98 protein-coding genes, 2 tRNA genes, 1 pseudogene and 1 riboswitch (2 of these 102 cut by a window edge) are annotated in these 113,498 nt (G+C 71.6%); of the genes and pseudogenes, 43 read left to right on the top strand and 58 right to left on the bottom strand.

The annotated features are described in order from the left end of the window. On the bottom strand, positions 1 to 1,005 hold the 5' portion of the coding sequence (locus ACZ7OY_RS26575; protein WP_471913670.1) for a Na+/H+ antiporter. The gene continues 594 nt to the left of window position 1, outside the view; only the first 1,005 of its 1,599 coding nucleotides appear in the window; its start codon is at positions 1,003 to 1,005; its stop codon lies beyond the left edge, outside the window. A gap of 61 nt (positions 1,006 to 1,066) precedes the next feature. On the opposite strand from ACZ7OY_RS26575, the gene ACZ7OY_RS26570 reads away from it, so the two are divergent. The 3 genes from ACZ7OY_RS26570 (at position 1,067) to ACZ7OY_RS26560 (ending at position 3,119) form a co-directional block, all read left to right on the top strand. Beyond that, positions 1,067 to 1,327, top strand: a complete 261-nt coding sequence (locus ACZ7OY_RS26570) for a UBP-type zinc finger domain-containing protein (protein WP_471913669.1) — start codon at positions 1,067 to 1,069, stop codon at positions 1,325 to 1,327. A gap of 272 nt (positions 1,328 to 1,599) precedes the next feature. Continuing rightward, complete coding sequence (locus tag ACZ7OY_RS26565) at positions 1,600 to 2,013, top strand: ATP-binding protein (RefSeq protein WP_015657891.1); 414 nt, start codon at positions 1,600 to 1,602, stop codon at positions 2,011 to 2,013. Continuing rightward, a complete protein-coding gene (locus ACZ7OY_RS26560; protein WP_471913668.1) occupies positions 2,010 to 3,119 on the top strand; it encodes an RNA polymerase sigma factor SigF in 1,110 nt (369 codons plus the stop codon). The genes ACZ7OY_RS26565 and ACZ7OY_RS26560 overlap by 4 nt, the downstream gene beginning before the upstream one ends. A 20-nt stretch (positions 3,120 to 3,139) precedes the next feature. On the opposite strand, the gene ACZ7OY_RS26555 is transcribed toward ACZ7OY_RS26560, so the two are convergent. Next, a complete protein-coding gene (locus ACZ7OY_RS26555; protein ID WP_471913667.1) occupies positions 3,140 to 3,610 on the bottom strand; it encodes a hypothetical protein in 471 nt (156 codons plus the stop codon). A gap of 116 nt (positions 3,611 to 3,726) precedes the next feature. On the opposite strand from ACZ7OY_RS26555, the gene ACZ7OY_RS26550 reads away from it, so the two are divergent. After that, positions 3,727 to 4,695, top strand: a complete 969-nt coding sequence (locus ACZ7OY_RS26550; RefSeq protein WP_471913666.1) for a diacylglycerol/lipid kinase family protein — start codon at positions 3,727 to 3,729, stop codon at positions 4,693 to 4,695. A 318-nt stretch (positions 4,696 to 5,013) separates the two neighbouring features. After that, entirely contained in the window at positions 5,014 to 5,271 is a 258-nt protein-coding gene (locus ACZ7OY_RS26545; protein WP_003992873.1) for a WhiB family transcriptional regulator, read from the top strand. Positions 5,272 to 5,481: 210 nt separating this feature from the next. Here ACZ7OY_RS26545 and ACZ7OY_RS26540 read toward each other — a convergent pair whose 3' ends face one another. Beyond that, complete coding sequence (locus tag ACZ7OY_RS26540) at positions 5,482 to 6,948, bottom strand: PAS domain-containing sensor histidine kinase (protein ID WP_385522305.1); 1,467 nt, start codon at positions 6,946 to 6,948, stop codon at positions 5,482 to 5,484. A 688-nt stretch (positions 6,949 to 7,636) separates the two neighbouring features. Between ACZ7OY_RS26540 and nagB the strand changes: the two genes are divergently transcribed. Then, positions 7,637 to 8,422 carry a glucosamine-6-phosphate deaminase gene (gene nagB / locus ACZ7OY_RS26535; RefSeq protein ID WP_471913665.1) on the top strand — a complete coding sequence of 262 codons (786 nt, stop codon included), beginning with the start codon at positions 7,637 to 7,639 and terminating at the stop codon, positions 8,420 to 8,422. A 73-nt stretch (positions 8,423 to 8,495) separates the two neighbouring features. Here nagB and ACZ7OY_RS26530 read toward each other — a convergent pair whose 3' ends face one another. From ACZ7OY_RS26530 to ACZ7OY_RS26515, 4 genes are all read right to left on the bottom strand, one after another. Then, positions 8,496 to 9,977: a glycoside hydrolase family 3 protein gene (locus ACZ7OY_RS26530; protein ID WP_471913664.1), complete on the bottom strand. Its 1,482-nt coding sequence runs from the start codon at positions 9,975 to 9,977 to the stop codon at positions 8,496 to 8,498. A gap of 9 nt (positions 9,978 to 9,986) precedes the next feature. After that, the gene (locus tag ACZ7OY_RS26525) at positions 9,987 to 10,817 is read right to left on the bottom strand and encodes a carbohydrate ABC transporter permease (protein ID WP_471913663.1); all 831 of its coding nucleotides are present in this window, start codon (positions 10,815 to 10,817) and stop codon (positions 9,987 to 9,989) included. Then, a complete protein-coding gene (locus ACZ7OY_RS26520) occupies positions 10,814 to 11,809 on the bottom strand; it encodes a carbohydrate ABC transporter permease (protein WP_351620400.1) in 996 nt (331 codons plus the stop codon). The genes ACZ7OY_RS26525 and ACZ7OY_RS26520 overlap by 4 nt, the downstream gene beginning before the upstream one ends. Before the next feature lie 79 nt (positions 11,810 to 11,888). Beyond that, positions 11,889 to 13,163: an extracellular solute-binding protein gene (locus ACZ7OY_RS26515; protein ID WP_471913662.1), complete on the bottom strand. Its 1,275-nt coding sequence runs from the start codon at positions 13,161 to 13,163 to the stop codon at positions 11,889 to 11,891. Between the two features lie 424 nt (positions 13,164 to 13,587). Here ACZ7OY_RS26515 and ACZ7OY_RS26510 point away from each other — a divergent pair, with 424 nt between their 5' ends. The 6 genes from ACZ7OY_RS26510 (at position 13,588) to ACZ7OY_RS26485 (ending at position 21,608) form a co-directional block, all read left to right on the top strand. After that, the gene (locus ACZ7OY_RS26510; RefSeq protein ID WP_351620394.1) at positions 13,588 to 14,352 is read left to right on the top strand and encodes a GntR family transcriptional regulator; all 765 of its coding nucleotides are present in this window, start codon (positions 13,588 to 13,590) and stop codon (positions 14,350 to 14,352) included. Between the two features lie 235 nt (positions 14,353 to 14,587). Then, positions 14,588 to 14,863, top strand: a complete 276-nt coding sequence (locus tag ACZ7OY_RS26505; RefSeq protein ID WP_471913661.1) for a DUF3311 domain-containing protein — start codon at positions 14,588 to 14,590, stop codon at positions 14,861 to 14,863. Further along, complete coding sequence (mctP, locus tag ACZ7OY_RS26500; RefSeq protein WP_471913660.1) at positions 14,860 to 16,470, top strand: monocarboxylate uptake permease MctP; 1,611 nt, start codon at positions 14,860 to 14,862, stop codon at positions 16,468 to 16,470. Before ACZ7OY_RS26505 ends, mctP begins: the two co-directional genes overlap by 4 nt. Positions 16,471 to 16,770: 300 nt before the next feature. Continuing rightward, positions 16,771 to 16,914: riboswitch (cobalamin riboswitch) on the top strand. 122 nt (positions 16,915 to 17,036) lie between these two features. Continuing rightward, positions 17,037 to 19,403 carry a ribonucleoside-diphosphate reductase subunit alpha gene (locus ACZ7OY_RS26495; protein ID WP_471913659.1) on the top strand — a complete coding sequence of 789 codons (2,367 nt, stop codon included), beginning with the start codon at positions 17,037 to 17,039 and terminating at the stop codon, positions 19,401 to 19,403. Continuing rightward, entirely contained in the window at positions 19,403 to 20,419 is a 1,017-nt protein-coding gene (locus ACZ7OY_RS26490; protein WP_471913658.1) for a ribonucleotide-diphosphate reductase subunit beta, read from the top strand. The genes ACZ7OY_RS26495 and ACZ7OY_RS26490 overlap by 1 nt, the downstream gene beginning before the upstream one ends. A 223-nt stretch (positions 20,420 to 20,642) precedes the next feature. Continuing rightward, entirely contained in the window at positions 20,643 to 21,608 is a 966-nt protein-coding gene (locus tag ACZ7OY_RS26485) for a GlxA family transcriptional regulator (RefSeq protein WP_471913657.1), read from the top strand. An 86-nt stretch (positions 21,609 to 21,694) separates the two neighbouring features. Here the strand turns inward: ACZ7OY_RS26485 and ACZ7OY_RS26480 are convergent, their stop codons facing one another. From ACZ7OY_RS26480 to ACZ7OY_RS26435, 10 genes and pseudogenes are all read right to left on the bottom strand, one after another. After that, positions 21,695 to 23,065, bottom strand: a complete 1,371-nt coding sequence (locus ACZ7OY_RS26480) for a bifunctional albaflavenone monooxygenase/terpene synthase (RefSeq protein ID WP_471913656.1) — start codon at positions 23,063 to 23,065, stop codon at positions 21,695 to 21,697. Next, positions 23,062 to 24,165, bottom strand: a complete 1,104-nt coding sequence (gene cyc1, locus ACZ7OY_RS26475) for an epi-isozizaene synthase (RefSeq protein ID WP_471913655.1) — start codon at positions 24,163 to 24,165, stop codon at positions 23,062 to 23,064. Before cyc1 ends, ACZ7OY_RS26480 begins: the two co-directional genes overlap by 4 nt. A 365-nt stretch (positions 24,166 to 24,530) precedes the next feature. After that, complete coding sequence (gene def, locus ACZ7OY_RS26470) at positions 24,531 to 25,181, bottom strand: peptide deformylase (protein ID WP_384728901.1); 651 nt, start codon at positions 25,179 to 25,181, stop codon at positions 24,531 to 24,533. Positions 25,182 to 25,255: 74 nt separating this feature from the next. Further along, positions 25,256 to 26,236, bottom strand: a complete 981-nt coding sequence (locus ACZ7OY_RS26465) for a tetratricopeptide repeat protein (protein WP_351609846.1) — start codon at positions 26,234 to 26,236, stop codon at positions 25,256 to 25,258. A gap of 110 nt (positions 26,237 to 26,346) precedes the next feature. Continuing rightward, the gene (locus tag ACZ7OY_RS26460) at positions 26,347 to 27,597 is read right to left on the bottom strand and encodes an HD-GYP domain-containing protein (RefSeq protein WP_471913654.1); all 1,251 of its coding nucleotides are present in this window, start codon (positions 27,595 to 27,597) and stop codon (positions 26,347 to 26,349) included. A gap of 713 nt (positions 27,598 to 28,310) precedes the next feature. Continuing rightward, a pseudogene (locus tag ACZ7OY_RS26455) lies at positions 28,311 to 29,615 on the bottom strand (HD-GYP domain-containing protein); the annotation flags it as partial. Positions 29,616 to 29,778: 163 nt separating this feature from the next. Continuing rightward, the gene (gene rsrA, locus ACZ7OY_RS26450) at positions 29,779 to 30,090 is read right to left on the bottom strand and encodes a mycothiol system anti-sigma-R factor (RefSeq protein WP_384728906.1); all 312 of its coding nucleotides are present in this window, start codon (positions 30,088 to 30,090) and stop codon (positions 29,779 to 29,781) included. Next, entirely contained in the window at positions 30,087 to 30,770 is a 684-nt protein-coding gene (gene sigR / locus ACZ7OY_RS26445) for an RNA polymerase sigma factor SigR (protein WP_351609883.1), read from the bottom strand. The genes rsrA and sigR overlap by 4 nt, the downstream gene beginning before the upstream one ends. 310 nt (positions 30,771 to 31,080) lie before the next feature. Then, positions 31,081 to 31,749, bottom strand: a complete 669-nt coding sequence (locus ACZ7OY_RS26440) for an alpha/beta hydrolase family protein (RefSeq protein ID WP_471913653.1) — start codon at positions 31,747 to 31,749, stop codon at positions 31,081 to 31,083. Position 31,750: 1 nt separating this feature from the next. Further along, a complete protein-coding gene (locus tag ACZ7OY_RS26435) occupies positions 31,751 to 32,566 on the bottom strand; it encodes an SOS response-associated peptidase (RefSeq protein ID WP_384728910.1) in 816 nt (271 codons plus the stop codon). A gap of 50 nt (positions 32,567 to 32,616) precedes the next feature. Here ACZ7OY_RS26435 and ACZ7OY_RS26430 point away from each other — a divergent pair, with 50 nt between their 5' ends. The 4 genes from ACZ7OY_RS26430 to ACZ7OY_RS26415 all read left to right on the top strand — a co-directional run bounded on the left by ACZ7OY_RS26430 (position 32,617) and on the right by ACZ7OY_RS26415 (position 36,586). Next, a complete protein-coding gene (locus ACZ7OY_RS26430; protein ID WP_351609857.1) occupies positions 32,617 to 33,348 on the top strand; it encodes a M50 family metallopeptidase in 732 nt (243 codons plus the stop codon). Between the two features lie 281 nt (positions 33,349 to 33,629). After that, entirely contained in the window at positions 33,630 to 34,961 is a 1,332-nt protein-coding gene (aroA, locus tag ACZ7OY_RS26425) for a 3-phosphoshikimate 1-carboxyvinyltransferase (RefSeq protein ID WP_471913652.1), read from the top strand. Between the two features lie 13 nt (positions 34,962 to 34,974). Further along, positions 34,975 to 35,988: a ribosome small subunit-dependent GTPase A gene (gene rsgA / locus ACZ7OY_RS26420; protein WP_471913651.1), complete on the top strand. Its 1,014-nt coding sequence runs from the start codon at positions 34,975 to 34,977 to the stop codon at positions 35,986 to 35,988. A gap of 274 nt (positions 35,989 to 36,262) precedes the next feature. Continuing rightward, positions 36,263 to 36,586, top strand: a complete 324-nt coding sequence (locus ACZ7OY_RS26415) for a DMT family transporter (protein WP_385522293.1) — start codon at positions 36,263 to 36,265, stop codon at positions 36,584 to 36,586. A gap of 40 nt (positions 36,587 to 36,626) precedes the next feature. Here the strand turns inward: ACZ7OY_RS26415 and ACZ7OY_RS26410 are convergent, their stop codons facing one another. Further along, positions 36,627 to 37,238 carry a TetR/AcrR family transcriptional regulator gene (locus ACZ7OY_RS26410; protein ID WP_471913650.1) on the bottom strand — a complete coding sequence of 204 codons (612 nt, stop codon included), beginning with the start codon at positions 37,236 to 37,238 and terminating at the stop codon, positions 36,627 to 36,629. A gap of 186 nt (positions 37,239 to 37,424) precedes the next feature. On the opposite strand from ACZ7OY_RS26410, the gene hisN reads away from it, so the two are divergent. Next, on the top strand, positions 37,425 to 38,225 hold the full coding sequence (gene hisN, locus ACZ7OY_RS26405) for a histidinol-phosphatase (protein WP_471913649.1): 801 nt from the start codon (positions 37,425 to 37,427) through the stop codon (positions 38,223 to 38,225). Positions 38,226 to 38,397: 172 nt separating this feature from the next. Beyond that, positions 38,398 to 38,799, top strand: a complete 402-nt coding sequence (locus tag ACZ7OY_RS26400; RefSeq protein WP_351609874.1) for a CBS domain-containing protein — start codon at positions 38,398 to 38,400, stop codon at positions 38,797 to 38,799. A gap of 80 nt (positions 38,800 to 38,879) precedes the next feature. On the opposite strand, the gene ACZ7OY_RS26395 is transcribed toward ACZ7OY_RS26400, so the two are convergent. The 4 genes from ACZ7OY_RS26395 to ACZ7OY_RS26380 all read right to left on the bottom strand — a co-directional run bounded on the left by ACZ7OY_RS26395 (position 38,880) and on the right by ACZ7OY_RS26380 (position 44,291). Further along, a tRNA-Met gene (locus ACZ7OY_RS26395) sits at positions 38,880 to 38,953 on the bottom strand. A gap of 140 nt (positions 38,954 to 39,093) precedes the next feature. Beyond that, positions 39,094 to 40,965: a tetratricopeptide repeat protein gene (locus ACZ7OY_RS26390; protein WP_471913648.1), complete on the bottom strand. Its 1,872-nt coding sequence runs from the start codon at positions 40,963 to 40,965 to the stop codon at positions 39,094 to 39,096. 206 nt (positions 40,966 to 41,171) lie between these two features. Continuing rightward, positions 41,172 to 41,245, bottom strand: a tRNA-Met gene (locus ACZ7OY_RS26385). A 76-nt stretch (positions 41,246 to 41,321) separates the two neighbouring features. After that, on the bottom strand, positions 41,322 to 44,291 hold the full coding sequence (locus tag ACZ7OY_RS26380) for a UPF0182 family membrane protein (protein WP_471913752.1): 2,970 nt from the start codon (positions 44,289 to 44,291) through the stop codon (positions 41,322 to 41,324). A 164-nt stretch (positions 44,292 to 44,455) separates the two neighbouring features. Here ACZ7OY_RS26380 and ACZ7OY_RS26375 point away from each other — a divergent pair, with 164 nt between their 5' ends. Further along, positions 44,456 to 45,001: a PPA1309 family protein gene (locus ACZ7OY_RS26375; RefSeq protein WP_471913647.1), complete on the top strand. Its 546-nt coding sequence runs from the start codon at positions 44,456 to 44,458 to the stop codon at positions 44,999 to 45,001. A gap of 90 nt (positions 45,002 to 45,091) precedes the next feature. Here ACZ7OY_RS26375 and ACZ7OY_RS26370 read toward each other — a convergent pair whose 3' ends face one another. The 4 genes from ACZ7OY_RS26370 to ACZ7OY_RS26355 all read right to left on the bottom strand — a co-directional run bounded on the left by ACZ7OY_RS26370 (position 45,092) and on the right by ACZ7OY_RS26355 (position 48,408). Next, on the bottom strand, positions 45,092 to 46,189 hold the full coding sequence (locus ACZ7OY_RS26370) for a YlbL family protein (RefSeq protein WP_471913646.1): 1,098 nt from the start codon (positions 46,187 to 46,189) through the stop codon (positions 45,092 to 45,094). A 96-nt stretch (positions 46,190 to 46,285) separates the two neighbouring features. Further along, the gene (locus tag ACZ7OY_RS26365) at positions 46,286 to 46,516 is read right to left on the bottom strand and encodes a hypothetical protein (RefSeq protein ID WP_471913754.1); all 231 of its coding nucleotides are present in this window, start codon (positions 46,514 to 46,516) and stop codon (positions 46,286 to 46,288) included. A gap of 117 nt (positions 46,517 to 46,633) precedes the next feature. Next, on the bottom strand, positions 46,634 to 47,095 hold the full coding sequence (locus ACZ7OY_RS26360; RefSeq protein WP_471913645.1) for a molybdenum cofactor biosynthesis protein MoaE: 462 nt from the start codon (positions 47,093 to 47,095) through the stop codon (positions 46,634 to 46,636). Between the two features lie 200 nt (positions 47,096 to 47,295). Continuing rightward, a complete protein-coding gene (locus ACZ7OY_RS26355; protein WP_351618776.1) occupies positions 47,296 to 48,408 on the bottom strand; it encodes an SDR family oxidoreductase in 1,113 nt (370 codons plus the stop codon). A gap of 192 nt (positions 48,409 to 48,600) precedes the next feature. Between ACZ7OY_RS26355 and ACZ7OY_RS26350 the strand changes: the two genes are divergently transcribed. Both ACZ7OY_RS26350 and ACZ7OY_RS26345 read left to right on the top strand, forming a co-directional pair. Continuing rightward, complete coding sequence (locus ACZ7OY_RS26350) at positions 48,601 to 50,076, top strand: zinc-dependent metalloprotease (RefSeq protein ID WP_471913644.1); 1,476 nt, start codon at positions 48,601 to 48,603, stop codon at positions 50,074 to 50,076. Next, positions 50,073 to 50,606 carry an NUDIX hydrolase gene (locus tag ACZ7OY_RS26345; protein ID WP_471913643.1) on the top strand — a complete coding sequence of 178 codons (534 nt, stop codon included), beginning with the start codon at positions 50,073 to 50,075 and terminating at the stop codon, positions 50,604 to 50,606. Before ACZ7OY_RS26350 ends, ACZ7OY_RS26345 begins: the two co-directional genes overlap by 4 nt. Positions 50,607 to 50,656: 50 nt before the next feature. Here the strand turns inward: ACZ7OY_RS26345 and ACZ7OY_RS26340 are convergent, their stop codons facing one another. The 4 genes from ACZ7OY_RS26340 to ACZ7OY_RS26325 form a co-directional block, all read right to left on the bottom strand. Continuing rightward, entirely contained in the window at positions 50,657 to 51,412 is a 756-nt protein-coding gene (locus ACZ7OY_RS26340) for an AIM24 family protein (protein ID WP_471913642.1), read from the bottom strand. Positions 51,413 to 51,430: 18 nt separating this feature from the next. Further along, positions 51,431 to 52,111, bottom strand: a complete 681-nt coding sequence (locus ACZ7OY_RS26335) for an AIM24 family protein (RefSeq protein ID WP_351618787.1) — start codon at positions 52,109 to 52,111, stop codon at positions 51,431 to 51,433. Between the two features lie 11 nt (positions 52,112 to 52,122). Then, the gene (locus ACZ7OY_RS26330; protein ID WP_471913641.1) at positions 52,123 to 53,802 is read right to left on the bottom strand and encodes a TerD family protein; all 1,680 of its coding nucleotides are present in this window, start codon (positions 53,800 to 53,802) and stop codon (positions 52,123 to 52,125) included. A 138-nt stretch (positions 53,803 to 53,940) separates the two neighbouring features. Further along, positions 53,941 to 54,537, bottom strand: coding sequence for a M48 metallopeptidase family protein (locus ACZ7OY_RS26325; RefSeq protein WP_471913640.1), 597 nt, complete (start codon positions 54,535 to 54,537; stop codon positions 53,941 to 53,943). A gap of 259 nt (positions 54,538 to 54,796) precedes the next feature. Here ACZ7OY_RS26325 and ACZ7OY_RS26320 point away from each other — a divergent pair, with 259 nt between their 5' ends. Next, positions 54,797 to 56,047, top strand: coding sequence for a TOMM precursor leader peptide-binding protein (locus ACZ7OY_RS26320; RefSeq protein ID WP_471913639.1), 1,251 nt, complete (start codon positions 54,797 to 54,799; stop codon positions 56,045 to 56,047). Further along, positions 56,040 to 57,401 (top strand): ABC1 kinase family protein, encoded by a 1,362-nt coding sequence (locus ACZ7OY_RS26315; RefSeq protein ID WP_471913638.1) that lies wholly within the window; start codon positions 56,040 to 56,042, stop codon positions 57,399 to 57,401. Before ACZ7OY_RS26320 ends, ACZ7OY_RS26315 begins: the two co-directional genes overlap by 8 nt. Before the next feature lie 21 nt (positions 57,402 to 57,422). On the opposite strand, the gene ACZ7OY_RS26310 is transcribed toward ACZ7OY_RS26315, so the two are convergent. The 5 genes from ACZ7OY_RS26310 to ACZ7OY_RS26290 all read right to left on the bottom strand — a co-directional run bounded on the left by ACZ7OY_RS26310 (position 57,423) and on the right by ACZ7OY_RS26290 (position 61,339). Further along, positions 57,423 to 57,632 (bottom strand): hypothetical protein, encoded by a 210-nt coding sequence (locus tag ACZ7OY_RS26310; protein ID WP_471913637.1) that lies wholly within the window; start codon positions 57,630 to 57,632, stop codon positions 57,423 to 57,425. A gap of 139 nt (positions 57,633 to 57,771) precedes the next feature. Beyond that, complete coding sequence (locus ACZ7OY_RS26305) at positions 57,772 to 58,095, bottom strand: hypothetical protein (RefSeq protein WP_384727545.1); 324 nt, start codon at positions 58,093 to 58,095, stop codon at positions 57,772 to 57,774. Continuing rightward, complete coding sequence (locus tag ACZ7OY_RS26300) at positions 58,092 to 58,469, bottom strand: WhiB family transcriptional regulator (RefSeq protein ID WP_351607831.1); 378 nt, start codon at positions 58,467 to 58,469, stop codon at positions 58,092 to 58,094. Before ACZ7OY_RS26300 ends, ACZ7OY_RS26305 begins: the two co-directional genes overlap by 4 nt. 179 nt (positions 58,470 to 58,648) lie before the next feature. Next, positions 58,649 to 58,972, bottom strand: coding sequence for a hypothetical protein (locus tag ACZ7OY_RS26295; protein WP_471913636.1), 324 nt, complete (start codon positions 58,970 to 58,972; stop codon positions 58,649 to 58,651). Positions 58,973 to 59,140: 168 nt separating this feature from the next. Further along, entirely contained in the window at positions 59,141 to 61,339 is a 2,199-nt protein-coding gene (locus ACZ7OY_RS26290; RefSeq protein ID WP_471913635.1) for an ATP-dependent DNA helicase UvrD2, read from the bottom strand. A gap of 183 nt (positions 61,340 to 61,522) precedes the next feature. Here ACZ7OY_RS26290 and ACZ7OY_RS26285 point away from each other — a divergent pair, with 183 nt between their 5' ends. Both ACZ7OY_RS26285 and ACZ7OY_RS26280 read left to right on the top strand, forming a co-directional pair. After that, positions 61,523 to 61,780 carry a glutaredoxin family protein gene (locus tag ACZ7OY_RS26285; protein WP_152891521.1) on the top strand — a complete coding sequence of 86 codons (258 nt, stop codon included), beginning with the start codon at positions 61,523 to 61,525 and terminating at the stop codon, positions 61,778 to 61,780. 131 nt (positions 61,781 to 61,911) lie between these two features. Further along, positions 61,912 to 62,106 (top strand): hypothetical protein, encoded by a 195-nt coding sequence (locus tag ACZ7OY_RS26280; protein ID WP_471913634.1) that lies wholly within the window; start codon positions 61,912 to 61,914, stop codon positions 62,104 to 62,106. Between the two features lie 30 nt (positions 62,107 to 62,136). On the opposite strand, the gene nudC is transcribed toward ACZ7OY_RS26280, so the two are convergent. The 5 genes from nudC to ACZ7OY_RS26255 all read right to left on the bottom strand — a co-directional run bounded on the left by nudC (position 62,137) and on the right by ACZ7OY_RS26255 (position 72,693). Beyond that, the gene (gene nudC / locus ACZ7OY_RS26275; RefSeq protein ID WP_471913633.1) at positions 62,137 to 63,093 is read right to left on the bottom strand and encodes an NAD(+) diphosphatase; all 957 of its coding nucleotides are present in this window, start codon (positions 63,091 to 63,093) and stop codon (positions 62,137 to 62,139) included. A 144-nt stretch (positions 63,094 to 63,237) separates the two neighbouring features. After that, complete coding sequence (locus tag ACZ7OY_RS26270; protein WP_471913632.1) at positions 63,238 to 64,641, bottom strand: dipeptidase; 1,404 nt, start codon at positions 64,639 to 64,641, stop codon at positions 63,238 to 63,240. A 47-nt stretch (positions 64,642 to 64,688) separates the two neighbouring features. Then, a complete protein-coding gene (locus ACZ7OY_RS26265; protein ID WP_471913631.1) occupies positions 64,689 to 68,255 on the bottom strand; it encodes a UvrD-helicase domain-containing protein in 3,567 nt (1,188 codons plus the stop codon). Positions 68,256 to 68,523: 268 nt separating this feature from the next. Next, entirely contained in the window at positions 68,524 to 71,979 is a 3,456-nt protein-coding gene (locus ACZ7OY_RS26260) for an ATP-dependent helicase (protein WP_471913630.1), read from the bottom strand. A 327-nt stretch (positions 71,980 to 72,306) separates the two neighbouring features. Next, positions 72,307 to 72,693 (bottom strand): MGMT family protein, encoded by a 387-nt coding sequence (locus ACZ7OY_RS26255; protein ID WP_471913629.1) that lies wholly within the window; start codon positions 72,691 to 72,693, stop codon positions 72,307 to 72,309. Positions 72,694 to 72,880: 187 nt separating this feature from the next. Between ACZ7OY_RS26255 and ACZ7OY_RS26250 the strand changes: the two genes are divergently transcribed. From ACZ7OY_RS26250 to ACZ7OY_RS26240, 3 genes are all read left to right on the top strand, one after another. Then, positions 72,881 to 75,649, top strand: coding sequence for a lysylphosphatidylglycerol synthase transmembrane domain-containing protein (locus ACZ7OY_RS26250; protein ID WP_471913751.1), 2,769 nt, complete (start codon positions 72,881 to 72,883; stop codon positions 75,647 to 75,649). Between the two features lie 73 nt (positions 75,650 to 75,722). Further along, on the top strand, positions 75,723 to 77,267 hold the full coding sequence (locus ACZ7OY_RS26245) for an alpha/beta hydrolase (protein WP_471913628.1): 1,545 nt from the start codon (positions 75,723 to 75,725) through the stop codon (positions 77,265 to 77,267). Between the two features lie 136 nt (positions 77,268 to 77,403). Beyond that, the gene (locus ACZ7OY_RS26240; RefSeq protein ID WP_471913627.1) at positions 77,404 to 78,969 is read left to right on the top strand and encodes an alpha/beta hydrolase; all 1,566 of its coding nucleotides are present in this window, start codon (positions 77,404 to 77,406) and stop codon (positions 78,967 to 78,969) included. A gap of 110 nt (positions 78,970 to 79,079) precedes the next feature. Here ACZ7OY_RS26240 and ACZ7OY_RS26235 read toward each other — a convergent pair whose 3' ends face one another. Next, entirely contained in the window at positions 79,080 to 79,517 is a 438-nt protein-coding gene (locus tag ACZ7OY_RS26235) for a DUF5958 family protein (protein ID WP_471913626.1), read from the bottom strand. A gap of 230 nt (positions 79,518 to 79,747) precedes the next feature. Here ACZ7OY_RS26235 and ACZ7OY_RS26230 point away from each other — a divergent pair, with 230 nt between their 5' ends. Together ACZ7OY_RS26230 and ACZ7OY_RS26225 are read left to right on the top strand one after the other, a co-directional pair. Then, a complete protein-coding gene (locus ACZ7OY_RS26230; protein ID WP_471913625.1) occupies positions 79,748 to 80,233 on the top strand; it encodes a cupin domain-containing protein in 486 nt (161 codons plus the stop codon). Between the two features lie 140 nt (positions 80,234 to 80,373). Beyond that, positions 80,374 to 80,952 carry a hypothetical protein gene (locus ACZ7OY_RS26225; RefSeq protein ID WP_471913624.1) on the top strand — a complete coding sequence of 193 codons (579 nt, stop codon included), beginning with the start codon at positions 80,374 to 80,376 and terminating at the stop codon, positions 80,950 to 80,952. A gap of 161 nt (positions 80,953 to 81,113) precedes the next feature. Here ACZ7OY_RS26225 and moeZ read toward each other — a convergent pair whose 3' ends face one another. The 7 genes from moeZ to ACZ7OY_RS26190 all read right to left on the bottom strand — a co-directional run bounded on the left by moeZ (position 81,114) and on the right by ACZ7OY_RS26190 (position 90,719). Then, a complete protein-coding gene (moeZ, locus tag ACZ7OY_RS26220) occupies positions 81,114 to 82,292 on the bottom strand; it encodes an adenylyltransferase/sulfurtransferase MoeZ (protein ID WP_162469032.1) in 1,179 nt (392 codons plus the stop codon). Between the two features lie 63 nt (positions 82,293 to 82,355). Beyond that, a complete protein-coding gene (locus ACZ7OY_RS26215) occupies positions 82,356 to 83,105 on the bottom strand; it encodes a spherulation-specific family 4 protein (protein ID WP_471913623.1) in 750 nt (249 codons plus the stop codon). Beyond that, entirely contained in the window at positions 83,093 to 84,052 is a 960-nt protein-coding gene (locus ACZ7OY_RS26210) for an NAD-dependent epimerase/dehydratase family protein (RefSeq protein ID WP_351607881.1), read from the bottom strand. Before ACZ7OY_RS26210 ends, ACZ7OY_RS26215 begins: the two co-directional genes overlap by 13 nt. Positions 84,053 to 84,791: 739 nt before the next feature. Beyond that, positions 84,792 to 86,192 (bottom strand): hypothetical protein, encoded by a 1,401-nt coding sequence (locus ACZ7OY_RS26205; RefSeq protein WP_471913622.1) that lies wholly within the window; start codon positions 86,190 to 86,192, stop codon positions 84,792 to 84,794. Beyond that, positions 86,189 to 87,946, bottom strand: a complete 1,758-nt coding sequence (locus ACZ7OY_RS26200; protein WP_471913621.1) for a DUF3492 domain-containing protein — start codon at positions 87,944 to 87,946, stop codon at positions 86,189 to 86,191. Before ACZ7OY_RS26200 ends, ACZ7OY_RS26205 begins: the two co-directional genes overlap by 4 nt. A gap of 332 nt (positions 87,947 to 88,278) precedes the next feature. Continuing rightward, positions 88,279 to 89,685, bottom strand: a complete 1,407-nt coding sequence (locus ACZ7OY_RS26195) for a DUF3152 domain-containing protein (protein WP_471913620.1) — start codon at positions 89,683 to 89,685, stop codon at positions 88,279 to 88,281. Positions 89,686 to 89,693: 8 nt separating this feature from the next. After that, on the bottom strand, positions 89,694 to 90,719 hold the full coding sequence (locus ACZ7OY_RS26190; RefSeq protein WP_471913619.1) for an alpha/beta fold hydrolase: 1,026 nt from the start codon (positions 90,717 to 90,719) through the stop codon (positions 89,694 to 89,696). 359 nt (positions 90,720 to 91,078) lie between these two features. Here ACZ7OY_RS26190 and ACZ7OY_RS26185 point away from each other — a divergent pair, with 359 nt between their 5' ends. The 4 genes from ACZ7OY_RS26185 (at position 91,079) to ACZ7OY_RS26170 (ending at position 93,152) form a co-directional block, all read left to right on the top strand. After that, on the top strand, positions 91,079 to 91,312 hold the full coding sequence (locus tag ACZ7OY_RS26185) for a hypothetical protein (protein ID WP_471913618.1): 234 nt from the start codon (positions 91,079 to 91,081) through the stop codon (positions 91,310 to 91,312). Between the two features lie 278 nt (positions 91,313 to 91,590). Beyond that, on the top strand, positions 91,591 to 92,232 hold the full coding sequence (locus tag ACZ7OY_RS26180; protein ID WP_351620748.1) for a TetR/AcrR family transcriptional regulator: 642 nt from the start codon (positions 91,591 to 91,593) through the stop codon (positions 92,230 to 92,232). Positions 92,233 to 92,378: 146 nt separating this feature from the next. Then, a complete protein-coding gene (locus ACZ7OY_RS26175) occupies positions 92,379 to 92,606 on the top strand; it encodes a DUF3107 domain-containing protein (protein ID WP_123762915.1) in 228 nt (75 codons plus the stop codon). A gap of 276 nt (positions 92,607 to 92,882) precedes the next feature. Further along, entirely contained in the window at positions 92,883 to 93,152 is a 270-nt protein-coding gene (locus ACZ7OY_RS26170) for a hypothetical protein (protein WP_351606809.1), read from the top strand. Positions 93,153 to 93,328: 176 nt separating this feature from the next. Here ACZ7OY_RS26170 and ACZ7OY_RS26165 read toward each other — a convergent pair whose 3' ends face one another. Further along, positions 93,329 to 94,120, bottom strand: coding sequence for a ferritin-like fold-containing protein (locus ACZ7OY_RS26165; protein WP_351606813.1), 792 nt, complete (start codon positions 94,118 to 94,120; stop codon positions 93,329 to 93,331). A 500-nt stretch (positions 94,121 to 94,620) separates the two neighbouring features. On the opposite strand from ACZ7OY_RS26165, the gene ACZ7OY_RS26160 reads away from it, so the two are divergent. Both ACZ7OY_RS26160 and ACZ7OY_RS26155 read left to right on the top strand, forming a co-directional pair. Further along, positions 94,621 to 97,071, top strand: a complete 2,451-nt coding sequence (locus ACZ7OY_RS26160) for a DEAD/DEAH box helicase (protein WP_471913617.1) — start codon at positions 94,621 to 94,623, stop codon at positions 97,069 to 97,071. A 92-nt stretch (positions 97,072 to 97,163) separates the two neighbouring features. Further along, positions 97,164 to 98,033 carry an alpha/beta fold hydrolase gene (locus tag ACZ7OY_RS26155; RefSeq protein ID WP_471913616.1) on the top strand — a complete coding sequence of 290 codons (870 nt, stop codon included), beginning with the start codon at positions 97,164 to 97,166 and terminating at the stop codon, positions 98,031 to 98,033. 82 nt (positions 98,034 to 98,115) lie between these two features. Here ACZ7OY_RS26155 and ACZ7OY_RS26150 read toward each other — a convergent pair whose 3' ends face one another. Next, a complete protein-coding gene (locus tag ACZ7OY_RS26150) occupies positions 98,116 to 99,015 on the bottom strand; it encodes an NYN domain-containing protein (RefSeq protein ID WP_471913750.1) in 900 nt (299 codons plus the stop codon). Positions 99,016 to 99,241: 226 nt separating this feature from the next. On the opposite strand from ACZ7OY_RS26150, the gene ACZ7OY_RS26145 reads away from it, so the two are divergent. Next, complete coding sequence (locus ACZ7OY_RS26145) at positions 99,242 to 99,394, top strand: hypothetical protein (protein WP_152895186.1); 153 nt, start codon at positions 99,242 to 99,244, stop codon at positions 99,392 to 99,394. Positions 99,395 to 99,496: 102 nt separating this feature from the next. On the opposite strand, the gene ACZ7OY_RS26140 is transcribed toward ACZ7OY_RS26145, so the two are convergent. The 3 genes from ACZ7OY_RS26140 to ACZ7OY_RS26130 form a co-directional block, all read right to left on the bottom strand. Further along, entirely contained in the window at positions 99,497 to 100,102 is a 606-nt protein-coding gene (locus tag ACZ7OY_RS26140) for a MarC family protein (protein WP_471913615.1), read from the bottom strand. A gap of 58 nt (positions 100,103 to 100,160) precedes the next feature. After that, positions 100,161 to 101,018, bottom strand: coding sequence for a PHP domain-containing protein (locus tag ACZ7OY_RS26135; protein ID WP_471913614.1), 858 nt, complete (start codon positions 101,016 to 101,018; stop codon positions 100,161 to 100,163). A gap of 145 nt (positions 101,019 to 101,163) precedes the next feature. Next, complete coding sequence (locus tag ACZ7OY_RS26130) at positions 101,164 to 101,805, bottom strand: DUF6758 family protein (RefSeq protein WP_351606831.1); 642 nt, start codon at positions 101,803 to 101,805, stop codon at positions 101,164 to 101,166. Between the two features lie 182 nt (positions 101,806 to 101,987). Between ACZ7OY_RS26130 and ACZ7OY_RS26125 the strand changes: the two genes are divergently transcribed. Next, positions 101,988 to 103,211, top strand: coding sequence for an MFS transporter (locus tag ACZ7OY_RS26125; RefSeq protein ID WP_471913613.1), 1,224 nt, complete (start codon positions 101,988 to 101,990; stop codon positions 103,209 to 103,211). A gap of 120 nt (positions 103,212 to 103,331) precedes the next feature. Here ACZ7OY_RS26125 and ACZ7OY_RS26120 read toward each other — a convergent pair whose 3' ends face one another. Further along, positions 103,332 to 103,928, bottom strand: coding sequence for a suppressor of fused domain protein (locus ACZ7OY_RS26120; protein ID WP_471913612.1), 597 nt, complete (start codon positions 103,926 to 103,928; stop codon positions 103,332 to 103,334). 482 nt (positions 103,929 to 104,410) lie between these two features. Here ACZ7OY_RS26120 and ACZ7OY_RS26115 point away from each other — a divergent pair, with 482 nt between their 5' ends. Together ACZ7OY_RS26115 and ACZ7OY_RS26110 are read left to right on the top strand one after the other, a co-directional pair. Then, a complete protein-coding gene (locus ACZ7OY_RS26115) occupies positions 104,411 to 105,556 on the top strand; it encodes a magnesium and cobalt transport protein CorA (RefSeq protein ID WP_471913611.1) in 1,146 nt (381 codons plus the stop codon). Positions 105,557 to 105,579: 23 nt separating this feature from the next. After that, a complete protein-coding gene (locus tag ACZ7OY_RS26110; protein ID WP_471913610.1) occupies positions 105,580 to 106,116 on the top strand; it encodes a hypothetical protein in 537 nt (178 codons plus the stop codon). 51 nt (positions 106,117 to 106,167) lie between these two features. Here ACZ7OY_RS26110 and ACZ7OY_RS26105 read toward each other — a convergent pair whose 3' ends face one another. Further along, on the bottom strand, positions 106,168 to 106,920 hold the full coding sequence (locus tag ACZ7OY_RS26105; RefSeq protein ID WP_471913609.1) for a hypothetical protein: 753 nt from the start codon (positions 106,918 to 106,920) through the stop codon (positions 106,168 to 106,170). A gap of 177 nt (positions 106,921 to 107,097) precedes the next feature. On the opposite strand from ACZ7OY_RS26105, the gene ACZ7OY_RS26100 reads away from it, so the two are divergent. From ACZ7OY_RS26100 to ACZ7OY_RS26090, 3 genes are read left to right on the top strand one after another with little or no spacing between them, the layout of a single operon-like run. Then, on the top strand, positions 107,098 to 108,393 hold the full coding sequence (locus tag ACZ7OY_RS26100) for a magnesium transporter MgtE N-terminal domain-containing protein (RefSeq protein ID WP_471913608.1): 1,296 nt from the start codon (positions 107,098 to 107,100) through the stop codon (positions 108,391 to 108,393). Next, positions 108,383 to 108,985 carry a DUF1003 domain-containing protein gene (locus tag ACZ7OY_RS26095; RefSeq protein WP_471913607.1) on the top strand — a complete coding sequence of 201 codons (603 nt, stop codon included), beginning with the start codon at positions 108,383 to 108,385 and terminating at the stop codon, positions 108,983 to 108,985. Before ACZ7OY_RS26100 ends, ACZ7OY_RS26095 begins: the two co-directional genes overlap by 11 nt. Before the next feature lie 43 nt (positions 108,986 to 109,028). Next, on the top strand, positions 109,029 to 110,162 hold the full coding sequence (locus ACZ7OY_RS26090) for an Mrp/NBP35 family ATP-binding protein (RefSeq protein ID WP_385534499.1): 1,134 nt from the start codon (positions 109,029 to 109,031) through the stop codon (positions 110,160 to 110,162). 66 nt (positions 110,163 to 110,228) lie between these two features. On the opposite strand, the gene ACZ7OY_RS26085 is transcribed toward ACZ7OY_RS26090, so the two are convergent. From ACZ7OY_RS26085 to ACZ7OY_RS26075, 3 genes are all read right to left on the bottom strand, one after another. Further along, complete coding sequence (locus ACZ7OY_RS26085) at positions 110,229 to 110,885, bottom strand: hypothetical protein (protein WP_471913606.1); 657 nt, start codon at positions 110,883 to 110,885, stop codon at positions 110,229 to 110,231. 249 nt (positions 110,886 to 111,134) lie between these two features. Further along, on the bottom strand, positions 111,135 to 111,578 hold the full coding sequence (locus ACZ7OY_RS26080) for a sec-independent translocase (RefSeq protein ID WP_471913605.1): 444 nt from the start codon (positions 111,576 to 111,578) through the stop codon (positions 111,135 to 111,137). Between the two features lie 233 nt (positions 111,579 to 111,811). Next, positions 111,812 to 113,498: the 3' portion of a S1C family serine protease gene (locus tag ACZ7OY_RS26075; RefSeq protein WP_471913604.1), read on the bottom strand. 458 nt of this gene lie beyond the right edge of the window; only the last 1,687 of its 2,145 coding nucleotides appear in the window; its start codon lies off the right edge, out of view; it ends in the stop codon at positions 111,812 to 111,814.

Raw genomic sequence — 113,498 nt, 5'->3', positions numbered from 1 at the left:
CTCGCGTTCCCGGAGCCGCACCGACAGCAGTCGCGGCAGGAAGGCCGCCGGGTACACCCACACGAACCGGGCCGCGACGACCACCAGGAAGAGGACCACCGCGTACCCGGCGGCGTCGGCGCCCTCGTCCGCGCCGAGTCCGCGCACGACGACGGGCAACTGGAGGCCGATCAGCGCGAAGACCGCCGACTCCAGGACGAAGGCGACCATCTTCCACACCGCCTCCTCCTGGAGCCGGGTGGCGAAGTCGACCTCCCACGCGCGGTGTCCCAGGTAGAGGGCGACGACGACCACGGCGAGGACCCCGGAGGCGTGGAACTGCTCGGCGACCGCGTAGGCGACGAACGGGATCAGCAGGGACAGCGTGTTCTGGAGGAGCGGTTCCTTCAGGTGGGTGCGCAGCCAGTGCAGCGGCGCCATCAGGACCAGGCCGACCCCGACGCCGCCGACCGCCGCGACCAGGAACTCGCCGACACCGCCGGCCCAGGTGGCGCCCTCGCCGACGGCGGCCGCGAGGGCCACCTTGTAGGCGGTGATGGCGGTGGCGTCGTTGAGGAGCGACTCGCCCTGGAGGATCGTGGTGATCCGGGAGGGGAGCCCGACCCGGCGGGCCACCGCCGTGGCCGCGACCGCGTCCGGCGGCGCCACCACCGCGCCCAGCACCAGCGCCGCCGTCAGTGGCATCCCCGGCACGAGCCAGTACACCGCCCAGCCGACCACGAAGGTCGCGAAGAGCACGTACCCGACCGACAGCAGCGCCACGGGACGCAGCTGGGCGCGCAGGTCGAGGTAGGAGCTGTCGGTGGCCGACGTGTACAGCAGCGGGGGCAGCAGCAGCGGCAGGACGACGTCCGGGTCGAGGGTGTAGTCCGGCACCCCCGGCAGATACGACACCAGCAGGCCGACCGCGACCAGCAGCAGCGGCGCCGGCACCGGGGTGCGCCGGGCCGCCGCGGCGATCGCGGCACTCCCCGCCACCAGCAACAGCAGTGGCATCACGTCCATGATCCTCGCCCGCCCTCGTATTCCGCGCCGCCGACCGTGCGGCCGTCGTAATCTGGCAATCATGAAACAGTGCACGCACTCGGACGCACTCCCGCACCCGGAACCAGCGGCGCTCACCGTCACGTGTCCGGAGTGCCTGACGGCCGGCACGCACCCGGTGCAGCTGCGCCTGTGCCTGACGTGCGGCCACGTCGGCTGCTGCGACTCGTCGCCGGGGCGGCACGCCACAGGACATCACGCGGACTCCGGCCACCCGGTGATGCGGACCTTCGAGCCGGGTGAGGACTGGCGCTGGTGCTTCGTGGATCACGTCCTCGTGTGACCCCGGACGGGCGCCCGCGAGACCGTCCGACGGGTACGGTTCGACCGTCTGACGTCTGGGTACGTCAACCCGGCGCGCGCTCTTCCCATTTGGGCCCGCAAACCCCTAGCCACGGAGCGTATCCGTAGGTTTACTATGAGTGACAGCAAGGGGTTGGGGTCCGGGGGACAGCAAAGTCGGGCGCGCGGTAGCGTCACCGCTGAACCACACTTCGTGTCACCCCGGGGGGCGACCCTCGGCCCCGAATAGCTTGTACCACCTTGGAGGTGAGGGTGTCCCAGATCGCAGGCGAGCCCGCGACCCAGGACTTCGTGGAAGTCCGGCTGCCGGCTGCGGGTGCCTACCTGTCGGTGCTGCGGACGGCCACGGCCGGCCTCGCGGCCCGTTTGGACTTCACCCTGGACGAGATCGAGGACCTGCGCATCGCCGTGGACGAGGCCTGCGCGATCCTGCTCCAGCAGGCCGTGCCGGGCTCCGTGCTCAGCTGCGTCTTCCGACTCGTCGACGACTCGCTCGAAGTGACCGTCTCCGCGCCGACCACCGATGGTCACGCTCCGTCACGGGACACCTTCGCCTGGACCGTGCTGTCCGCCCTCGCGGGCAAGGTCTCCTCCGCCGTGGACGACGACAAGACCGTGTCGATCAGCCTCTACAAACAGCGCGGCGCGGGACCCGGGCCGGCGTGAGGAACGGGGACGGGCCGGTGCGGGACGAAGAGCGCGGCGCACGGGGGCTGCCGGCCGAGAACACCGACCTGGACGGCTCCCGGCGCATGGCGGACGGCATCGACGGAATCCCCGAGCCGGCCCGGCCGCATCCGGAGGAACACACCTCGGAGGCCGGTCTCCCGGACGACGACGGGCAGCGGGATCGGGAAGGTGCCGTGCAGAGCGCGCCTCGGGAGCGGCGGTCCGGGGGCTTGCCCGGCCGGGCCGAGGCGAGAGCTCGGGGAAGGGCAACGGGCGGGACGATGAGCGAGCACGAGCGAGACGAGAAGCCGGACGCGCAGAGCGCGCCGCAGGCCACGCAGCACGACCCACAGGACCGCAGCGGAGCACGGGCCCTGTTCGTCGAACTGCGCCAGCTCAAGGAGGGCAGCGCCGAGTACGCGGAGCTGCGCAACCGGCTGGTCCGCATGCATCTGCCGCTCGTCGAGCATCTCGCGCGGCGCTTCCGCAACCGCGGCGAGCCGCTCGACGACCTCACCCAGGTCGCCACCATCGGCCTGATCAAGTCGGTCGACCGCTTCGACCCGGAGCGCGGTGTCGAGTTCTCGACGTACGCGACGCCGACGGTCGTCGGCGAGATCAAGCGGCACTTCCGCGACAAGGGCTGGGCGGTGCGCGTGCCCCGCCGGCTCCAGGAGCTGCGCCTCGCCCTCACCACGGCGACCGCGGAGCTCTCGCAGCAGCACGGCCGCTCGCCCACGGTGCACGAGCTCGCCGAGAAGCTGGCCATCTCGGAGGAAGAGGTCCTGGAGGGCCTGGAGTCCGCGAACGCGTACTCGACGCTGTCCCTGGACGTCCCCGACACCGACGACGAGTCCCCGGCGGTCGCCGACACCCTCGGCGCGGAGGACGAGGCGTTGGAGGGCGTGGAGTACCGGGAGTCGCTCAAGCCGCTCCTGGAGGACCTCCCGCCGCGCGAGAAGCGGATCCTGCTGCTGCGGTTCTTCGGCAACATGACCCAGTCGCAGATCGCGCAGGAGGTCGGCATCTCCCAGATGCATGTCTCCCGGCTGCTGGCGCGCACCCTGGCGCAGCTGCGGGAGAAGCTGCTCGTGGAGGAGTAGCGGCTACGGAGGAGTGGCGGCTACTTCGGCTCGTCCTGCTGCCGCGCGTTTCCGGGCCCCCGGATCCCGAGGGCCCGGGTCGTCTCCGCGTTGACGAGCAGTACGAGCGAGGCGACGGCCGCGATCGCCAGCGCGATACCGGCCGGGATCGCCGCGCTGTCGGCCTGGAGCAGGGTGTAGGCCACGGGCAGCGCCATGATCTGCGTGATGAGGGCCGGGCCCCGGCTCCAGCTGCGCCGGCCGAGCAGGCCGCGGGCGGCGAGCAGCGGCAGCAGGGAGAGCGCGATCAGCGTCACCCCGCCGGTCACCCCCTGGGTGCGGTCGGCCGAGTCGCCGGTGAGCCCGAGCACCAGGATCCACACGCCTCCGACGAGCAGCGCGAGTCCTTCGAGGGCGGCGAGCACGGCGGCGTACGTCAGCCGCCGCGGGCGGGGGCCGGCGTTCTCCGGCGTGATCTCGGTCTCGGAACTGGAGGGGCTCTGGCTGCTCACCCGAGAAGGGTAGCCCGGTCAGCCGGGCCTTCCGTGTCGAGCCTCACGTCTCCGTCTCTTACCGGATCCCTACCTCGGTCTGGGCCGGGTACCACCCAGTAGGTACGCTGCACCCCATGCGTGCACTTCTCGTGGTCAATCCGGCGGCAACCACCACAAGCGCACGTACGCGCGATGTGCTGATCCACGCGCTCGCGAGCGAGATGAAGCTCGAGGTGGCCACCACCGAGTACCGGGGGCACGCGCGCGACCTGGGCCGCGAGGCGGCCGAGAGCGACGACGTCGAGCTGGTCGTGGCGCTGGGCGGCGACGGCACGGTCAACGAGGTCGTCAACGGTCTGCTGCACTCCGGCCCCGACCCGGACCGGCTGCCCGGCCTCGCCGTGGTCCCCGGCGGCTCCACGAACGTCTTCGCCCGCGCCCTGGGGCTGCCGAACGACGCCGTCGAGGCGACCGGCGCCCTGCTGGACGCCCTGCGCGAGGGCCGCGAGCGCACGGTCGGTCTCGGTCTCACCTCGGGTACGCCCGGCACCGACGACGAGTCCGTCCCGTCCCGCTGGTTCACCTTCAACGCGGGCCTGGGTTTCGACGCGGGCGTGGTCGGCCGGGTCGAGCAGCAGCGCGAGCAGGGCAGGAAGTCGACGCACGCGCTGTACGTGCGTCAGGTCGTCCGGCAGTTCCTCGGTGAGCAGCACCGGCGGCGCGGCACGATCGTGGTGGAGCGGCCCGGCGAGGACACGGTCACCGATCTGGTGGTCGCCATAGTCTCGAACACGTCCCCCTGGACGTATCTCGGCAATCGCCCGATGTACACGTCGCCTAAGGCCTCGTTCGATAAGGGGCTCGACGTACTCGGTCTCAGCCGCCTGTCCACGGCCGCGGTTGCCCGGTATGGCACGCAGTTGCTCACTTCGTCCCCGGAGCGGGGACCCCATGGCAGGCATGCGACCTCACTGCACGACCTCGACCAGTTCACCTTGCATTCGAAGGTGCCACTGCCCCTCCAGATGGACGGCGACCACCTAGGACTGCGTACGAGCGTGACGTTCACAGGCGTTCGCCGTGCACTGCGTGTGATTGTGTGAGCGGAACGGGCCAAAGTCCTTTCACTCGAACGTTTAGGCCAGGATCCACCCCATGGAAGTACGGCTGTGACCTAGTCGACACCGAGGAATCAAAAAAAACTTTCCAGAAGGGGTTGTATCCGCCGTCGAGGTTTGCGAGTCTCTTCCTGGCGATCGGGACGGGCCCGCAACACCGGCCTCCACAGATCACCGGAACCCCTCAACGCACAAGGACCACGCCAGAGAACCTGGCGGGCGGCCCTTCACTTGTTGGGGGATTCGTGAAAGCGTTCACATTCACAAGCAACTTGCACGTAATACCAAGGAGAGGTAGCAGCCATGGACTGGCGTCACAACGCCGTTTGCCGCGAGGAAGACCCCGAGCTCTTCTTCCCCATCGGCAACACCGGTCCTGCGCTGCTGCAGATCGAGGAAGCCAAGGCCGTCTGCCGTCGCTGCCCCGTTATCGAGCAGTGTCTGCAGTGGGCGCTCGAGTCCGGCCAGGACTCCGGCGTCTGGGGTGGTCTCAGCGAGGACGAGCGTCGCGCAATGAAGCGCCGCGCCGCCCGCAACCGGGCTCGTCAGGCCTCCGCCTGACCACACCCACCCCGCTAACAGCCTGAGCTTGGCGGCGCGTACAGCGAGTACGCAACTCCCGCCCCCGAGCCGCAGCGCGCAGTACCCCCGATGCGCTTAGCAGTAAAAAGCAGCAACGAGCTTCAGCCCCGGATCACTCAGTGGTCCGGGGCTCAATGCTGTCCGGGCCCGTTCGGGCGAAGTGCGTGGCGGCCGCGGCCGCCACCGCGCCTACTTCTGCGCGCGGACCGGGATGTCCAGGATCACCTGGGTGCCGCGCTCCGGTGCCCGGACCATGTCGAAGGCGCCCCCCAACTCCCCCTCCACCAGCGTCCGTACGATCTGGAGGCCGAGGTTGCCGGAGCGGTGCGGGTCGAAGCCCTCGGGCAGACCGACGCCGTCGTCCTGGACGGTGACCAGCAGCCGGCCCTCCTTCGTCGTCCCGCCGCGGACCGCGGAGACCTCGACCGTGCCGGTGTCGCCCTCACGGAAGCCGTGTTCGAGGGCGTTCTGAAGGATCTCCGTCAGCACCATCGACAGCGGGGTGGCGACCTCCGCGTCCAGGATGCCGAAGCGGCCGGTGCGCCGACCGGTGACCTTGCCCGGGGAGATCTCCGCGACCATCGCGAGGACGCGGTCGGCGATCTCGTCGAACTCCACCCGTTCGTCGAGGTTCTGGGAGAGCGTCTCGTGCACGATCGCGATCGAGCCCACCCGGCGCACGGCCTCCTCCAGCGCCTCGCGCCCGCGCTCGGAGTCGATGCGCCGGGCCTGCAGGCGCAGCAGCGCCGCCACCGTCTGGAGGTTGTTCTTCACCCGGTGGTGGATCTCCCGGATGGTCGCGTCCTTGGTGATCAATTCCCGCTCGCGGCGGCGCAGTTCGGTGACGTCACGCAGCAGCACCAGTGAACCGATGCGGGTGCCCTTGGGCTTGAGCGGGATCGCGCGGAACTGGATCACGCCGTCGTTGGCCTCGATCTCGAACTCGCGCGGCGCCCAGCCGCTGGCGACCTTGGCCAGCGCCTCGTCCACCGGGCCCCGGGTCGGGGCGAGTTCGGCGGTGAGCTGGCCCAGGTGCTGGCCGACGAGGTCCGAGGCGAGGCCCAGCCGGTGGTAGGCGGAGAGCCCGTTGGGGGACGAGTACTGCACGATGCCGTCCGCGTCGAGGCGGATCAGACCGTCGCCGACACGCGGCGAGGCGTCCATGTCGACCTGCTGCCCGGGGAACGGGAAGGAGCCCGCGGCGATCATCTGCGCCAGGTCGGAGGCGCTCTGGAGGTAGGTGAGCTCCAGGCGGCTCGGGGTGCGCACGGTGAGCAGGTTGGTGTTGCGGGCGATCACGCCGAGTACGCGCCCCTCGCGCCGTACGGGGATCGACTCGACCCGGACCGGGACCTCCTCGCGCCACTCCGGGTCGCCCTCGCGCACGATCCGGCCCTCGTCCAGGGCGGCGTCCAGCATGGGCCGGCGCCCGCGCGGGACGAGGTGGCCGACCATGTCGTCCTGGTAGGAGGTGGGGCCGGTGTTGGGCCGCATCTGGGCGACGGAGACGTACCGGGCGCCGTCGCGGGTGGGCACCCACAGGACCAGGTCGGCGAAGGAGAGGTCGGAGAGCAGCTGCCACTCCGAGACCAGCAGGTGGAGCCACTCGAGGTCGGAGTCGTCGAGGGCCGTGTGCTGGCGTACGAGTTCGTTCATGGAGGGCACGTGTGCGAGCGTACCCGCCGGTCTGACCAGCCCTGAAACAGCCGCTCTGTACCGGTCCCGGAACACCCGCGGGCCGCGGCGCCTGGGAGGGACCCTCAGCCCTCCACCGGCACCGCAGCCCGGAGCAATATTCGGCCGCGGGGTGTGCGGTCCCGTTCGGCCGAAGGATGAGGAGCCGGGGCAGTCAGGGCAGAGAGCACCGGTTCCTCGGTCCGCTCTCCTGTGCGGGGAGAACGGAGGCTCGTTGTGTTGTCGTCCGTCACTTGCATTCTGGACTAGACCACTTGACCTGTCCATGCGTCGGAGGCCGCTTGTCGACGGCGTTTCGCAGCCGACGCCACGCAGCCTAGCCCGCCGGGGTCACCCGCGGGACCAGATGTTCATGGCAATTTCCGCGACTGCCTCCGGTTCCTCCCGGCTCACCCCCTCCCGCGGCCACCGGGACACACTCTGGGCCACCGCCGCGGCACACCGGGCGACCGGCCCCGGCGCGTCGGCGGATCCACACCGCGCGCCGTACGCCGTCACGGCCTCGCCGAACGGCGTCCGCCTGCCGCCGAAGTGACAATGGCCGGGCTCCCTGTCGCCTGGGAGGCAAGGCCCCGCTCTGTTAGATTGGTCTAAACCACATAGTCCTTCCAGCCCCTTCTCCAGCTCTCTCCAGAACGGCAGGCCCAGCGTGGAAGTTGTCATCGTTCCGGACGCCGAATCGGGCGGCGAGCTCATCGCCGAGGCCATGGCGCGGCTGCTGCGACGCAAGCCCGACGCGTTGCTCGGCGTGGCCACCGGCTCGACCCCGCTGCCCGTCTACCAGGCGCTGACGGCGAAGGTGCGCTCCGGCTCCGTGGACGTCTCGCGGGCGCGCATCGCCCAGCTCGACGAGTACGTGGGGCTGCCCGCCGACCACCCGGAGTCCTACCGCTCGGTGCTGCGCCGCGAGGTGCTGGAGCCGCTCGGCATCGGGATGCCGGCGTTCCTGGGTCCCGACGGCACGGCCGAGGACGTCCCGGCGGCCTGTGCGGCGTACGACCGCTCGCTGGCCGAGGCCGGCGGTGTGGACCTCCAGCTGCTCGGGATCGGGACCGACGGGCACATCGGGTTCAACGAGCCCTGCTCCTCGCTCGCCTCGCGCACCCGCATCAAGACGCTGACCCAGCAGACCCGCGTGGACAACGCGCGCTTCTTCGACGGCGACATCGAGCAGGTGCCCCACCACGTCATCACCCAGGGCATCGGCACCATCCTGGAGGCACGGCACCTGGTGCTGCTCGCCACCGGCGAGGGCAAGGCGGACGCGGTCGCCGCGACCGTGGAGGGACCGGTGGCGGCGGTGTGCCCGGCCTCGGCGCTCCAGCTCCACCCGCACGCCACGGTCGTCGTCGACGAGGCCGCGGCCTCGAAGCTCAAGCTCGCGCCCTACTTCCGGCAGACCTACGCCGACAAGCCGCAGTGGCAGGGGATCTGACCGGGTCCCGCGGACACGACGAAGGCGCCGGGCTCCCCGAGAGGGGCCCGGCGCCTTCGTCGTGGAACAGGCGCTAACGGCCGGCGACGACCTCCGCCGCCGCCCGCCCGCACACCCGTGCCGCGCCGTGGGTGGCGATGTACAGGGCGCCGCGGGGCGCGGACTGGGGTACGCCCATCTCCACCACGACCGTGTCGGGGCGGGCCGCCAGCAGGGTGTCGAGCGCCGTCGCCATCCACGGGTGCCGGTGCTCGTCGCGGACGACGGCGACGATCCGCCGCTCCCCCGCCGCCACCAGCGCCGCGGGACCCGCGTCCGGGCCGGTGAAGCTGCCCGTCCGCGTCCCCGGCAGCAGACCGGCGAGCTCGGCGGCCACCCCCCAGGGGGTCTCGTCGCCGACGGCGATGTTCGCGACCGGGGTGAAGGCGGCCACGTACGGGGCCTCGACAGGGGGCGTGTACGCGTCGGCGCCGGTCACCGTGAGGGCGCGCCGGGCGGCCACGAGCCCCACGTCGGAGCGGACCTCGTGGGTGCGCACGTCGGTCGTGGCGGTCCAGCGGGCCAGCTCGCGCACCCGGCGCGCCGCGTCCGCCAGCCGCTCCTCGGGCAGCTCGCCGGAGCGTACGGCCCCGACGAGGGCGTCGCGCAGACGCCGTACCGTCTCGTCGTCGGCCAGGCCGCCGCCCACGCAGATCGCGTCGGCGCCGGCCGCGACGGCCAGCACGCTGCCGCGCTCGATGCCGTAGGTGGCGGCGATGGCCTGCATCTCCATGCCGTCGGTGACGATCAGCCCGTCGTAGCCGAGTTCGCCGCGCAGCAGTCCGGTGAGGATGCGGCGGGACAGCGTCGCCGGGTGCTCCGGGTCCAGGGCGGGGACCAGGATGTGGGCGCTCATGACCGCCCGGGTGCCGGCGGCGACGGCCGCGCGGAACGGGACCAGTTCGCGCTCGGCGAGCACCTCGGCGTCCACGTCGATGCGGGGCAGCGCGTGGTGGGAGTCGACGGCCGTGTCGCCGTGTCCCGGGAAGTGCTTGGTGCAGGCGGCGACGCCCGCCGACTGGAGCCCGGTGACATAGGCGGCCGTGTGCCGGGCGGTCAGCGCGGTGTCGGCGCCGAACGAACGGACCCCGATGACCGGGTTCGCGGGGTTCGAATTGACGTCCGCGGAGGGTGCCCAGTTCAGGTTGACGCCGCAGTCCGCGAGCCGGCGGCCCAGCTCGAAGGCCACCTCCCGGGTCAGCTCGACGTCGTCCACCGCGCCGAGGGCGTGGTTGCCGGGGAAGCTGGAACCGGTGCGCACCTCCAGGCGCGTCACGTCGCCGCCCTCCTCGTCGATCGCGACGAGCACGTCGTCGCGCTCGGCGCGCAGCTGCGCGGTCAGGACGGCGAGCTGCTCGGGCGAGGCGATGTTGCGACCGAAGAGGCCGACGGAGGCGAGGCCCTCACCGAGGCGGCGCAGCAGCCAGTCGGGGGCCGTGGTGCCGGTGAAGCCGGGCTGGAGGACCGTCAGCGCGTCGCGGGTCAGCGTGTCGGTGCCGCTGGCGAAAGTCGTCATCGGATGGGGTTATCCCTTCACGGCTCCGGCGGTCAGGCCGCTGACGGCCCTGCGCTGGAGGAAGACGAAGAGGATCAGGATCGGGACGGCGAAGAGCGAGGACGCGGCCATGGTGGCGCCCCAGTCGTCGCCGAAGGCGGTCTGGAAGCTGGACAGCCACAGCGGGAGCGTCTGGGACTCGGCCTCCTTGTTGAGGACCAGGACCAGCGGGAACTCGTTCCATGCGGTGATGAAGCCGAACAGCGAGGTGGACATCAGGCCCGGCGCGAGCAGCGGCAGGATGACCCGGCGGAAGGCCTGGCCGCGGGTGCAGCCGTCGACCATGGCCGCCTCCTCCAGCTCCCTGGGCACCGCGGCGACGAAGCCGCGCAGCGTCAGGACGGTGAACGGCAGGATCATCATCATGTAGAAGACCGTCAGCGGGACGAGGCTGTTCAGCATCGACGCGTCGCGCACGATCATGTACATCGCGATGACCATGACCTCCCAGGGGGCCATCTGCGCCAGCATGAAGCCGACGACGAAGCCGCGCCGCCCGCGGAACCGCATCCGCGCCAGCGCGAAGGCCGCGACGAGTGCGATGATCAGCGAGAACACCACCGCGAGGACCGTGACGACCAGGGAGTTGCCGACATACGTCCAGAAGTGGTCGACGCCGGTCGCCTTCTGGAAATGCTCGAACGTGACGTCGGTCGGGAACCAGACCGGGTCCTCCGCGATGATGTCACCGGTCGGCTTGAAGGCCGTGGCGAACATCCAGTACACGGGGAAGACGAAGCCGACGAACAGGACGGCGGCCGTGACGTTGGGCCAGATGCGGCCGATGAGCGAGCGCTTCACAGCTCGGCCCCCTCTTCTTCGTCCTGCTTGAGCACGATCCGCAGGTAGTAGGCGGTGACGCAGAGCAGGATCAGGATGGTCAGGACGGCGATCGCCGCGCCCATGCCGTAGTGCTGGTTGCCGACGCCCTCGATGTAGGCGTAGACGGGAAGGGTCTCGGTGAGCCGGTCGGGGCCGCCGCCGTTGATGGTGAAGACCTGCACGAACGCCTTGAAGACCCAGATGATCTCCAGGAACGTGGTCGCGTAGAGGAACGGCCGCAGGAACGGCAGGGTGACCGTGGTGAAGCTCTTCCACACGCCCGCGCCGTCCAGGGCCGCCGCCTCGTACAGCTCGCCGGGGATGGTGGTGGTGGCCGCGTAGAGGTTGATCGCGACGAACGGTATGGACTGCCAGACGATCAGCAGGGTGACCACGAAGAAGGTCGACAGCTGGCTGCTGGTCCAGCTGTAGTCGGCCATGGAGTGCCAGCCGAGCTTGTCCAGCACCCAGTTGACGACACCGAAGCGCTGGGCGAACAGCCACTGGTAGACGGTGGTCGCGGCGACCACGGGCATCGCCCAGGCCAGCACCAGGCCGATCATCAGGGTCACCCGCATCCGCTTGCCGAGGCGGGCGAGCAGCAGGCCCACCAGCGTGCCCAGCAGCATGATCAGGACGACGTTGACCGCCGTGAACAGCAGGGTGCGCAGGGTGACGCGCCAGAAGTCCTCGCCGGTGAGGGCTTCCTTGTAGTTGTCGATGCCGTTCCACTCGGTGACATGCTGGATCAGCTGTCCCATGTTGAGGTTCTGGAACGACAGCAGCAGGTCCTTCAGCAGCGGCCAGCCGAGCAGCAGCACGGTGGCCGCGCAGGCCGGCAGCAGCAGGAGGTACGGGGCGAGCGCACCGGTGCGCCGGGCCCCTCGTGGTTGGGGCCTGCCGGGTCCTCCGTCGTCCGACTTGCGGACGTCCGCCGGACCGGAGGGCGGCCGTTCGGTCTGCACGGTCATGCTCGCCATCTCTTCTCTCGACCGGGTCGACGCCAGGGCGGGGGCCGTCGGAAGGACGGCCCCCGCCTCCTGCGAAGCGTTACTGCTGCTGCGCCAGGCGCTTGTTGAAGTCGCCCTCGACCTGCTTGGCGGCCTCGGCCGGGGACTTGCCGTTCAGGACGGCCGTCATGAAGGTCTTGACCGGGTTGGGCGCGTTCTCGACCGCGGCCCACTCCGGGATCAGCGGCGTGGTGCCACCGCCCGCGGCGGCCGGCGCGGCGGCCTCGGCGGCGGCGTTGCCCGCCAGGTTGCTCTGGAGCGACTCCTTGTTCGGGATGACGCCGTTGATCTTGGCCAGTTCGCCCTCGTACTGGTCGGACAGCGCGATCTTCAGGAACTCCTTGGCGAGCTCCTGCTTCTTGCTGCCGGCCGCGACGGCGAGGTTGGAACCGCCGAGGAAGACGCCCTCGGGCTTGCCGGCCGTGGCACCGGGGATGGTGAAGTAGCCGATCTGCTTCTCGATCGCCGGGTTGGCCTTGATCGCGGTGCCGGCCTCCCAGCCCATGCCGATGATGGCGCCGACGTTGCCCTTGCCGAAGACCTCGCCCTGCTGCGGGGTGGCCTCGTCCTTGTCCTTCGGAGCCTTGGACAGCGCCTGGAACTTCTTGTACGTCTCCATGGCGGCGGCGACCTTCGGGTCGGCCAGGTTGGAGACGTACTTGTCGCCGTCCTTCTTGACCAGCTCGGCGCCCTCGCCGATGGTCAGGCCGACGAAGTGGTACCAGTTCTGGCCCGGCAGGTAGATCGGCTCGGCCTTGGTCTTGGAACCGATCTGCTTGAGGTCGGCGTAGAACTCGTCACGCGTCTTGGGGAGCTCGTCGATGCCGGCGTCGGCCCAGACCTTCTTGTTGTAGATGACGACGCGGTTGGCGAAGTACCAGGGCGCCGCGTACTGCTTGCTGTCGAAGACCGAGGAGTTGTTGAGCGCCGCGGTCCAGTCGGTGCCGATGGAGCTCTTCAGGTCGGCGAGCTCGGCCAGGCCGCCGGTCTTGGCGTAGGCGGGGGTCTGGGTGTTGCCGATCTCGAAGACGTCCGGCGGGTTCTCCTCGGACAGCGCCGTGGTCAGCTTCTGCTGGATGCCGTTCCACTGCTGGACCTCGAACTTGACCTTCGCCTGCGTCTTCTTCTCGAAGGCGGCGGCCACGTCCTTCTGCCACTGGTCGGGAGCGGAGCCGTCCATGACCCAGACGGTGAGCGTCTGGCCCTTGTTGCTGCCGCCGCCGCTCGCGGCCTTGTCGTCGTCCTTGCCCCCGCACGCCGCGACGGAGAAGATCATGCCCGCGATACCGATCGCGGCTACCAGCTTGCGCTTCACGCCAACCCTCCTCAGGGATGCCACAAACCCCCCTGCCTCCCCGCGGTGACCGTCAACGCGCCGTACCGCCCATGGGGCCGGGACTGGACCAATGGTGTAGACCAGTAAGCGGGAGCTTGGCCCAGACCAATAGGGCTGTCAAGGGTGTTCGAGCGGGGTCGAGTCGTCCGTTACGTGACCGCGATATGCAGGGACTTTTCATTTCGCAAGGCACCAGAACGGACGCCCGCATTCCCCTGGACCACACCCGCCACGACAGCACCTTGGACTAGACCAACCAGAGCCTCGACGGTATACAGAGGGGATCACGGAACGTGCGAGGTCACCCACAGGGGACACCGTGCACACGAAGCCGTGCCACGATGTGAGCCGTGGCCGACGGACATGTCGGTCGCTTCGGCACCGGAAGCCGGGAAGGCGGAGCATGAGCACCGACGTCAGCAGTGCGGAGAACGAGGGTGGGGCGACCGTCCGTACCGCGCGTGTGCCCAAGTACTACCGCCTGAAGAAGCACCTGCTGGACATGACGGAGACCCAGTCGCCCGGCACCCCGGTCCCGCCCGAGCGGACCCTGGCGGCCGAGTTCGACACCTCGCGCACCACCGTCCGCCAGGCGCTCCAGGAACTCGTCGTCGAGGGCCGCCTCGAACGCATCCAGGGCAAGGGCACGTTCGTCGCCAAGCCGAAGGTCTCGCAGGCGCTCCAACTCACCTCGTACACCGAGGACATGCGCGCCCAGGGCCTCGAACCCACCTCGCAGCTCCTGGACATCGGGTACATCACCGCCGACGACACCCTCGCCGGTCTGCTCGACATCACCGCGGGCGGCCGTGTGCTGCGCATCGAGCGGCTGCGCATGGCCAACGCCGAGCCGATGGCCATCGAGACCACCCATCTTTCGGCCAAACGCTTCCCTGCGCTGCGCAGGTCGCTGGTGAAGTACACCTCCCTCTACACCGCCCTCGCCGAGGTCTACGACGTCCACCTCGCGGAGGCCGAGGAGACCATCGAGACCTCGCTGGCCACCCCGCGCGAGGCGGGCCTGCTCGGCACCGACGTCGGCCTGCCGATGCTGATGCTGTCCCGGCACTCGCTGGACAAGGACGGCCGGCCGGTGGAGTGGGTGCGGTCGGTCTACCGGGGCGACCGGTACAAGTTCGTCGCACGGCTCAAGCGCCCGCAGGACTGATTCCTCGCGCGGCCGAAACGCCCGCAGGACTGATTCCTCGCGCGGCCGAAACGCCCGCGGGACTGACCGGGCATCGGATCCACCTAGGCCCCGGGGCGCGCCGCCCCGGGGCCTAGGTGCGCCCAAAGCGCCCCCATGGTGCGCGTGTTGTACGAACGAGGGGTTCCGTTCCCGTGACACCGTGACCTAGATTGCCTGCGCGTCATAGGCGATCTACGAGGGGACGGAACGCCAGATGTCAGAAGCCCCAGAAGTGACCCGAGAGCCGGTGATGACGCCCGTGCGCGCCGTCATCGGCCTGTGCCTCGTCGCGCCCTTCGTGGCGATGCTGTGGGTCGGGTCCTACGCCAAGACGGATCCGACGTTCATCGGGATCCCGTTCTTCTACTGGTACCAGATGCTGTGGGTGCTGCTCTCCACGGCACTGACGATGACCGCGTACCAGCTGTGGCAGCGCGACCAGCGCGCCCGCGCCGCCCGCGCCGCCCGGAAGGAAGGTGTGTCGCAGTGAAGGACGGGGTCAACGGCGTCGCGCTCGGCGTCTTCGTCTTCTTCTTCCTGGCCGTCACGGCCCTGGGCTTCCTGGCCGCGCGCTGGCGCAGGGCCGACAACGAGCACACCCTCGACGAGTGGGGTCTGGGCGGCCGCTCCTTCGGCACCTGGATCACCTGGTTCCTGCTCGGCGGCGACCTGTACACGGCGTACACCTTCGTCGCCGTGCCGGCCGCGGTCTACGCCGCGGGTGCCGCGGGCTTCTTCGCGGTGCCGTACACGATCCTGGTCTATCCGCTGATCTTCACCTTCCTGCCCCGGCTGTGGTCGGTGTCGCACAAGCACGGATACGTCACCACGTCGGACTTCGTCCGCGGCCGCTTCGGCTCCAAGAGCCTGTCGCTGGCCGTGGCCGTCACCGGCATCCTGGCCACCATGCCGTACATCGCGCTCCAGCTGGTCGGCATCCAGGCCGTGCTGGACGTGATGGGCGTCGGCGGCGGCGAGAACAGCAACTGGTTCGTGAAGGACCTCCCGCTGCTCATCGCGTTCGCCGTGCTGGCCGCCTACACCTACTCCTCGGGGCTGCGCGCCCCCGCCCTGATCGCGTTCGTGAAGGACACCCTGATCTACATCGTGATCGCGGTGGCCATCATCTACATCCCGATCAAGCTGGGCGGCTTCGACGAGATCTTCAAGGCGGCCGGCGACAAGTACACGGCGGCCGGTGCGGGCGGGCTCGTACCCCCCGAGGCGGGCCAGTGGACGTACGCCACCCTGGCGCTCGGTTCGGCGCTCGCGCTGTTCATGTACCCGCACTCGATCACGGCGACGCTGTCCAGTCGCAGTCGCGACGTGATCCGCCGCAACACCACGATCCTCCCGCTGTACTCGCTGATGCTGGGCCTGCTCGCGCTGCTCGGCTTCATGGCGATCGCGGCCGGGGTGAAGGTGACCAACGGCCAGCTGGCGATCCCCCAGCTCTTCGAGAACATGTTCCCGGACTGGTTCGCGGGGGTGGCGTTCGCCGCCATCGGCATCGGCGCCCTGGTCCCCGCGGCCATCATGTCCATCGCGGCCGCGAACCTCTTCACCCGCAACATCTACAAGGACTTCATCAAGCCCGACGCGACCCCGAAGCAGGAGACCCAGGTCTCCAAGGTGGTGTCGCTGCTGGTGAAGGTGGGTGCCCTGGTCTTCGTCCTCACCATGGACAAGACGGTCGCGATCAACTTCCAGCTGCTCGGCGGCATCTGGATCCTGCAGACCTTCCCGGCCCTGGTCGGCGGCCTGTTCACCCGCTGGTGCCACCGCTGGGCGCTGCTGGCGGGCTGGGCCGTGGGCATGGTGTACGGCACGCTCGCCGCGTACGGGGTGGCCTCACCGACCCAGAAGCACTTCGGCGGCAGCTCGAAGGAGATCCCCGGCATCGGCGAGATCGGCTACATCGGTCTGACGGCGTTCGTGCTCAACGTGGCCGTCACGGTGGTCCTCACCTTCGTCCTGAAGGCCGTCAAGGCTCCCGAGGGCGTCGACGAGACCAGCCCGCAGGACTACACGGCGGACGCGGGCGACCCGGGCGTGGAGGTGGAGCTGCCGCCGGCCACGGCCGGATCGGCGCACTGACACCGGCGTACCGGATTCGGCGCGCCGACACCGGCGCAGGACGCCGAACCACCTCTGCGCCGGGTTCACCGGGCGGGGACGAGGGGCGGCGGGGCGACAGGGCCCCGCCGCCCCTTCGCGTCCCTCGCCGCCCGCCGCCAGGGGCCGGGCGGATGCCCCGCCACGAGCCCGTCCGGCGCCTGCGGGGAGCCCGGCCGCGGCGCCGTCCGGGCCCCCGCCCGCCGCCCGCGAGAAGAGCGACTGACACGCTCCGAAGCCGACATGACACAACATCTGGTGGTGGCACCGCAGCCCGGCACAAGATGTATGCTCGTGCTCGCTGTCGCCGCAGGGGAATCCGGTGCGAATCCGGAACTGTCCCGCAACGGTGTACCCGTGCTTGTCCGCCCTACGGCGGGCATCCACGCGTCCAGTCCGAGGACCTGCCGACCGCGCGCCCGGCCGTCCGGTCCGGGTGCCTTGACGTCCGGGTCTCGCGGAATGGACCGGTGGACGCGACGCCCCGTGCGCTCGTGTGCCGCCCCCTGCCCTCCGCAAGGCCCCTGCCGAGCGAGGGAGAGTCCCACGTGACCATCGCGCCAGCCGATCCGGCTTCAGCCACCCCGGCCAGGGAGACCGACGGTCCCGGTGCCGCGCTGCTGCGGACCCTGACCGAGCTGACCTCCGACCTCCCCGACGCCGACCCCGGCCGGGTCGCCGCCGCCGCGCTGCGCGGCCGGTCCGCGCGGGCGGACGAGACGGAGCTGCGCGAGCTGGCCACGGAGGCGGCCGCGGGGCTCATCTCCGACGATCCCGCCTACTCGCGGCTGGCCGCCCGGCTGCTGACCATCAGCATCGCCGCGGAGGCCGCCTCGCAGGGCGTGACGACGTTCACCGAGTCCGTCGCCGTCGGGCACCGGGAAGGGCTCATCGCCGACCGTACGGCGGAGTTCACCCGTATCCACGCCGCCCGCCTCGACGCGCTCGTCGACACCGAGGGCGATGACCGGTTCGGCTACTTCGGTCTGCGCACCCTGCACAGCCGCTATCTGCTGCGGCACCCGATCACCCGTCAGGTGATCGAGACGCCCCAGCACTTCATGCTGCGGGTCGCCGCCGGCCTCGCCGAGGACGACTCGGTCCGCTCGGTGGACGAGGTCGCCGCGCTCTACCGGCTGATGAGCCGCCTGGACTACCTCCCCTCCTCCCCCACGCTCTTCAACTCCGGTACGCGGCACCCCCAGATGTCGTCCTGCTACCTCCTCGACTCCCCGCTGGACGAGCTGGACTCCCTCTACGACCGCTACCACCAGGTCGCCCGGCTCTCCAAGCACGCGGGCGGCATCGGTCTGTCGTACTCCCGGATCCGTTCGCGCGGTTCGCTGATCCGCGGCACCAACGGGCACTCCAACGGCATCGTCCCGTTCCTGAAGACCCTCGACGCCTCGGTCGCCGCGGTGAACCAGGGCGGCCGGCGCAAGGGCGCCGCCGCGGTCTACCTGGAGACCTGGCACTCCGACATCGAGGAGTTCCTGGAGCTGCGCGACAACACCGGCGAGGACGCCCGCCGTACCCACAACCTCAACCTCGCGCACTGGATCCCGGACGAGTTCATGCGCCGCGTGAACGCCGACGCGCAGTGGTCCCTGTTCTCCCCCTCCGACGTGCCCGAGCTGGTCGACCTGTGGGGCGAGGAGTTCGACGCGGCCTACCGCGCGGCGGAGGCGGCGGGCCTGGCGCGGAAGACGATGCCCGCCCGCGATCTGTACGGCCGCATGATGCGCACCCTCGCGCAGACCGGCAACGGCTGGATGACCTTCAAGGACGCCGCCAACCGCACCGCCAACCAGACGGCCGAGCCGGGGCACGTCGTCCACTCCTCCAACCTCTGCACGGAGATCCTGGAGGTCACGAACGACGGCGAGACGGCGGTCTGCAACCTGGGCTCGGTCAACCTCGGCGCCTTCGTGGTCGACGGTGACATCGACTGGGAGCGGCTGGACGAGACCGTCCGCACCGCGGTCACCTTCCTCGACCGCGTGGTCGACATCAACTTCTACCCGACCGAGCAGGCGGGCCGTTCCAACGCGAAGTGGCGTCCCGTCGGCCTCGGCGCGATGGGCCTCCAGGACGTCTTCTTCAAGCTGCGCCTGCCCTTCGACTCCCCGGAGGCCAGGCAGCTGTCCACCCGTCTCGCCGAGCGCATCATGCTCGCCGCGTACGAGGCCTCCGCCGACCTCGCCGAGCGCAACGGCCCGCTGCCGGCCTGGGAGAAGACCCGTACCGCCCGGGGCGTCCTGCACCCCGACCACTACGACGTCGAGCTCACCTGGCCGGAGCGCTGGGCCGCCCTGCGCGCACGCATCGCCGCCACGGGGATGCGCAACTCGCTGCTCCTGGCGATCGCGCCGACCGCCACCATCGCGTCCATCGCGGGCGTGTACGAGTGCATCGAGCCGCAGGTCTCCAACCTGTTCAAGCGCGAGACGCTGTCCGGCGAGTTCCTCCAGGTCAACTCCTACCTGGTGCAGGACCTCAAGGACCTCGGCGTGTGGGACGCCCGCACCCGGGAGGCGCTGCGCGACTCCAGCGGCTCGGTGCAGGACTTCGCGTGGATCCCGGCCGACGTGCGGGCGCTGTACCGCACGGCGTGGGAGATCCCGCAGCGCGGCCTGATCGACATGGCCGCGGCCCGCACCCCGTACCTGGACCAGGCGCAGTCCCTGAACCTGTTCCTGGAGACGCCGACCATCGGCAAGCTCTCCTCGATGTACGCGTACGCCTGGAAGGCGGGCCTGAAGACGACGTACTACCTGCGTTCGCGTCCGGCGACCCGGATCGCGCGGGCCGCCCAGGCCCAGGCGCAGGCCACCATCCCCGTCCAGCAGACGGCCGACCCCGACGCCGTCGCCTGCTCCCTTGAGAACCCCGAGTCCTGCGAGGCCTGCCAGTAATGAGCTCCACCCGTAACCAGAACCTCCTCGACCCGGGCTTCGAGCTGACGCTGCGCCCGATGCGCTACCCGGACTTCTACGAGCGCTACCGGGACGCGATCAAGAACACCTGGACCGTGGAGGAGGTCGACCTCCACTCGGACGTGACCGACCTCGCGAAGATGACCCCGGCCGAGCAGCATCTGATCGGCCGTCTGGTCGCGTTCTTCGCGACGGGCGACTCGATCGTGGCGAACAACCTGGTGCTGACCCTCTACAAGCACATCAACTCCCCGGAGGCGCGCCTGTACCTGTCGCGCCAGCTGTTCGAGGAGGCCGTGCACGTCCAGTTCTATCTGACGCTGCTGGACACCTACCTCCCCGATCCCGAGGACCGGGCGGCCGCCTTCGACGCCGTGGAGAGCATCCCCTCCATCCGCGAGAAGGCCGAGTTCTGCTTCAAGTGGATCAACGAGGTCGAGAAGCTGGACCGGCTGGAGACCCAGGCCGACCGCCGCCGCTTCCTGCTCAACCTCATCTGCTTCGCCGCGTGCATCGAGGGCCTGTTCTTCTACGGCGCCTTCGCGTACGTCTACTGGTTCCGCAGCCGGGGTCTGCTGCACGGTCTGGCCACCGGCACCAACTGGGTGTTCCGCGACGAGACGATGCACATGAGCTTCGCCTTCGACGTGGTCGACACCGTCCGCAAGGAGGAGCCGGAGCTCTTCGACGACGAACTCCGGCAGCAGGTCACCGACATGCTCCGGGAGGCCGTCGAGGCCGAGCTGCAGTTCGCGCGCGACCTGTGCGGTGACGGCCTGCCGGGCATGAACACCGACTCGATGCGGCAGTACCTGGAGTGCGTCGCCGACCAGCGGCTGAGCCGGCTCGGCTTCGCCCCGGTGTACGGCTCGGAGAACCCCTTCTCCTTCATGGAGCTCCAGGGGGTTCAGGAGCTGACCAACTTCTTCGAGCGGCGTCCGTCCGCGTACCAGGTGGCGGTGGAGGGCACCGTCGACCTGGACGAGGACTTCTGAGCCGGCCGCGGCCTCAGCTCCCGGTCGATCCGGCGCTCGCGCAGCAGCCACGCGAGCGCCGGACCGGCGAGGAGGACGAGGGCGACCAGGAGGGCGGCGTATCCGGTGAGTGAGTTCATGAGGTAACTGTCGTACGCCGCGAACACTCCTGACAGTGGCAGGGCTGCCGCACGACTGCGAATTCCTGCCACCTTCCGGGCGGGATGTGCGGCACACTGACGGCATGCTGAAGAACGTGGTGACCGTTCTGCTCGACGGCGCACACCCCTTCGAACTCGGCGTGGTCTGCGAGGTGTTCGGCATCGACCGCAGCGACGAGGGGCTGCCGGGGTACGACTACGCCGTCGCCTCGGCCGAGGGGCCGACCCTCAGCACCCATGTCGCCGGGTTCACGGTGTCGACCGAGCACGGCCTTGAGCGGCTGGAGGAGGCCGACCTGATCGCGGTTCCCGCCTCCGACGCCAACATCCTGCGCGAGTACCCGCCCGAGCTGCTGGCGGCGCTGCGCCGGGCCGTCGACCGGGGCGCCCGGGTGCTCAGCGTGTGCTCCGGGGTCTTCGTGCTCGGGGCCGCCGGGCTGCTGGACGGGCGCCGCTGCGCCGCGCACTGGCGGCACACGGCCGAGCTCTCCCGGCGCTACCCGCGGGCGATCGTCGAGCCGGACGTGCTCTACGTCGACGAGGACCCGGTGATCACCTCGGCGGGCACCGCCGCCGGGATCGACGCCTGTCTGCACATCGTGCGCAAGGAGCAGGGGCCCGAGGTCGCCAACAGGATCGCCCGGCGGATGGTGGTGCCGCCGCACCGGGACGGCGGCCAGGCCCAGTACATCGAGCGGCCGCTGCCGCGCAGCGCCTGCGACACCGTCGGCGAGACGCTGACCTGGATGGAGCAGCACCTCGACGAGGAGGTCACCGTCGACCAGCTCGCCGCCCGCGCCCACATGTCGCCGCGCACCTTCGCCCGCCGTTTCCAGCAGGAGACCGGGACCACTCCGTACCGCTGGATCCTGCGTCAGCGCGTGCTGCTGGCCCAGGGGATGCTGGAGGCGACGGACGAGACGATGGACGCGATCGCCTGGCGCACCGGGTTCGGCACCGCGGCGGCGCTGCGCCACCAGTTCGTCCGGGCGCTGGGCACCACGCCCCAGGCCTACCGGCGCACGTTCCGGGGCCCGGCGGCCGCCTGACCAGGGCCGGCCGCCGTCACCCCGCCACCGTCACCTCACCACCGTCATCTCACTGCCGTCATCTCACTGCCGTCACCTCACTGCCGTCACCTCGCCACCGGCCGCAGCAGCAGCCGGTGCGGACGCAGTGTGATGCCCACCCGGGTGGTGTCGTCGGAACCGGCCACCTGCTCCAGGCGGTACTTCGTCGCCACCGCCGCCGTGATCAGGGTCAGTTGCGCCATCGAGAAATGATCGCTCGGGCATTTGCGGTTGCCCACGCTGAACGGGCTCATGGCGTGCTTGGGCACGTCCTTGACCCGCTCGGGCAGCCAGCGGTCGGGGTCGAACTCCAGGTTGTCCCGGTAGGAACGGCCGTCGCGCTGGATCGCGTAGGGGCTGTAGACGATGTCCGCACCGGCCGGAATGCGATAGCCACCGAGTTCGGTGTCGGTCACCGCGCGCCGGGTCAGAATCCAAACGGCGGGACGCAGCCGCATGGCCTCGACGACGACATTGTTGGTGTGCGTGAGTTTGCGGACGTCATCGAATCCGACGGGTCGACCGCCGGTCAGGGATTCGACCTCCGCCCGTACCTTGTCGGCGTGTTCGGGGTGTTCGGCGAGCACCTGGAGCAACCACATGATCGTGGAGGCGACGGTTTCGCTGCCCGGGGTGAGGATCGCGACGACCTGATCGTGGATCTCCTGTTCCCCGATGGGCTCGCCATTCTCGTCCTTCGCCTCCAGCAATGCCGTCAGCAAATCGTCCGGCTTTTGACCGGATGCCCGGCGCTCGGCCACGATCTCGTCGACGAGGAGATGCAGATCGGCCAGCGCTCGGTTGAAATCGCGGTTGGCCGGAATCGGCAGCCGGTAGAGCGGTCCGAGCGGGACCACCATCCGGCGGTACATCCCACGGAAGACGGTCGCGAGCGCGACGCACAGCCGCTCGGCGCGCTCGTCCATGAAGTCGCCGCGCAGCAGGCACCGGGCGGCGATCCGCACGGCGATCCGGAAGGACTCGGAGGTGCCGTCGACGGTGTCACCGGGCCCCCAGCGCACGGTCAGCGCGTGCGCCTCCTCCTCCATGATCGGCCCGTAGGCGGGGATCGCGTCGAGCCGGAAGGCCGGCTGGATGGTGCGCCGCTGGCGCCGGTGCCGGGGGCCGTTGGCGGTGGCCACGCCCTCCTTGCCGAGCAGGCCCTCCAGCGACTCCCACAGCGGTCCGTCGATCTTGTAGTCGGGGCTGAGCGCCAGCGCGCCGGTGAGATCGGGGGTGGTGACGGCGTACACCGTCTTCGGTCCGAGTTTCAGGCGTACGACGTCGCCGTGGTCGCGCAGCCGCGCCATGAACGCCAGTGGATCGCGCACCAGTCGCCAGCCGTGGCCGAGGAGCGGAACGCCGCCCCCCGCCAGGGGCGGCTCACGTAGCCCGGGCGTCTGGATCCCCTCGGGTTTCACGGACTCGACGGTCATTTCTCACCTGCCGCTTCGTTGTTGACGTACGGGGGCGTGGACCGGTCGTCCCAGCTGTCGACCATGTAACGGCCGGACTCGTGGTGGAACCAGTAGACGGAACTGAACCAGTTCCGCATGTTCGCGAGGCAGGCCCGCACGGCGATGCTCAGTTCTTTTCCCCGCACCGTGCCGTCGGCGAGTCCGTCGGCGAACCGTAAGGCGTCCTGTTCGACCGCAAGGAATTCGGATACGCATTCCCCGACGCGTCGCCTGATATCCTCGACCGCCTCTTCGAGAGTCAGCTCCTCATGGGTGATGAGACTGATCCCGAGATTGTGCAGCTCTTCTCCCGCGATTTCCTTCGGGAGGGAACAGAGATCGTTGTACCAGGCGGCGAATTCCTGGCTCAGCAGCGCCGCCCGCCGGTACGCCGAATTCCTTCGCACAAAGTCCGGGAGTTCGCACCCCGCACTCGCCTCCAGCAGATCCGTCCATATCCGGTGTGCGAAGGTGAGGCGGCGCAGTGCGAGATAGTCGTCGACCGTGGGGACGATCCCGCGGGCGCGGTTGCGGAATTCACGGTCGTACGCCTCGATCACCTCGTGGAAATGCCGGGCGAACCGGGTGTTCCAGGTGGTGGACAGGAACGCGTACAGCCGGGCCACACTGTCCGCGAACCCCGCGACCAGGGGATCCTCGTGGTCCAGATGGGCCCTGGGGGAGTCCACGGCCGCGTGTAACCGGAACCTCAGCCGCCGCCAGGCGGCCGGCCGGTCGTGCACGATGTCGCGATCATGGCGGTCGTCCCAGACGAAGAACCACGCGCTGTAGTCGGCGATGGCCTGGAGGACGTCGTCGGGAGCCCCCAGGTAGTACCCCGCCATGAGATCGGTATAGCAAAGACCGTCGGCATATTCCGAGACCTTGTCGGCCGACATGAGCCGCTTTTCCAGCAGCCAGACGCGCGTCCGCTCCTGAAGCTTTGGCCAATACTCATGAAGTCGCCGGGGAAACTCGTCCTCGACCATCGGAAGACAGAGCGCGGGCGGGACGACGGTCACATTCGGCGTGGATGCCTGTTTGGTGCCTTGGGTTGTGCTGTATGGGAAAGCAGGCACGAACTACCCCTCTCAGCCGCCGGTGGGCGCAACACCCCTCCCGTCGTGCCGGGCGTGCGCCGTTGCGTATCCCCGCACTTACCATTCAGCACTACGACTGACCGTCTGGGAATGGATTTGCTCCAATCCATTACCTAACCTGCCGAGAATCCTCTCCCGCGTGACCAGTTCTGGATCACTCCATAGGTGTACGGCGTCAGGGGTACGGAGTCAGGGGGTGCATGGCGTCAGGCATACGGCGTCAGGCGTACGGCGTACGGCGTCAGGTGCATGACGTCAGGTGCGTCGCGTCGCCGGGCGGAGGGCAGACGCACGACGCCTGGCCGGGAAGAACCCGACCAGGCGTCCGGAAGCCGTCGACCGGCTCAGTCGTTGGCCACCACCGGGTAGCGGGGCTCGCTCTCGGCCATCTGCCGCAGCGCGTCCTTGCGGTCGCGCTTGGAGAGACGGTCGATGTACAGGTAGCCGTACAGGTGGTCGGTCTCGTGCTGGAGACACCGGGCGAAGTAGCCGGTGCCCCGCACCCTGACCGGGTTGCCCAGCTCGTCCTGTCCGGTCACCTCGGCGTAGTCGGGGCGCGCGAGCGGCATGTACGCCGTCGGCACCGACAGGCAGCCCTCGTTGCTGTCGTCCAGACGGCGCCGGTCGGCGGGCAGCTCGACGAGCACGGGGTTGCAGATCACGCCGACGTGCCGGACGCCCTCGTCGTCGGGGCAGTCGTAGACGAAGACCTTCTGGTCGACGCCGATCTGGTTCGCCGCCAGGCCCACGCCCTCGGCGGTGCGCTGACTGGCGAACATGTCCGCGACCAGCTGCTGGAGTTCGGCACCGAAGTCGGTGACGTCCCTGCACTCCTTGTGCAGCACCGGGTTGCCGACCACGGTGATCGGCCGTGAGGTGCCGCGCTCGCGCCAGGCGCTCTCGCGCTCCTCCGCCTCCTCGGTGTCGATGACGAAGCCCTCGTCGTCCACGGGGAGCACGCCCGCGTGCTGCTGATCGGTGTCCTGCTGCGCCATGACCGACGTACGCCTTCCTGCAAGCCTGAAAATTCTGCGGGTACAGCCTAAGGGGGCGTCCGTCCCGGGCGGGTTCAGCAGACCTCTTCCAGGTCGCGCCAGTCCCGCGAGTCGGGGCTGTCCGCGACCCAGCCGTCCAGCAGACCGCGCACCAGGGCGGCCGGCGCGGCCACCCCGCACTCCCGCTCGGGCGCCCAGAGCTGTCCGTCGGTGCGGTGGCCGAGCGGGCCGGGATGACCGGGTTCGCTGTGGTCGTGCGGGTCGAGGTGCACCCCGTCGCCCTCGTCGGACGGCATCCGCGACTCCGAGCACATCCGGCACAGCAGCCGGACCGACGACGACCAGTCCTCCGCGGCGAAGCCGGCGTCGGCCGCCAGCCGCTCCAGCGCGTCCCGGTCCGCCTCGGTCGCCGCCTCCAGCAGGACCACCCAGGTCGGCACCGGCGACGGCGCCCACAACTCGATCTCGTCGAAGACCGGATAGGAGTGCCCGGCCGACGTGGTCCGCTCCCCGTGCGGCACCCCGTCGTGCAGTACGACCTCGCCCCAGCGCCGCCCGGAGGACGGCAGCGGGATGGACAGCACCTCGATCCGGGCGGGGTCCAGCCTGCGCCCCCACACCACCTCGGCCTCGCCCTCGGGCGACAGCCGTACGGCCGCGCTCCCCAGCTCCATGCCGACGGGCTCCCCGGCCGCGGTGGCGCCCCCGGGCACCTGCAAGCCGTAGGCCTGCCAGGCCCGGCGGGCCAGCGGCCAGTCCTGGAGGGCGGTGGCGGCGATGCCGACGTTCCACCAGTCCGGAGCGCCCGTCTCCCGCTCCAGCAGGGCGACGGCCCTGAGGCCGGCGGTGCGGGCCTGTTCCCAGTCGTGCCGGAACTTGTGCAGCAGGGCGAGGTTGAACCAGGACTCGGACAGCCACGGCTCCAGATCGGCGGCCCGCGTCAGCAGGGCGCCCGCGTCCTCGTACCGGCCGTCGCCGATCAGCGTGAACGCGCGATCGGTGGCCTGCCGCCAGGAGGCGGAGGGCCGGTGCCGTCCCTTTCCGAAGATCCTCACGATTCCCGCCTGCCGGTCCAGTTCCGTGGGGTGGGCTGGCTAGTGCCCCCGGACACCCTCTCCCTCGCATCCAACCACGTAGGGCTGGAGAGGCGCTCATTACCCATGGGTTACCCCATGGAGGGCAAGGTCAGACAGCCCCGTGACAGGACTCGCGCCAGTGCCTCGACGACCTCGGGCGCGTACTCCCCGGCCGTGCCGAGCCGCAGTTCCTCCAGCGCCGTGAGCGGACCGCCGGGCCCCGCGTCGCGCGCCTTCTCCTCGTACGCGTTCACGGCCCGCACGATCCGGGCCGCCTGCGGCTGCTCCCGGTAGGGGTCGGCCTGCCGCTCCACCACCACCGCGACGGCTCCGTCGACCCCCGTCTGCCGCACGACGGCCCCGCCGAGCAGCGCGATCCGCCGCTGCTCGGCGGCGGGCAGCACGGCGGTGGCCCCCGCCGGAACCGGGTCCACCAGGCTCAGCTGTCCGATGTCGTGCATGAGGGCCGCGTACTCCAGTACGTCCAGTTCGGCCTCCGACAGTCCCAGGTCCCGCCCGACGGCCCGGCTGAGCGCGGCGACGCGCCGTGCGTGCCCGGCGGGGGTGCAGCCGGCTATCTCGGTGGCGCGGGCGAGGGAGGCGATGGTCTGCCGGTAGGTGGCGCGTACGGCCGCGTACCGGCGCAGGGACACCTGGGCGAGCAGCAGGGGCAGGCAGAACACGGGCAGCGCCCACAGTCCCGCCACGGCGACCGCGAGCGCGATCACCACCCCGGTCGCGCACACCGCCGAGCCGATGCCGAGCAGGGCCCGCAGCTCGTCCCGCAGCAGCGGCCCGAACGGCCAGCCGGTGCGCGAGCGTGCCGCCGCGGCCGCGAGCACCGCGTCGCACAGCGCGGTGAGCGCGAGCAGCGCGACCAGCAGCAGTACGTAGAAGCAGCCGGGCCGGTCCGTGAAGACCCCGCTGCCGTAGAGGGGTTGGAAGCACACGGCGGCGAATCCGACGGTCAGCACCCGGCGCGCCAGCTGGTCGAGTGCCGGACCCGGCCCGCGGGCGAGGTGCGGCACGCTGCCCAGCAGGGACGCGGCGAAGACCACGGCGACGATCCGCGCGACGTCGACGGCGGTGTCCATGGTCGGAGCGGGGCCGAGCGCCGGAGGCAGGGCGAGGTGCCCCGCCTCCGGTCCGAGCAGGGCGTACGACAGTGCTCCGGCGGCGGCCAGCGGTGCGGCCTCTCTGCCCTCCGGCCCGCTCCACCGGGTCAGCTCCCCCACGGCGACGAGGAGCCCGAAGGCGAGGGCGGCCCCGCGGTCGTCGATGCCTCGCCAGAGGGTGACCGCCAGGCAGAGCGCGGCGAGAACGGCGGCACAGGCGTGCATGAGGCCGAGGGCCCGGAGGCGGGGCGCGTGCTGGTGACGGCGCGTGGGGTGGGGGTCGGCGCGGTGCCGGTGCCGGCGGAGGAATCGCGGCCGGCGGCCGGGCCGGGGCCGGTGCCCGCGCGCAGGCCGGTGCCGGGCACCCCCGGACGCGGTCACCGGTGCGCTCCGGGGTGGTGGGGGGCGGGGGGTGCCTGGGCGGGAGCAGCCTTGGGTGCGTGGGAGACCTGGGGCGCGGGAGCAGCCTCGGGCGCGTGGGAGACCTGGGGCGCGGGAGCAGCCTCGGGTGCGTGGGAGACCTGGGGCGCGGGGGAAGCGGGAGGCATGGGGGGCGCGGACGGCATAGGGGGCGCCTGGGACACGGAAGGCTCCTGGGGCGCGGGGGGTGCATGGGGCACGGAGGCTACGTGGGGCGCAGGGACCGCCTGGGGTGCCGAGGACGCTGAGGACACCTGGAGCGCAGGGGCCGCCTGAGGCACTGAGGACGCCTGGAGTGCGGGGAGTGCATGGGGCGCGAGGGGTGCTTGGGACGCGAGGGGTGCTTGGGATGCGAGGGGCACCTGCGCGATGGGGGACGCCGAAGGCACAGAAGGTGCCTGAGACACAGAGGGCGCCTGGGACGCGAGGGGCGCCGGGGCCATAGGGGACGCCGAAGGCGTGGGGGAGGTAGGTGACACGGAGGGTGTCTGGGGCGCTGGGTCGGCGAGCGTCCCGTTCCCGGGGGCGGGTGACCGGGTCCCCGGGCCGGACGGCCGAAGCCCGGAGGCGGGCGTCTCGTCCGCCGTCACCGTCGGATGCCATCCCCGGCGTTCCAGCGCACGCACCAGCGCCCCGACCATCGCCGGGTCGAACTGGGTCCCCGCGCAGCGCCGCAGTTCCTCCAGTGCCGCCGGCACCGGCCGGGCCCGGCGGTAGGACCGGGTGGACGTCATGGCGTCGAACGCGTCGGCGACCGCCACGACCCGGGCGAACTCCGGGATCTGGCCGCCGACCAGCCCGTACGGGTATCCGCTCCCGTCCAGCCGTTCATGGTGGTGCAGGATCGCCGACCGGGCCTCCCCCAGGAAGCCGATGCCGCGCACCATCTCGTGCCCGTACTCGGGATGCAGCTCGATCACCCGCCGCTCCTCGGGCGTGAGCGGCCCGTCCTTGCGCAGCAGCCTGGTGGGCACCCCCAGCTTGCCCACGTCGTGCAGGATCCCGGCGAAGCGCAGCACCTCGGCCCGCTCGTCGTCCATGCCCAGCTCGTGGGCGATCATCATCGACGCCTGCCCGACCCGCTCGCTGTGGCCGCGGGTGTACGCGTCCTTGATGTCGACGGCCTGCACGAGGGCCCGGATGGTCGCCTGATGGGCGGCCCGTTCCCGGTGGTACTGGGCGAACACCCACCCCGACACGCACATCGGCAGCAGCACGAGCAGCGCGGCGACCGGGCCGTACGGGCTGCGCCACAGGACCGCCATCATCAGTCCGGCCAGCCCGTGCACGGCGGCCGGTGCCAGCGAGCGCGGAAACGGTCCGCGCCAGGCCCGGCGGACCGAGACGCGCTCGGCCAGCACCAGGATCCCCCCGTCGAGCGCGCCGAGCACCAGGCAGAAGACCAGGACGGCCGCGCCGGCAGGCAGCAGCACGCGGGGGAAGTCGGCCGCCGCCACCGCCTCGCGCCCGCCGAACGCCCGGTGCACCCGGGCCGCGGCCCACACCCCGAGCGTCAGCTGGGCGGCCCGCCAGACGCGCCGCAGCAGCACGGGCCGGTCGGCCTCGGACAGCAGTGCCCCCGGCAGCGCGACGAGTGCCGCGGCCGACGGGGGCAGCAGGAAGGCCCCGGCGAGCAGCAGGGGGTGGAACGTTCCGGCGAGGCGCCGACGGGCGATCCGCTCACCCACCGCGTACAGCGCGGAGAGCAGGACGACGGCCCAGCGGGCGGAGGGTGCGGGTGGCAGCGGCTGAAGACAGAGCCCGGCGCCGAGAGCGGTACAGACCACGTACGCACGTGCCCGCGCCGGTACCGCCGCCTCCATGACGCCCCCGCCCCTCCCCCGGCCACGACCGTTTTTGGCCATGACCATGCCTGTCCAGGCTCCGGAGCCTAGGGCGGCCGGGGGCGGGTCTGCGGGCGAAAGTGCTCAGGATTAGCACGTTCGAGTGAAAGCGGGCCGGATCACCGGCAGGGCGCGCGGTGGTTCAGGACTCCTGCGGGGTGACCGGAGCGGCGGTCACGTCATGCTCGGGCACGGCCTGCCCGGACCGGATCAGATCCAGTCGCCCCATGACCTTGGCCCGCAGGTCGCTGGGCACGTCGTCATGCCCGCAGCACCGCTTGACCAGCTTCTTCACGGCCTGCTCCAGACCGTACTTCTCCAAGCACGGCGAGCATTCCTCGAAGTGGTGCTGGAACTTGTCACGGTCGAGTTCGGGCATCTCGCTGTCGAGGAACTCGTACAGATGGTCGAGTACCTCACTGCAGTCCGTCTCGTGCGGCTCTCCGCAGCTCATGAGCCCGAACCTTTCGCTTCGTTCGACTCTCCGGCGCCCGCCGGGACCAGTCCGCGTTCACGGGCGTAGTCCTCGAGCATGCCGCGCAGTTGACGGCGGCCCCGGTGCAGCCGGGACATCACCGTACCGATGGGTGTCCCCATGATGTCCGCGATCTCCTTGTACGCAAAGCCCTCTACATCCGCGAGATAGACGGCGATGCGGAACTCCTCGGGGATCGCCTGCAGCGCTTCCTTCACGTCCGAGTCGGGCAGGTGGTCGAGCGCCTGCGACTCGGCGGAGCGCAGACCGGTCGACATGTGCGACTCGGCGCGCGCGAGCTGCCAGTCCTCGATCTCCTCGGCCGCGCTGCGCTGCGGTTCGCGCTGCTTCTTGCGGTACGAGTTGATGAACGTGTTCGTGAGGATGCGGTACAGCCACGCCTTGAGGTTGGTGCCCTCACGGAACTGGTGGAAGGACGCGTACGCCTTGGCGTACGTCTCCTGCACCAGGTCCTCGGCGTCGGCCGGGTTGCGCGTCATGCGCAGGGCGGCCGAATACATCTGGTCGAGGAATTCGAGCGCGTCGCGCTCGAAGCGCGCCGTGCGCTCCGTGGCGGACTCCGTGCTCATGCCCTGGCCCTCGGGCTGCTCCGCCTGGCCGTTGTCGGTCCCTGCGTCGGTCCCAGTGACCGGACCCACCTCCTCAAGTTCCCGGGCGGGATCGAAACCGATCCCACTCGAATCGGAGGATAGACGACGAGACGTGCCCGCCGCCGCTCGAATAGGAGCGATCTTGGCCGCGTGCAGCACCGTCCAGTCGAGGTCGGCGCGGCTGCCGCGGCCCGGATCGGAATCCGCCGGGTGCAGCCCGTCCACGGGGTGGTGGCGCGTGGCGAGCGGGCAGATGGTCGAACCCATGCGGCGGACTTCCTCTCCTTCGACATCGGCGCTGGTGCACCAGCACTTATGTCGGGGTCAACCGTGACGGGCCGCCCAACATTCCCGTCCCTCACCCGAGTGAGCCCACCCACGCCACGACCGCGTCCGTGATCACCTCCAGGGCCTGCTCCTGCGTGATGTCCGCGCGCTTGGGCACGGCGAAGCCGTGATCACCCGACGGAACCTCGACCAGCCCGTACCCCCCTTCGGGGAATTCGCCCGGCTTGCCGAACGGGTCGTTCCCGCCCTGGACGACGAGGGTGGGCACCCCGGCCCCGAGCAGTTCGCCGGCCCGGGACTTCTCCGGCCGGCCCGGCGGGTGCAGCGGGAAGCTGAGCGCCAGGACGGCCGCGGCGCCCAGTTCCAGGGCCGTACGGCAGGCCACCCGGGCACCCGCGCTGCGGCCGCCCGAGATCACCGGCAGCCCCGGCTCCGCCACCGCGGGCCAGATCCCGCGCCAGCCCACGTCCAGCGTCTTCGGGGCGGGCGCGACCTTCTTCCCGGCCACCCGCCAGGGCTGCTCGACCAGCGCCACGCTCACCCCGTGCGCGGGCAGCACCGCGGCGAGCGCCCTCAGATCCCGGGCGTCGACCCCGCCGCCCGCGCCGTGGCTCACGGCGAGGACGAGCCGCGCGTCTGCCGCCCGGTGCCAGGTGACCCGGGCGGTACCGGCATCGGTCTCGACGGTATCGACGGTCTCGCTCACGCTGGTCTCGCTCACGTCGCTGATCTTCGTCACGTCAGAAGAGTGTGCCCTCCTCGGGCCCCTCCAGCTCCTTCAGCAGCTCCGCTCCGTTGTTGCGGACGTTGCTGACCGCGGTGGAGACGGGGTAGGCGCGCATCAGCCCGGTCGGCGGCGGCGCGAGCAGGTCACGCAGTTCGTCGGGGTCCGTGCGGGACGGGTCGAGCCAGGTGTCCCAGCGATCGGGGGTGAGCATCAGGGGCATGCGGGGGTGGATGTCGGCCAGCGTGCGCGGGCCCTCGGCAGGGGCGGCCGCGAGCGGCGCGGTCTCCGCCTCGGTCGTGATGACCGAGCAGGTCACCCACCAGGCCAGCGGGTGATCGTCCGGCAGCGTCCGGTCCCGCCAGAACTCGTACAGTCCCGCCATCGCGAAGACCGATCCGTCCGCCGGCGTCACGAAGTACGGCTGCTTGCGCGGCCGCTTCTTCTTCCCCTCGACCTCCAGGTCCCGCTCCTGGGTGCCGGTGACCCACTCGTAGTAGCCGTCGGCGGGGACGACACAGCGCCGGGCGGCGAAGGCGCGGCGGTAGGAGGGCTTCTCGTGCACGGTCTCGGCGCGGGCGTTGATCATCCGGGCCGCGCCCTCGGGCGTCTTGGCCCAGGACGGGACGAGTCCCCATCTGAGCTTGCGCAGCTGGCGAACCGGCCTCGGGCTGTCCGCGTCCTTCACAGGGCGGTCGAGGACGACGTAGACCTCCTTGGTCGGGGCCACGTTGTAGTCGGGCGCCAGCGTCTCTTCCGGATCCCACTGCTCGACCTCAAAGGTTGCTGCGAGATCCTCGGGCCCACGACTGGCTGCATACCGTCCGCACATACGTGCAACACTGCCAGATTCCGCGCCGCGAAAGGGAGCCACCACTGACAATGGACAGCACCGCATCCACCTCGCTGGCCTCGCTCGGCTCCCTGTGGGACGAGGTCTTCGGCACCCAGCCGGACCCCGATCTGTGGGTGGTGCTCGCCACCCTGGTCGCGGGCCTCGCCATAGTCGTGCCCCACCCGCTGTGGCGCATCTCGCGCAACGCGATCACCATCGCGCACGAGGGCGGCCACGGTCTGGTGGCGCTGGTGAGCGGCCGCACCCTCACCGGCATCCGGCTGCACTCCGACACCAGCGGTCTGACCCTCAGCCGGGGCAAGCCGTACGGCCTGGGCATGATCCTCACCGCCGCCGCCGGGTACACCGCTCCCCCGCTGCTCGGCCTGGGCGGCGCGGCGCTGCTCGGCGCCGGTCACATCACTCTGCTGCTCTGGCTGGCCACCGCGCTGCTGGTCGCCATGCTGGTCATGATCCGCAACGCCTACGGGGTGCTGACCGTGGTGCTCACCGGCGGCACCTTCCTGCTGGTGTCCTGGCTGGCCGGGCCGCAGGTGCAGGCGGCGTTCGCGTACGCGGTGGTGTGGTTCCTGCTGTTCGGCGGGGTGCGTCCGGCCTTCGAACTCCAGGCCAAGCGGTCGCGCGGGGGCGCGGGGGACTCGGACGCGGACCAGTTGTCGCGGCTGACGCACGTACCGGCGTGGCTGTGGCTGTTCCTGTTCCACGCGGTGTCCCTGTGCTCGCTGCTCGGCGGCGGCAGGTGGCTGCTGGGGCTGTGAGCGTCCGGGCCCGGCACGAGCGCGTACCGCGACGGCGGTGACGCACGGCGCGGCGCGAGCACCCGCCACGGCAATGGTGCCGCGCGCGGTCCAGGTCGGGGGCGTGATTCGGTCCCGGGTCGGGGCGCGATTCGGTCCCGGGGCCTGGGCGCGCTCCGGTCACGCCATGACCATGCCCCGCCTGCGCATATATGCGCGGCACTGTCCATGCCACGCTTTCGCTCCGCTTTCGCCTCTTTTGATCAAGATCTCCCGTTACCGACAGCCACTAAAGTGGGCGCATGACCGTGAACCCCGCAGACACCGCCCTCTGGCCCGCCCCGCACGCGACCGGAGCCGTCGACGCGACGGTCCACGTGCCCGGGTCCAAGTCGGTCACCAACCGGGCCCTGGTGCTCGCCGCCCTCGCCTCCGAGCCGGGCTGGCTGCGCCGCCCGCTGCGTTCCCGCGACACCCTGCTGATGGCCGGGGCGCTGCGCGCGATGGGCGTCGGCATCGAGGAGACGGTGTCCTCAAGCTCCACCGTCGCGGGCGGCACGGGCGAGGCGTGGCGGGTGATCCCCGCCGGGCTGCACGGCCCGGCCACGGTCGACGTCGGCAACGCGGGCACGGTCATGCGCTTCCTGCCGCCGGTCGCCGCGCTCGCCGACGGCCCCGTCCGCTTCGACGGCGACCCGCGGTCGTACGAGCGTCCGCTGCACGGCGTGATCGACGCCCTGCGCGTCCTCGGCGCCCGCATCGACGACGACGGCCGGGGCGCGCTGCCGCTGACCGTGCACGGCAGCGGTGCGCTGGACGGCGGCCCGGTCGCCATCGACGCCTCCTCCTCGTCCCAGTTCGTCAGCGCCCTGCTGCTGTCCGGACCGCGCTTCAACCAGGGTGTGGAGGTCCGCCACACCGGCAGCACGCTGCCGTCCATGCCGCACATCCGGATGACCGTGGACATGCTGCGCGCGGTCGGCGCCCAGGTCGACACCCCGGAGTCGGGCGGCGAGCCGAACGTCTGGCGGGTCACCCCCGGCGCGCTGCTCGGCCGCGACCTGACCGTCGAGCCCGACCTGTCCAACGCGCAGCCGTTCCTGGCGGCGGCGCTGGTCACCGGCGGCCGGGTCGTCGTCCCGGACTGGCCGGCCCGCACCACCCAGCCCGGCGACCGGCTGCGCGAGATCTTCACCGAGATGGGCGGCAGCTGCGACCTGACCGAGTACGGGCTGGTGTTCACCGGATCGGGTGCCGTCCACGGCATCGACGTGGACCTGGGCGAGGTCGGCGAGCTGACGCCGGGCATCGCGGCCGTCGCCGCCCTCGCGGACTCCCCGTCGTACCTGCGGGGCGTGGCCCATCTGCGGCTGCACGAGACGGACCGGCTGGCCGCGCTCACCAAGGAGATCAACGAGCTCGGCGGCGACGTCACCGAGACGGCCGACGGACTGCGCATCCGGCCCCGCCCCCTGCACGGCGGGATCTTCCACACGTACGAGGACCATCGGATGGCGACGGCCGGCGCGATCCTCGGGCTGGCGGTGGAGGGCGTGCAGATCGAGAACGTGGCGACGACGGCGAAGACCCTCCCGGACTTCCCGGAGCTGTGGACCGGGATGCTCGGGGCGTAGGGGCGATCAGGTCATGCGTCGCTACGGCAAGCACACCGACGAGGACGACATCCGCTCCCGGCCGAACCGCAAGGGCAACCGGCCCCGTACCCACATCCGCCCCAAGCACGAGGACGCCGCCGAGGGCATGGTCCTCACCGTCGACCGGGGCCGGCTGACCATCCTGGTCGAGGACCGGGTCGTGATCGCCATGAAGGCCCGTGAGCTGGGCCGCAAGGCCGCCGTGGTCGGCGACCGGGTGGCCCTGGTCGGCGATCTCTCCGGCAAGAAGGACACGCTCGCGCGCATCGTGCGCATCGAGGGACGGAGCTCGGTGCTGCGCCGCACCGCGGACGACGACGACCCGTACGAGCGCGTGGTCGTCGCCAACGCCGACCAGTTGGCCATCGTCACGGCCCTGGCCGACCCCGAGCCCCGCCCGCGGCTGATCGACCGCTGCCTGGTGGCGGCCTTCGACGGCGGGCTGACCCCGCTGCTCGTGCTCACCAAGTCCGACCTGGCCCCGCCGGCCAAGCTCCTGGAGCTGTACGGCGACCTCGACATCCCGTACGTCGTCACCAGCCGCGAGGAACTGGAGAACGGCACCGCCGTCGCCCGGGTCCGCGAGCAGCTGGACGGGAAGATCACCGCGTTCGTCGGGCACTCCGGCGTCGGCAAGACGACGCTGGTGAACGCGCTGGTGCCGCTGGAACAGCGGCGGACGACCGGGCATGTGAACGCGGTGACGGGCCGCGGCCGGCACACCACGACCTCGGCGCTGGCGCTGCCGCTGGCGGACAGCGACGACGGCTGGGTGGTCGACACCCCGGGCGTACGGTCGTTCGGCCTGCACCACGTGGATCCGTCCCGCGTGATCCACGCCTTCCCCGACCTGGAGCCGGGCACGGAGGGCTGCCCACGTGCGTGCAGCCACGACGAACCGGACTGCGCCCTGGACGCGTGGGTGGGCGACGGGCACGCGGACCCGGCGCGGCTGTACTCGCTGCGCCGGCTGCTGGCGACACGGGAGCGCACGGAGGGCGACTGATCCACCGCCGCGCGCGGGCGGCCGACGTCCTCCACCGGACGGGCGGCCGACTTCCCTTCAAGGGAGGGCGCCTGATCCCCCGTCATGGGGCACAGTGGCACGGAGAAGCTGATCCACCGTCACGGCAGGGTCTCCGACCTTCGCGTTGTTTGTTTGGGCCCGGGTCCGGTAAGTGCATAATCGCACCGAGTCGGATCCAAGCCCGACGAGCCCGACGAGCCCGACCAAGCGGCCGCGAAGCGCAGGCAGGCGCTGACACCCGGGAGGACAGCACATGGCGTGGCTGCTGGTAGTCGTGGCAGGCCTGCTCGAAACCGGCTTCGCGGTGTGTCTGAAGCTGTCGCACGGCTTCACCAGGCTCTGGCCGACCGTCGCCTTCAGCTGCTTCGCGCTGGGCAGTTTCGGTCTGCTCACCCTGGCGTTGAAGAAGCTCGACGTGGGCCCGGCCTACGCCGTGTGGACGGGCATCGGCGCGGCGGGCACCGCGATCTACGGCATGGTCTTCCTGGGCGACCTGGTCTCCACCCTGAAGATCGTCTCGATCACCCTGGTGATCGCCGGCGTGATCGGCCTCCAGCTGTCCGGCTCGGCCCACTGACACTTCGCCCGGCGGGCGCGTCACACGGCCGACAAGCGCGTCACACGGCCGACGGGCGGGGGAACGCGACGCGCACCAACTCCCCGACCCCGCCCTCCCCCGGCGGCGCGGACACACAGGACAGGCCGACACGGACGGCGAGTTCACAGGAGCGTGCCAGCTCCACGATGTCCTGCCGGTCGGCGCCGGGACCGGACAGCGCGGCCACGGCCCGGTCGCGGACGATCGCCACGAAGTCGCCGGGCGAGGGCAGCGGGCCGTCCGCCCGCCGCTGCGCCGGCACCGGCGAGGAGGACGGCACCGCCCGCAGTGTGGGCGTCGGCAGCCCCGCGCTCCAGCAGCCGGTGAGCATGGCCCGTACGAGCGCGTTCCCGCGAGCGGCCGAGGCGGTCCACTCCGCGGTGGCGGTGAGCCGCTCACGGGCGTCGGCGTACGCGGCGAGCGCCCGCTCGATCCCGGCGAGGTAGCCGTCCGCCTCCCGTCTGACCAGCGCCCGGGCCAAACCGTCCTTGCTGCCGAACTCGTTGTACAGCGTCTGCCGGGACACCCCGGCCGCCTCGGCGACGTCCACCATCCGCACCGCGGACCACGGCAGGCGCGCCAACGCCGTGTAGGCGGCATCCAGCAGGGACTCCCGTGCTGCGGGCATCATCGCCTCCCTGGGCGAGGGGCTCTGCGCCCAGATTTGACGCGCACGGGGGCACTGTCAAGGGTTCGCGAAGGCACCGCGGGGCGCCCGCCGTCCCCGGTACGCGGGCGGCCCCGCGCCACTCCTCCCGGCGGCCGGCCCTCCGACCCCGGTAGCCCCGCACCCACCTCGGCAGATACGGTTCGTTACATGCCGGACTACCTGGACGACCTCCGCCTCGCCCACGTCCTCGCCGACGCGGCCGACGCCGTGACGATGGACCGCTTCAAGGCTCTCGACCTCAAGGTCGAGACGAAGCCGGACATGACTCCGGTGTCCGAGGCGGACAAGGCGGCCGAGGAACTCATCCGCGGCCAGCTCCAGCGCGCCCGCCCCCGCGACGCCGTCCTCGGCGAGGAGTACGGCATCGAGGGCACCGGCCCGCGCCGCTGGGTCATCGACCCGATCGACGGCACCAAGAACTACGTGCGCGGTGTCCCCGTCTGGGCCACCCTCATCTCCCTTATGGAGGCGGCGGAGGGCGGCTACCGGCCCGTCGTCGGCGTGGTCTCCGCACCGGCCCTGGGCCGCCGCTGGTGGGCCGCCAAGGGCCATGGCGCCTTCACCGGCCGCAGCCTGTCCTCGGCGTCGCGGCTGCACGTGTCGCAGGTCTCCGAGCTGGGCGACGCCTCCTTCGCGTACTCGTCGCTGAGCGGCTGGGAGGAGCAGGGCCGGCTGAACGGCTTCCTGGACCTCACCCGCGAGGTGTGGCGCACGCGCGCGTACGGCGACTTCTGGCCGTACATGATGGTCGCCGAGGGGTCGGTCGACCTGTGCGCGGAACCCGAGCTCTCCCTGTGGGACATGGCGGCCACCGCGATCGTGGTGACGGAGGCGGGCGGCACCTTCACCGGTCTCGACGGCCGGCCCGGCCCGCACAGCGGCAACGCGGCCGCGTCGAACGGGTTGCTGCACGACGAACTGCTGGGGTACCTCAACCAGCGCCACTGAACGGCACAGATGAGCGTGCGCGCCCTCAATTGGCCGCGCACGCCCCCTTGTTGACCTCTGCTTTACCTGTCACGCTGTGGACACCCCCCACTTGTGAACTTGTGCATCACCTTGGGCGCCTCAGGCGCCGGGCCCGAACCATCGGGGGTTTCCTAGGAGGTGGCTCCATCCCATGCTCGTCCGCGACGCCATGAGCACGGTGGTCCTCACCATCGGCCCCGACCACACCCTCCGCCAGGCTGCCGCCCTGATGTCCGCGCGCCGCGTCGGCGCCGCCCTGGTCCTCGATCCGGACGCCGGCGGCATCGGCATCCTCACCGAGCGCGACATCCTCAACTCCGTCGGCCTGGGCCAGAATCCGGACACCGAACGCACCCACGCCCACACCACCAACGACGTCGTGTTCGCCGCCCCGACCTGGACCCTGGAGGAGGCCGCGGGCGCCATGGCCCACGGGGGCTTCCGGCATCTGATCGTGCTCGACGGCGACGAGCCGGCCGGCATCGTCTCGGTCCGCGACGTCATCCGGTGCTGGGCTCCCGCCCGGCAGCCCGCACAGCACGTCCCCGCCTGAGCGCGGCGGCGGCACGCACTCTGCCGTACGGCAAAAACCGAGGGCCGGAACCCTTTCGGATTCCGGCCCTCGGCCTTCAGTAGCGGGGACAGGATTTGAACCTGCGACCTCTGGGTTATGAGCCCAGCGAGCTACCGAGCTGCTCCACCCCGCGTCGGTGAATGGAACACTACGTCAAGGGTGCGGACAGAAGCAAATCACTTGGCAATCCGCGCTACGGAGGGCGCCGGAGGCCCCCGGATCCAGGGGCGTGCGCGGGCCGGGCGGGCGGGCTCGCCGGTTCGTCGGCCGGGGTCAGGCCGACAGTTCCTGGCGCAACGCGTCCCGCAGCCGGGCCGCCCGCTCCGACACCTCCGTCGGCCCCAGGGAGACGGCCCGATCGGCCCACCGCTGCCCCTCGGCCAGTTCGCCACGACGCGCGTAGACCAGGGCGAGCCGGAGCGCCGCCCGTCCGTGCCCGGCGTCGGCGGCGCGGGTCCACCACACGGCCGCCTCGGGCTCGCTGCCCTCCCGGGCCAGCAGCAGCCCGAGATTGAACGCGCCGTTGCGCGACCCCGCCTCGGCGGCCGCCCGGTACCAGCGGGCCGCCTCCACCACATCGCCCCGGTCGGCCGCGAGCATCCCGACGCGCACCTGTGCCCGCCGGTGCCCCTGGGTGGCTGCCCGCTCGTACCACTCCTCGCACTCGGTCTTCTCGTGGACGTGCTCCCCGAGTTCGTGCGTGGACGGCGGGGGACGGCGCGCGTCCAGCACGGCGGCCAGCCGGTACGCGGCCTCCGCGCTGCCGCCGCCCGCGGCGCAGCGCAGATGCCGCTCCGCCTCCTGCTCGTCCCCGTCCCGCAGCCGGGCGATCCCGACCTGGAGCGCCGCCTCGGTGTGCCCGGCCGCCGCCGCCCGCTCGTACCACCGCAGCGCGGCCTCGTCCTCGCTCTCCGTGCCCCGCCCGGCGTACAGGATGCCCAGGTTGAACGCGGCGTCGACGCTCCCGGCCTCCGCCGCCTTGGAGAACCACGGCTCGGCGCCGGTCGTGTCGCCGCCCTGGAGCAGCAGGATCGCCAGCGCGTTCGCGGCCTCCCGGTGCCCGGCGTAGGCAGCGCGCCGGTACCACTGCTCGGCCTGCGCGGTCCGCCCCTGTTCGGCGCAGAGCAGGCCGAGGTTGTAGGCACCGTTGTCGTCGCCGGCGTCCATCGCGGCCCGGTACCAGCGCTCGGCGGTCTGGGTCTCACCGCGCTCGGCGTGCAGCGCGCCCAGCGCGTTCGCCGCGTTGCCGTCGCCGTCCTGGGCGGCCCGCAGCCACCACACGGCGGCGCTCTCGCTGTCCCCCGCGTCCCGCAGCAGGAAACCGAGAGCGCAGGCGGCCTGCGCCTCCCCGTCCTTGGCGGACGTCAGATACCAGCGGCCCGCCTCCTTGAGCTCACCGCGCTTCTCCAGGATCGCCCCGAGGTGCAGGGCGGCCCGGCGGTGGCCGCGCGCGGCCGCCTGCCGGTACCACTGCTCGGCCTCGACCTCGGCCTCGACCTCCGTCTCGGTCTCCGTCTCGGCCGGTACGACAGCGCCGTCACCGTCGGCCTCCCGCCCGTGCCGCCGGTCCAGTGCCCTGGCCAGCCGGTACGCCGCCTCGCGATGGCCCCGCTCGGCCGCCGCCCGCATCCACTGCTCGCCCCCACCGTCCCCACGGTGCTCCAGCAGGTCGGCGAGGGCGTACGCGCCGAGGACGTGTCCCTGCTCGGCGGACTGGCGCAGCCAGTACTCGGCGGCCGGCTCGTCCCCGCGCTCCCGGTGGTACCGGCCGAGGGCGTGGGCGGCCGCCGCGGATCCCGCGACGGCGGCGATCCGCCACCATCCCGCGGCGTCGTCGGCGTAGCCGCGCTGATAAAGAAGAACACCCAGGTTGTTGGCGGCGGCACGGTCGCCCGCGGTGGTGGCGCCGCGCAGATACGGCTCGGCGCCGTCGAGGTCGCCGCGGCGCAGCAGCATGGCCCCGAGCACGCTCATCGCCTCGACCTCGCCGGCCTCCACGGCGAGCCGCAGGCGCGCCTCTTCCGCGGCCTCGCCGGTCTCGTCCCGGTCGGAAGGCTGCACAAGGTCAGCCGGCTGCACAAAGTCAGCAGACTGCACAAACCGCCCTGTCTCCAACAGAGTTGCCTTGTCCCCCATAACGTCCATCGTCGCACCACCCGCAACCTGGGTACATCCGGTATACCGCAGTCAGTGAAGGTCACTTCAGCGTTTTGTCGACATGCCCACAGAGAGACAAGTCAAACACGGATCCCCCAACTCCCCCTGGCGGCGCGGCGGTCGCGGGGATCGGTACATGCGTTCGCACAGCGCGAAGGCCCGGATCCTTGGAGGATCCGGGCCTTCGCGATCAGTAGCGGGGACAGGATTTGAACCTGCGACCTCTGGGTTATGAGCCCAGCGAGCTACCGAGCTGCTCCACCCCGCGCCGTTGTTTCTCAACCGTATCACGGCGCGAGGGGAACTCTTCACTCATTTGCGGCTCAGTCGCAGCTCAGCCCCGCTCAGCCACCGCTCGGACCGGCGCTCGGGGTGGCGCTCGGCGCGGCACTCGGCGTGCCGCTCGGGCTGGCGCTCGGGCTCGGACTCGCGCCGGTACTGCCGCCGCTCCCACCGGTCCCGCCGGCCTTGGCCTGCGCTTCCTCGGCACGCCTCAGCGCGTCCTGGAGATCCTTCTGCGCCTCTCCGTACGCCTGCCAGTCACCCTTCTTCAGCGCCTCCTGGCCGGCGTCGAAGGCCTTCTGGGCGTCGCTCAGGGCCTCCTGGACGGTCGGGTTGGCGGACGGCGGCGGGTTGGTCGTGCCCTCGTCCGGCGGTGGCGTGGTCGAGGCCTCCGCCCCGAAGACCTTGTCGAGGGCCTGGTCGAGGGTGTCCTCGAACGCGGTGGCGCCTCCGTAGGTCACCAACACCTTGCGCAGCAGCGGGTACTTGAGTCCGCCACCGCGTACGTAGACCGGCTCCACGTAGAGCAGTCCGCCGTCCAGGGGCACGGTCAGCAGATTGCCGTACTCGACATCGGAGTCGCCGCCCTTCAGCAGCTTGATCGACGCGGCGATCTCCTGCTCGGAGTTGAACTGGCTCTGGACCTGTTTGGGTCCGTTGACCGTGGTGTTGGTCGGCAGTTTCAGGATTCTGATCTTGCCGTAGTCGGAGGTGCCCGGTTCCGAGTCGACCGCCATGAACGCGCTGAGGTTGTCACGGCCGTTGGGCGTGAACGTCGTCGTCAGCGAGAACGCCTGGTCCGCCTGGTCGGGCATCTTCATGCTCAGGTAGTACGGCGGCACCGCGTCGCCCGACTTGTTGGTCGGCTCGTCCGGCACCTGCCACACCTCGCTGCCGCTGAGGAACGTCTGCGCGTCCTTCACGTGGTAGCGGGTGAGCAGTTCGCGCTGGACCTTGAACAGGTCCTGCGGGTACCGCAGATGGTCCATCAGGGCGGCCGGGATGGCCGTCCTGGCCTTCACCGTGCCCGGGAACGCCTTCATCCAGGTCTTCAGGACCGGGTCCTCGGTGTCCCACTGGTAGAGCGTGACATCACCGGTGTACGCGTCGACGGTCGCCTTCACCGAGTTGCGGATGTAGTTGACCTGGTTCTGCTGGGCCACCACCGCACGCGAGTTGTTCGTCGCGGTCAGCGAGTCCGCCGTGGTGTCGCCGAGCGTCGTACGGGAGGCGTACGGATAGCCGTTGGTGGTGGTGTAGGCGTCCACGATCCACTGGATCTTGCCGTCCACGACCGCCGGGTAGGCGTCGCCGTCGATGGTCAGCCACGGGGCGACCGCCTCGACGCGCTCCTTGGGCGTGCGGTTGTACAGGATCCGCGAACCGTCGCCGATGGCGCCGGAGTACAGGATCTGCGGTTCCCCGAACGCGACCGCGTACGCGGCCCGGTTGACCGGGTTGGAGAGGCTGACCCCGCTGTCGCCCTGGTAACTGGTGGTCTTCTCACCGTTGTCGTCGGAGTAGTCGATCTCCTTCTGGGGACCGCCGACGATCGAGTAGGTGGTGGTCTTCTCGCCGTAGTAGACCCGCTGCTGGTACGTCCCGAGGTCGCCGGTGGACGGCAGGTCGGACTCGGTGAAGACCGGCCGGCCCTCGGAGTCCGCCTCCGTGCCCTTGGCGGCGACCACGCCGTAACCGTGGGTGTAGCGGAAGTGGTCGTTGATCCAGTTGTTCTTCGGAATGCCGTTGAGATTCAGCTCGCGCAGACCGAGGACGGTGTCCTGTTCCTTGCCGTCCTTGGTGTAGCGGTCGACGTCCAGGTTGGTCGGGAACGCGTAGTAGTTCCTGATCTGCTGGAGCTGCTGGAACGTGGGCGAGACGATGTTGGGGTCCATGATGCGGATGCTCGCCGTGTCGTCGACGTCGTCGCGCAGCTTGGTCTTGTCCGTGGTGCTGCTCTTGCCCGAGTACTCGGTGACCTGCGTGCCGTCGATGCCGTACGCGTCACGCGTCGCCTTGAGGTTCTTCTCGACGTACGGCGCTTCCTTGGCCTGCTCGTTCGGCTCGACCTGGAACTTCTGGACGATCGCCGGGTACAGGCCGCCGATGAGGATCGCGGAGAGCACCATCAGGCCGAAGCCGATCATGGGCAGCTGCCAGGTGCGCCGCCACAGGGTGGCGAAGAACAGCAGGGCGCAGATGACGGCGATGCAGAACAGGATCGTCTTGGCGGGCAGGTAGGCGTTCGCGTCGACGTACCTGAGACCCGTCCAGTTGTCGGTCGCCTTGAAGTCGCTGGACTTGACCGCGAGGCCGTACCGGTCGAGCCAGTACGCGACCGCCTTCAGGGCGACGAAGACGCCGAGGAGCACCGACAGGTGTCCGGTGGCCGCTGCCGTGGCCCGCGCACCCGGGCTGGTGATGCGCAGCCCGCCGTACAGGTAGTGGGTGAGCGCGGCGGCGATCAGGGACAGGATCGTGGCGGCGAAGCCGAAGCCGAGCAGGAAGCGGTACCAGGGCAGGTCGAAGGCGTAGAAGGAGACGTCGAGGTGGAACTGCGGGTCCTTCTGGTGGAAGGGCACGCCGTTGACCCACATCAGCCAGGTCCGCCACTGGCTCGACGCGGACGCGCCCGCCACGAGGCCGACCAGCGCGGTGATACCGAACAGCAGCCACTTCTTGTACGGCGCGATGCCCATCCGGTAGCGGTCGAGGTTCTGCTGCTCCATCGACATCGCGCTCAGCGGCGGGCGCATCCGGTGGGCGATCCAGATGTTGAACCCGACCGCGACGGCCATCAGCAGACCGAAGACGAAGAAGAGTCCGGTCTTGGTGAACAGCGTCGTCGTGAACACGGACGAGTACTTCACCGAGCGGTACCAGAGCCAGTTCGTCCAGAAGCCCGAGAACATGGTGAACGCCATGCCGAGAACGGCGAGGACGCCCAGCGTCATGAGCAGGGTCCGGACACGCCGGGACGGGCGGCCCACTCTGATCCGCGGCCCTGTCGGGCCTCCGCCGCGGTCCGGCATCTGGAAAGCCAAGGTGTGCACCTCGAAGTTCGCTGTCGATACGTCAGGGCCGCATTTTTGCGGGCCCTCTCCGGGGCCTCGCGATCGCAGACCCACACCTATGCAACTTACTCACGCTTTACTCGGTTCCCGATTCCGGCCAGGAACGAGGCAGGATTGTGACCATGTCCAACACTCCCATGGCGGCGAGCCCGCTCACCCGGGCCGTACTCGAGATCGACGAGTACGCCTCCGGCCTCGGCTGGGACCAGCCCGCCCGCCTCTTCGCCCTTGTCGACACCGCACGGCTGCGGGCTCAGGAACCCTCACTCGCGGCCCAGCTCGGTCTGGGTGAGGAAGCGGAGACCCCCACCGGTCTCACCCCGATCGAGCAGGACGAGATTGCAACGGACAAGGCGCTCGACGAGTTCCTTGCCACGATCGCCTGGCCCGACGCGGTGGTCGGCTGCGCGCTCACCGTGGAGCGTCTGATGCTGCCGCCGTCCGCCGAGGCGCAGGTCCCGCAGGGCCTGAGCGACGCGAAGCTGACGAAGTGGGTGTCCGAGCACCCGGAGCGCCAGGAGGTCCGCATGACGGTCGCGGTGCTGCGCGACGGCGCGCGCGAGTCGGCTGTGCGCCTGCGCGAGAAGGACTCCCCGACGGAGGTCCTCACGGGCGCCGACCTGGTCCCGGGGCTGGCGGAGGCCCTGACGGCGACGTTCGAGGACTGAGGCCGTCACGGACCGGCGGTTCGCGGTACGGCACCGGGGGCGCCCCTTTCGAGTGAGGGGCGCCCCCGGTGCCGTACGGAGTGCGGAGTCTCAGCCCTTGGTGGTGCACTTCGGCAGGTCGGCCGTGTTCCCCGAGCGGATGTCCTTGAGGGCGCCGAGGGCGTCGTCGATGGTCTTCACCTTGACCAGGCGCAGCCCCGAGGGGGTGTCCTTGGCGGCGGTCGCGCAGTTGTCGGCGGGCGTCAGGAAGTACTGGGCGCCCTTGTCGCGGGCGCCGACGGTCTTCATCTCGATGCCGCCGATGGGCCCGACCGTGCCGTCGTCCTCGATGGTCCCGGTGCCGGCCACGAACTTGCCGCCGGTCAGGCTGCCCGGGGTGAGTTTGTCGTAGATGCCGAGCGCGAACATCAGACCGGCGCTCGGGCCGCCGACGTCGGCGAGCTTGATGTCGATGGTGAACGGGAACGTGTGGTCGGTTCCGGCGCTGATCCCGACGATGGCCCGCTTCGGGTTGTTGTCGTCGGACGTGGTGGTGGTGATCGTGACCTTCTCGGTCGTGGTGGCCGTCCGGTTCTCCTTCTCGGCGGCGGCCTGCTCCTTGGCGGGCACGACCGTGAAGACGACGTCCTCGCCGGGCTTGTGCTTCGTCACGAGCTTCGCCACGTCGGTGGTCTCCTTGACCGCCGTGCCGTCGACCGCCTTGATCACGTCACCGGCGTGCAGCCGCCCCTCGGCCGGGGAGCCCTTGCCGACCGTCGCTACGATCACCCACGCCTTGACCGGAATGCCGAGCTCCTTCAGGGCGGCGACCTTGGCGCTCTCCTGGGACTGGCTGAACTCCTCGGCGTTCTCCTGGGTGGACTGCTCCTCGGTCTTGCCGTTCGGGTAGAGCGTGTCGTGCGGCACGATCTTGTTGTCGTGCGCCAGCCACCCGTAGACGGCCTCGACGAGGTTCATCCGGTAGTCGGCACTGGTGACCCGCACCGTGGTCATGTTCAGGTTGCCGCTGGTCGGATACGTCTTGTGCCCGGAGATCTGCAACACCGGCTCACCGCCGTGATCGCCGAGGGTGTTCACCGTCGGCCCCGGCGACAGCTCCGAGTACGGCACGGGGATGAACACTCCCGCGCACAGGAGCGCGATCAGCATCAGGGTGGAGGCGAGCATCGTCGCAGTGCGGCGTGGCATGAGTCGACAGTACGGGACGCGTCTGTCAGCGCACCGTCAGGGCCACCCTGTCAGGTACCGCCGGGCGCCACCCTCAGGTACCGCCGACCGTCACTGTCAGGTACCGCTGGGCGTCTTCTCCATCGCGTCCACCGCGTCCACCGCGCCGGCGTGCGCCTTCTCCGGCACGCCGGTGTGCGACTTCTCCATCGCGGCCCGGAATCGGGCATAACCGTCCAGTTCAGGACCGTCGCCGCGGGCCTTTCTCGTCCGGTTGGCCCAGGTGCCCCATAGGCCGGCTCCGACCGCAGCCACAAGCGGAATCAGCAACCAGGCGAGTGCCCCCATGCCGACCTCCCAACCCCTATCGAGCGATCGCAACTGACTGATCAGCAGATTAACCATTCGCACTGACAACGCTCACGCCAGGGGTCGGGTTACGCAACCGGACGGGTGATACGAAATTCAGCAGGCGCCGACCCATTCCTCGGTGCCGTCGGAGAACCTCTGGTGCTTCCAGATCGGCACCTCGTGCTTGAGATCGTCGATCAGCTTCCGGCAGGCCTCGAACGCCTCGCCCCGGTGCGGGCAGGAGACGGCGACGACGACGGCGAGGTCACCGATAGTCAGGTCCCCGACCCGGTGCACCGCGGCCAGCGCCCGTACGGGGTACTCGGCGACGACCTTCTCCGCGATCCGCCGCATCTCGGCCTCGGCACTGGGGTGGCACGAGTACCCGAGCCCGTCGACGTCGCTGCCGCCGTCGTGGTTGCGCACGGTCCCCACGAACAGCGCGGTCCCGCCCGCGGCGTCGTCCCCGACGGCCCGGAAGACCTCGTCCAGGCTGAGCGCGGTGTCGCGGACGGCGATCAGCTTGACGGGGTCCTGCGCCGCCCGCTCACCCGGATGATCGTTCGTGGCTGCCATACCCCCATCGTGCCGCACGCCCGGGACCACGGGGAACAGCGCTTCGGACCGCCCGGCCCGCGCGCCGCCTCGCCACGGGTCCGTGGCCCCCGGATCGGACCACGGATCGCGGACCACGCGCGGACACGGATCGCGGCCCACGCGCGGACATGCATCGCGGCCCACGGACCCCGAACGGCCGAACGTCGACCCGCGGGTCGTCAGATCCGCCGCCGCGCCTTGCGGGCCCGCCGCACGACGGCCGCCGCGCCGAGCAGCGCGACCGTCGCGCCCGCCGCGCCCGCGGCCGTGGCGTCCTTGCGGCCCAGCCGCCGCCCGGCCACCGTGTGCCTCCCGGAGACCTCCTCCAGCAGCTCCGCGAGCACCTCCTCGTTGGTCCATCGCGGCCGCCAGCCCGCGTCGTGCAGACGGCTCCCGCTGACCACCCAGGGGTACATCGTGTAGGCGAGGTCCCCCGCCGGGGACGGGGTGAGCCCGATCCGGTGCAGCCGGGCCGCCGCGCCGAGCGCGACCGCCGACGGCAGCTCCATCCGCCGGATCCCGCTCAGCTCCTCGACCTCCTCCTGTTCCAGCCATCCGTCGCAGCCCACGGCGAGCTCCCCGTCGACCTTCTCCAGGACGGCGTACTCCAGCGCGCTGCACAGGTCCTCGACGTGGCAGAACTGCCACGCGGGCCGCGACCCGGCGACGACGAGCAGCCGAGGCGACTCGAAGTACCTGGTCAGCGCGGTGTCCGTCTCGCCGACGAGTACCGCGGGCCGCACCACCGTGACGTTGAGCCCCGGATGCGCGCGCGGTGCGCGCCGGGCGAGCCGTTCGATCTCCAGCAGGTCGCCGACCCCCGTGGCCTCGGCGGTCGCGCGCAGCTCGGCGTCCTCCGACAGCGGCAGCTCGTTGTCCGGCAGCGCCCCGTAGACCATCGCGGACGTGCACAGCACCACGCGGTGCACGCCGGCCGCCGCGGCCGCGGTCAGCACGGTCTGCGTCCCCCGGACGTTGTAGGCGGTGCGCGCGGCCGCGTCGCTGCCCAGATCCAGGTCGAGGGCCAGGTGCACCACGGCGTCGGCGCCGCGCAGCTTGTCCGCGATCGCAGGGTCCCGCACGTCGAGGATCTGCCACTGCGCCTGGGCACACTCCCCCCGGCGCTCGTCGATCGCGATGACCTGCTTGATCTCCTCCGACGCGGCAAGCCGCGCGGTCAGCAGCGCGCCCACACCGGACGCGGCGCCGGTGACGGCGACGACGGGCCCGCGGGCGGTGGGCGGGCCCGAGTGGTTTCGCGCTGCGCGAACCTGCGGATCTGGGGAACTCACCAGGTGTCTCCAGCGGTTGTCTTCTGTACGGGCGCGAGCGACGCGTACGTACCAGGTGGCATCCATCCTGCCGCAGGCCCTCCGTCGGCGAAGCACCGAGGCCCGATCCGTCCGCGGTGTCTAGGCTGGGTGGTGTTGTCGGGCAGTCGTGCCGCCGGAAAGAACCGGTGGCCTTACCAGCCGAGGAATCCCGTGAGTGACACCCCATTCGGATTCGGCCTTCCGCCGGAGGAGCCGGAGAACGGCGACGAGGGCAAGAAGAAGGACCAGCAGAGCGGTGGTGGTCAGGGACCGGCCAACCCGTTCGGCTTCGGGCCCGGTGGCCCTGGCGGCCCCGGTGCGGACAATCCGCTCGCTGCCATGTTCGGTTCGCTGAGTCCCAACGACCTGGGCGCCGCGTTCCAGCAGCTGGGCCAGATGCTCTCGTACGAGGGCGGCCCGGTGAACTGGGACATGGCCAAGCAGATCGCCCGGCAGACGGTCGCCCAGGGCACCGCCGACGGCGTCAAGGACGCGAGTGTCGGTCCCTCGGAGCGGACCGCGGTCGAGGAGGCCGTACGCCTGGCCGACCTGTGGCTGGACGACGCCACGTCCCTGCCCTCCGGCGCCGCCTCCGCCGTGGCGTGGTCGCGCGCGGAGTGGGTCGAGGCGACCCTGCCCGCGTGGCAGGAGCTCGTCGACCCGGTGGCCGAGCGCGTCGGCACGGCCATGGGCGATGTCCTGCCGGAGGAGATGCAGGCCATGGCCGGCCCGCTGATCGGCATGATGCGCTCGATGGGCGGTGCCATGTTCGGCACCCAGATCGGGCAGGCCGTCGGCGTGCTCGCGGGCGAGGTCGTCGGTTCGTCCGACATCGGTCTGCCGCTCAGCCCGGCCGGCAAGGCCGCGCTGCTGCCGGTGAACATCGAGTCGTTCGGCAAGGACCTGGGCGTGCCGAAGGAGGAGGTGCGGCTGTACCTCGCCCTGCGCGAGGCCGCCCACCAGCGTCTGTTCGCCCACGTGCCGTGGCTGCGCTCGCACCTGTTCGGCGCGGTCGACGGGTACGCGCGCGGGATCAAGGTCGACACGGCCAAGCTGGAGGACGTGGTCGGCCAGTTCGACCCGCAGAACCCGGAGCAGCTTCAGGACGCCCTTCAGCAGGGCATGTTCCAGCCCGAGGACACGCCCGAGCAGAAGGCCGCCCTGGCCCGTCTGGAGACGGCTCTGGCGCTCGTGGAGGGCTGGGTGGACGCGGTGGTCCACGCGGCCGCGAAGCCGCGTCTGACGTCCGCCGACGCGCTGCGCGAGACTCTGCGCCGCCGTCGTGCCACCGGCGGTCCGGCCGAACAGACGTTCGCCACGCTGATCGGCCTCGAACTGCGTCCGCGCCGGCTGCGCGACGCCTCCCGGCTGTGGGCGTCCCTGACGGACGCGCGGGGCGTCGACGGCCGTGACGCCCTGTGGGCGCACCCGGACATGCTGCCGACGGCCACCGACCTGGACGACCCGGACGGCTTCGTGCACCGCGAGCACCTGGACTTCTCCGAGCTGGACAAGATGCTGGGCGAGGCGGCGAGCGGCCGCTCGGGTGACAGGCCCGACCTGAGGAAGGACCGCGCGGCGGAGGACGGCGACACCAAGGGCGGCGAGGCCGGGAGCGACGGAACCGAGGGCGACGGCACCGAGTGAGCCTGTACGAGAACGCGGTCCTGGTCCTGAAGGATCACACGGGCCGGGACGAGGGCCAGGAAGCGCTGCGCGCGGTCTACCTGGACCATCTGGCGGCGCACCCGGACGGCGTGTGGAAGGCCTGTCACGCGGGCCATGTCACCGCCAGCGCCCTGGTGATCGACCCCGAGCACGGCCGGGTCCTGCTGACCCTGCACAGGAAACTGCGCATGTGGCTCCAGACGGGCGGTCACTGCGAGCCGGGTGATGCCACCCTGGCGGACGCGGCACTGCGTGAGGCGGCCGAGGAGTCGGGCATCGCCGGGCTGACGCTGCTCGCGGGCGGGCCCGTGCGGCTGGACAAGCACCCGATCCCGGCGCCGTGTCACTGGCACTTCGACGTCCAGTACGCGGTCGTGGCGCCCCCGGGCGCGCAGGCCGCGATCAGCGACGAGTCGCTCGACGTGCGCTGGTTCGCCTACGACGAGGTGGCGGACGTGGCGGACGACTCCGTCGTACGGCTGCTGGAGGCGACCCGCGCCCGGCTGTGAACGGCCGAGGGGTGACCGGCGTCGCGGTCACCCCTCGTTCACACCTGCGGTCAGCTCCAGACGTTGCCCTGGTTCTGGGCCCGCGCGCCGTGCTGTCCCATGCCGAACTGGGCGGCCAGGCCCTGCCCGATCTGGGCGTTCTGCGGCGGCAGCAGCTCACTCGGCTGGACCAGCGCGAAGCCGGTGCCCATGAAGCTGAGCTCCCAGCCCTCGCCGGTGCTGCCCCGGCGCCGCCACACCCCGGACGAATGCGTCTGGGCCTGCATCTGCACCCGCAGACCGGTCGACCAGGCGACGATCGCGTCGGCGTCACAGTTGACGTACTTGTCGGGGGTGACCTGCATCATCAGCGGCGCGCCCGAGGTCATCAGGGCGACCTTGCCGCGGCCCGTGATGTTGAGCTGGTACTTCCCCGAGCCGGAGATGCCGTACAGGCTGTCCACGGCGATGACCTCGTGGTGCAGCGACGAGTCCATCGCGAGCACATAGCTGCTGTCGACGGTCAGCCCGTCCTGCTCCACATCCACCAGGTGGACGTGCTGGGCGAGGTTGGCGAAGAACACCGTGCCCTGCCCGTGGCAGCGCATCAGGTCCAGGCCCTCACCGGTGTAGGCGCGCGAGCGTGACTGGTGGTTGCTCTGGTACTCGGCGTCGAACTCGACGAGTCCCTGGTAGGCGACCATCGTGCCCTTGCGGGCCAGGATGTCGTCGTGGCCCTCCAGGACGACACGCAGCATCTGCTTGCTCTGCAGGCTCCAGCGTTCCTGGGTCTGCTGGTCGTTGAAGGCGAAAAGCGGGCTCTGCATGGTGACTCTGGCTCCCCCTCAGCCCCGGAACCGCAGGCGGTCGGTGCTGTCCTCGCTGGGCTGGACGACGACGATGCCCTGGCCGGAGAAGGCCATCTGGTACGCCTCGCCGCTACCGCGGCCGATCAGTGACTGCGCCTTGAAGCTGCGCTTGCCCTTCACCTTGAGGTTCGGGGACCAGGCGACGAGCGCGTCGGGGTCGACGTACGTCTCGTCCTCGCCGCCGCCGCAGTCCACGACGATCGGCTTGCCCCGGGAGGTCAGCGCGACCCAGCCCTGCCCGGAGATCTTGGTGTTCCACAGGCCCTGCCCGGCGAACTTCGCCAGCCCCTTCACCCGTTCGACGCCCCACGTCAGATGGGCGTCGAAGGCGAGCAGGTTGGTGGCGTTGACGGAGATGCCGTCGCCGTTGAGGTTGATCACGACGACGTCCGCGCCGTAGTCGGCGAGGTAGAGCAGTCCGTCGCCGGAGGCCTTCATCAAGGGCGCGCCCTCGCCGGTCATCCAGTCGCGGGCGATCTGGCGCACGGCCGGCGGGTTGGGCTCGTACTGGACGAAGCCTTCGTAGGCGACCATCGACCCCACGCGCGCGAGAAGGTCGTTCCCGGTCTGCATGGCGACCTTCAGCATGTGGTTGCCGTGGTTCTCCATGCGGGCCGTGACGGGTGCGGGGGCATAGCCCGCGAGCGGCTGGTTCATGACGGGCTCCCTCAGACCTCGTACGGCTGGACGACGATGAAGTTGCCGGGAGCACCCCGGAACTGGAGGTTGACGCTCTCACCGGTGTCGCCCGGGTAGGCGTTGCGGCGCATCCGGACCTGGCTGGAGACGATCACCTGGGAGGCCGCCGACCAGGCGACCACCGCGTTGCAGTCGGCGAACGTGGTGGGGGTGACGGGCAGCACGACGGGCGTGCCGTGCGTCTTGACGACGATCGTGCCGGTGCCCTGGAACTGCATCGTGAACAGGGCTCCGCCGGGGATGCCGTGTCCCTCGATGCGGCGGACCTCGTACTGGAGGCTCTCGTCGAAGGCGAGGACGTTCTCGGCGGAGACGCAGATCGCGTCGCCCTGGAGCTCGACCGGGTGCAGATGGGTGGCGCTCTCGGCGAGAAACACCTGTCCCTGGCCGGTGCAGCGCATCAGCTGCATCTCCTGACCGGTCGCGTTGCCCACGATCCGGCCGGCGAACCCGGCGCCCTTGTAGCTGAAGTCGACCTTGCCCTGGTAGAGCACCATGCTGCCCTGGCGCGCCAGCACGGGCTGGCCGCCGACACCGAGGTCGACGCGGATGAGCTTCTTGTTCTGCTGGGTCCAGCGCTGCCCGGTGGGCGTCTCCTTGAACTGCTGGAGCGCGGACGTCACGCCGGCGCCGCCCTGGGGCGCGCCCTGCGGCATCCCGTAGGGGGCTGCCTGCTGGCCCGGGACCTGTCCGAACGGCGGCTGCTGGCCGTACCCGGGGGGCGCGGGCGGCTGCCCGTAGCCGGGCGGCGGACCCTGCGGGGCGTGCGGCTGCGCGTAGCCGGGAGGCATGGGCGCGCTCGGGGCCTGCTGCCCGTACGACGGCTGCGGCGGCTGGCCGTAGGGGGCCGGCGCGGGCGACGGGGGCGGTACGGTGCCGCCGCCGGGCGGGGCCAGCGGCGCGATGAGGGTCGGCGCGCCGTGCACCGAGGGTGCGGGCGCCGGGTGCGGCGGGGTGGCGCCGGGCGGCGGCGGGAAGCCCTGCGCGACGGTCGGAGAGGGCTGCGGGGCCGGCGCGGGGGCCGCGGGAGCCGCGGGAGCACCGAACGCGGGCGGGGCGAAGCCCGGAGCGGCACCGGTCTGCGGCTGCTGGGCCTGCTGCGGCGCCGCGGGCGCCTCCTCCTGCATGACCTCACCGCCGAAGTTCTTCAGCAGCGCCTCCAGGCCGCCGTCGAAGCCCTGCCCCACGGCCGCGAACCGCCAGACGTCCTTCAGGTAGAAGTCGCCCAGCATCACGGCGCGCTCGGTGGAGAACTCGGAGCCGCTGAAGGAGTACCGCGCCACCTCCTCGCCGCCGGCGACGATCCGGATGTAGCCGGGGCCGACCTGCGACATCTGCCCGGCGCCGTCGACGGTGGCCGTGAAGGACAGCTTCTGGATCTGCGCCGGGATCCGGTCGAGCGTGACCCGGAAGGACTCCGTGTCGCCCGCCTGCGCGCCCAGGAGCTGAATGGCCTCCTCGGGGGACTTCGGCTGGTTGAAGAAGATGAAGTACCGGTCGTCCGAGAGCCGTTCGTCCGCGTCGAGGCCGAAGCAGCTGATGTCGAAGCCCAGTCCCGGGCCGGTGATCTGCACGCCTACGTACAGATCCGTGCCTGCCGTGAGGTCACTGATCTTGGCCTTGTGGCCGCGTTGGAATTCCCTGGCCATGCGTAACGACCGTCCCCCATCCCGAATGCGAGTGCGTCGCGCCAGGCTAACCGCAAACTCCGACAACGCGGGCGGTCGGTACCGTCCCGGTACACAACCAGTGCTCAGCCCCGACGGACGCGCCGCCGCGGCGCGGCGTCACTCACTGCGCGCACCGGGCAAATGGGGCAGCCGGTCGGCGGCGACCACTCCTTCCAGATAGCCCCGCGCCCGCTCGGTGCGCGGGTACGCCTCCAGCAGTCGCCAGAAGCGCGGCCCGTGACCGGGCACGAGCAGATGCGCCAGCTCGTGCAGGAGCACGTAGTCGAGGACGTACTCGGGCATGCCCTGGAGCCGGTGCGACAGCCGGATGCTGCCCTCGGCCGGGGTGCACGAGCCCCAGCGCGTGTTCTGGTTGGTGACCCAGCGCACCGAGGCGGGCCGGGCGCGTCCGCCGAAGTACTGGTCCGACAGCCGTTCGGCGCGCTCGGCCAGTTCGGCGTCACCGAGCACCCGCTTGCTCTCCTGGGCCGCGAGCTTGTCGAGCATGACGGTCACCCAGCGCTGCTCCTCCGCCTCGGACATCCGGGCGGGGATGAGTACGACGGTGCGATCGCCCTCGCGGTAGGCGGAGACCGTCCTGCGGCGACGGGAGCTCCTGCGCACCTCGATCGCGCTCGCCACCGAGCCGCTCGGCGGCTGGTTCGTCGTGCTGCGCTGTGGAGTTCCGGCACTGTGCAGTGGGTCGGCGGGCACGCCCCGACGTTACCCGCTGCACATGGGGGAAGTCCCGACTCCGGGACGGTCGGGTTTCCGATCTCCCGCCAAGCGTCCGATTCATACGACGAACATCCCCTGCCTGTGGACAACTTTCGGCACCGTCCGGCCGGGCCGGGCATCCTGGCATTCGCCGGCGGAGCATGGACCGGACTCCACCGGCCAAGAGGGACGATCCATAACGTTCCGTGACGTCCCTCTCGTTCCTGCGACTTCATCTCGGCTACGGGGGCCTGTCATGCATCCGATGGTGAAACCCGCGCTGCGGCGCGGCTGGCGCGACCTCAACACCGTGCAGTTCGGGATGACTCCCGCGCACGCGCTGACGCTCGGCCCCGTGGACACGGCGACCGGCAGCTTCCTCGATCTGCTCAACGGCACCCGCGGCCTCGCGCTGCTTCGCCAGGAGGGCCGCCGTATGGACATGCCCGACGGGCATGTCGACACGCTGGTCACCCGGCTGGCACGGGCCGGACTCCTCGACGACGCCAGAGGCGGCGGGCCGCCCGCCGAGGCGTTGCGGGGCAGGAAGGAGGCCCTGGCCCGGCTGGGCCCCGATCTGGCCTCGCTGTCCCTGACGACCTCCGGGCCGGGCGACGCGATGGACCGGCTGGCCGCCCGCCGTAGCCTGCGGGTCCAGGTCAGGGGCGCCGGGCGGGTCGGCGCCCTGCTGGCTGCGCTGCTCTCGGGCGCGGGCGTCGGCGAGGTCGACGTACGCGACGACGGCCGCGTCGAGCCGGGCGACGTGTCACCGGGCGGGCTGCCCGCCGAGGCCGTCGGGGAGCGCCGGGACGCGGCGGCCCGTCGCGCCGCCCGCCGGGCCGCCCCGGAACGCCCACCCCGGCGTGCCGTCGGCGCACCCGGGGGCGGGCAGCCGCGCGGGGCCGCGGTCGCTCCCGGGGGCGCGGGCGAGCCGGGGTTCTCCCTGGTGGTCCTCGCACCGCGGGACGACGTGGCCGTCCACGCCCCCGCCCCGTCCGTCGCCGAACCCCTCATCGCCTCCGGCACACCCCATCTGCACGCCGGAGTCGTGGAGGCGACCGGTGTCGTGGGCCCCTTGGTCCTGCCCGGTGAGACGGGCTGCGCCGGCTGTCTGCACGAGGGGCGCCGGGAACGGGATCCGGTCTGGCCCCGCCTGGTGGCCCAGTGGCAGTCCGGAAGGCCGCGCCCTGTACGCGCGTGCGACCTGACGCTGGCCACGACCGTCGCCGGACTGGCGGCGGCGCACGCACTGGCGTTCCTGGACGGCGGGCTCCCCTCCACCGCGGGGACCCGCTGGGAGACTTCGCTGCCCACGCTCCAGTGGCTTGCACGGCCGGTCCGGGCGCATCCCGCCTGTCCGTGCGGGGCGGCGGAGAAAGGTAAGGGAGAACACACCTCCATGGACGGGGAGTCGCGCGAGACAATGGCCGGGCTACGGTCGCCGACGAAGCCATGCCGTACCGCAGGCACACCGCGACCGGCTGGGACTTGGAGGGCGCATGTCTGATCTTCCCCGCAAGGCGGTCACCCGGACCGCCAAGCTCGCCGCGCTCCCGCTCGGCTTCGCCGGGAGAGCCACGTGGGGGCTCGGGAAAAGGATCGTGGGCGAGTCCGCCGAGCTCGTCGGCCGCGAGCTCCAACAGCGCACGGCGGAGCAGCTGTTCAAGGTTCTCGGTGAGCTGAAAGGCGGGGCGATGAAGTTCGGGCAGGCCCTGTCCGTCTTCGAGTCGGCGCTGCCCGAGGAGGTCGCCGGCCCCTACCGGGCCGCGCTGACCAAGCTTCAGGAGGCGGCACCACCGATGCCCACGCGGACCATGCACACCGTGCTGCGGGAGCGGCTCGGGGAGGACTGGCCCAGTCTGTTCAGGGAGTTCGAGGACAAGCCGTCCGCGGCGGCCTCCATCGGCCAGGTGCACCGGGCGGTGTGGCACGACGGCCGCGAGGTCGCGGTCAAGGTGCAGTACCCCGGAGCGGGCGAGGCCCTGCTCTCCGACCTGAATCAACTCAGCAGGTTCGCCCGCTTGTTGGGACCTCTCATTCCGGGGATGGACATCAAGCCGCTGATCGCCGAGCTCCGGGACCGGGTCTCCGAGGAGCTCGACTACGAGCTGGAGGCGCAGGCCCAGCGGGTGCACGCGCAGGAGTTCGCGAACGACCCGGACGTGGTGGTACCGGCCGTGGTCCACCAGAGCGACCAGGTCCTGGTCTCCGAGTGGATCGACGGTGTCCCGCTGTCCGAGGTGATCGCCGACGGCACCCGGGCCCAGCGGGACCGCGCCGGGCAGCTGCTGGCCCGCTTCCTCTTCTCCGGGCCGGCCCGCACCGGGCTGCTGCACGCCGACCCGCACCCGGGGAACTTCCGTCTGCTGCCCGGCGACTCCGACGACGACTGGCGTCTGGGCGTACTGGACTTCGGCACGGTCGACCGGCTCCCGGGCGGACTGCCGACACCCATCGGCCACTCGCTGCGGATGACCCTCGAAGGCCGGGCCGACGCCGTGTACGAACTCCTGTGCGCGGAAGGGTTCGTCAAGGACTCCATGGAGCTGGACCCCGACGCGGTCCTCGACTATCTCCTGCCCATCATCGAGCCGGCCCGGATCGAGGCGTTCACCTTCACCCGCGGCTGGATGCGCGGCCAGGCGGCCCGCGTCGCCGACCCCCGCTCGCCCGCCTACCAGCTCGGCAAGCGGCTCAACCTTCCCCCGTCCTATCTGCTGATACACCGGGTGACCCTGAGCACCATCGGTGTCCTGTGCCAACTGGGCTCGACCGTGCGTCTGCGCGGGGAACTGGAGGAGTGGCTCCCGGGATTCCTGCCGGACCTGGCGGAGGCCGAGGAGTCGGCCGCGGAGGCCTGAGTCCGGGGGCGACGCGCTCCGTCACCACCAGGCGGAGTCCAGCCGCCCCTCGATCGCTCTGAGGTTGTCGCGGGAGCAGGTGTCGCAGAAGTACCGCCGGCGGCCGTTCTCCACGGAGCAGGTCCAGGTGGGCCGCGGGCCCTCGGCCCGTCTGCCGCAGCGGGTGCATTCGAGGGGGCGCGACTCCGGCTCGGAGTCGCGGTCGTCACTGCCTCCGGGAAGACTCGTCACTCTTCGACGATATCCCCGGGGCCGGTGGATCAAGGCTCACAACGCACCGCGGGGGCCGGTCCGTTCCCACGGACCGGCCCCCGCCCGGGACCAGGCTCCCCGGGTGCCGGGGTGCCTGGTCCTCAGATGTGGTCGGTGGTCACTGCATGACCGCCATGGCGAGCGCACGGCGGGCGCGCATCGAGGCGCGCTCGGCCCTGCGCTGCATCCGGCGGGCGGTCACCAGGCGCATGGCCCGGCGTTCCTGCTCCGCCTCGTGCAGGCGGTCGTGCATATGCGCACGAGCCAAGGCTTCTGGGATGAGTTGCATCTCTCGGGTCCTGTTCTGACGCGAGCCGGTCGCGCCGCTGGTGGTGAAGTCTGGAGTCGCGGAGCCGGTGGGCTCGCTGGCGGACGTCTTCATCGGGGCCTGCTTCTGGGGGTCGTTCGTGAGGGGACGGTCGATGGTTCCTGCGATGTTCATGCCGTGACCGGGTTCTTGCGCGGGCGGCCACGCGGCCGCTTCCGGGCGACGACGACACCCTGGACGAACAGCTCGCCGCCCCAGACGCCCCAGGGCTCACGCCGCTCCTGGGCGCCGGCGAGGCAGGCCTCGATCAGCGGGCAGGTGCGGCACAGGGACTTGGCGTACTCCACGTCCGCCGGGGACTCGGCGAAGAAGACCTCCGGGTCGTAGGAGCGGCAGGGGACGGGCACGCCGAGGCTCTCGATGGCGTCGTCGAGCGCGGTGAGCGCAGTGAGCGGGGTGAGCGGGGTCAAGGTGGGGTCCTCCGTGAGGCCGGGCTTGGGGATCGCTTCGGAAGGCGGTACGGACGGGGCGTGCGCTTCGAGTTGCACGGCGGGTTTTCCTCGTCTGGTCGGTCCGGCTCTGTTGAACCGGCTGTCGGCGTGGTACCGGGTTCTTTTCTCTTGTCCCGAGGCCCCTTCGCTCCGTCGTCCCCGTTCGGGGACAAACAGAAGGGCCGCGGATCCCGGATGGGGTTCCGCGGCCCTGAAGGCGCCGGCCTGATCGACGATCAGGCTGGATCACTCCAGGGTTCTGGCCCACGGAAGGCCCACATCAGGTGGTGGTGCGTCGTCTGCTTCCGGATTCCGGCACCGGTCGCCGTAAAGGCATAGGCCTTGGCCTGTGCCACTACTGCTGCTTCCAGTGCCTCGATCGGTCGCTCGCTGCGTTCCCGGACGGGAAGTCCCGCGAGGGACAGCGAGGTGGCCGGACGCTCGACACGAATGCCGGACGCACCGGTGCCCAGGTTGGAGACGCCGAGCACGCATGCGGAGACGACCGAGGGATCGGTCATTTTCACGGTGCTGGTGGAGCTGGTGTAGATGCTGATCACTGGAATCGCCTCCTCTCGGCGTCTTGGGGGACCGGGGTGTGAGCCCAGTCCGACGGATATGTAAGTACAGCACGGAATCGGGGCCTTCGAGAAGGCCTCCGTCCCCGTGCCTAAGAACCTATGGGGATTGCTGGGGCGTGCGCAAACTATTTTTTCGACGAGTTCGCATCAGTCCCCGCCGGTGTCCGCACCGGGCTCCCGGCCTGCGCAGATGGCCAGGACATCGGCCCCGTAGCGGTTGAGCTTGCGGGTCCCCACGCCCGGGATCCGCGCGAGGTCGCCCGGTTCGTCGGGGGCGGCCTCGGCGATCGCCATCAGCGTCTTGTCCGTGAAGACACAGAACGCCGGTTGTCCGCTGCTGCTCGCCTGCACCCCACGCCACTCGCGCAGTCGCTCGTAGAGGCCCTCGTCCATGTCGGACGGACAGTCCTCACAGCGCATCAGCTTCATCTCGCCGGCGTCGGTGAGGGTGCGCCCGCAGACCCGGCAGCGGGCCGGAGTGCGCTGCGTCCGGCGCGGGACGGCGGTCTGTCCCCCGCCGGTGAAGCCGCGTTCGATGCCGCCTGCGCCGCCCTGCCCGGCACGTCCGGCCGTGCTGCCCGAACCGGGGCGCAGCCCGTCGAGGAACCGGCTGGGCCTGCGGCCGGCCCGTCCGCCCGGGGAGCGCGACAGCGACCAGGAGACGTGCAGATGCTCGCGGGCGCGGGTGACACCGACGTAGAGCAGGCGGCGCTCCTCCTCGATCTGCTCGTCGGTCCTGGCGTAGGTGATCGGCATCATGCCCTCGGCGACACCGACCAGGAAGACGACATCCCACTCGAGGCCCTTGGCCGAGTGCAGGGAGGCGAGGGTGACGCCCTGCACGGTGGGGGCGTGCTGGGCGTTCGCCCGTTCGTCGAGCTCGGCGACGAGGTCGCTCAGGGTGGCGCCGGGCTTGGCGACGGCGAAGTCCTGGGCGAGGTTCACCAGGGCGGCCAGCGACTCCCAGCGTTCCCGGACGGCGCCGGAGCCGGCCGGGGGCCGCACGGTCCAGCCCTCGCCGGACAGCACGGCACGCACCTGGGACGGCAGGTCGACGGCGTCGTCGAGGAGGGAGTCGTTGCCGCCGAAGCGGGCCGCGCCGCGCAGGGCGACGCCCGCCTTGCGGACCTCGGGACGGTCGAAGAACCGCTCGGCGCCGCGCAGCTGGTAGGGCACGCCGGCATCGGCGAGGGCCTGCTCGTACGTCTCCGACTGGGAGTTGGTGCGGAAGAGGACGGCGATCTCGCCGGCCGGGACGCCGGCGCCGATGAGGTCGCGGATGCGGCGGGCGGCGCCCTCGGCCTCGGCGGGCTCGTCGGTGTACTCGGAGTAGAGGGGCTCCGGTCCGGGGGCGCGCTGGGAGACCAGTTCGAGGCGGTGGTCGGCGGCGCGGCCGCGGGCCTGGGCGAGCAGGCCGTTGGCGAGGTGGACGACCTGGGGGGTGGAGCGGTAGTCGCGCACCAGTTTCACGACGGTGGCGCCGGGGTGGTGGGTGCGGAAGTCCAGCAGGTGGTCGGGGGTCGCCCCGGTGAAGGAGTAGATCGTCTGGCTGGCGTCGCCGACCACGCAGAGGTTGTCGCGGTCGCCGAGCCACAGCTCCAGCAGACGCTGCTGGAGGGGGCTGACGTCCTGGTACTCGTCCACGACGAAGTGCTGGTACTGGGACCGGACCTGCTCGGCGATGTCGCGGCGGTCCTGGAGGACGGCGACGGTCAGCAGCAGGACGTCCTCGAAGTCGATGACGCCGCGGTCACGCTTGAGGTCCTCGTAGGCGGCGTAGAGCTGGGCGATCTCGGCGGGGGCGCGGGGCGCCTCGCGGCCGGCCCTGGCAGCGGCCGCCGCGTAGTCGGCGGGGACGGTCTGGGTGACCTTGGCCCACTCGATCTCGGCGGTGGTGTCGCGCAGCTCGCCCCGGTCCAGACGGATGCGGCAGGCGGCTGCCGCGTCGGCGACGAGCTGGACCTTGCGGTCGACCAGCCGGGGCATGGAGCCACCGATCGCTTTCGGCCAGAAGTACTGGAGCTGACGCAGGGCGGCGGAGTGGAAGGTGCGGGCCTGGACCCCGGCGGCACCGAGCTGGCGCAGCCGGCCGCGCATCTCTCCGGCGGCCCGGTTGGTGAAGGTGACGGCGAGCACGCTGGAGGGCTGGAGGATGCCCGCCCGGACACCGTAGGCGATGCGGTGGGTGATGGCCCGGGTCTTGCCGGTGCCCGCGCCTGCCAGCACGCACACCGGTCCGTGCAGGGCGGTCGCGACCTCGCGCTGCTCGGGGTCGAGCCCGTCGAGCACCGCGTCGGCCGAGTCCGGTACCTGCGGGAAGAGTGTGGAGTGCGTTGCTGGTGTCACATGGCCATGCTGCCAGGTCGCCCGGGACGGGTGCGCCGGTTGTCCACAGGCGGGCCCTCGCAGTCGTACCAATGCGGCAGGTATCACGTCCTCGTCGGCCGCCGAGCGGGAATGGTGACCTCTTCACGTACGTTCACCCCCTGCGATCACCCGTCCACCGAACGCCGAAGGAGCACGAGAGACATGCCGGGCACTGTGACGATGTACAGCACCACGTGGTGCGGCTACTGCACGCGGCTGAAGAGCCAGCTGGACCGTGAGGGCATCACGTACAACGAGATCAACATCGAGCACGACCCGGACTCCGCGGCATTCGTGGAGAAGGCGAATGGCGGAAACCAGACGGTCCCGACCGTCCTGGTGGTGCCCGCCACGGGTGGCACCGAGGTCGTCATGACGAACCCGAGCCTCGCCCAGGTCAAGCAGGCGCTCGGCGCCTGACCCGCGCACGACACGACCCCCGACGCGCCTTCGCGGCCGGTCGGGGGTTCCGTGTGTTCCGCGTGCCTCTCGCCCGCTCCGGACGCCTGCGCGCCGCCCGGTTGTCAGACCCTCCGTCTACCGTGCGGGGCATGGACATGAACGACCCGCAGGACGTGGCCGCAGCGTTCGCCGCCCAGATGCTCGGCTTCACGATCAGCGAGGAGCCGCCCCCGCCGGACACCCCGCTGGGCCGGGTGCGCGCCTTCGTCGCCGAGCACGGCCAGGACGCGCTCAGGGACGAACACATCCGGGCCGCGATCGAGGGGCGCCCCCTGCTCCCCTGAGAGGGGCGCCCCCTGCTCCCTGGAGCCGGTTCAGACGAAGCTGCGCGTCGGCAGTGGCTTGCCGTACCAGAGCTCGATCAGGCGGGCCGCGATCGAGATGCCGTACGGGGGCAGCACCTCGCCGGTATCGAAGGCGGCGGTCAGTTCGTCGCGGGAGAACCAGCGGGCCTCGTGGATCTCGTCGCCGTCGACCTCGATCTCGGTGGACGTGGCGCGCGCCTTGAAGCCCAGCATGAGACTGGACGGGAACGGCCAGGGCTGGCTGGCCACGTACTCGACCCGGCCGACGAGAATGCCGACCTCCTCGTGGACCTCGCGGCGCACGGACTGCTCGATGGACTCGCCGGGCTCGACGAACCCGGCCAGCGTCGAGAAGCGGCCCTCGGGCCAGTGGACCTGGCGCCCGAGCAGGATCCGGTCGTCCTCGTCGGTGACCGCCATGATCACGGCGGGGTCGGTGCGCGGGTAGTGCTCGGCACCGCACGCCTGGCAGCGGCGGATGTGGCCGGCCGCGGCGATGACCGTGCGCTCGCCGCAGCGGGAGCAGAAACGGTGGGTGCGCTGCCAGTTCTCCAGGCCGACCGCGTGCACCATGAGGCCCGCGTCCCGGGGGGACAGCAGCAGACCGGCCTCGCGCAGCCCGGCGGGGCGGGCGGACTGGTCGATACGGCCGGGCAGGCCGTCCTTCTGGAGCGCGAAGTAGCTGACGCCGTCCTCGTCGGTGCCCAGGAAGTAGCGGTGCGCCTCGGTGAGCGGAGCCTCGAAGGACGGCGTCATGACGATCTCGGTGCGCCCGTCGGACGTCTCGTCGATGAGGACCTGGCCGCCGGAGACCACGAAGCAGCGGGTCGTGGGGTGGCTCCAAGCCGCCGCGAGCCAGGCTTCGTCGAGTCGGTGGTGGGCGGCCCGGTCGATGCCGCTGGACGCGGCGAGCGAGATGGGTCGGTCGGCGGTGTGGTCGGTCCAGGTGGTCACAGGTGCTTCCATCTCCCCCGGTGGAACGGTTCGTTTCGGCGAGTGGTTCAGCGGAACGTGCGGCAGAAAATAACCGGGTCCGGCGGGGCTTCCGGCTGCGTGGCGGTTTCTCCAGTGTGCCCCTCGCGCGGTCCCCTGCCGGAGAGCGCACGGCGGTCAGGGCGCATGGCGCCAGTTCTGCGCGAGGTCGCCCCACAGGTACGCGCTGGTCTCGACGCCCTTGAGGAGCAGATCGAGTTCGACCTTCTCGTTCGGGGCGTGCCAGCCGTCCGAGGGGACGGAGATGCCCAGGAAGAGCACGGGAGCGCCGAGCACTTCCTGAAGGTCGGCGGCCGGGCCCGAACCGCCCTCGCGGGTGAAGCGGACGGGCTTGCCGAAGGCGCGGCCCATGGCACGCACGACGGACTGCAGGGCCGGGTGGTCCAGCGGGGTCAGACAGGGGCGGGTGGCCGCGCCGAACGTGATCTCGCAGCGGATCCCGGCGGGCACCTGCTCGGCGGCCCAGGCGCGGACGGCCTTCTCGATGTGGTCCGGGTCCTGGCCCGCGACCAGCCTGAACGACAGTTTCACCAGCGCCGCGGACGGGACGACCGTCTTGCTGCCGGGGCCCTGGTAGCCGCCGCCGATGCCGTTGACCTCGGCGGTGGGGCGGGCCCAGATGCGCTCCAGGGTGGTGTGTCCCGCCTCGCCGTGCAGGGCGTGCGACTTGGCGGTGCGCAGCCACTGCCTCTCGTCGAAGGGCAGCTCGGCGAAGAGCTCCCGCTCGCGCTCGGTGAGTTCGACGATGCCGTCGTAGAACCCGGGCACCGCCACGCGCGCGTGCTCGTCGTGCAGGGCGGCGACCAGCCGGGCGACGACGGTGGCCGGGTTGGGCACGGCGCCGCCGAAGGAGCCGGAGTGGATGTCCTGGTCGGGTCCGTACAGCCGGATCTCGCACTCGGCGAGGCCGCGCATACCGGTGCACACCGTGGGAGTGTCCTCGGCCCACATGCCCGTGTCGGAGACGATCACGGCGTCGGCGGACAGCCGGTCCGCCCGTTCCTCGACGAGAGCGCGGAAGTTCGGGGAGCCGGACTCCTCCTCGCCCTCGATCAGCAGCTTGAGGTGGACGGCAGGGGCGGTCCGGCCGGTGGCCGCGAGGTGGGCGCGGACCCCGAGTGTGTGGAAGAACACCTGCCCCTTGTCGTCGGCCGCCCCGCGCGCGTAGAGGCGGTTGTCGCGTACGACGGGCTCGAAGGGGTCGCTGTCCCAGCCGTCCTCGCGGGCGGCGGGCTGCACGTCGTGATGGCCGTAGACCAGGACGGTGGGTGCCTCGGGGTCCTCGGCGGGCCACTCGGCGTAGACGGCCGGGGCGCCCGCGGTCTCCCAGACCTCGGTGGTCGGGAAGCCGGTCTCGCGGAGCTTCGCGGCGAGCCAGTCGGCGCTGCGCCGTACATCGTGCGCGTGGTCGGGCTGGGCCGACACGGACGGGATACGCAGCCATTCGGTGAGAGCGTCGAGGAAGGCGGCGCGGTGCTGCTCGATGTACGTACGGACAGCGCTGTCCGGGGTCTGGCTCATGTTCACGAGCCTATAGGCACTCAGTGACATCCCGGCTGGGCGTTTCGTCACACGGACGGCTCCTCGGCCAACAGACGCTCCAGTGCGGCCCGGTCGGGGAGCCGGTCGGGCCGTACGACCTCGCCGTCACGGACGTACAGGAAGACGGCCGTGACGGACTCCAGGGGCACGCCCTGCTGCTCGGCCCAGGCGAGCCGGTACAGGGCCAGCTGGAGCGGATCGGCGGTGCGGGTGCGGCTGGTCTTCCAGTCGACGATCTCGTACGTCGTCCCCTCGGCGCCGCGGTGCCGGTAGACGGCGTCGATACGGCCCCGGACGACGCGTCCGCCGAGCGTGAGCTGGAACGGGGTCTCGACGCGGTAGGGAGTGCGGTGTGCGTACTCGGTGCGCTCGAAGGCGTCCTTGAGCGCCTGGAGGTCGTGCTCGTCGGCGATGTCGTGTTCGCCGCCGGGCAGCTCCTCGGGCTCCAGCATGGGCAGCGTCAACTCTTCGAAGCGCGCTTCCACCCAAGCGTGGAAACGGGTGCCCCGGCGCGCGGCCGGTTGTGGGGGGCGCGGCATGGGGCGCGCGAGTTCCTGGGCGAACCCCTCCGGGTCGGCGGCCAGGCGCAGCAGCTGGGACGCGGTGAGCGTCATGGGCAGGGGGACGTCCCTGACGCTCTGCCGGGCGCGCAGCAGCTCGTCGGTGAGGGCGCCGAGGTCACGGTCCCAGGAGGCGACGGTACGGGCTTCCTCTGGGGTGAGGTGGCTGCGCTCCGGGAGCCCGTCGTGCCCGGGAGCCGCTCGGTGCCCGGCCTGCGCGGGTTCCGGGGCGGTCGCCTGGTGCGGGACCGTCGGGCGGTCCGCGGGCGTGGGACGGCTCATGGGCGCGGGGCGGTCGGTGGCCAGTGACTCCCAGTCGGGGGTGTCCCAGTCGTGGGTGTCCCAGTCCGGGGTGTCCCCTTCGAAGGTGTCCTCGTCGAAGGGGTCGCCGTCCTTGTAGAGGGGTGCGTGGTCGTCGTAGGGAGGTTCCTCGAGGAGGGGCGGCTCGTCGGCCTCCGGCAGGGCCGGCCAGTCCGGGTCGTCGGCGGCGTCGGGGTCGTGCGCGACCGCGGGGTGACCGTCCCCGTGCGAGGCGAGGACCTCCAGCCCGGCGAGGACCGTCTCCGCGGCCGCACGGCGGCGGGCGAGGGCGGCCTCGTCGAGAGGGAGGGGCCACACCTGGTCGGCGGTCGCCCGGTGCAGGGCCGGGTTCTCCTCGTCCTCCTCGGGCTCGTCCGCCCAGGCCTCGATCTCGCCGTGCCCGGCCACGCAGTGGTCGTACAGGGCCTGGAGGAAGCCGGACGGGCCGCGGGGCTTCTTCTGGGTGGGGCCCCACCAGTGGCCGGAGCCGAGCAGCAGGGAGCGGGGGCGGGTGAAGGTGACGTACCCGAGGCGGAGCTCCTCGGTGTGCTGGTGCTCCTTCATGGCCTCGTGGAAGGCCTTCATCCCGCGGGAGTCCCAGGAGTCGATGTCGGGCAGGGTGTCGGCGTCGCCGCGCAGCTCGTGCGGCAGCACCTTCCCCTGGGCGGTCCACTTCTCCCGGCCCCGGTCGCTGGGGAAGGCCCCCGTGACCAGGCCGGGGACCGCGACGACATCCCACTCCAGCCCCTTGGAACGGTGTGCGGTGAGCACCTTGACGGTGTTCTCGCCGCCGGGGAGGGCGTTGTCGAGGCCCTTCTCGTACTGGGCGGCGGTGCGCAGGAAGCCGAGGAAGGCCAGCAGGGAGGCCTCGCCGTCCCCCGCGGCGAAGGCGGCGGCGACGTCGAGGAAGTTCGACAGGGTCTCACGGCGGCGGGCGGCCAGGGCGTGCGGGGACGCCGACAGCTCCACCTCCAGGCCGGTGACGGCGAGGACGCGGTGCAGCACGTCCATGAGCGGATCGGACAGGGAGCGGCGCAACTCGCGCAGCTCGCCGGCGAGACGGGCGAACCGTACGCGCGCGTCGGGCGAGAAGGGCAGCCCGTCGTCGTCCCCGACGCCGTTCAGCGGTGTCTCCAGGAACGTGTCGAGGGCGTCCGCGAGCGATGTCACCTCGGCGGGGTCGACCCCTTCGACGGCCTCGGCGAGCCTGCGGTCGGGGTCGCCGTCGGCGCCCACGCGCGCGTGGGAGACCAGGAGCCGGGCCCGCCGGCCGAGGAGGGCGAGGTCGCGCGGGCCGATGCGCCAGCGCGGACCGGTCAGCAGACGGACCAGCGACGCGTTGGCTCCCGGGTCCTGGAGGACCTCGCAGACGGCGACGAGGTCGGCGACCTCGGGCAGGTGCAGCAGTCCGGACAGGCCGACCACCTCGACGGGCACGTCCCGGGCGACGAGGGCGCCCTGGATCAGGGCGAAGTCGCCGGCCGTACGGCACAGGACGGCGATCTCGCCGGGAGCCGTCCCGGTCCGTACGAGGTGGGCGAGGGAGTCGGCGAGCCAGTCGATCTCCTCGGCGTGGGTGCCCAGCAGGGCGCAGCGGACCGTGCCGTCGCGTTCGGCGCCGGGGGCCGGACGCAGCGCCTCCACGCCCGCGTGCATGGCGCGCAGCGGCTCGGCGAGGCCGTTGGCGAGGTCGAGGAGGCGGCCACCGCTGCGGCGGTTCTCGCTGAGGGCCTGGCGGGTGGCGGGGCGGCCGTCGGCGTGGGAGAAGTGCTCGGGGAAGTCGTCGAGGTTGGCGACGGAGGCACCGCGCCAGCCGTAGATCGCCTGGCAGGGGTCGCCGACGGCGGTCACCGGGTGGCCGGTGCCGCCGCCGAACAGACCCGAGAGCAGGATGCGCTGGGCCACCGACGTGTCCTGGTACTCGTCGAGGAGCACCACGCGGAACTCGTCGCGCAGCACGCGGCCCACCTCGGGAAGCAGGGCCAGCCGGGCAGCGTGGGCGATCTGGTCGCCGAAGTCGAGCACGTCGCGCTCGCGCTTGGCGGCCCGGTAGCGCAGCACCAGGCCGGCCAGCTCACGGCGGGCGGCGGCCGTCTCGGGGACCTTGCGCAGCTCCACGTTGGTGAGCTTGGCGCTCTCCAGGGTGCGCAGCAGTCCGGTGTCCCACGCGCGCAGGTCCTCGGGGCTCACGAGGTGCTCGGCGAGCTCGCCGTCGAGGGTGAGGAGGTCGCCGACCAGGTCGGCGAAGGAACGGGTGAGCGCGGGGTAGGTGCCCGGGGCCTCGCGCAGCACGCGGGCGGCGAGCTGGTAACGGGTGGCGTCGGCGAGGAGGCGGGTGGTCGGTTCGAGTCCGATGCGCAGGCCGTGGTCGGTCAGGAGACGGCCGGCGAAGGAGTGGTACGTGGAGATCACGGGCTCGCCCGGAGGGTGGTCCGGGTCGATGACGTCGGGATCCGTGACGCCCGCCTTGATCAGTGCCTTGCGCACGCGCTCGGCGAGTTCGCCGGCGGCCTTGTTGGTGAAGGTCAGGCCGAGGACCTGCTCGGGGGCGACCTGGCCTGTGCCGACCAGCCACACCACGCGTGCGGCCATCACCGTCGTCTTGCCCGACCCGGCTCCGGCCACGATGACCTGCGGGGCGGGCGGTGCGGTGATGCAGGCCGTCTGCTCCGGGGTGAACGGGATGCCGAGGAGCTCTTTGAGCTGCTCGGGGTCGGTGATGCTGGCGGGCACGTCAAAGAGGCTAGCCGTGGGCACTGACAGTGGAGGCCCGATCGACGCTCGGACGAGCACGAAGCGCAGGTCAGCACGGGTGGTGCGGTGCGTCACAGGGGGTGCGTCACAGGGGGTGCGTCACAGGGCGGCCGCGCGGTGCGTCGCGCCGCCTGCGGTGCGGTGCGTCACAGCGGCTGTGCGGCGCTCGGGGTGCGGTGCGGCACTGGGGGTGTGGCGCCGCGCTCGGGGTGTGGCGCCACACGGTGGCCCGGTGCGCGGGCGAGGGTCACTCGACCACGTGCCGGCCCTCGGGACGCGCGCTGCACGAGGCCTGGAAGGAACAGTGCGTGCAGTGCTGGCCCGCGGTGGGGGTGAAGCGTTCGTCGAGGACCTTGCCGGCGGCCGCGGCCAGCAGGTCTCCCACCCACTCCCCCTCCGGCCCCGCCAGCGACTCCTGCGCCTGCACCTTGGGCAGGCTCTCGCCGCCGTCCCGTTTCGCGGCGCCCTGGCGCAGCTGGACGAGTTCGGCGCCGCCCGGCTCGGGACGGGCACCGGCGAAGGCGTCGTCCACCGCGCCCTCGCGGACGGCGAGCTGGTAGACGGCGAGCTGGGGATGGCGGGCCACCTCGGCCGCACTGGGTGTCTGCTTGCCGGTCTTGAAGTCGACGACGTAGGCGCGGCCCTCCGCGTCGCTCTCGACGCGGTCCATCTGGCCGCGGATGCGCACTTCGTAGTCGCCCGCCCCGAGGGTGACGTCGAAGTCGTGCTCGCTCGCCATCGGCGTACGCCCGGCACGGTCCATGACGTGCCACTTCAGGAAGCGTTCGAGCGCCACGCGCGCGTTCTCCTTCTCCTGCGCCGACTTCCAGGGCGCGTCGAAGGCGAGCGCGTTCCACACCGAGTCGAGGCGCTCCATGAGGACGTCGAGGTCGGCCGGGGTGTGCCCGGAGGCGACCTCGTCGGCGAGGACGTGCACGACGTTGCCGAAGCCCTGCGCGGCACTCGCGGGCGTGTCGGCCTTCACCTCGCGGCCCAGGAACCACTGCAGGGCGCAGGTGTTGGCGAGCTGGTCGAGGGCGCTGCCGGACAGCACGACGGGATGGTCGCGGTTGCGCAGCGGCACCTTGCTCTCGGTCGGCTCGAACATGCCCCACCAGCGGTAGGGGTGCGCGGACGGCACCAGCGGCCGGCCGTCGTCGTCGGCGAGGGCGGCGAGCCGGGCCAGTCGGCCGGCGGCGGCCTCCCTGAGCGCCTCGGAGACCCGCGGGTCCACGGTCGTGGCGCGCAGTTCGGCGACGAGCGCGGCGACGGACAACGGGCGGCGGGGGCGGCCGGTGACGTCCCTCGGTTCCACACCGAGCTCGGTGAGGAACCGGGAGGGCTGGTCGCCGTCGTCGGCGGGGGCCTTCACCGCGGTGACGACGAGGCGTTCCCTCGCGCGCGTGGCGGCCACGTAGAACAGCCGTCGTTCCTCGGCGAGGAGCGCGCCGGGGGTGAGCGGTTCGGCGAGTCCGTCACGACCGATGCGGTCGGCCTCCAGCAGGGAGCCGCGGCGGCGCAGGTCCGGCCACAGTCCCTCCTGGACGCCGGCCACGACGACCAGGCGCCATTGCAGGCCCTTGGAGCGGTGCGCGGTCATCAGCCGGACGGCGTCGGGGCGCACGGCGCGACGGGTGAGCGTGTCGGCGGCGATGTCCTCGGCCTCGATCTCCTCCAGGAAGTTCAGCGCGCCCCGGCCCCCGGTGCGCTGCTCCGCGCGCGCGGCGGTCGCGAACAGCGCGCACACGGCGTCCAGGTCACGGTCGGCGTTGCGGCCGGCCGCGCCGCCGCGCCGCGCGGACCGTTCCAGACGGCCGGGCCACGGGGTGCCCTCCCACAGGTCCCACAGCGCCTCTTCGGCGCTTCCGCCGCCCGCGAGCCGCTCCCGGGCCTTCCTCAGGAGCGCGCCGAGTCGCTGTGCGCCGCGGGCGTACGCCGGGTCGTGCGCAACCAGACGTTCGGGCTCGGCGAGGGCCCGCGCGAGCAGCTCGTCGGAGGGCGGCGGCACGGGGTTGCCCGCCGCCCGCTCCTCCTCGCGCAGGGCCCGTCCGAGTCGGCGCAGGTCAGCCGCGTCCATTCCGCCGAGCGGGGAGGTGAGCAGGGTCAGCGCGGCTTCGGTGCCCAGCCAGCAGGCATCCGCACCCGTCTCCAGCCCGGACTCCGCCTCCGGCCCCTCCCTCTCGCCCTCGCCCGATGCCGATGCCGGCTCCGGCTCCGAATCCGACTCCCGGCCCTGCTCCTGCTCCTGCTCCTGCTCCTGCTCCCGGAGATCGTCCGTGTGTACGTCGTGTACGTCGCCGCCGCGTCCCGTGGCCTCCGCCGCCGCCACCGTCCGCAGCGCCGTCAGCAGCGGAGCCACCGCCGGCTCGTGCCGCAGCGGAAGGTCGTCGCCGTCGATGTCGAGTGGGACGCCCGCGGCCGTGAGGGCACGGCGGACGGACGGGATGACGCGTGCGCCGGCGCGCACCAGCACCGCCATCTCGCCCCACGGCACGCCGTCCTCCAGGTGCGCTCTGCGCAGGATGTCGGCGATGTTGTCCAGCTCGGTGCCGGCCGTCGGATACGTGTAGGCCTCGACCCGCCCGCCCTCGTGGACCGCGGTGAGCTCGCGGTGGGCGCGCACCTTCTCCGCCGGAAGGCGGGTCAGCGGCATCCGGCGGGTCAGCAGCCGGCTGGCGGCCAGCAGTGCGGCACCGGAGCGGCGGGAGGTGCGCAGGACCTCGACCGGGGCCGGGTGACCGCCGGCCTGCGGAAAGGTCCGGGGGAAGTCGAGGATGCCGCTCAGGTCCGCGCCCCGGAAGGCGTAGATCGACTGGTCGGGGTCGCCGAACGCGACCAGGGTGCGGCCGCCGCCGGCGAGGGCGTGCAGCAGCCGGACCTGGGCCGGATCGGTGTCCTGGTACTCGTCCACGAAGACCGCGTCGTACTGCGCGGCGAGCCGCCCGGCGGTCTCGGGACGGCGGGCGAGGAGCACCGCGCGGTGGACCAGCTCCGCGTAGTCGAGCACGCCCTGGAGGTCGAGGACGTCGAGGTACTCGGCGAGGAAGGCGGCCGCCGCCCGCCAGTCGGGGCGGCCGATGCGGCGGGCGAAGGCCTCCAGGGCCCCGGGCCCCAGGCCGAGCTCACGGCTGCGGGCGAGGACCGCGCGGACCTCGTCGGCGAAACCGCGGGTGGTCAGACAGGCGCGCAGTTCGTCCGGCCAGCGCACATGGGCGAGGCCGAGCCGCTCCAGGTCGACCTGCCCGGCCAGCAGCCCGCGGACGGCGACGTCCTGCTCGGGGCCGGAGAGCAGGCGCAGCGGCTCCACGAAGAGCTCGCTGTCCTGGTGGGCGCGGATCAGGGCGTAGCAGAAGGAGTGGAAGGTGGTCGCCTGCGGCGCGCGGGCGGCGCCGACCCGCTGTGCCATGCGGTCCCGCAGATCGACGGCGGCCTTGCGGCTGAAGGTGAGCACCAGGATGCGCGCGGGATCGTCGCCCCGGGCGACCCGGGCCGCCACGGACTCGACGAGGGTGGTGGTCTTGCCGGTGCCCGGACCGGCGAGGACGAGCAGTGGTCCGCGCGTGTGGTCAACCACGGCGCGCTGGGCAGCGTCCAGTCGAGGGGGCTGCGGTCGCGCCGGCGGGGTACGGACCAGTCGGTAAGCGCCACGGCTCCCCTGCCGCACGGGGTGCGGCAGGTGTTCGGTGGAGAAAGAGGAGCTCACGTGGTTCGCCGGTCCTGGTGGGTGTGCTGGGGGCTGTCGCGGTCGGCGCGGTACGCCGTCGCGACGGTGGTCGTCGGGTCACGGGCGGGCGCCTCACGCGTGGTGGGCGGTGTCCGCGGGGTGAGGGGGACGCGTGCAGGCGACGCTACGCCGACGGATGCCGCGGAAGCAGGGCTTCCTGTTCTTCCCGCACAGCGCTCGCGACCCTCGCGGCCCGTGCGCCGCGCACGCCCCTCGCCTCACGAACGTACGGCATGCGGCGGGCGTGCCCGGCCTCCCTCGTACGGGCCACGGGTTTCCCCCGGGCCACTGCCGTGGCGGAAGCTGTCAGGTGTGACCATCCGCACGTTCACCGCCGTCCCAGCGTGCCTGTCGCAGGTCGACGCGTGGCACATGGCCCTGGGCGGCCCTGCTCGCCGCCTTCAGCGGTGTTCCCTCCGCGCGGTAGTGGTCGAGCGCCCGCAGTTCGTGGCCGGGCAGCAGGACACCGTCGGCGCGCACGACACGCCACCACGGCGCGGCTCCGCCGTAGAGGGACATCACCCGGCCGACCTGGCGCGGACCCCCCTCCTCCAGCCATTCGGCGACGTCCCCGTAGGTCATGACACGTCCGGGTGGGATCAACTCGGCGACCTCGAGGACCCGCTCGGCGTATTCCGGCAGCGCGTCCGCGTACTCCGGGTGGGCGTCCTCCGGAAGGCTCTGCTCGCTCATTCGTCCCATCCTGCCGCATCCCACCGACAGTGCGACGGTCTCGCGACCATGCGTGACTCTCGCCCTGGGACGAGGCTTGAGGCAGACTGTGCGCCCTCACATTTGCACCCTGATGCCCCCGTGTGTCGGTGCGGCGTGCCACCATCGTGCGGGCGGTGAACCGGTGATACGAGACCAAGAAGAGATGATGAAGCAGCAGGGTGTGCACCCCGAGGACGCGGAGGGCACCTCTGACGCTGCGTCGCGCCCGGACACCGCCGACGCTTATCGGAAGCAGGCGGACGCCGCCGACGGCGGCGAGGACAGCACGGGGGCGGCCGGTAGGCGGCCCGCCGCGGACCGTGACCACGACGAGGCCCACGCCGACGCGGTCGAGGGCGACGAACCGCTGCTCCCCGCGCGCGTGCACCGCCCCTCCGACCTCATGCGGCTGCTGGTGGGCGTGCTCGCCATCGCCGTCCTGCTGGCGGTCTCCGCATTCGCACACGGGACGACCTCGGGGCTCGAACAGGACATCAACAAGGGCACCGGCCAGGCACCCGATCTGCTGATCAAAATCGCGGGGCTGGCGTCCAGCATCGCGATCCTGCTGGTGCCGGTCGCCTTCGCGATCGAGCGGCTGATCAAACGGGACGGGCTGCGCATCGCCGACGGCGTTCTGGCGGCGGTCCTCGCGCACGGGGTGACCCTCGCCACCGACCTGTGGGTCGCCAAGGGCGCTCCCGGTTCGATCCAGGAGGCGCTCACCCAGCCCTCCCCCGGCGACATCCACGCCCTGACCGACCCGGTGCACGGCTATCTCGCCCCCGTCATCGCGTACATGACGGCCGTCGGCATGTCCCGCAGACCGCGCTGGCGCTCCGTGCTGTGGATCGTGCTGCTCCTCGACGCGTTCTCCATGCTGGTCACCGGCTACACGACCCCGTTCTCGATCATCCTGACGGTGCTGATCGGCTGGACCGTGGCCTACGGAACGCTCTACGCGGTCGGTTCGCCGAACGTCCGTCCCACCGGGCGGACGCTGATGGCAGGGCTGCGGACCGTCGGCTTCCACCCGGTCAGCGCGGCCCGCGAGGACGTCTCCGAGACCACGGAGAACGGCGACCGCGGACGGCGCTACTTCGTCACCCTGGAGGACGGCCCGCCGCTGGACGTCACGGTGGTCGACCGGGAGCAGCAGGCGCAGGGCTTCTTCTACCGCGCCTGGCGCAACCTGACGCTGCGCGGCTTCGCCACCCGCAGCAGTCTCCAGTCGCTGCGCCAGGCGCTGGAGCAGGAGGCGCTGCTCGCGTACGCGGCCATCGCCGCCGGCGCCAATGCGCCCAAGCTGATCGCGACCTCCGAACTCGGCCCCGACGCCGTGATGCTCGTCTACGAGCACACCGGCGGGCGCACCCTCGACTCGCTGGCCGACGAGGAGATCACCGACGAGCTGCTGCACCACACCTGGCATCAGGTGCAGGCACTTCAGTCGCGGCGCATCGCGCACCGACGGCTGTCGGGCGAGGCGATTCTGGTGGATCGTTCCGGCAAGGTCATCCTCACCGATCTGCGCGGTGGTGAGATCGCGGCCGGCGATCTGCTGCTGCGCATGGACGTCGCCCAGCTCGTGACCACGCTCGGACTGCGGGCGGGCGCGGAGCGCGCGGTCGCCTCGGCGGTGGGCGTCCTCGGCCCCGACGCCGTCGCCGACTGTCTGCCGATGCTCCAGCCCATCGCGCTGACCCGCTCCACGCGCGCGACGCTGCGGAAACTGGCCCGGGAGCGCGCGCACCGCGAACGCGAGGCGGTCCTGGAGGCGTCCCGGCAGGCCAAGCAGGACCGTCTGGAGGCGGCCGGGGACAACACCGTGCCCGCGGTGTCCGACAAGCAGGACAAGAAGACCGTACGAGCGGAGCAGCGGGCCGAGAAGAGAGCCATCGACGAGGCTCTGGAGGAGGCGCGCGAGGAGGATCTGCTCACCCAGATCCGGCACCAGGTGCTGCGGATCAGACCGCAGGCACCGGTCGAACCGGCCCGCCTCGAACGGGTACGGCCCCGCACTCTGATCAGCTTCATCGCGGGCGCCATCGGTGCCTACTTCCTGCTGACGCAGCTCACCCACATCGAGTTCGCGACGGTGTTCTCCGACGCCCAGTGGGGCTGGGTCGTCGCGGCGGTGCTGTTCTCGGCGCTGAGCTATGTGGCCGCGGCGATGAGCCTGCTCGGGTTCGTGCCGGAGCGGGTGCCGTTCCTGCGCACCGTGGCGGCCCAGGTGGCCGGGTCCTTCGTGAAGATCGTGGCTCCGGCCGCGGTGGGCGGTGTCGCCCTCAACACACGGTTCCTGCAACGGGCGGGGGTGCGGCCCGGACTGGCGGTGGCGAGCGTGGGCGCGTCGCAGCTGTTCGGGCTCGGCTGCCACATCCTGATGCTGCTGTCCTTCGGTTATCTGACCGGCACCGAGAAGACGCCGTCGCTGTCGCCGTCCCGGACGGTCATCGCCGGTCTGCTGACGGTGGCGGTGCTCGTGCTCGTGGTGACCTCCGTGCCGCTCCTGCGGAAGTTCATCGTCACGCGCGTGAGGTCACTGTTCGCCGGAGTCGTGCCCCGCATGCTGGACGTGCTCCAGCGGCCGCAGAAGCTGGTCACCGGCATCGGCGGCATGCTGCTGCTCACCTTCTGCTTCGTGATGTGCCTGGACGCGTCGATCCGGGCCTTCGGCGGCGATTCGGTCTCGGTCAGCATCGCCAGTGTCGCCGTCGTCTTCCTCGCCGGGAACGCGCTCGGGTCCGCGGCGCCGACGCCCGGCGGTGTGGGCGCGGTCGAGGCGACCTTGACGGTCGGCCTGATCGCCGTCGGTCTCCCCAAGGAGGTCGCCGCGCCCGCCGTGCTGCTGTTCCGGCTGCTGACGCTGTGGCTGCCGGTGCTGCCCGGATGGCTGGCGTTCAACCATCTGTCGCGCCGGGGCTCGCTCTGACGGTGAGGGCCGCCGTACCTCGTACGGCCCGTGCTTCCGCGCGCGAGGGCGGGCGCGGAAGCACGATGGGATCATGCCCAGCCTCTCCCGGCCGTGTGCCGCCGCGCTGACCGCCTCCGCCGTGCTGCTGTCCTCGGTGCTGGCGGGCTGCAGCGGCGACCCCACGGACGGAGGTCTGGCGGCCCAGACGCTCGACTGGCAGGACTGCCCGGCCCCGTCCGAGGCCGAGGGCGGCGGTACGGCGCCCTCCCCGCTGCCGGACGGCGACGCGTGGCAGTGCGCCACGATGAAGGCCCCCCTCGACTGGAACGACCCCACGGGCGACACCATCGACATCGCGCTGATCAGAGCGAGGACGAGCGGCCCGCAGAGCGAGCGCATCGGCTCGCTCGTGTTCAACTTCGGCGGGCCGGGCGGCTCGGGCGTCAGCACCCTGCCGGCCTTCGGCGAGGACTACGCCGCCCTGCGCACCCGCTACGACCTGGTGAGCTTCGACCCGCGCGGGGTGGGCCGCAGCGCCGGAGTGAAGTGCGAGAACGACCAGCAGCTCGACCGGTACTTCCAGCAGGACGCCACCCCGGACGACGCCGCCGAGCGCGCCGCCTTCCTGAGGAACACCCGGCAGTTCAACGCCGCCTGCGAGAAGAACTCCCAGCGCGTGCTGCCGCATGTCCGCACCACCGACGCGGCCCGCGACATGGATCTGCTGCGCCAGGTCCTCGGCGACGACAAACTCCACTACTTCGGCATCTCCTACGGCACCGAACTCGGCGGCGTCTACGCCCACTTGTTCCCCAAGAACGTGGGCCGCGCCGTCTTCGACGGGGTCGTCGACCCGACTCAGAACGCGGAGCAGAGCTCGCTCGGGCAGGCCGCCGGCTTCCAGCTCGCGCTCGACAACTACGCCGAGGACTGCACCTCGAAAGCCGAGGAGTGCCCGGTCGGGGACAGTCCCCAGGACGTCAAGGACCGTATCGCCGCCCTGCTCAAGGACCTCGACAAGAAGCCGATCCCCGGCATCCTGCCGCGGGACCTGACCCAGACGGCGGCGACCAACGGCATCGCCCAGTCCCTCTACTCGAAGGACTTCTGGGAGTACCTCACCGAGGGGTTGCAGGACGCGTACGACGGCGACGGCAGGATCCTGATGCTGCTGTCCGACGCGATGAACGGGCGCAGCACCGACGGCGACTACAGCAACATCATCCCGGCCAACGTCGCCATCAACTGCGCCGACGACAAGCCCCGCTACACCGCCGACTACGTGCAGGGGAAGCTGCCCGAATTCCGCGCCGCCTCAACGCTGTTCGGGGACTTCCTGGCCTGGGGCATGATGAACTGCACCGACTGGGCGGTGGCCGGAGCAGCCGACCACCCGGACGTCCACGCCCCCGGAGCCGCGCCGATCCTCGTCGTGGGCAACACCGGCGACCCGGCCACGCCGTACGAGGGGGCGCGCAGGATGGCGGACGCGCTGGGCAAGGGCGTCGGTGTGGAGCTGACGTACAACGGCCAGGGGCACGGCGCATACGACAGCAAGAACAAGTGCGTGCAGGGCGCGGTGAACGACTATCTGCTGCGGGGAAAGGTGCCCGCGGCCGGGACCGTGTGCTCCTGAGATGCCACCCATGTCAGCAAAGCAGCAGGTCAGATGGTTATCCACAGGGTCCGACGGGCTGGGCTCGCTCCGCCTAGTATGGCCTGACCGCCGTGCGCTGTTCGATGCGGACGGCCTGCCTGGGGGGATCACACGGATGGCTCGAATGGCACGCTGGGCAGCACTGGGGGCCGCCGCCGCACTTCTGGCGGCGGGTTGCAGCAGCGGCTCGTCGTCCGGCAACGACAAGAACGACACGGGCACGGGCGGAGCCACGGCGTCCTCCGGACCGTCCTCGCCCGACACCTCCGCCAGGACGCCCGCGCTGCCCGCGTCACTGACGTCCCAGAAGGTCGACTGGGGACGCTGCAAGGCCACCGCCGGCTCCCCCGCACCGGGCGACGACTGGCAGTGCGCGCGGCTCAAGGTGCCGTTGGACTGGGCGAAGCCGGAGGGCCGGACGATCGGTCTGGCGGTCATCCGCACCAAGGCCCGCGGCGGGGACCGCATCGGCTCGCTCCTGTTCAACTTCGGCGGCCCCGGCGGCTCGGGGGTGTCGACGATGCCGGCGTACGCCTCCACCGTGTCCGCGCTGCGCGAGCGGTACGACCTGGTGAGCTGGGACCCGCGCGGGGTCGGTGCCAGCGGCGGGGTGCGCTGCCGCGGCGACCGGCAGATCCAGGCGGCCGAGTCGATCGACGTGACGCCCGACACCCCCGCGGAGGAGCAGGCGTACTTCCAGGACGCCACCGACTTCGGCCAGGGCTGCAAGAAGGCCGCCGGCGACCTGATGGCACACGTCTCGACCACCGACACCGCCCGGGACATGGACCTGATGCGCCAGGTCCTCGGCGACGCGAAGATGCACTACTTCGGCATCTCCTACGGCACCGAACTCGGCGGTGTCTACGCCCACTTGTTCCCCAAGAACGTCGGGCGGCTGATCCTCGACGCGGTCGTCGACCCCAGTGCCGACACGGTGGGCCACGCCGAGAACCAGACCCGGGGCTTCCAGCGCGCGCTGGACGACTACCTCAAGTCCACCGGCCAGGACCCGCAGAAGGGCACAAGGAAGATCGCGGACCTGCTCGCGCGGATCGACACCACGCCGCTGCCGACCTCCTCGGGGCGCAAGCTGACCCAGTCGCTGGCGGTCACCGGCATCGTCCTGCCGCTGTACAGCGAGGCCGGCTGGCCGAGCCTGACCAGCGCGCTGAACGAGGCGCAGCAGGGCGACGGCACCGGACTGCTGGCGCTCGCCGACGGCTACAACGAGCGGGAAGGATCGGGTCATTACGGCACGACGACCCACTCCCAGCGGGTCATATCGTGCCTGGACGACAAGCAGCGGCCCACGCTGGAGGAGACGAAGAAGCGGCTGTCGGAGTTCGAGCGGATCTCGCCCGTCTTCGGGGACTTCCTCGGCTGGGACACGGCCGGCTGGTGCCACGACTGGCCCGTCGCCGGACAGTACGACACCCCGGAGGTGAGCGCGCCGGGTGCGGCGCCGGTCCTGGTGGTCGGCAACACGGGCGACCCGGCGACGCCTTACGAGGGGGCGCGCAGGATGGCGGACGAACTGGGCAAGGGCGTCGGCGTGGTGCTCACCTGGAAGGGCGAGGGCCACGGGGCGTACGGGAGCGGCAGCGGCTGTGTCGACTCGACGGTGAACGCATACCTGCTGAAGGGAACCGTGCCGAAGGACGGCAAGACCTGCTCCTGAGGACGGCGGGGCCCGCCGACGGCGGCGCCGAGGACACGGCCGACCGGCCACGAACGAAACCCACGGCGTCCGAGTCGGTCGGGGCCGTGGGCTTCCGGCAAACATTCACCCTAGGTTGCGTCCTGTGGGAGATCCCGCAGGTTGTGCCACGCATGGCCGCACCCTGCGGCGCAGTACAGCCTGCGCCTGCGGGTGTCGGCGATGCCGAACAGGGCGACGAGCAGACGGAACGACTTGGTGAGTTCGTAGGCCGGAAGCTGATCCATGCCGAAGCGCCACTTCGTGAGCATCACCGCCGGCGTGTGGGTGGGGCGTATGCCGGAACGTGCGATGCTCTCCGGCACGTCGTCCTCGCGGGCACGGGCCTGTCCGCAGAACAACACCAGCGCGTGCAAGACCTTCCGTCGGTCGTCCTCCGAGAGGCCCTCGAACCACTCGACACCCTCAGCCGTCGGCCTGAGTCCCTGCGCGAGTTCGTTCAGGATCACCTCGTGCGCATACAACACCGGCTTCCACCCCCATGGTTTCAGGCTGACGGTACGCGCCATAACTTCCCTGAGCAGCCCGGTTTTGCGTGCCCTTCGGCCAAAGTCGCTACGCCGACCGCATGCCTATGCGCAGGCTCTGAATGATCCGCACAATCGACGATCACTTGCGACCACGCCCCGGCGATCGATGGCCGTCCCCCGAATGGCATACCCCGGATGCTGTGCACAGGATGGAGAGGTACGCGCGACCTCTAGCTCTGGCCTCCGGAGCGCCCAAGGGGATGGTTGGCATGTCGTACCCGAAGCAGGTGTACTTCGGCGATGGAGGCGAGATCAACGCGCACTTCCTTCCGGCCGACACTGCGACGAATGTCGGCGGCCCCGGAGACGACATGCGCATCCGCTACCTTGCGACGAGCGACATCACGCACGGTGAGTTCGGCCTCTACCGGGTCGTCCTGGGGGCGAAGGCGGATGGCCCCCCGACGCACTTCCACCGGACCATTTCGGAGTCCTTCTTCATCCTCGGTGGGACCGTCCGCCTGTTCAATGGCGAGAAGTGGTTCGACGCGCGGGAGGGTGACTTCCTGCTCGTTCCGCAGGGCGGGCTGCACGCCTTCCGTAACGACTCCGACAGCCTGGCCGAGATGCTGCTGCTCTTCACGCCGGGCGCACCGCGTGAGGAGTTCTTCGAGCAGATGTCGGAGATGGGCGACGCCACGGAGGCGGAGCGCGCCGAGTTCTTGCACAGGCACGACCAGTACCTCGTCGACTGACACGTCCCGCAGCGGTGGCGCGACGGCACAGCAGCGGAGTACAGCAACCTCCGTAATACGGCGTGCGCCGTCGGGAAAACGTGCACCTTCCGTCGGCACGGAACGAAATCGGTGCGCGGTCGGCGCTGGCAGGTCACTGCTTGGCCATCGACGAAGCCCAGTCGCCGGTTAGGTCCCGGACGAATCTCCGAGCCACCCCCAGGCAGACCAGGGATGCAGCCATCCCTACGGAGCTGGAACCCCCGGAAGCCGACCGCGCGCTTGAGACCATAGACGCAGCCACTGACAACCCAACTGCCCACGCTCGGCTGCTGAGAAGAGGTCGCGCCGCCAATTCCCGGCGGCCCCAGTGGAGGCAGGCGATGTCAGAGCCCGATGAGAGTGTGTCCGCCATGGAGACACCCAACGTGCCGGACAGCGGGGATGACGAGCACGCCGTGATTGCCCATTTCCGGCTTGCCGCCGGCGGTTTCGGCGACGCCGACCAGCGAGAGCAGGTCTACGACGCCGAGGAGGTGATGGCGGCAACGATCGAAGAGGCCGGGGTCGGGGAGTTCGACGGCAACGAGTTCGGCGCGGGCGAGGCTGTGCTCTATGCCTACGGACCGGATGCAGACGCTCTCTTCGAGGTCATGGAGCCGACGCTGCGCGGTCTGCCGTTTCGGCCGGCGCACGTCGTCGTCAGGCGCGGCGACAGTGTGTCCCGCATCGACCTGTAAGCCCGCGAGACGGCTACGAGGACGGTCGGTCCGGCGAAGCGCGGGCCGTCTCCGGGCCGTGCGAGGCTGGCCGACGCCGACCGAGAACGACCGAAGCCCACGGCGTCTGAGCTGGTCAGAGCCGTGGGCCTTGTCAGGCTCGCTGGTGGGCGAGGGGGTGGTCAGTAGACGGGCTTGTGGGGCTCGATCTGGTTGACCCAGCCGATCACGCCGCCGCCGACGTGTACGGCGTCCGCGAAGCCCGCGGACTTCAGCACGGCGAGGACTTCCGCACTGCGGACACCCGTCTTGCAGTGCAGGACGATCTTCTTGTCCTGCGGGAGGGACTCCAGGGCGGTGCCCATGAGGAACTCGTTCTTCGGGATCAGCTTGGCGCCGGGGATCGAGACGATCTCGTACTCGTTGATCTCGCGGACGTCGATGATCTCGATGTTCTCGCCGTCGTCGATCCACTCCTTGAGCTGCTTGGGAGTGATCGTCGAGCCGGCCGCCGCCGCCTGGGCCTCCTCGGACACGACGCCGCAGAAGGCCTCGTAGTCGATGAGCTCGGTGACGGTCGGGTTCTCGCCGCAGACCGCGCAGTCGGGGTCCTTGCGGACCTTGACCTGGCGGTACTGCATCTCCAGGGCGTCGTAGATCATCAGACGGCCGACCAGCGGCTCGCCGGTGCCGGTGAGGACCTTGATCGCCTCGGTGACCTGGATGGAGCCGATGGACGCGCAGAGCACGCCCAGGACACCGCCCTCGGCGCAGGAGGGGACCATGCCCGGCGGCGGGGGCTCCGGGTAGAGGCAGCGGTAGCAGGGGCCGTGCTCCGACCAGAAGACGGAGGCCTGTCCGTCGAAGCGGTAGATCGAGCCCCACACGTACGGCTTGTTGAGCAGCACGCAGGCGTCGTTGACCAGGTAACGGGTCGCGAAGTTGTCCGTGCCGTCGACGATCAGGTCGTACTGGCTGAAGATGTCCATCACGTTGTCGGCCTCGAGCCGCTCCTCGTGAAGGATCACGTTCACGTACGGGTTGATGCCGAGGACCGAGTCACGGGCGGACGCGGCCTTGGAGCGGCCGATGTCGGACTGACTGTGGATGATCTGGCGCTGCAGGTTCGACTCGTCGACCTCGTCGAACTCCACGATGCCGAGCGTGCCCACGCCCGCCGCGGCCAGGTACATCAGCGCCGGCGAGCCCAGGCCGCCGGCGCCCACACAGAGCACCTTGGCGTTCTTCAGCCGCTTCTGCCCGTCCATCCCGACGTCGGGGATGATCAGGTGGCGGGAGTACCTGCGGACCTCGTCTACGGTGAGCTCGGCAGCCGGCTCGACCAGGGGTGGCAACGACACGGGGACTCCGTTGGTCGGTCAATCACTACGGTTGTTCTCCTCGTAACACTGCCACGGGCTTCTTCATTCCGAGACTCCCGTTCCGATCCGCGAGACGATGTCGTCCCAGTAGCCGGGCATCGTCTCCCAGGGGTCGGCGCTGCCGCCGCGGTCCGTCCGGTCGGTGAAGTAGATCGTCGAGGCGCCCTGCCAGCGGGCGATGCGTAAAGCCTCGTCGAGGTGGCCGCGCGGGACCCCGTGGACGAGGTGGCAGAACCGTTCGGGCGGGTAGTCGGCGGTCCATTCGGCCACCTGCGACCAGCGGTAGTCGCTCCAGGGACCGCTGAACGTGACGAGCTGGTCGGCGTTCTCGGCGTAGCCGGGGTGCGGATGGGTGCCGTGGCCGAGGACGATGTGGATGTCGTCGCGCAGGCCGCGCAGCGCGGCCACCGTGCGGCGGATCGCGGGGAGCACGGCGCGTTCGTCCGGGCACCGGTCCAGCAGGAAGCCGTCGACCCGGTACCAGTCGCGGTAGCGGTGCGCGTCGGAGATCAGGTCGGCGAAGGGGCGGGCGCCGTAGGCGGTGTCGAGGTGGCCCAGGACCCGGACGCCCGTGTTGCGGACCCGGCCCGCCGCTTCCAGGCAGTGCGGATCGGGGCGGCTGCCGGGGCCGTCGGCGACGTTCAGCACGACCCAGTGCAGCGGGGTCCCGGGGCGGGAGAGTTGACCCCACTCGGTCGGGGCGAGCAGGGGGTGCCCGCAGCCCGGGACACCGAAGCCGACGCGGACCTCGGTGCGCGCGGCGCCGTCCGCCGAGCTGGTCAGATGCGGCATGCCGCCTCCATCCAGATGTCGGCGAGGGACTCTTCGAGGTTGATACGGGGGCGCCAGCCGAGCCGGTCGCGTGCGGTGCGCACATCGGCCTGCTGCCAGCTGCCGCAGCCGTCGGGGTAGGCGACCGGGGCCGCGTGGTCGGGGTCGGTGCGCGGGTGGCCGACGGTCGCGCGCAGGTGGTGCCCGCCGGACGGCCCGTCGAGTTCGTGCAGGGCGCCTGCGTAGCCGGCGACGCGGGCGAGGACCGTGGCGGCGTCCCGCAGGCGTACGGCGCGACCCGAACCGATGTTGATGACGCCCTGCGCGGCGGAGAGCGAGGCCGCGTGGACGGCGCGGGCCACATCGCGGACGTCGATGAAGTCGCGCTGGGCGCCGAGTCCGCCGAGCTTGAGCTCGCCGTCGCCGGACTGCATGGCGCGGCGCATGGCCTCGGCGAGGCGGCCGAGCGGGGAGCCCGCGGGGGTGCCAGGCCCGGCGGGCGAGAAGACCCGCAGGACGACGGCGTCGAGGCCTGATCCGAGGACGAGTTCGGTGGCGGCGAGTTTGCTGACGCCGTAGGGGCCGCCGGGGCGCGGCACGGCGTCCTCGGCGGTGGACGAGCCGGGTTGGCTCGGTCCGTACTCGGCGCCGCACCCGATCTGCACCAGGCGGGCTCCGCAGCCGCTGCGGCGCAGGGCCTCGCAGACGGTGGCGACGGCGACGGTGTTGTGCCGGGTGAGGTCGCGGGCGCCGCCGCGGGTGGCTCCGGCACAGTTCACGACGACCTGGGGGTGGACCGCGTCGAGGAAGCGGGTGAGTGCGCCGGGGCTGCCGGACGCCAGGTCGAAGCGGACATCGGCGTCGTCGCCGCGGCCGAGCGCGGTGAGCTGGACGGCCGGGTCGGCGAGCAGTCGGTCGGCGACGAAGCGGCCGATGTAGCCGTTGGCTCCGATCAGCAGGACCCTCATCGCTCGGCTCCCGGGGTGTGCGCTCCGGATGTTCCGGTGGCTCCGGACGCTCCGGGTCGGGAGGTGGTCATCTCGTGTCTCTCCTTCGAGGGGGTGGTGCGGTTGCCTCCGGCTCCGGGGCTGGTGCCCCCCGGGCGGGCGGCGGATCGGGAAGTCCGGCGCGGGTGCGACCGCGGGACGTACGCGACGGCCGACACCGCGGGTGCGGCGGGCGCCGCGGGTGCGGCGGGCGCCGCGGGTGCGGCGGGCGCCGCGGGTGCGGCGGGCGCCGCGGGTGCGGCAGGCGCTGCGTACACGGCAGGCACCGCGGGTGCAGCGGGCGCCGCGTGCACGGCGGGCGCCTCAGGCACGGCGGGCGCCGCAGGTGCGGCCGACGCTGCGTGCACGGCAGGCGCCGCGGGTGCAGCGGGCGCCGCGGGTGCGGCGGGCGCCTCAGGCACGGCGGGCGCCGCAGGTGCGGCCGACGCTGCGTGCATGGCGTGCGCCGCGGACACCGCGCGCGCGGTAGGCGCCTCAGACACAGCGGGCGCCGCGTGCATGGCGTGCGCCACCTTCACGGCCGACGCCGCAGGTGCGGCAGGCGCCATGGGCGCGGCGGGCGCTGCGGGCGCGGCAGGTACAGCAGGCGCCACAGGTACAGCGGGCGCCGCATGCGCGCCAGGCGCCACAGGTACGGCGGGCGCCGCGTGCACGGCCGGCGCCGCAAGCACGGCGGGCGCCGCGTGCGCGTGTCGGCGGGTCATCGGGCGCCCTCCGGTCGGGCGTGGGCCGATGCGCGGGTCAGGGCCCGGGTCGCATGGACCAGCAGGACCAGCGCTCCCGCTCCGCAGACGAGGGCCGGGACGCTGCCGGGGCCCCAGGCCCGCACCAGGGACTCGACGGGTTCGGCCAGGACCTCGCAGCCGGGCAGGCGGCCGGCGAGGACCGTGCCCACGGCGGCGGCTTCGGTCAGGGCCGCGGCGCCCAGGACGACGGCGGGCACGTGGGTGAAGCCGTGCAGGGCGAGGAGGCGGGCCAGCAGCAGGAGCGCGCCCAGGGTCAGGACCTGCGCATAGGGCGCGGCCTCGCCCAGGACCGCGGCGCACAGGGCCAGCAGTGCCGTCAGCGCGCCCAGGAACAGGGCGAACACGGCGAGCAGCAGGGGTCGTACGGAGGCGGCGAACTCCTCCAGACCGCGGCTGGCCGTCAGTTTCCGGCGCGCGCGTACGGCGAGCAGGTGTGCGGACCAGGCGGCCGGGGCGCAGCCGAGCGCGAGGGCGAGGACGGGTGCCGCGGCGAGTGTCCAGGAGCCGCCCGTGAGACAGGCCGGCAGATCCCGGGGGCCTGCGGCCACGGCGTCGTGGAGCAGACCGTCGCCGAGGGCGGCGTAGGTGAGGAGCCACCAGGGCCAGCTGCTGCCGCCCGCCGGGTGCGTGCCGGTGCGGTGGGCGGTGGCGCTCAGCGGGCCGCGGCTCAGCGCCGCCCGCAGGCCGAGCGCCAGAGCCAGGATGCCCACGGCGGCCGTGATCAGCCGGGGTTGTCCGCCGGTGAGGCGCAGGCCGGCCACCGTGGCGGCGCACACGGCTCCCGGCAGCAGCGCGAGCAGGACCCAGTCCGTGCGGGGACGGGTGGCCGCGGCGGTGAGCGGACGCGGCGGCTCCTCGTCGGTGCGGGGGACCCGGGCGTACAGCTCCTCGGCGAGGGAGAAGACGTCCCGGTGGCGGAAGCGGGCGGCGGTCCGGTCGGTGACGCCGTGCGCCTCCAGACCGGCCGCGATCTCCAGCGGGTCCACGGCCCGTTCGCACAGGTCGCGGTGACGGTGCATCAGGGACTTGACGGGGTCGGCCGCGCCACGGCGGGGACCGGCCGACTCCGTCAAGGCCCTGCTGCCGACCGTGACTCCGCCGGAGCGCCCACCGCCACCCGGTACGCCGTCGGCCGGCCCACCGCCACCCGGCAGGCCCTCGACCGGTCCGCCGCCGCCCGACCAGCCGGCCGGTACGCCCTCGACCGGTACGGCGTCGGCCAGTACGTCACGGGCGAGTACGTCACCGACCTGCACAGTGGAGTCGGGCGCCTCGGCGGGCGTTCCGGCGGCGGCCGCCGTGCTCGTCCCGTCCGGTGTTCCGGAGCGGCCGTCCGGTCGCGTCGGCCCGTTCATCGCGCCTCCTCCGTCGTGGCCGGGCCGGCCACCGGGGCCGTCGGCCGCACCGGCGTCCCCACGGCCCAGCCGGGACCGCCCCGCGCGGCGATGCGGGAGGCCCGTCCCGTCCAGCGGCCGGGCAGCCGGGCCTCGGCGGGGACGGCGAACGGCAGCGGCTCCCCGGTGTGGTCGAGGGCGGCCCGGTTGACCGGGGAGCGCGAGATGATCTCCAGGTAGATGCCGTGGAACGCCTTGACGTTCTGCTCGACGGTGAACAGTTCGAGCGCCCGCGCGCGGGCCGCCGCGCCCAGGCGTGCACGGCGCTCGCGGTCGCGTAACAGGGTCACGCACGCCTCTGCGAGCGCCCGCGGATTGCGCGGGGGTACGACGAGCCCGGTGCCGCCGATGACCTCCACCACCGCGCCGACGTCGGTGGAGACCGTGGCGCGGCCGCAGAGCATGGCCTCGACGAGACCGACGGGAAAGCCCTCGACGACGCTCGACAGAACGCTCACCCCGCCGGCCGCGTACGCCTCCGCGACGGTGGGCGTCTCCGGGCCGCCGATCTCCTCGAAGGACACCGGGTTGTCGCCCATGGCGTACGGGCCCTCCGCCTCGTCGGGGAAGAGCTGCGCGGCCAGCATCCGGCAGTGCCCCAGATAGGCCTCGCCCTCGGGGCCGACGGCCGCCGCGACGATGCGCAGCCGGGTCTTCGGCGCCTCCTTGCGGACCTCGGCGAAGGCGTGCAGCAGGGAGACCAGGTCCTTGGCCGGTTCGACGCGGCCGACCCACACCAGCGTGTCCGGGTCGGCGCAGTCGGGCGCCTCGCCCACCTCCGCGAAGCGCGAGGCGTCCATGCCCGGGTAGACGGTGCGCAGCTTGTCCCGGTCGGCGCCGCAGCGTTCCTGCCAGCGGCGGGCGTGCGCGTTGCCGGGGGTGACACAGGCGGCCTGCCGGTAGACCTCGGTGGCGAGCATGCCGTGGAAGGCGGCGAGCAGGGACCGTACGCAGGGCGCGGCCGTGGCGGTCGGGCCCGCGCCGGAGGCCAGATAGTGCGTGCGCAGCCGGACGCCGTACTCGGTGACCAGCAGCGGCACGCCGAAGAAGTGCCGGGTGGCCAGTCCGACCAGGGCCGCGGCTCCGCCGGAGGCGGCGTGGCACAGATCGGCCGAGCCGAGTGCGTCGTCCTCGTACCAGTCGAGCGAGAGGGGGCGCAGCGCGTGTTCGAGGCGCGCGGCGACGGCGAGCAGATCGGGTACCCGCGCCTCGCGCGCCGGGCGTGCGGCACCGGGCGCTCGACAGGCGCGCTCCAGGGCGCGTACGGCACGCTCGGAGCGGAGCGCTCCCGGCAGTCCGCCCTCGTCGCGGGCGAGTTCGGCAAGCCCGTACAGCGCCCTGCTGAAACGGTCCGCCTCAAGGGCGTGGATCTCCCCGGAACGTTGGGGGAGGTTCTCCGACGGCTGCCGGGCGCCCTCCGGCACCCCCGCGCACAAGGCGGCGGCGAGTTCCCCGAAGCACTCGTCGAAGCGCCGACGCGCACGGCGCCCGTACCCCGCCCCGTCGCCGTCCGCCGTCCACAACGGCGCCGTACGCACCCGGTCGACCTGCGGGGGGAGCTCGACCCAGCCCTCGTTCACCTGGCGCTCGCCGCGGCTGAGCGCGTAGAGGTCGAACTCGTGCTGCCGGAGCCCGCGTACGAGCCGGTCGCACCAGAGACTGGCGTCACCGCTCAGATACGGATAGCCACCCTCCGTAAGCAGTCCGATGCGCACGAGTGCACCCCCGATCTCCCGTATGGGGAGCCGCCGTTGACTCGACGGCTCGCAGCGGGAAGAACGTAAGCGGACAAGGCGGTGGCGCGATGGACGGTTGTCCGTCGCGCCACCAAAAGGGGTGAACGGTCGTAACTTTCCCGTGCGGGTCGCGTTCCGTCGCGCTAAGAGTTCATTCGGACGCGTGACGTCACATATGGACGGGTACCCGTGGCGCGGGTCGGCCGCGAGCGCCCGCGCGGAGGAGCGTGGGAGACCGGGTCCCGGAGGGCCGTCCGCGCAGTCCGGGCCGCCCCCTGAAGGCGTCCGTCAGCCGTCTGGCCAGCCGTCCGTCAGCCGTTGGGATAGGCCCAGGGGTTGGGCTTGCACGTGATGCCGTCGTGGTCGAGGAACTTGGTCTGCTGCTGCATGACCGGGGCGAGCTCGCCGTCCTTGCCGCACTTCACATGGCTGTAGCCGAGGCGGTGGCCGACCTCGTGGTTGATCAGCATCTGGCGGTAGGGGTGGATCGCGTCACCGTAGGTCTTCGAACCCTGTGCCCAGCGATAGGCGTTGATCATCACGCGTTCCGTGGAGGCCGAGTCGCACGAGACGTTGTCCTCGGTGGTGTCCAGGCCGGACTTGGCGCACCAGACGGCGGTGGTGCCGGGGCTGGCGAGGGTGATGACGAAGTCGGGCGTGCCCGAGTCGATCCGTTCGAAGGTGCGGGCGCCGTCGTGGGCCCAGCTCCGGTCGTCGTTGAGGGTCTTCTGCACGGCCTGCGCGAAGAGTTCGCCGTCGAGACCGAGCCCCTGTTCCACGTCGACGCGGTAGGTGTACTTCCTGCCCTTGCCCGGCGCCTTGTCGACCCCGGGGACCGTGTCGAACTTCCCCGAGCCCTTGAGCGTGGCGCTCAGGGGGTACTTCTGGGCCATCTTCTGCGCGTACGTCAGCGGCACCACGGGGGGCGACGCGACGTCGTCGGGCACCGCGGAGGGCGCGGAGCCGCCGGCCGGGCCGGTGAGGGACTGCGACCGTACGGCGCTGTCGTCCTGGTGGCCGGTGACCTGGCCGGCCGCGACGACGGCCAGCACGGTGGTGACGGCGGCGGCCGCTATGCCGGCGAAGGCCCGGCCCTTGACCCGGCCCTCCCGCGTGGGCTCACCGGACGGCGGCGCGTCGTCGTCCGCCACGTCACCGGCGGTCCCGGCGCCCGTGCCGACACCGGTGGCGGCACCGCCGCCCGTGGCGGTCCGCAGGGTGCCACCGGCCCGGCCGGCACCGTGGGCGTACGGATCCGTGGCGAGCGCGGAGGCGGTGGCGCGGGGCGCGAAGACGTCGTCCTCGGTGAAGGCGTCGAGGTACTCCTGCCGCGGGCCCTGTGTGGCCGCCCGGCGCTGCCGCGGGATGGAGGGACCCTGCCCACCGCCCCCGGGGCCGTTGCCGGGCCGGTCGGCCGCCGAGCCCCTCGGCGCGCCCCAGCCGCCGCCGGATTCACGCTGCTCGGGATGACCGCCCCGAACCCTCGGCACACCGCGCGCGGGCGTGCCGTCGGGCAGCCGGGGCATGCCGTGGGCGGGCGTGCCGTCCGCCGGACGCGGCATCGGGCGCGCGGGCGTGGCGCCGGTCCCCGTCGCCGCGGGCGGCATCCGGTCGCCGGTGCCCCCGGCGCCCCGTGCGCCGCCGGTGCTCCCGGCTCCCCCGGCATCCGTCCTGCCCGCGCCCTTCGGCGCGGGACCGCGGCGGCTGTGGCGTCCCACGTAGCCCCTCAGCTCCCGGTATTGGTTCGTCGGACGGGCCCGGCATCGCCGTCGGAGACGATCAGGCCTGCGGTCCCGGAGCGTTCCGCATGGGTCAGAAGTTCCTGGAACGCCGTGGCAACCGTACCGGGGTACTCCATCATCGCCACATGCCCGGCGTTCGGCAGGGTCAGCAGACGGGAGTCGCGGAACGCGCGCGACGCCCGCTGGGCCATGCGGAAACCGACGAGCTGGTCGCGGCCTCCGTAGACGAGAAGGGTGGGCGCGAGCACCCGCTCGGCCTGGCGCCACAGCCCGTGCTGACCGCCCAGCGTGTACGCGTTGACCAGCCCGCGCGCGGACCGGCTCATCGCGTCCCAGAAGTACGGCAGCCGCAGCCGCCGTTCCAGTTCCTCCACCGCGTGGTCGAAGGCCTCCGGAGCCACCCGGCCGGGGTCCCCGTAGCAGAGCGCCATGACGCCCCGTACCCGCTGCTCCGCCGTCCACTCCCTGGTGAACCGGGTGAACAGCGCCGCCACGCCGGGGAAGCCCAGCAGTCCGGTGGGCAGTGCGGTGCGCTGCACCCGCAGCTCGGGCAGCGCGGGCGAGACGAGCGTGAGCGTCCGGACGAGGTCGGGCCGCACCGCGGCCACGCGCGTGGAGACCGCGCCGCCGAGCGAGTTGCCGAAGAGGTGCACGGGCCCGCGTCCGGACGCGTCGAGGTAACGGATGACCGCTCGCGCGTGTCCCGTGACGGAGTAGTCGCCGTCGTCCGGTGGCGGGGAGTCGCCGAAGCCGGGCAGGTCGACCGCCTCGCTCTCCACCACCCCGTCGAGCAGGGCCATCAGCGAGGACCAGTTCTGGGAGGAACCGCCGAGGCCGTGGACGAACAGCGCGGGCGCCAGCCCCTCGCGCCCCGGCGGCCTCGACCGCACCGACAGGGTGACCCCGGGCAGCCCTACCGACCTGAGCCGTTCGCCGTCCGCGACCCTGACGGCGAGGGCTTCCGGAAGCAGGTCGGTGGGGGGCACTGACGGCAGCTCGGTCGACGACATGCGGGCAATGTTACGAGACGATCACGCAGGGACCGCTGCGTTCCCCCCTGTGTTCGCCGTCACAGACCGCGCACGGGTCACGGGCATATCGCGCACAGCTCGCGGGTGGACGCACGCGGGTCGCAGGTGGAAGGCGCACAGCTCGCAGAGGGACACACACGGGTCGCAGGTGGAAGGCGCACGGCTCGCAGAGGGACACACACGGGTCGCGGGTGGACGGCGCGCAGGTCGCAGGTTGACGACACGCAGGTCGCGCGCGGATCGCATGGCGTCCGGATCGGGTGTCTCCTAGGCTCGGGGAGAGGGCACCCGCTACAGCCCCTGCTCATTCCGGGGACGTTCGAGGAAGGGAGCCCATCATGGCCGTTGAACCCACCGACCCCGAGGTGTTCGAGGAGCTCGACGCGTTCGGGGCCGGTGAACCGCGGGAGATCGACGTCGAGGCACCGGAGAACGACGCGGCGGAACAGTCCAAGGTCCTCGCCCCGGACCGCGACGACCCTCTGGACGAGGTGGATCCGGCGCGCGCGAACGAGGCCGACCAGATCGAGCAAGCGCGCGTGGTGGCGCTGGACGAGGACGACTACCGCTGACCCCGGCGGCACCCGGCGGACCGAGGAAGCGCACGAGGACGCAGCGAGGAGGCTCCCCGGACGGCACCTTTCGAGACCGCGAGAACCCTCATCGGACAACGCGCTGAGCAGGACCGGACCTCCGGCCCGCCCGGCATGCGCGTGTTCACCCTATTGCACACCGTTTTCATCGGCGTCCGGTCCATGAAATTCTCCGCTCGCACCGCGCACACCAGGGTTACCGAAAAGTACGATGGCCGCGCGGCGCACACCGCAAGTGGACGACTTTGGGAGGCGGCGTGACAGCCATCGAGCAAACTGAGGCGGCACGCCCGCGTGGCACCCGCCTGCCGCGCCGAGCTCGACGGAACCAGCTGCTGGGCGCCGCCCAGGAGGTCTTCGTCGCGCAGGGGTATCACGCGGCGGCGATGGACGACATCGCCGAGCGTGCCGGCGTCAGCAAGCCCGTGCTGTACCAGCACTTCCCGGGCAAGCTCGACCTCTACCTGGCCCTGCTGGACCAGCATTGCGAGTCGCTGATCCAGGCGGTACGGGCCGCGCTGGCGTCGACGACTGACAACAAGCAGCGCGTCCGGGCGACGATGGACGCCTACTTCGCGTACGTCGAGGACGACGGCGGCGCCTTCCGGCTGGTCTTCGAGTCGGACCTGACCAACGAGCCCGCCGTGCGCGAGCGCGTCGACAAGGTCACCACCGAGTGCGCCGAGGCGATCTGCGAGGTCATCGCCGAGGACACCGGGCTCTCGCGCGCCGAGTCGATGCTGCTGGCCTCCGGTCTGGGCGGGCTCGCCCAGGTGGTGGCGCGCTCCTGGCTGCACAGCGACCGCAGCGTCCCGCGCGACCAGGCGGTCCAGCTGCTGGCGTCACTGGCCTGGCGGGGCATCGCCGGCTTCCCGCTGCACGGCAACGAGCACCACTGACGCGCACCCGGTGCGGGTTTGTTCCCGGTCGGTGTTCGCTCCTGGCGTTGCCGACCGGAGCGTGTTCGTCCCCTCACCGGGCTAATGTTTGCTGGGTACGGCGCGGAATGGTCGCGCACTTCACTGACCGTCGGAGGGACATAGCCGTGGAGGTCAAGATCGGCGTGCAGCACGCGCCCCGCGAGATCGTTCTGGAGAGCGGTCAGAGTGCCGAGGACGTCGAGCGGGCGGTGGCCGAGGCACTGGCCGGCAAGTCTCAGCTGCTGAGCCTCGTGGACGAGCACGGCCGCAAGGTCCTCGTCCCGGCGGATCGTCTCGCCTACGTCGAGCTCGGCGAGCCGGCCCCGCGCAAGGTGGGCTTCGGCGCGCTTTAGCACGCGCCCGCGCCGCACTCGGCGCTCGTGGACACGATGAGGGGGCCCGGCGACGTCATGTCGCCGGGCCCCCTCATCGTGTCCACGGACATCCGGCACGGTCCCGGCCCCGGCTCCGGCGCGCTCTCCGGCCCTCGTTCCCGGCGTGCTCTCCGGCCCGCGGCACCGGCACAAAGGGAGCACAACCACCTCACAGGTGAGGATTGCATTCCGCAGGTCACGGGTATGACGGGCTACGACCTTGGTGCACAGTCCGGCCGCCCGGAGGGACTCGACATGATCTTGGAAGCTCTCGCTTCCGCCATGCTCGGCGTGGCGCTCGCGTGGGCGGCGGACCGCCGCTTCTCCCACCGCCTGCCGAACCGGGCCTTCGTCTTCGCGACGGGCCTCGCCGGAGCACTCTTCGGTGACTTCATCACCCACAGCGCGGTGGGACCCGACAGCCTCCTGCCGAGCCTGCTCGGCGCGGCGGTGGTCTCCGCCGCCTCGCTCTCGCTGCTGCTGCGCCCCGCGGGAAGACTCCGGCGGCGATCGGCACCGGCGTGACCGCCGAACACGCCGACGGCCGCCGGGAGCCCCACGGGAACGAGAACCACGTAAAGGACGTGGGCCAGGACCGGAACCAGGACCAGGACCGGAACCAGGACCAAGACCAAGACCAAGACCAAGACCAGCGTCAGGACCAGGGCTGAGCGGTCCTGACGCCTCGGCCGGGATCCGTCCTAGGCGGCCAGGCCCAGCGCGGCCATCCGCTTGGTGTGCGCCTCGGTGATCCGGGAGAACATCCTGCCGACCTCGGCGAGGTCGAAGCCGTCCGCGACCCCGCCGACCAGCATCGTCGACAGCGCGTCCCGCTCGGCGACCACACGCTGGGACTGGGACAGGGCCTCACCCATCAGCCGGCGCGCCCACAGCGCGAGCCGTCCGCCGACCCGCGGGTCGGCGTCGATGGCCGCGCGCACCTTCTCCACGGCGAACCCCGCGTGCCCGGTGTCGTCGAGGACGGCGAGGACCAGTTCACGCGTGTCCGCGTCGAGGCGGGCCGCGACCTCACGATAGAAATCGCTGGCGATCGAGTCGCCGACATACGCCTTGACCAGCCCCTCCAGCCAGTCCGAGGGTGCCGTCTGCCGGTGGAACCCGTCGAGCGCGGCGACGAAGGGCTCCATCGCCTGGGTCGGCTCGGCGCCGATCTCGGTGAGCCGGTTGCGCAGTCGCTCGAAGTGGTGGAACTCGGCCGACGCCATCTTCGCCAGCTCCGCCTTGTCCGCGAGCGTCGGCGCCAGCTTGGCGTCCTCCGCGAGCCGCTCGAACGCCGCCAGTTCGCCGTAGGCCAGCGCGCCGAGCAGATCCACGACCGCTGCCCGGTACTGCGGCTCGGCGGAGGCCCGCGCCCAGTCCTGGGCCGCGATCCCGGTGCGCTCGGCGGATCCGGCGGCCTGCGCGGACCCGGTGGTTTCGGTGGACTCGGCGGCGGTTTCGGGGGCGTTCTCGGGCTTGTCAGAGCTCGTCATGAAGCGCACAATAGCCCGCCCGCCGCGTGACGGAAGTCCCTGGTCATTCAGTAGGACCACGCCGACGCGAATCGGTGTGACGGTGACTACGTGACCGAATCGGCCATCACGTGTGCGCGATTCCGGGGTATGGTGGTAATGCGCCTGCTGGTACTGAGCCGTACCTCGACAGGCCGCACGTATGAGGATGCCCGGTCGGTGGCCCGATCGGCTCCGACCCGACAGCCCTCCCTGACCGTACGGCACTGTGCGTACGACGATCGGAGGGAACCCTCAGCGGTTCGAGCGCTAGAGCGTCGGCAGTGGTCCCGCGCCCTTCGGCCCGCCCGTAAGGCGGCCGACGTCCCCGGCACGGTCCCGACACGACCCCCGCGCTCGCCTCGCACCGCCCACACAGAAGAGGCAGCACCCTGACTACGTTCCGAGAGCTCGGTATCCTTCCCGAGACCGCCGAGGCCCTTGAGGCCGTCGGCATCATCAACCCCTTCCCCATCCAGGAGATGACGCTCCCCGTCGCCCTCACCGGCACCGACGTCATCGGCCAGGCCAAGACCGGCACCGGCAAGACGCTGGGCTTCGGCCTCCCGCTCCTCGAGCGCGTCACCGTTCCCGCCGACGTGGAGGCCGGGCGCGCCAAGCCCGAGGACCTCACCGAGGCGCCGCAGGCGCTCGTCGTCGTCCCCACCCGCGAGCTGTGCACGCAGGTCACGAACGACCTGCTGACCGCGGGCAAGGTACGCAACGTGCGCGTCCTCGCCATCTACGGCGGCCGGGCCTACGAGCCCCAGGTCGAGGCCCTCAAGAAGGGCGTCGACGTCGTCGTCGGCACCCCGGGCCGGCTGCTGGACCTCGCGGGCCAGAAGAAGCTCGACCTCAGGCACGTGAAGTCGCTCGTCCTCGACGAGGCCGACGAGATGCTCGACCTGGGCTTCCTGCCCGACGTCGAGAAGATCATCAACATGCTGCCGCCGAGGCGTCAGACGATGCTGTTCTCGGCGACCATGCCGGGCGCGGTCATCGGCCTGGCCCGTCGCTACATGTCGCAGCCCACGCACATCCGCGCCACCGCGCCGGACGACCAGGGCGCGACCGTCGCGAACATCGCGCAGCACGTCTTCCGCGCGCACTCGATGGACAAGCCGGAGATGGTCTCCCGCATCCTCCAGGCCGAGGGCCGCGGACTGGCGATGATCTTCTGCCGCACCAAGCGCACGGCCGCCGACATCGCCGAGCAGCTCCAGCGCCGCGGCTTCGCCTCCGGCGCGGTCCACGGCGACCTGGGTCAGGGCGCCCGCGAGCAGGCGCTGCGCGCCTTCCGCAACGGCAAGGTCGACGTCCTGGTCTGCACCGACGTCGCCGCGCGCGGCATCGACGTCGAGGGCGTCACCCACGTCATCAACTACCAGTCGCCCGAGGAGGAGAAGACGTACCTGCACCGCATCGGCCGTACCGGCCGTGCGGGCGCCAAGGGCATCGCGATCACCCTCGTCGACTGGGACGACATCCCGCGCTGGCAGCTGATCAACAAGGCGCTGGAGCTGGACTTCAACAACCCGCCGGAGACGTACTCCACGTCCCCGCACCTCTTCGAGGCGCTGAACATCCCCGCGGGCACCAAGGGTGTCCTGCCGCGGACCGAGCGCACCCGCGCCGGGCTCGACGCGGAGGTCCTGGAGGACCTCGGCGAGCCGGGCGGCCGCGCGGCGCGCGGTCGTGGCGGCCGCGGTGACCGTCCCGACCGGGGCGGCGACCGCAGCGAGTCCCGTCCGGCCGACGACGAGCGTTCGGCCCGTACGCCGCGCCGCCGTCGCCGCACCCGTGGCGGTACGCCGCTGGACGCGACGCAGCCGGTGACGTCCGAGGCAAGCACCGCACCCGCGGTCGAGCGGACGTCCGCGACGGAGGAGGGCACCGCCTCGCGCACCCCGCGCCGTCGTCGCCGCACCCGCGGCGGTCCGGGCCCGGAGGCGACGCCGGCCACGGCGACGACCACCGAGTCCCCGGTCGCGCAGACCGCCGCCGCGGTCGTGGAGGACACGGTCCTCGACACCCCGCAGGCCGCGGAGCGACCGCGCCGTCGCCGCACCCGCAGGTCCGCGGAGGCGACCGTGGCGGTGGAGACGCCGGTGACCCCGGTCGAGACCGCGCAGGTCGCCGAGTCGGCGCCGGCCGAGCCCGTCGAGGCGCCGGTCAGCACGCCGCGTCGCCGTACGCGCAAGGCGACGGCTGCCGTGGAGACGGCCGCCGACACCGCGCAGACGGCTGTCGACACCGCGGAGGCGACCGAGGCCAAGCCCCGCCGCACCCGCAAGGCCACCACCACCGCGACCACCCCGGAAGCGACGGCCGTGGACACCGCGGAGGCCGCCGAGGCGCCGGTCACCACGCCGCGCCGCCGCACCCGCAAGGCCGCCGAGCCCGAGACGACGGCCCCGGCCGACATCCCGGCGCAGACCGCGCAGGAGCCGGAGCCCAAGCCGCGCCGCACCCGCAAGACCGCGGCGGCCAAGGCCACGGAAGCAGCGGCCGAAGCGGCCGTGGACACCGCGGAGGCGACCGAGGCCAAGCCCCGCCGCACCCGCAAGGCCACCACCGCGACCACCCCGGAAGCGACGGACACGGCCGACACCACGGAAGCCAAGCCGCGCCGCACCCGCAAGACCGCGGCGGCCAAGGCCACGGAAGCAGCGGCCGAGACGGCCGTGGACACCGCGGAGGCGACCGAGGCCAAGCCCCGCCGCACCCGCAAGACCGCGGCGGCCAAGGCCACGGCGGCGGCAGCCGAGATCCCGGCGCAGACCGCGCAGGAGCCGGAGCCCAAGGCGCGCCGCACCCGCAAGACCGCGGCAGCCGCGCCCGCCGCCCCGGCGGAGGGCGCCGAGCCCGAGGCCAAGCCGAGGGCGCGTCGCACCCGTAAGGTCGCGGCCTCGGCCGATGCCACGGAGAGCTGAGCAGAACTGAGCTGAACCCGGATGCCCGGTCCACTCGTGTGGGCCGGGCATCCGGCGTTCCCGCCCCCGTGCCTTGCCGATAGCCTCACCTCGTGACCGACCCCACCGCCTTCGACACGCCCCCCGGCGCTCGCGCCTACCCGCTGCGCACGGCCCGCGGCGAGTTCGCCGTCGTCGACATGCCCGCGGCCACCGGAGCCGAGGCGCGGGGCATCGCCCTGATGCTGCCCGGATTCACCGGGAGCAAGGAGGACTTCAACCTGGTGCACGGCTCGCTCTCGCGGCGCGGGTACCGGACCGTCGCCGTGGACGGGCGCGGGCAGCACGAGTCCGACGGGCCGGCCGAGGACGAGTCGGCCTACGACCAGGGCGAGTTGGCGCGGGACGTGCTGGCGCAGGCCGAGACGCTCGGCTCTCGCGTCCATCTCGTCGGGCACTCTCTCGGCGGCCAGATCGCGCGCTCCGCCGCCCTGTTGGACCACTCCCCCTTCCGTACGCTCACCCTCGTCGCCTCGGGTCCCGCCCGGATCTCCGCCTCCCAGGAGGCGCGTGTGAAGCTGCTGCGCGAGGCGCTGGCCGTGATGACGATGCCCGAGGTCTGGGAGGCGATCCAGGCCATGGGTCCGCCCGAGGAGGTCGGCGGTCCGGCTCGCGGCCCGGGCACCCAGGAGCAGTTGCGGCGCCGCTGGCTGAACACCAAGCCCGCCCAACTCCTCGCAACGGGACGCCAGTTGTGCAGCGAACCGGACCGGATCGGTGAACTCGCCGCCCTGCCGCTGCCGTTCCACGTCCTGTCGGGCGCCCGCGACGACACCTGGCCGCTGGCCCTCCTGGACGAGATGGCGCAACAGCTCGGCGCGCACCGGACGGTGGTGCCCGGCGCCGAGCACTCGCCGAACGTGGACCAGCCGCTGCCGACCGCCGACGCCCTCGCCGACTTCTGGGACAGGCACCCGCACTAAGGTCCCGCCCGACCGACCCCCGCCGGTACCGCGTCCGGTACTGCGTCTAGTGCCGCATCCGGTACTGCGTCTAGTACCGCGTCTAGTACTGCGTCTGCAAGTGCTCCCAGAAGCCGTCCCGCAGGGCGCGCCGCAGGTCCGACTGGCCGCGCAGCGAGTACGCGAGGAGCTGCTCGGCCTCGACCAGCAGGTCCTGGTCCACCGAGCCGGGGAGGTAGGGATGGCCGGGCAGCAGTTCCACCAGGGTGTCCCGGCCTCGCGCCGCCAGCCACTTCGCCGCGATCTGGGCGCCCACGAATCGGACGTCCTCGCGTGAGGGCCGGGCGGCCGCCGACGACGCCTCGTAGGTCGCGGTCGTGCGCCGGGACACGTACGGCTTGAAGAAGTCGAGGTCGAGCGTGCGCTGGCTGTCGACCTCCCACAGGAGGGGCTCGGCCTGGTTGCGGCCCTCGGGGGCCTCGATGCCCCACAGGTGCACCCGGGCGCCGTACCCCTGCGCCGCCTCGACGGCCGACACCAGGTCCTCGTCCCCGCCGAGCAGCGCAGCGTCGCTGATGGCGCGGTGCCGGGCGAGCGACTCCAGATCGGTGCGGATCAGGGAGTCGACCCCCTTCTGCTGGTTGTTGGCGTTGAGGTTGCCCAGGCGCACCTTCACGTCCGGCAGCTCCGCGATGGACTGCTGCTCCGCGGTGTGGATGCGGCGCCGGGCGCCGTCGTACCAGTAGACCCGCAGCAGCCTGCTGTCCGCGAAGATCGTGCGGGCGCGGTCGATGAGCGCCTCGATCAGGCCCTCGGCGTCGAGGTCGAAGGACCGGCGATCCTCGGTCCCGGCCACCAGCCGGCCGGCCGCCGCGTACAGGTATCCGGCGTCGACGAAGATCGCGTGGGTCGAGGGCGTCTTCGCCACCTCGGCGAGCATGCGCTGGAGCAGTTCGTTCGTACGGTCGATGCGGGCGGTCAGGTCCGCGAAGTCGTCGTTCATCGCCTCCATTGTCCTGGCGGTCACGCTGCGAACACAACCGGTCCCATTCAGTCTCCACAAACGTCTTTACCGGTCGGTAGTTAGACGTTCGAAAAATTTCTTTAGCGTAGGGAATGTTTGTAACACGCAGCGCGTTGACTCCCTACGGAACAGGGGCACAGACGCCCCCTGTTCATGCCACCAAGTAGTTCTCCTCAGGAGGATGACCAGACGAAGGGGGAAGCCCATGCGCTTCGAAATCCTGCGACTCGACGACATCGACGGCACGCCCGTGGACTGCACCGTCGTGGACGCCGCCTCCGTCAACGGGATCGTTCAGCAGGCCGCCGCCATCGGACAGCGCCTGTGGATCCGTCCGGCCGACACCACGGCCTCATAACGCGGATCACCATCCACAGATTTCAGAGCCCCGTGGGGCGCCGGAACGACCGGCACCCCACGGGGCTCTGTGCATGGCGCCGCGTCCGCGGCCCGGGCAGCCTCAGCTCGCCCGGATCACCTGGGTGACGCCGTTGATGATCTGCTGCACGGCGATCGCGGACAGCATCATGCCCGCGAGCCGGGTCACCAGGACCACACCGCCGTCCTTGATCACCCGGATGATCAGCAGCGAGTACCGCATCACCAGCCACAGCACGACATGGATGGCGAGGATCGCCGACCACACCGAGACCTGCGAGGCCACGCTGTCGGCCTTCTGCACGGCGAGGATGACGGACACGATCGCGCCCGGGCCCGCCAGCAGCGGCATGCCCAGCGGCACGAGCGCCACGTTGACGTCCTTGGTCTGCTTCGGCTCGTCGGTCTTGCCGGTGAGCAGATCGAGCGCGATGAGCAGCAGCAGCAGACCGCCGGCGATCATCAGCGCCGGTACGGACACATGGAGGTAGTCCAGGATCTGGTGGCCGAGCAGCCCGAAGACGGCGATCACCCCGCCGGCCACGCACACGGCCTGGAAGGCCATGCGCTTCTGCACCTTGCCGGGGCGGCCGGCGGTCAGGGCGAGGAAGATCGGGGTGATCCCGGGGGGATCCATGATGACAAAAAGGGTCAGAAAGAGTGAGCCGAAGACGGCGACGTCGAACATGTGTGAAGAAGCCTTGCGGAAGTGAGCAGACGGGTGGGACAGGGCGCGAGGACGATCCTCAGGCTCCGCCGGCCCCCGGCACGGGGAACGCCCCGGTCGCCCGCCGGGTGATCTCCCCGTACACGTCGGGGTGGGTGGTGTACGCGCCGAGCGCGACCGTCTTGCGGCTGCCGTGGTAGTCCGAGGACCCCGTGACCAGCAGGCCGAGGTCGGCGGCCAGGCCGCGCAGCCGCACCCGCGTGTCCTCGTCGTGGTCCATGTGGTCGACCTCGATGCCGTCCAGGCCGGCGGAGGCCAGCTCGGCGATCGTGGACTCCGGCACCGTGCGGCCGCGCTTGGCGGCGGCCGGGTGCGCGAACACCGTGACTCCCCCGGCGGCCTTGACCAGCCGGATCGCCTCGAACGGGTCGGTCTCGTGCTTCTCCACGAAGGCACGGCCGCCGTCGGCCAGCCAGTCCTGGGTGAACGCGTCGCCCACGCTCGGTACGACGCCCAGCTCCACCAGCGCGGTCGCGACATGGGGCCGTCCGACGGAACCGTCACCGGCGATCCGCGCGACCTGCTCCCAGGTGACGGGCACGCCCAGCTCGTTCAGCTTGGCGATCATGCCCTGGGCGCGCGGCACGCGGTCGTCGCGCACCAGCTCGCGCTCGGCGAGCAGGGCGGGCTCCTCGGGGTCGAAGAGGTAGGCCAGCATGTGCATGCTGACGCCGTCGACGCGGCAGGACAGCTCGGCGCCGGTGACCAGCGTGAGCCCCCGCGGCAGCGCGGCGGTCGCCTCGGCGTACCCGCGGGTGCTGTCGTGGTCGGTCAGCGCGACGACGTCCAGTCCGGCCGCGGCGGCGTTGCGCACCAGTTCGGCCGGGGTGTCCGTACCGTCGGAGGCGGTGGAGTGGCAGTGCAGGTCGATGCGCACGACGCGAACTCCAGACGGTGACGGGGCGGGCGGGACGGAAGCGGACGCTCCAGCATAGCGGGAGGACGACCCCCTCCTGTCACACCCGAAGCCCTGCTACGCCCCCTACAGGAACCGCACCCCGAGCCCTGGCTGCCGCATGGCCCTATGGCTCCAGCAGCCGTGGCGACAGGGCGCCGCAGGGCACCAGGTCCAGTTCGGCCCCGGCGTCACGCAGATCGGTCAGCACGAGTTCGTCGTACATCAGCAGCCCCGACTGCTCCGGCCACACCACCGCCCAGAGCCACAGCCCGAGCGCCTCGCCCGCGAACACGACACGGTCCACGGGTGCGCCGGTGACATGCCAGAGCGGGGTCGGGCGGCCGGCGGCCAGCACCTTGGCCTGAGGCGGCTTCTCGACGTTCAGGTACGGCCCCGGGTCCGGGCCGTCGATGCCCGCGTAGCGGGCGCCGAGGCCGACCCCGAGCTCCTCCGCGACCAGGATCAGCTCCCCCATGCCGCCGAGCGGGCCGGGTCCGGAGCAGGCCACGGCGGTGGCACGGCCGCCACTGCGGTCGTCACCGGCGTACGCCACTCCCGTGAAGAGCCAGCCGACCGGCAGCGGCCACGGCATCCACACCGGCACCTGGGTGCGGTGCACCACGACACTGAGGGCCTCGACGCTGGGCGGGATCACGGGCTGAAGCGGATGCACCGCGCCATGGACATCGCACTGCCAGGAATCGGCGAAGAGTCCGGGAGCCCTGACCCGGCCACCACACTTCGGGCAACTGGGTTCGCCCCTCATAGGGCCCCACGGTCCTACCCCGGCACGCCCACGTCAAGGACGATCACCCGTCCGGAGGGAACCCGCGCCGGTCCGTCACCGGCCGACCCGCACCCAAAACTACGTGCATCTTGCATTAGTTAGCCACGCTAATCTAATATATGTATACGCCAACCATCTCCCTCCCCCGATCGGAGAACCCAATGGACCCCTTCGACGCCGGAGCCGGCGGCCTCCTGCGACAGCCCAAGGCGGTCTGGGCGACAGCCGGGGCCTCGGTCGTCGCGTTCATGGGTATCGGCCTCGTCGACCCGATCCTGCCGTCCATCGCCCAGGGCCTGAACGCCACGGCCAGCCAGGTCTCCCTGCTCTTCACCTCGTACTTCCTGATCACCGCCTTCGCGATGCTGGTGACCGGCTTCGTCTCCAGCCGCATCGGCGGCCGCAAGACCCTGCTGCTCGGCCTCGCCCTCGTCGTGGTCTTCGCGGGCCTCGCGGGCACCTCGGGCTCGGTCGCCGAACTCGTCGGCTTCCGGGCCGGCTGGGGTCTGGGCAACGCGCTCTTCGTCTCCACGGCCCTCGCCGTGATCGTCGGCGCGGCGGCCGGCGGCAGCGCCGCGGCGATCCTGCTGTACGAGTCCGCCCTGGGCCTCGGCATGGCGTGCGGCCCGCTGCTGGGCGCCCTGCTCGGCAACGCCAGCTGGCGCTACCCGTTCTTCGGCACCGCGTTCCTGATGGCGGTCGGCTTCCTGTGCATCACCGTGTTCCTCAAGGAGCAGCCGAAGCCGGCCCGGAGGACCTCGCTGCTCGACCCGATCAAGGCACTCGGGCACGGCGGTCTCGCCTCGGCCGCGGTCTCGGCGTTCTTCTACAACTACACGTTCTTCACCGTGCTGGCCTTCACCCCGTTCGTGCTGGACATGACCCCCTACAGGTCGGGAGCCGTGTTCTTCGCCTGGGGCGTGCTGCTGGCCGTCTTCTCGGTGCTGGTGGCCCCGCGGATGCAGGCGCGGTTCGGCTCGCTGAAGGTGCTCGGCGGCTCGCTCGTCCTGCTCGGCGCCGACGTGCTCGTCCTCGGCTACGGCGACCACACCACGGCCGTCGTCTGCACCGTCCTGTCCGGTGCCTTCATCGGGGTGAACAACACCGTCTACACCGAGCTGGCGCTCGGCGTCTCGGACGCGCCGCGCCCCGTGGCGAGCGCGGGCTACAACTTCGTCCGCTGGTTCGCGGCCGCCGCCGCGCCCTTCTTCGCACCGAAGATCGAGGAGTGGAGCAACGTCCACATCCCGTTCGTGGTCGCGGCGGTCACGGCCGTCGTCGGCGCGGTGGTGGTCTTCGTACGACGCGACGCGCTGACGCACGAGGCGAAGGAGCTGGAGCCGCGGCACGCGACGGAGGACGGCGTCACCGTCTTCGCCGGCTGAGCCCGGCGAAGGCGCCGGACCCGGCGAACGCACGGGACCCGGCCGAACCGCCCGCCGTGCCGGTCATGCCGCGCGCGTCGCGCCAACTGACAATTTCCGGACGCGTGTTGGTGACCTTGCTCACTCCAGCGGGACGGACCTGCGGGACGGATCCCGCAGGTCCGTCCCGTTCGTCAGCCAGCGCTCCTGGAGCGCCTGGGCGCCGTGCACGCGCTTCCAGGCGGCCTCGTTCGGAGTCATGGGGAGCAGTGGCAGGAACCGTACGGGGTCGAGCGGCTCGTCCAGTTCCAGATCCTCGACCAGCCCGCCCGGCTCGGCGACCAGGACCGAGGTGAACGGGGCGCCCGGCCACAGCGGCTCCCCCACGTCGAGCGAGGCGCCCGGGGTCACGATCAGCCCCTCGACCTGCGGGGAAGCACCGAGCACGGCGAGGGAGCGCAGCACCTTGTCGGTGTCGGCGACCCCGGCGCGGACGGACAGGACCAGCTCGGCGCGGGGCCCCTTGACCGGGTCGGCGACCATCGCGGTGGGGTCCGCCATGGGCTGCGCGGACATGCCCAGCGTGGCGTACCGGACGAGGGCACCCTCCCTGGAATCGTCCCGGAACCGCAGCACCTCGATGCGGTCCGTACCGAGGAAGGTGACCGCGGCGCGCGCGTCCGGCTCGCCCAGCGCGGTACGCAACCGGGCCTCCACCAGTGGAAGAACATCAGCCATGCGGTGAGCATAGAACTCGTCAGCACAGGGCAAAGCAGCGACTTGACACTTCAGTCGGCTGATACTCTTGCCCGGTGGTTCGGGGCAGCGCGCTGAAGCGTCGCGATCAAGTCCCGACGCCGATGGGACTCCCTTACGAGGGACCGGCCGGAGGAGGTGGGGCTGCAATGGACCGAAGTCGACCTGGCAGTACCACCCGCTCTTCCGGCCGCTGATGTAGCTGCTCTGGCTCTGGCTGGCTGCCACCTCTCGCATCCGTATCACTACGGAAGAGCACTTTCGTTTCGTCTTGCCTGATCTGTCTGATCTGAATCAGCAGCGAAGCTCGCCACCGCGACGGTGCGGTGCTCCCCGCTTTGTGGACGTGCCAAACATCCTTCCCCTGCTCCAGGGCAGGGAGACGCCTCCAGGACGTCCCCATTCCGGGCAGTTCCACCCGTGCCCCGGCGGCCTTTCGTTGCTCGTTGCGAAGGAGCCTGCCCATGTCGATGATCCGCGAACTGCGCGCCGCGGTCCGCCCGTCCCGCGTCTCGCTGCGCAAGGACGGTGTGCACAAGGACAGCCCGCGACTGGACGGCGGTGCCTACGACACCACCCGCGACCCCTCGACGCCGTCCGCCGTGGTCGACTGCGCCGTCTACCGCGACGGGGCCCGCGTCGCCACCGCGAAGCCGCTGACCCCGCACGAGGCGATGCGCCTGGTGCGTCGCGACGGCGGCTTCGTGTGGATCGGTCTGCACGAGCCGACCGAATCCGAATTCGCCGGTATCGCCGGCGAGTTCGGGCTGCACCCGCTGGCCGTGGAGGACGCCGTGCAGGCGCACCAGCGGCCGAAGCTGGAGCGCTACGACGACTCGCTGTTCACCGTGTTCAAGACCATCCACTACGTCGAGCACGACCGGCTCACCGCCAACAGCGAGGTCGTCCAGACCGGCGAGGTCATGTGCTTCACCGGCCGGGACTTCTTCATCACCGTCCGGCACGGCGGCCAGGGCTCGCTGCGCGCGCTGCGTCACCGGCTGCAGGACGACCCGGAGTTGCTCGCGAAGGGCCCCTCGGCCGTGCTGCACGCCATCGCCGACCACGTGGTCGACGGCTACATCGCGGTCGCCGACGCCGTGCAGGACGACATCGACGAGGTGGAGACCGAGGTGTTCTCGCCGGGCCGCAAGGGCAGCCCGCGAGGCACGGACGCCGGCCGGATCTACCAACTCAAGCGCGAGGTGCTGGAGTTCAAGCGCGCGGTGTCGCCGCTGCTGCGGCCCATGCTGCTGCTGAGCGAGCGGCCGATGCGACTGGTCGACCCGGACATCCAGAAGTACTTCCGGGACGTCGCCGACCACCTCGCCCGGGTCCAGGAGCAGGTCGTCGGCTTCGACGAACTGCTCAACTCGATCCTCCAGGCCAACCTGGCGCAGGCCTCGGTCGCGCAGAACGAGGACATGCGGAAGATCACCTCCTGGGCCGCGATCATCGCCGTACCGACGATGGTGTGCGGGGTGTACGGGATGAACTTCGACTACATGCCGGAGCTGCACACGAAGTACGGCTACCCCGTGGTCATGTCGGCGATGGTCGCCCTCTGCGTGGGCATCCACCGCACGCTCAAGCGCAACGGCTGGCTGTGACGGGCCCTGGATAGGCTGGGCCCATGACAAGCGAGTCGCTCGACCAGGCCTTCCTCGACCTGGCCCTCGTCGAGGAGGCCACCAAGAAGTCCGGCCTCATCTGGGTCAGGGGCGCCGGTGCCCCGGCGGCACGTGCGCTGTGGCACGCGTGGCACGAGGGCGCGGCACATCTCGTCGGTGACGGCCCCGGGGAACAGCCGCTGCCGGGGCTGACGGACGGGTCCGAGGCCGAGGTCACCGTCCGCAGCAAGGACAAGGGCGGCCGGCTCGTCTCCTGGACGGCCAGGGTCGTGCAGCTCGCGCCGGGTTCCGAGGACTGGGCGGCGGCGGTCGCCGAGCTCAAGGGCAAGCGTCTGAACGCGCCCGACGGCGAGGCCATGCCGGACCGCTGGTCCCGCGAGTGCCGGGTGCTGCGGCTGGAACCGACGGGGGCCACGGCGCCGCTTCCCGAGGGTTCGCTGGCCCAGGCGCCGGTGCCGTCTCCGGCGACCACCCGGCAGCCCGTTCCGGCGGGGCTGCCACGGCTGCTGCTGAAGAAGCGCGGACGCCGCCACCCCTGACACCCAGGGCAGCCGCCACCACGCGGGCGACCGCCACCGCGCGGGCAGTCGCTACGACGTGGGCAGCTGCTGCCCGTAGTCCACCGTGTCGTCCTTCGCGGGTTCCTTCACCGCGAAGTCCTTGCCCCAGTCGGAGAAGGTGAGCGTTCCCGCGCCGCCTGCGCGTTCCAGGCGCAGCGGGTACGGCTTGCCCTCCAGGGAGACGTCCAGCGTGCCGCCGGACCCCTTGTCGCCGGTGATGCGGATCGTGCGCACGCCCGACTGCTCGTGGTGGCCGTCCGTGCCGAGCGTGCCGTGCAGGGTCAGCAGGCCGTCGAGGAGGACGTCCTTGTCGGTGAAGCCGCTGAACCGCTGGTAGGCGGGGTCGTCCTTGGGCACCTTCACGTACTTGCCGTCGAGCTTGTCGGCGGCCGCCGTGTCCGTGCCGCCGCCGGCCTTGCCGTCCTCATGGCTCCAGAACTCCGCGTTCGCCTTGAGGTAGAGCTGCTCGTCGATCCGCAGCAGATGGAAGGTCGCCCCCTTCGAGGTGACCGAACCGGTCCCGCCGTCGGGCTTCAGGCGCATGTCGAGCGTGTAGGTGCTCCCGCCGGCGACCACGGTCCCCGACAGCCGCACCGCGTCCACGGACTCCGCCGCCGTCCTGGTTCTGCTCTCGATCTGTCCGGCGGACAGCTTGCCCACCCCGTTCGTGCCCGCGTCCGGGTCCGAACTGCACCCGGTCAGTCCCGTGCCGGTCACGGCCAGGGCACACAGCGCACTCACCAGCGCGGCCCGACGGCCACGGCCCTGGGGAATCGCAGTCACAGATGGGGCTGCCTCTCTCACGGGTCCTCGACGCAGTACGGCAGCGTACCGGGGCCGTCCGGGACCGGCGGAGCCAGTCCGTCCGGACCGCTCACCAGGGCGTGGCCGATCGGTACGGGCTAGCCTGAACCCCACCCGAGCGGGCAATTCAGGACAGACGGAAAGAGGCGGTGAGTGATGGCAGCCGGCTCCCCCCGGATCTTCGTCTCGCACCTGGCCGGCGTTCCCGTCTTCGACCCGAACGGCGACCAGGTGGGGCGCGTGCGCGACCTCGTCGTCATACTGCGCGTCGGACGGCGGCCCCCGCGCCTGCTCGGACTGGTCGTGGAACTGTCCACCCGCCGCCGTATCTTCCTGCCCATGACCCGGGTGACCGGCATCGAGTCCGGCCAGGTCATCACCACCGGCGTGCTCAACGTCCGCCGCTTCGAGCAGCGCCCCACCGAGCGGCTCGTCTTCGGTGAGCTCCTCGACCGCCGCGTCACGCTGACCGAGACCGACGAACAGGTCACCGTGCTCGACCTGTCGGTACGTCAGCTGCCCGCCCGCCGCGACTGGGAGGTCGACCGGATCTTCGTGCGCAAGGGGCGCAGGAGCAGCGCCTTCCGGCGCGACCGGGGCGAGACGCTGACCGTCGAGTGGTCCGCCGTCACCGGCTTCTCCCTGGAGGAGCACGGGCAGGGCGCGGAGAGCCTGCTCGCCACCTTCGAGCAGCTGCGCCCCGCCGACCTCGCCAACGTCCTGCACCACCTCTCCGCGAAACGGCGCGCCGAGGTCGCCGCGGCCCTCGACGACGACCGGCTCGCCGACGTCCTGGAGGAGCTCCCGGAGGACGACCAGATCGAGATCCTCGGCAAGCTCAAGGAGGAGCGCGCCGCCGACGTCCTGGAGGCGATGGACCCGGACGACGCGGCCGACCTGCTGTCCGAGCTGCCGGAGCGGGACAAGGAGCGGCTGCTGAGCCTGATGGAGCCCGCCGACGCGGCCGACATGCGGCGCCTGATGTCGTACGAGGAGCACACCGCGGGCGGTCTGATGACCACCGAGCCGATCGTGCTGCGGCCGGACGCCACGGTCGCCGACGCCCTCGCCCGGGTCCGCAACGCCGACCTCTCCCCCGCGCTGGCCGCCCAGGTCTACGTCTGCCGCCCGCCCGACGAGACGCCCACCGGCAAGTACCTCGGCACGGTCCACTTCCAGCGGCTGCTGCGGGACCCGCCGTACACCCTGGTCAGCGCGATCATCGACGACGGCCTGCGGCCCCTGGACCCGGACGCCGAGCTGCCGGTCGTGGCCGGGTTCTTCGCGACGTACGACATGGTCGCGGCGCCGGTCGTCGACGAGGCGGGCTCGCTGCTGGGCGCGGTGACCGTGGACGACGTACTGGACCACATGCTGCCGGAGGACTGGCGGGAGACGGAGTTCCACCTCGACGAGGAAGCAGACGAGGAAGCAGCCGGCCATGGCACCTGAGCGCGAGCGTGACACCGCCCGCGAGCGGACGCCCGTGGGCGCCACCGCCGCCACCCGGCCGCGCGCCCGGCTGGACCAGCCGCGCCCGCCCCGGCGCCGGCTCCTGCCCGAGTGGGATCCGGAGGCCTTCGGCCGGCTGTCGGAGCGGATCGCGCGGTTCCTGGGCACCGGCAGGTTCATCGTCTGGATGACGGTCGTCATCATCCTGTGGGTGGTGTGGAACGTCTCGGCGCCGGAGCATCTGCGCTTCGACGGGTACCCGTTCATCTTCCTGACCCTGATGCTGTCCCTCCAGGCCTCCTACGCGGCCCCGCTGATCCTGCTCGCGCAGAACCGGCAGGCCGACCGGGACCGGGTCAACCTGGAGCAGGACCGCAAGCAGAACGAGAGGTCGATCGCCGACACCGAGTACCTCACCCGCGAGATCGCCGCCCTGCGCATCGGTCTGGGCGAGGTGGCCACCCGCGACTGGATCCGCTCCGAGTTGCAGGACGTGACGAAGGAACTGGAGGAGCGGCGCACGAACGGACACCTCACATTCCCGGCAGAACGGTCGGATCGGCCGCCCGTACGTGACATAGACGACCGTTGACGGGCTTCCCGGAGCCCCGGCCCGGCGCCGTACCATCGTCCTTATGGCTACGGAAGACGCGGTGCGCGAGGCACTGGCGACGGTGAACGACCCCGAGATCAACCGACCCATCACCGAACTGGGGATGGTCAAATCGGTGGAGATCGGCGCGGACGGAGCGGTCGCGGTAACCGTGTACCTGACGGTCTCCGGCTGCCCGATGCGCGACACGATCACGCAGCGCGTGACGGACGCGGTCTCCCGGGTCGACGGCGTCACGCGCGTCGACGTCACTCTCGACGTGATGAGCGACGAGCAGCGCAAGGAGCTGGCGACCGCCCTGCGCGGCGGCCAGACCGAGCGCGAGGTGCCCTTCGCCAAGCCCGGGAACCTGACCCGGGTGTACGCGGTGGCGTCCGGCAAGGGCGGCGTCGGCAAGTCCTCGGTGACGGTGAACCTGGCGGCCGCGATGGCCGCCGACGGCCTCAAGGTGGGCGTGGTCGACGCCGACATCTACGGCCACTCGGTACCGCGGATGCTGGGCGCCGACGGCCGTCCCACCCAGGTCGAGAACATGATCATGCCGCCGTCGGCGAACGGCGTGAAGGTCATCTCGATCGGCATGTTCACCCCGGGCAACGCCCCGGTCGTCTGGCGTGGCCCGATGCTGCACCGCGCGCTCCAGCAGTTCCTGGCGGACGTCTACTGGGGCGACCTGGACGTGCTGCTGCTCGACCTGCCGCCGGGCACGGGCGACATCGCCATCTCGGTGGCGCAGCTGGTCCCGAACGCGGAGATCCTGGTCGTCACCACGCCCCAGCAGGCGGCCGCGGAGGTCGCCGAGCGCGCGGGCTCCATCGCCGTGCAGACCCACCAGAAGATCGTCGGCGTGGTCGAGAACATGTCCGGGCTGCCGTGTCCGCACTGCGGCGAGATGGTCGACGTCTTCGGCACCGGCGGCGGCCAGCTCGTCGCCGACGGTCTCACCCGTACGACCGGCGCGACCGTCCCGGTCCTCGGCAACATCCCGATCGACGTCCGGCTGCGCGAGGGCGGCGACGAGGGCAAGCCGGTGGTCCTCACCGACCCCGACTCCCCGGCCGGTTCGGCCCTGCGGGCGATCGCGGGCAAGCTGGGCGGCCGCCAGCGCGGTCTTTCGGGGCTGTCCCTGGGCATCACGCCGAGGAACAAGTTCTAGCACCGGTACGGCGAAGGGGGCTGTCCCGCCCGGGACAGCCCCCTTCGCCATGCTGCCGTGTCTCCGCTAGGCGTACGTCGCGATGTCCTTGATCATGGCGAAGCCCAGACCGTACGCGCTCATGCCCCTGCCGTACGCCCCCACGTGGACGCCCGTCTCGGTCGAGCCGGCCAGCACCCAGCCGAACTCGGACTCCCGGTAGTGGAACGGCGTCGGCACACCGTCGACCGGCAGGGACAGCGTCGACCAGTCCGGCCCGGAGAGGTCGTCGGCCAGCACCCACGCCGTCTCGGTCTGCTGGTCCAGCCAGGAGTCGCGCAGGCTGTGGTCCATCTGACCGGGCCAGGTGAAGGACAGCAGCCCCACGCCCGCGAGCCAGGCCGCGGAGGACACCGAGGTGGCCTCCAGCACGCCGGTGCCGTCCGCGCTGTGCCGCACCGGGTTGGCGGCGACGGTGACCACGACCGCGAAGCGCTCCCGGTCCTCGGTCGACTCGTGCCGGACGGACGGCTCCTCACCGTGTCCGATCGACCCGTGCTCGACGGCGCCGTCGGCCGCCGCACCGACCTGCATCAGCCAGCGCGGCCCCGTGAAGGCCTCGTCGAGGCCGTACCAGGGAAAGGTCGCCGGCAGGTAACCGTCGACCGTGCGCCAGGCGGCGGGGGCCTGCTGTCCGCCCTCCGTGGCCGGCGCGTGCGCGACCGCCCCACTTGTCGTCTCCATGTGCCCGGACGCCTCCTCGCTCTCGTCGGATCCGGGCGGCCCGCCCCCCTACGGGCGTACTCGTCCGGTCCGCGCAACAACTCGGCAGCATATCCACCTCGTCGCGGCCAGCCGGGAAACCGCCCGGCGCGCGAGGCGCTCCGGGGTCCCGTTCGGGCCGTGTTGGGGCCCTGACGGCATATGAAACGCGTCACGTACACCGGGTGGCGTACGTGACGCGTCGGGGTTTCGACCGCGTGGCTACGGCGCTCAGGTGGCATCCGCGTCGAACGGCGGGTGCTCCTCGCGGGCGCCGGGGGTCTCGGGCTTCTTCGTCATGTCGATCCGGCCGCCCGCGGAACCGGCGGACGGGGACGACGAGGACGAGCCGTCGGCGCTGTGCACCGCGTCCGTGACCTCGGCCATCTCCTTCTTCAGATCGAAGCCGTTGCGGATCTCCTTGATCCCCAGCTCGTCGTTGTCCAGCTGCTTGCGGATGAAGGTCTTGGGGTTGAGGTCCTCGAACTCGAAGTTCTTGAACTCGGGACCCAGTTCCTGGCGGATGTCCTGCTTGGCGCTCTCCGAGAAGTCACGGATCTTCCGGACCGTGCGCATCACGTCCTGGATGACCTTCGGAAGCTTGTCCGGACCGAAGACGAGCACGGCGAGGACCACGAGCGTGGCCAGCTCGAGCGGTCCTATGTCATTGAACACCTGAAGCTCCTTGCGATGTCCTCGGTCCTCGGCCCTCAGTGGTCAGATGCGGTCGTCCGTGGTCCGGGCCGGGTCCACGGTACCCGGCCCACCTGTCCGACCGGTACCGTGCCGGGGTGTTCGGGTGCGTGTAAACGCCCGGTTTTCGGCAGAGTCGCCCGGCCGGACCGGGGCCGGGGCCCCGACCTGTGAGGTTTCCGCCGGTCATGGCCCCGGCCCGGTCCACGGACGGATCAGTCGCCGCCCGCGGATCCGAGCACGAGCGTGACCTTCCGCTTCAGGCCGTCGCGGTCGACGGTCAGCTCCAGCCGGTCGCCCGGCCGGTGGGCGCGGGTCCTGACGATCAGCTCCTCGCCGGAGTGGATGCGCCGGCCGTCGACCTCGGTGATGACGTCGCCCGCCCGCAGGCCGGCCCGGGCGCCGGGGCCGCCCGCGGTGACCGGGGAACTGCCGCCGCTGCCCCCGGTGTTGATGCGGGCGCCGTCCCCGTTGTAGTCCATGTCGAGGGTGACGCCTATGACGGGGTGGGTCACCCTGCCGGTGTTGATCAGCTCCTCGGCGACGCGCTTGCCCTGGTTGATGGGTATGGCGAAACCGAGGCCGATCGAACCGGCCTGGCCGCTCCCGGAGTCCGAGCCGCCGTCGGCGGACTGGATGGCGGAGTTGATGCCGATGACCCGGGCCCGGGAGTCGAGGAGGGGGCCGCCGGAGTTGCCGGGGTTGATGGGCGCGTCGGTCTGGAGGGCGTCGACGTAGGAGACGTCGCTGCCGTCCGCCTCGCCGCCCGCGGTGATGGGCCGCTCCTTGGCGCTGATGATCCCGGAGGTGACCGTGCCCTCCAGGTCGAAGGGGGCACCGATGGCGACGACGGGATCGCCGACCCGGACGCCGTCGGAGTTGCCGAGCGGGATGGGCCTGAGGCCGCTGACGCCGGTCACCTTCACCACGGCGAGGTCGTAGCCGCTGTCGTGTCCGACCACCTCGGCGCGGGCGGTCTCGCCGCCGTTGAAGACCACGGTTATCCGGCCGTTCTTGCCCGCGGGTGCCACGACGTGGTTGTTGGTGAGGATGTGGCCCCGGGTGTCGAGCACGAAGCCGGTGCCGGTGGCCTGTTCGTCGGTGCCGCTCACATGCAGGGTGACGACGCCGGGCAGGGCCTGCGCGGCGATGCCCGCGACGCTGTCCGGAGCCCGCCCGGACGGCTCCGCGCCGGCCTGCGGCAACACCACGTCCCCCAGCATGCCCTCGCGCTCCAGATACGCGCCTACGACGCCGCCGACACCGCCTGCGACGAGGGCGAGCAGCACCGCGCCACCGACCAGGCCACGCCGCACCCGCCCGCGTCCCCGGCGCGGTCCGGGCCCGGCGCCGCCGCTCAGCTGGAGAGGGGCCGCGGGGACCGGCTGGACGGGCGCCCAGGGGTCGTAGCGCTGCCAGGGGTCGGCCGGGGGCCGGGTGTCGGCGAAAGAGGCCTCCGGGAGGCCCTCACCGGGTACGGGAGCGCCCTGCGGCGGCACCCCGGCCGCGGGGGCCGCGGAAGCCACGTCCTGGCCCGCGGAGGGGCCCGGCGGCACGGAAGCGCCCGGCAGGTGCGGGACGACCGGCTCCGCCGGGACGTGGGGCGCGTACGACGCCTGCGGGTCGAACTGGCCGGCCTGCGGGACGGATTGCCCGGCCACACCACCGCCCGGCGCGCCGACGCCCGGCGTACCGACGCCCGGTGTGCTCACAGCCTGCGCGGGAACGGGCTGCGCGGGCGCGGCCGACGCGGGAACGGGCTGCGCGGGAACGGCCGGCACCGGGCCGAGCGGCGCGCCCTGCGCGGGCACGGTCGGCAGCGGGGCCGTCGGCAGCGTGCCGTGCGCGGCGGCCACCGCGGGGTGCTGGACCGGCGGGGCGGGCGCCCAGGGGCCGGGCTCT

It is taken from the genome of Streptomyces sp. NPDC107559, from assembly GCF_055657365.1.
The sequence above is the reverse complement of the archived record's forward strand: the minus strand, read 5'-3'. Positions and strand labels throughout refer to the sequence as shown.

Bases quoted from the DNA above. Each gene is read 5' to 3' on its own strand.
- ACZ7OY_RS26285 (WP_152891521.1), top strand. From the start codon at position 61,523: ATGCCGGGCACTGTGACGATGTACAGCACCACGTGGTGCGGCTACTGC.
- ACZ7OY_RS26460 (WP_471913654.1), bottom strand. From the start codon at position 27,597: ATGCACGCCTGTGCCGCCGTTCTCGCCGCGCTCTGCCTGGCGGTCACC.
- ACZ7OY_RS26305 (WP_384727545.1), bottom strand. From the start codon at position 58,095: ATGAACATCGCAGGAACCATCGACCGTCCCCTCACGAACGACCCCCAG.
- rsrA (WP_384728906.1), bottom strand. From the start codon at position 30,090: ATGAGCTGCGGAGAGCCGCACGAGACGGACTGCAGTGAGGTACTCGAC.
- ACZ7OY_RS26540 (WP_385522305.1), bottom strand. From the start codon at position 6,948: ATGAACGAACTCGTACGCCAGCACACGGCCCTCGACGACTCCGACCTC.
- ACZ7OY_RS26340 (WP_471913642.1), bottom strand. From the start codon at position 51,412: ATGCAGAGCCCGCTTTTCGCCTTCAACGACCAGCAGACCCAGGAACGC.
- ACZ7OY_RS26375 (WP_471913647.1), top strand. From the start codon at position 44,456: ATGTCCAACACTCCCATGGCGGCGAGCCCGCTCACCCGGGCCGTACTC.
- ACZ7OY_RS26085 (WP_471913606.1), bottom strand. From the start codon at position 110,885: ATGGAGACGACAAGTGGGGCGGTCGCGCACGCGCCGGCCACGGAGGGC.
- ACZ7OY_RS26125 (WP_471913613.1), top strand. From the start codon at position 101,988: ATGGACCCCTTCGACGCCGGAGCCGGCGGCCTCCTGCGACAGCCCAAG.
- ACZ7OY_RS26210 (WP_351607881.1), bottom strand. From the start codon at position 84,052: ATGAGGGTCCTGCTGATCGGAGCCAACGGCTACATCGGCCGCTTCGTC.
- ACZ7OY_RS26185 (WP_471913618.1), top strand. From the start codon at position 91,079: ATGGCCGTTGAACCCACCGACCCCGAGGTGTTCGAGGAGCTCGACGCG.
- ACZ7OY_RS26550 (WP_471913666.1), top strand. From the start codon at position 3,727: ATGCGTGCACTTCTCGTGGTCAATCCGGCGGCAACCACCACAAGCGCA.
- ACZ7OY_RS26370 (WP_471913646.1), bottom strand. From the start codon at position 46,189: ATGCCACGCCGCACTGCGACGATGCTCGCCTCCACCCTGATGCTGATC.
- ACZ7OY_RS26100 (WP_471913608.1), top strand. From the start codon at position 107,098: ATGGCAGCCGGCTCCCCCCGGATCTTCGTCTCGCACCTGGCCGGCGTT.
- ACZ7OY_RS26530 (WP_471913664.1), bottom strand. From the start codon at position 9,977: ATGACGACTTTCGCCAGCGGCACCGACACGCTGACCCGCGACGCGCTG.
- ACZ7OY_RS26330 (WP_471913641.1), bottom strand. From the start codon at position 53,802: ATGGCCAGGGAATTCCAACGCGGCCACAAGGCCAAGATCAGTGACCTC.
- ACZ7OY_RS26205 (WP_471913622.1), bottom strand. From the start codon at position 86,192: ATGAACGGGCCGACGCGACCGGACGGCCGCTCCGGAACACCGGACGGG.
- ACZ7OY_RS26520 (WP_351620400.1), bottom strand. From the start codon at position 11,809: ATGACCGTGCAGACCGAACGGCCGCCCTCCGGTCCGGCGGACGTCCGC.
- ACZ7OY_RS26120 (WP_471913612.1), bottom strand. From the start codon at position 103,928: ATGGCTGATGTTCTTCCACTGGTGGAGGCCCGGTTGCGTACCGCGCTG.
- ACZ7OY_RS26315 (WP_471913638.1), top strand. From the start codon at position 56,040: ATGTCTGATCTTCCCCGCAAGGCGGTCACCCGGACCGCCAAGCTCGCC.
- ACZ7OY_RS26150 (WP_471913750.1), bottom strand. From the start codon at position 99,015: ATGAACGACGACTTCGCGGACCTGACCGCCCGCATCGACCGTACGAAC.
- ACZ7OY_RS26360 (WP_471913645.1), bottom strand. From the start codon at position 47,095: ATGGCAGCCACGAACGATCATCCGGGTGAGCGGGCGGCGCAGGACCCC.
- ACZ7OY_RS26505 (WP_471913661.1), top strand. From the start codon at position 14,588: ATGTCAGAAGCCCCAGAAGTGACCCGAGAGCCGGTGATGACGCCCGTG.
- ACZ7OY_RS26240 (WP_471913627.1), top strand. From the start codon at position 77,404: ATGGCTCGAATGGCACGCTGGGCAGCACTGGGGGCCGCCGCCGCACTT.
- rsgA (WP_471913651.1), top strand. From the start codon at position 34,975: ATGCGTCGCTACGGCAAGCACACCGACGAGGACGACATCCGCTCCCGG.
- def (WP_384728901.1), bottom strand. From the start codon at position 25,181: ATGGCGCAGCAGGACACCGATCAGCAGCACGCGGGCGTGCTCCCCGTG.
- ACZ7OY_RS26415 (WP_385522293.1), top strand. From the start codon at position 36,263: ATGGCGTGGCTGCTGGTAGTCGTGGCAGGCCTGCTCGAAACCGGCTTC.
- ACZ7OY_RS26255 (WP_471913629.1), bottom strand. From the start codon at position 72,693: ATGAGCGAGCAGAGCCTTCCGGAGGACGCCCACCCGGAGTACGCGGAC.
- ACZ7OY_RS26110 (WP_471913610.1), top strand. From the start codon at position 105,580: ATGACAAGCGAGTCGCTCGACCAGGCCTTCCTCGACCTGGCCCTCGTC.
- ACZ7OY_RS26570 (WP_471913669.1), top strand. From the start codon at position 1,067: ATGAAACAGTGCACGCACTCGGACGCACTCCCGCACCCGGAACCAGCG.
- ACZ7OY_RS26090 (WP_385534499.1), top strand. From the start codon at position 109,029: ATGGCTACGGAAGACGCGGTGCGCGAGGCACTGGCGACGGTGAACGAC.
- ACZ7OY_RS26545 (WP_003992873.1), top strand. From the start codon at position 5,014: ATGGACTGGCGTCACAACGCCGTTTGCCGCGAGGAAGACCCCGAGCTC.
- ACZ7OY_RS26335 (WP_351618787.1), bottom strand. From the start codon at position 52,111: ATGAACCAGCCGCTCGCGGGCTATGCCCCCGCACCCGTCACGGCCCGC.
- ACZ7OY_RS26165 (WP_351606813.1), bottom strand. From the start codon at position 94,120: ATGACGAGCTCTGACAAGCCCGAGAACGCCCCCGAAACCGCCGCCGAG.
- aroA (WP_471913652.1), top strand. From the start codon at position 33,630: ATGACCGTGAACCCCGCAGACACCGCCCTCTGGCCCGCCCCGCACGCG.
- hisN (WP_471913649.1), top strand. From the start codon at position 37,425: ATGCCGGACTACCTGGACGACCTCCGCCTCGCCCACGTCCTCGCCGAC.
- ACZ7OY_RS26215 (WP_471913623.1), bottom strand. From the start codon at position 83,105: ATGCCGCATCTGACCAGCTCGGCGGACGGCGCCGCGCGCACCGAGGTC.
- ACZ7OY_RS26480 (WP_471913656.1), bottom strand. From the start codon at position 23,065: ATGACCGTCGAGTCCGTGAAACCCGAGGGGATCCAGACGCCCGGGCTA.
- ACZ7OY_RS26510 (WP_351620394.1), top strand. From the start codon at position 13,588: ATGAGCACCGACGTCAGCAGTGCGGAGAACGAGGGTGGGGCGACCGTC.
- ACZ7OY_RS26490 (WP_471913658.1), top strand. From the start codon at position 19,403: ATGAGCTCCACCCGTAACCAGAACCTCCTCGACCCGGGCTTCGAGCTG.
- ACZ7OY_RS26095 (WP_471913607.1), top strand. From the start codon at position 108,383: ATGGCACCTGAGCGCGAGCGTGACACCGCCCGCGAGCGGACGCCCGTG.
- ACZ7OY_RS26320 (WP_471913639.1), top strand. From the start codon at position 54,797: ATGCATCCGATGGTGAAACCCGCGCTGCGGCGCGGCTGGCGCGACCTC.
- ACZ7OY_RS26410 (WP_471913650.1), bottom strand. From the start codon at position 37,238: ATGATGCCCGCAGCACGGGAGTCCCTGCTGGATGCCGCCTACACGGCG.
- ACZ7OY_RS26270 (WP_471913632.1), bottom strand. From the start codon at position 64,641: ATGAGCCAGACCCCGGACAGCGCTGTCCGTACGTACATCGAGCAGCAC.
- ACZ7OY_RS26170 (WP_351606809.1), top strand. From the start codon at position 92,883: ATGATCTTGGAAGCTCTCGCTTCCGCCATGCTCGGCGTGGCGCTCGCG.
- ACZ7OY_RS26390 (WP_471913648.1), bottom strand. From the start codon at position 40,965: ATGGACGTTATGGGGGACAAGGCAACTCTGTTGGAGACAGGGCGGTTT.
- ACZ7OY_RS26365 (WP_471913754.1), bottom strand. From the start codon at position 46,516: ATGGGGGCACTCGCCTGGTTGCTGATTCCGCTTGTGGCTGCGGTCGGA.
- ACZ7OY_RS26380 (WP_471913752.1), bottom strand. From the start codon at position 44,291: ATGCCGGACCGCGGCGGAGGCCCGACAGGGCCGCGGATCAGAGTGGGC.
- ACZ7OY_RS26145 (WP_152895186.1), top strand. From the start codon at position 99,242: ATGCGCTTCGAAATCCTGCGACTCGACGACATCGACGGCACGCCCGTG.
- ACZ7OY_RS26230 (WP_471913625.1), top strand. From the start codon at position 79,748: ATGTCGTACCCGAAGCAGGTGTACTTCGGCGATGGAGGCGAGATCAAC.
- ACZ7OY_RS26160 (WP_471913617.1), top strand. From the start codon at position 94,621: ATGACGCTCCCCGTCGCCCTCACCGGCACCGACGTCATCGGCCAGGCC.
- ACZ7OY_RS26250 (WP_471913751.1), top strand. From the start codon at position 72,881: ATGAAGCAGCAGGGTGTGCACCCCGAGGACGCGGAGGGCACCTCTGAC.
- ACZ7OY_RS26400 (WP_351609874.1), top strand. From the start codon at position 38,398: ATGCTCGTCCGCGACGCCATGAGCACGGTGGTCCTCACCATCGGCCCC.
- ACZ7OY_RS26140 (WP_471913615.1), bottom strand. From the start codon at position 100,102: ATGTTCGACGTCGCCGTCTTCGGCTCACTCTTTCTGACCCTTTTTGTC.
- ACZ7OY_RS26130 (WP_351606831.1), bottom strand. From the start codon at position 101,805: ATGAGGGGCGAACCCAGTTGCCCGAAGTGTGGTGGCCGGGTCAGGGCT.
- ACZ7OY_RS26435 (WP_384728910.1), bottom strand. From the start codon at position 32,566: ATGTGCGGACGGTATGCAGCCAGTCGTGGGCCCGAGGATCTCGCAGCA.
- ACZ7OY_RS26430 (WP_351609857.1), top strand. From the start codon at position 32,617: ATGGACAGCACCGCATCCACCTCGCTGGCCTCGCTCGGCTCCCTGTGG.
- nudC (WP_471913633.1), bottom strand. From the start codon at position 63,093: ATGGAAGCACCTGTGACCACCTGGACCGACCACACCGCCGACCGACCC.
- ACZ7OY_RS26235 (WP_471913626.1), bottom strand. From the start codon at position 79,517: ATGGCGCGTACCGTCAGCCTGAAACCATGGGGGTGGAAGCCGGTGTTG.
- ACZ7OY_RS26280 (WP_471913634.1), top strand. From the start codon at position 61,912: ATGGACATGAACGACCCGCAGGACGTGGCCGCAGCGTTCGCCGCCCAG.
- ACZ7OY_RS26115 (WP_471913611.1), top strand. From the start codon at position 104,411: ATGTCGATGATCCGCGAACTGCGCGCCGCGGTCCGCCCGTCCCGCGTC.
- ACZ7OY_RS26245 (WP_471913628.1), top strand. From the start codon at position 75,723: ATGCCCAGCCTCTCCCGGCCGTGTGCCGCCGCGCTGACCGCCTCCGCC.
- ACZ7OY_RS26190 (WP_471913619.1), bottom strand. From the start codon at position 90,719: ATGTCGTCGACCGAGCTGCCGTCAGTGCCCCCCACCGACCTGCTTCCG.
- ACZ7OY_RS26485 (WP_471913657.1), top strand. From the start codon at position 20,643: ATGCTGAAGAACGTGGTGACCGTTCTGCTCGACGGCGCACACCCCTTC.